The organism is Neorhizobium sp. USDA 3394 (assembly GCF_056280385.1).
This window is the reverse complement of record NZ_JBWCDU010000001.1, coordinates 3676121-3762500: the sequence shown is the minus strand read 5'-3', so window position 1 is coordinate 3762500 and position 86380 is coordinate 3676121. Positions and strand designations below refer to the sequence as shown.

The 86380-nt window shown below is 62.2% G+C and carries 79 protein-coding genes, 1 tRNA gene, 2 rRNA genes and 2 pseudogenes (2 of these 84 cut by a window edge); 52 read left to right on the top strand and 32 right to left on the bottom strand.

Features of this window, described 5'->3' with window-relative positions:
• From ACZ9EJ_RS18620 to ACZ9EJ_RS18600, 5 genes are all read left to right on the top strand, one after another.
• Positions 1-2777 (top strand): 23S ribosomal RNA (locus tag ACZ9EJ_RS18620); it begins 24 nt to the left of the window's first position.
• 236 nt (positions 2778-3013) lie between these two features.
• Positions 3014-3128, top strand: a 5S ribosomal RNA gene (gene rrf / locus ACZ9EJ_RS18615).
• Positions 3129-3387: 259 nt separating this feature from the next.
• A tRNA-Met gene (locus ACZ9EJ_RS18610) sits at positions 3388-3464 on the top strand.
• A gap of 322 nt (positions 3465-3786) precedes the next feature.
• Positions 3787-4266, top strand: a complete 480-nt coding sequence (locus tag ACZ9EJ_RS18605; RefSeq protein ID WP_046642271.1) for a hypothetical protein — start codon at positions 3787-3789, stop codon at positions 4264-4266.
• Between the two features lie 92 nt (positions 4267-4358).
• A complete protein-coding gene (locus tag ACZ9EJ_RS18600) occupies positions 4359-4697 on the top strand; it encodes a hypothetical protein (protein WP_476099519.1) in 339 nt (112 codons plus the stop codon).
• A 64-nt stretch (positions 4698-4761) separates the two neighbouring features.
• Here the strand turns inward: ACZ9EJ_RS18600 and ACZ9EJ_RS18595 are convergent, their stop codons facing one another.
• The 7 genes from ACZ9EJ_RS18595 to ACZ9EJ_RS18565 all read right to left on the bottom strand — a co-directional run bounded on the left by ACZ9EJ_RS18595 (position 4762) and on the right by ACZ9EJ_RS18565 (position 11997).
• Positions 4762-5601, bottom strand: a complete 840-nt coding sequence (locus ACZ9EJ_RS18595; protein ID WP_046633386.1) for a MurR/RpiR family transcriptional regulator — start codon at positions 5599-5601, stop codon at positions 4762-4764.
• A 104-nt stretch (positions 5602-5705) separates the two neighbouring features.
• Positions 5706-6383, bottom strand: coding sequence for an aspartate/glutamate racemase family protein (locus tag ACZ9EJ_RS18590; RefSeq protein WP_251090367.1), 678 nt, complete (start codon positions 6381-6383; stop codon positions 5706-5708).
• Positions 6384-6450: 67 nt separating this feature from the next.
• Positions 6451-7416 (bottom strand): ABC transporter ATP-binding protein, encoded by a 966-nt coding sequence (locus tag ACZ9EJ_RS18585; RefSeq protein WP_370649699.1) that lies wholly within the window; start codon positions 7414-7416, stop codon positions 6451-6453.
• Positions 7417-7418: 2 nt separating this feature from the next.
• Positions 7419-8480 (bottom strand): ABC transporter ATP-binding protein, encoded by a 1062-nt coding sequence (locus ACZ9EJ_RS18580; protein ID WP_046642269.1) that lies wholly within the window; start codon positions 8478-8480, stop codon positions 7419-7421.
• A complete protein-coding gene (locus ACZ9EJ_RS18575; RefSeq protein WP_046642268.1) occupies positions 8477-9370 on the bottom strand; it encodes an ABC transporter permease in 894 nt (297 codons plus the stop codon). Before ACZ9EJ_RS18575 ends, ACZ9EJ_RS18580 begins: the two co-directional genes overlap by 4 nt.
• A gap of 3 nt (positions 9371-9373) precedes the next feature.
• Positions 9374-10327 carry an ABC transporter permease gene (locus ACZ9EJ_RS18570; protein WP_046642267.1) on the bottom strand — a complete coding sequence of 318 codons (954 nt, stop codon included), beginning with the start codon at positions 10325-10327 and terminating at the stop codon, positions 9374-9376.
• Positions 10328-10401: 74 nt separating this feature from the next.
• On the bottom strand, positions 10402-11997 hold the full coding sequence (locus ACZ9EJ_RS18565; protein ID WP_046633409.1) for an ABC transporter substrate-binding protein: 1596 nt from the start codon (positions 11995-11997) through the stop codon (positions 10402-10404).
• 456 nt (positions 11998-12453) lie between these two features.
• Here ACZ9EJ_RS18565 and ACZ9EJ_RS18560 point away from each other — a divergent pair, with 456 nt between their 5' ends.
• Entirely contained in the window at positions 12454-13275 is an 822-nt protein-coding gene (locus ACZ9EJ_RS18560) for a bifunctional allantoicase/(S)-ureidoglycine aminohydrolase (protein WP_046642266.1), read from the top strand.
• A gap of 51 nt (positions 13276-13326) precedes the next feature.
• Here the strand turns inward: ACZ9EJ_RS18560 and ACZ9EJ_RS18555 are convergent, their stop codons facing one another.
• The 6 genes and pseudogenes from ACZ9EJ_RS18555 to ACZ9EJ_RS18530 form a co-directional block, all read right to left on the bottom strand.
• The gene (locus ACZ9EJ_RS18555; protein ID WP_046642265.1) at positions 13327-14163 is read right to left on the bottom strand and encodes a GNAT family N-acetyltransferase; all 837 of its coding nucleotides are present in this window, start codon (positions 14161-14163) and stop codon (positions 13327-13329) included.
• On the bottom strand, positions 14160-14906 hold the full coding sequence (locus ACZ9EJ_RS18550; protein ID WP_046642264.1) for an aspartate/glutamate racemase family protein: 747 nt from the start codon (positions 14904-14906) through the stop codon (positions 14160-14162). Before ACZ9EJ_RS18550 ends, ACZ9EJ_RS18555 begins: the two co-directional genes overlap by 4 nt.
• A 5-nt stretch (positions 14907-14911) precedes the next feature.
• A pseudogene (locus ACZ9EJ_RS18545) lies at positions 14912-15731 on the bottom strand (ABC transporter permease).
• A 19-nt stretch (positions 15732-15750) separates the two neighbouring features.
• Complete coding sequence (locus tag ACZ9EJ_RS18540) at positions 15751-16662, bottom strand: ABC transporter permease (RefSeq protein WP_046642262.1); 912 nt, start codon at positions 16660-16662, stop codon at positions 15751-15753.
• 184 nt (positions 16663-16846) lie between these two features.
• Positions 16847-18136: an ABC transporter substrate-binding protein gene (locus tag ACZ9EJ_RS18535; protein ID WP_037086497.1), complete on the bottom strand. Its 1290-nt coding sequence runs from the start codon at positions 18134-18136 to the stop codon at positions 16847-16849.
• Between the two features lie 36 nt (positions 18137-18172).
• Positions 18173-19264, bottom strand: coding sequence for an ABC transporter ATP-binding protein (locus tag ACZ9EJ_RS18530; RefSeq protein WP_046642261.1), 1092 nt, complete (start codon positions 19262-19264; stop codon positions 18173-18175).
• 240 nt (positions 19265-19504) lie between these two features.
• On the opposite strand from ACZ9EJ_RS18530, the gene ACZ9EJ_RS18525 reads away from it, so the two are divergent.
• Positions 19505-20233 (top strand): GntR family transcriptional regulator, encoded by a 729-nt coding sequence (locus ACZ9EJ_RS18525; protein ID WP_046633676.1) that lies wholly within the window; start codon positions 19505-19507, stop codon positions 20231-20233.
• Here ACZ9EJ_RS18525 and ACZ9EJ_RS18520 read toward each other — a convergent pair.
• Complete coding sequence (locus ACZ9EJ_RS18520) at positions 20230-20787, bottom strand: nucleoside 2-deoxyribosyltransferase (protein WP_046642260.1); 558 nt, start codon at positions 20785-20787, stop codon at positions 20230-20232. The two genes, ACZ9EJ_RS18525 and ACZ9EJ_RS18520, sit on opposite strands and share 4 nt — an antisense overlap.
• Positions 20788-21013: 226 nt before the next feature.
• Here ACZ9EJ_RS18520 and ACZ9EJ_RS18515 point away from each other — a divergent pair, with 226 nt between their 5' ends.
• Genes ACZ9EJ_RS18515 through ACZ9EJ_RS18490 form a run of 6 tightly spaced genes read left to right on the top strand, consistent with a single transcriptional unit; the run spans position 21014 to position 25662 of the window.
• Positions 21014-22105: an ABC transporter substrate-binding protein gene (locus ACZ9EJ_RS18515; protein WP_046642259.1), complete on the top strand. Its 1092-nt coding sequence runs from the start codon at positions 21014-21016 to the stop codon at positions 22103-22105.
• 3 nt (positions 22106-22108) lie between these two features.
• Positions 22109-23173 (top strand): FecCD family ABC transporter permease, encoded by a 1065-nt coding sequence (locus ACZ9EJ_RS18510; protein WP_052764706.1) that lies wholly within the window; start codon positions 22109-22111, stop codon positions 23171-23173.
• Positions 23170-23931, top strand: a complete 762-nt coding sequence (locus tag ACZ9EJ_RS18505) for an ABC transporter ATP-binding protein (protein WP_046642258.1) — start codon at positions 23170-23172, stop codon at positions 23929-23931. Before ACZ9EJ_RS18510 ends, ACZ9EJ_RS18505 begins: the two co-directional genes overlap by 4 nt.
• Positions 23928-24542 carry a hypothetical protein gene (locus tag ACZ9EJ_RS18500; protein WP_046642257.1) on the top strand — a complete coding sequence of 205 codons (615 nt, stop codon included), beginning with the start codon at positions 23928-23930 and terminating at the stop codon, positions 24540-24542. Before ACZ9EJ_RS18505 ends, ACZ9EJ_RS18500 begins: the two co-directional genes overlap by 4 nt.
• Entirely contained in the window at positions 24542-25162 is a 621-nt protein-coding gene (locus ACZ9EJ_RS18495) for a hypothetical protein (RefSeq protein ID WP_046642256.1), read from the top strand. Before ACZ9EJ_RS18500 ends, ACZ9EJ_RS18495 begins: the two co-directional genes overlap by 1 nt.
• Positions 25159-25662, top strand: coding sequence for a hypothetical protein (locus tag ACZ9EJ_RS18490; protein WP_046633435.1), 504 nt, complete (start codon positions 25159-25161; stop codon positions 25660-25662). Before ACZ9EJ_RS18495 ends, ACZ9EJ_RS18490 begins: the two co-directional genes overlap by 4 nt.
• Before the next feature lie 4 nt (positions 25663-25666).
• Here ACZ9EJ_RS18490 and ACZ9EJ_RS18485 read toward each other — a convergent pair whose 3' ends face one another.
• Both ACZ9EJ_RS18485 and ACZ9EJ_RS18480 read right to left on the bottom strand, forming a co-directional pair.
• Positions 25667-26770 (bottom strand): NADH:flavin oxidoreductase/NADH oxidase, encoded by a 1104-nt coding sequence (locus tag ACZ9EJ_RS18485; RefSeq protein WP_046642255.1) that lies wholly within the window; start codon positions 26768-26770, stop codon positions 25667-25669.
• Positions 26771-26882: 112 nt separating this feature from the next.
• A complete protein-coding gene (locus ACZ9EJ_RS18480; protein ID WP_251090363.1) occupies positions 26883-28757 on the bottom strand; it encodes an adenine deaminase in 1875 nt (624 codons plus the stop codon).
• A gap of 251 nt (positions 28758-29008) precedes the next feature.
• On the opposite strand from ACZ9EJ_RS18480, the gene ACZ9EJ_RS18475 reads away from it, so the two are divergent.
• From ACZ9EJ_RS18475 to ACZ9EJ_RS18415, 13 genes are all read left to right on the top strand, one after another.
• Positions 29009-30049, top strand: a complete 1041-nt coding sequence (locus ACZ9EJ_RS18475) for an ABC transporter substrate-binding protein (RefSeq protein WP_046633439.1) — start codon at positions 29009-29011, stop codon at positions 30047-30049.
• Between the two features lie 88 nt (positions 30050-30137).
• Positions 30138-30962 (top strand): ABC transporter permease, encoded by an 825-nt coding sequence (locus ACZ9EJ_RS18470; RefSeq protein ID WP_046642253.1) that lies wholly within the window; start codon positions 30138-30140, stop codon positions 30960-30962.
• The gene (locus ACZ9EJ_RS18465; protein ID WP_046633442.1) at positions 30959-31750 is read left to right on the top strand and encodes an ABC transporter permease; all 792 of its coding nucleotides are present in this window, start codon (positions 30959-30961) and stop codon (positions 31748-31750) included. The genes ACZ9EJ_RS18470 and ACZ9EJ_RS18465 overlap by 4 nt, the downstream gene beginning before the upstream one ends.
• A gap of 6 nt (positions 31751-31756) precedes the next feature.
• Positions 31757-32815 (top strand): ABC transporter ATP-binding protein, encoded by a 1059-nt coding sequence (locus ACZ9EJ_RS18460; protein ID WP_046642252.1) that lies wholly within the window; start codon positions 31757-31759, stop codon positions 32813-32815.
• Positions 32816-32952: 137 nt separating this feature from the next.
• Positions 32953-34578 (top strand): cytochrome-c oxidase, cbb3-type subunit I, encoded by a 1626-nt coding sequence (gene ccoN / locus ACZ9EJ_RS18455; protein ID WP_046642251.1) that lies wholly within the window; start codon positions 32953-32955, stop codon positions 34576-34578.
• A gap of 12 nt (positions 34579-34590) precedes the next feature.
• Positions 34591-35322, top strand: a complete 732-nt coding sequence (gene ccoO, locus ACZ9EJ_RS18450) for a cytochrome-c oxidase, cbb3-type subunit II (protein ID WP_037086468.1) — start codon at positions 34591-34593, stop codon at positions 35320-35322.
• A gap of 12 nt (positions 35323-35334) precedes the next feature.
• Positions 35335-35487: a CcoQ/FixQ family Cbb3-type cytochrome c oxidase assembly chaperone gene (locus ACZ9EJ_RS18445; RefSeq protein WP_046642250.1), complete on the top strand. Its 153-nt coding sequence runs from the start codon at positions 35335-35337 to the stop codon at positions 35485-35487.
• A gap of 2 nt (positions 35488-35489) precedes the next feature.
• Positions 35490-36353, top strand: coding sequence for a cytochrome-c oxidase, cbb3-type subunit III (gene ccoP, locus ACZ9EJ_RS18440; protein WP_046642249.1), 864 nt, complete (start codon positions 35490-35492; stop codon positions 36351-36353).
• Positions 36354-36495: 142 nt separating this feature from the next.
• On the top strand, positions 36496-38076 hold the full coding sequence (gene ccoG, locus ACZ9EJ_RS18435) for a cytochrome c oxidase accessory protein CcoG (protein WP_046642248.1): 1581 nt from the start codon (positions 36496-36498) through the stop codon (positions 38074-38076).
• Positions 38073-38582, top strand: coding sequence for a FixH family protein (locus ACZ9EJ_RS18430; RefSeq protein ID WP_251090362.1), 510 nt, complete (start codon positions 38073-38075; stop codon positions 38580-38582). The genes ccoG and ACZ9EJ_RS18430 overlap by 4 nt, the downstream gene beginning before the upstream one ends.
• Positions 38579-40870, top strand: a complete 2292-nt coding sequence (locus tag ACZ9EJ_RS18425) for a cation-translocating P-type ATPase (RefSeq protein ID WP_046642247.1) — start codon at positions 38579-38581, stop codon at positions 40868-40870. Before ACZ9EJ_RS18430 ends, ACZ9EJ_RS18425 begins: the two co-directional genes overlap by 4 nt.
• Positions 40867-41013, top strand: a complete 147-nt coding sequence (ccoS, locus tag ACZ9EJ_RS18420) for a cbb3-type cytochrome oxidase assembly protein CcoS (protein WP_046633456.1) — start codon at positions 40867-40869, stop codon at positions 41011-41013. The genes ACZ9EJ_RS18425 and ccoS overlap by 4 nt, the downstream gene beginning before the upstream one ends.
• A 195-nt stretch (positions 41014-41208) precedes the next feature.
• Positions 41209-41610: a VOC family protein gene (locus ACZ9EJ_RS18415; RefSeq protein ID WP_080955874.1), complete on the top strand. Its 402-nt coding sequence runs from the start codon at positions 41209-41211 to the stop codon at positions 41608-41610.
• Positions 41611-41667: 57 nt separating this feature from the next.
• Here ACZ9EJ_RS18415 and ACZ9EJ_RS18410 read toward each other — a convergent pair whose 3' ends face one another.
• The gene (locus ACZ9EJ_RS18410) at positions 41668-43590 is read right to left on the bottom strand and encodes a hybrid sensor histidine kinase/response regulator (protein WP_046633458.1); all 1923 of its coding nucleotides are present in this window, start codon (positions 43588-43590) and stop codon (positions 41668-41670) included.
• Positions 43591-43601: 11 nt separating this feature from the next.
• Positions 43602-44357, bottom strand: coding sequence for a cyclic nucleotide-binding domain-containing protein (locus tag ACZ9EJ_RS18405; RefSeq protein WP_046642500.1), 756 nt, complete (start codon positions 44355-44357; stop codon positions 43602-43604).
• 119 nt (positions 44358-44476) lie between these two features.
• Here ACZ9EJ_RS18405 and ACZ9EJ_RS18400 point away from each other — a divergent pair, with 119 nt between their 5' ends.
• The gene (locus ACZ9EJ_RS18400; protein ID WP_046642501.1) at positions 44477-45202 is read left to right on the top strand and encodes a response regulator; all 726 of its coding nucleotides are present in this window, start codon (positions 44477-44479) and stop codon (positions 45200-45202) included.
• Here the strand turns inward: ACZ9EJ_RS18400 and ACZ9EJ_RS18395 are convergent, their stop codons facing one another.
• The 7 genes from ACZ9EJ_RS18395 to ACZ9EJ_RS18365 form a co-directional block, all read right to left on the bottom strand.
• On the bottom strand, positions 45203-46366 hold the full coding sequence (locus ACZ9EJ_RS18395; protein WP_046642502.1) for a CapA family protein: 1164 nt from the start codon (positions 46364-46366) through the stop codon (positions 45203-45205).
• The gene (locus tag ACZ9EJ_RS18390) at positions 46363-48267 is read right to left on the bottom strand and encodes a CocE/NonD family hydrolase (protein ID WP_255742821.1); all 1905 of its coding nucleotides are present in this window, start codon (positions 48265-48267) and stop codon (positions 46363-46365) included. Before ACZ9EJ_RS18390 ends, ACZ9EJ_RS18395 begins: the two co-directional genes overlap by 4 nt.
• A gap of 203 nt (positions 48268-48470) precedes the next feature.
• Complete coding sequence (locus ACZ9EJ_RS18385) at positions 48471-50045, bottom strand: ABC transporter substrate-binding protein (RefSeq protein WP_046633468.1); 1575 nt, start codon at positions 50043-50045, stop codon at positions 48471-48473.
• 21 nt (positions 50046-50066) lie between these two features.
• Entirely contained in the window at positions 50067-51122 is a 1056-nt protein-coding gene (locus tag ACZ9EJ_RS18380) for an ABC transporter ATP-binding protein (protein WP_046633470.1), read from the bottom strand.
• Positions 51119-52090, bottom strand: a complete 972-nt coding sequence (locus tag ACZ9EJ_RS18375; protein WP_046633472.1) for an ABC transporter ATP-binding protein — start codon at positions 52088-52090, stop codon at positions 51119-51121. The genes ACZ9EJ_RS18380 and ACZ9EJ_RS18375 overlap by 4 nt, the downstream gene beginning before the upstream one ends.
• A 5-nt stretch (positions 52091-52095) precedes the next feature.
• Positions 52096-52995: an ABC transporter permease gene (locus ACZ9EJ_RS18370; RefSeq protein WP_007764499.1), complete on the bottom strand. Its 900-nt coding sequence runs from the start codon at positions 52993-52995 to the stop codon at positions 52096-52098.
• Positions 52992-53966, bottom strand: a complete 975-nt coding sequence (locus tag ACZ9EJ_RS18365) for an ABC transporter permease (protein ID WP_046633475.1) — start codon at positions 53964-53966, stop codon at positions 52992-52994. Before ACZ9EJ_RS18365 ends, ACZ9EJ_RS18370 begins: the two co-directional genes overlap by 4 nt.
• Before the next feature lie 211 nt (positions 53967-54177).
• Here ACZ9EJ_RS18365 and ACZ9EJ_RS18360 point away from each other — a divergent pair, with 211 nt between their 5' ends.
• The 7 genes and pseudogenes from ACZ9EJ_RS18360 (at position 54178) to ACZ9EJ_RS18330 (ending at position 61122) form a co-directional block, all read left to right on the top strand.
• Positions 54178-55074, top strand: coding sequence for a LysR family transcriptional regulator (locus ACZ9EJ_RS18360; RefSeq protein ID WP_046633477.1), 897 nt, complete (start codon positions 54178-54180; stop codon positions 55072-55074).
• Between the two features lie 133 nt (positions 55075-55207).
• A complete protein-coding gene (locus tag ACZ9EJ_RS18355; RefSeq protein WP_046642504.1) occupies positions 55208-56740 on the top strand; it encodes an acyl-CoA carboxylase subunit beta in 1533 nt (510 codons plus the stop codon).
• Positions 56741-56747: 7 nt separating this feature from the next.
• A complete protein-coding gene (locus ACZ9EJ_RS18350) occupies positions 56748-57605 on the top strand; it encodes an Abi-alpha family protein (RefSeq protein ID WP_255742822.1) in 858 nt (285 codons plus the stop codon).
• Positions 57606-57625: 20 nt separating this feature from the next.
• Positions 57626-57725, top strand: a pseudogene (locus ACZ9EJ_RS18345) (propionyl-CoA carboxylase); the annotation flags it as partial.
• Positions 57726-57812: 87 nt separating this feature from the next.
• Positions 57813-58712 carry a glutathione-dependent disulfide-bond oxidoreductase gene (yghU, locus tag ACZ9EJ_RS18340; RefSeq protein WP_046641217.1) on the top strand — a complete coding sequence of 300 codons (900 nt, stop codon included), beginning with the start codon at positions 57813-57815 and terminating at the stop codon, positions 58710-58712.
• Positions 58713-58735: 23 nt separating this feature from the next.
• Entirely contained in the window at positions 58736-59113 is a 378-nt protein-coding gene (locus ACZ9EJ_RS18335) for a hypothetical protein (RefSeq protein WP_046641228.1), read from the top strand.
• A complete protein-coding gene (locus tag ACZ9EJ_RS18330; protein WP_046641216.1) occupies positions 59113-61122 on the top strand; it encodes an acetyl-CoA carboxylase biotin carboxylase subunit in 2010 nt (669 codons plus the stop codon). The genes ACZ9EJ_RS18335 and ACZ9EJ_RS18330 overlap by 1 nt, the downstream gene beginning before the upstream one ends.
• Before the next feature lie 18 nt (positions 61123-61140).
• Here the strand turns inward: ACZ9EJ_RS18330 and ACZ9EJ_RS18325 are convergent, their stop codons facing one another.
• Together ACZ9EJ_RS18325 and ACZ9EJ_RS18320 are read right to left on the bottom strand one after the other, a co-directional pair.
• Entirely contained in the window at positions 61141-61488 is a 348-nt protein-coding gene (locus ACZ9EJ_RS18325) for a type II toxin-antitoxin system RelE/ParE family toxin (RefSeq protein ID WP_046641215.1), read from the bottom strand.
• Positions 61478-61747 (bottom strand): ribbon-helix-helix domain-containing protein, encoded by a 270-nt coding sequence (locus ACZ9EJ_RS18320; RefSeq protein ID WP_046641214.1) that lies wholly within the window; start codon positions 61745-61747, stop codon positions 61478-61480. Before ACZ9EJ_RS18320 ends, ACZ9EJ_RS18325 begins: the two co-directional genes overlap by 11 nt.
• Before the next feature lie 74 nt (positions 61748-61821).
• On the opposite strand from ACZ9EJ_RS18320, the gene scpA reads away from it, so the two are divergent.
• Complete coding sequence (scpA, locus tag ACZ9EJ_RS18315; RefSeq protein ID WP_046641213.1) at positions 61822-63960, top strand: methylmalonyl-CoA mutase; 2139 nt, start codon at positions 61822-61824, stop codon at positions 63958-63960.
• A 3-nt stretch (positions 63961-63963) separates the two neighbouring features.
• Here scpA and ACZ9EJ_RS18310 read toward each other — a convergent pair whose 3' ends face one another.
• Together ACZ9EJ_RS18310 and ACZ9EJ_RS18305 are read right to left on the bottom strand one after the other, a co-directional pair.
• Entirely contained in the window at positions 63964-64902 is a 939-nt protein-coding gene (locus ACZ9EJ_RS18310; protein ID WP_046641211.1) for a sugar-binding transcriptional regulator, read from the bottom strand.
• Positions 64903-64951: 49 nt separating this feature from the next.
• Positions 64952-65446, bottom strand: coding sequence for a hypothetical protein (locus ACZ9EJ_RS18305; RefSeq protein WP_251090356.1), 495 nt, complete (start codon positions 65444-65446; stop codon positions 64952-64954).
• On the opposite strand from ACZ9EJ_RS18305, the gene ACZ9EJ_RS18300 reads away from it, so the two are divergent.
• The 8 genes from ACZ9EJ_RS18300 to ACZ9EJ_RS18265 all read left to right on the top strand — a co-directional run bounded on the left by ACZ9EJ_RS18300 (position 65430) and on the right by ACZ9EJ_RS18265 (position 73674).
• Complete coding sequence (locus ACZ9EJ_RS18300; protein ID WP_046641209.1) at positions 65430-66182, top strand: glycerophosphodiester phosphodiesterase family protein; 753 nt, start codon at positions 65430-65432, stop codon at positions 66180-66182. The genes ACZ9EJ_RS18305 and ACZ9EJ_RS18300 overlap by 17 nt on opposite strands.
• Positions 66169-67695 (top strand): alkaline phosphatase D family protein, encoded by a 1527-nt coding sequence (locus ACZ9EJ_RS18295; protein WP_046641208.1) that lies wholly within the window; start codon positions 66169-66171, stop codon positions 67693-67695. Before ACZ9EJ_RS18300 ends, ACZ9EJ_RS18295 begins: the two co-directional genes overlap by 14 nt.
• A gap of 24 nt (positions 67696-67719) precedes the next feature.
• Entirely contained in the window at positions 67720-68403 is a 684-nt protein-coding gene (locus ACZ9EJ_RS18290; protein WP_046641207.1) for an HAD family hydrolase, read from the top strand.
• Positions 68404-68515: 112 nt separating this feature from the next.
• Positions 68516-69649 (top strand): ABC transporter ATP-binding protein, encoded by a 1134-nt coding sequence (locus ACZ9EJ_RS18285; protein WP_046641205.1) that lies wholly within the window; start codon positions 68516-68518, stop codon positions 69647-69649.
• A gap of 42 nt (positions 69650-69691) precedes the next feature.
• Positions 69692-70825 (top strand): ABC transporter substrate-binding protein, encoded by a 1134-nt coding sequence (locus ACZ9EJ_RS18280; protein ID WP_046641203.1) that lies wholly within the window; start codon positions 69692-69694, stop codon positions 70823-70825.
• Between the two features lie 185 nt (positions 70826-71010).
• Positions 71011-71832, top strand: a complete 822-nt coding sequence (locus tag ACZ9EJ_RS18275) for an ABC transporter permease (RefSeq protein WP_038547632.1) — start codon at positions 71011-71013, stop codon at positions 71830-71832.
• Positions 71829-72653, top strand: a complete 825-nt coding sequence (locus ACZ9EJ_RS18270; RefSeq protein ID WP_046641202.1) for an ABC transporter permease — start codon at positions 71829-71831, stop codon at positions 72651-72653. Before ACZ9EJ_RS18275 ends, ACZ9EJ_RS18270 begins: the two co-directional genes overlap by 4 nt.
• A gap of 7 nt (positions 72654-72660) precedes the next feature.
• The gene (locus ACZ9EJ_RS18265) at positions 72661-73674 is read left to right on the top strand and encodes a LacI family DNA-binding transcriptional regulator (protein ID WP_046641201.1); all 1014 of its coding nucleotides are present in this window, start codon (positions 72661-72663) and stop codon (positions 73672-73674) included.
• A 108-nt stretch (positions 73675-73782) separates the two neighbouring features.
• Here ACZ9EJ_RS18265 and ACZ9EJ_RS18260 read toward each other — a convergent pair whose 3' ends face one another.
• The 3 genes from ACZ9EJ_RS18260 to ACZ9EJ_RS18250 are packed head-to-tail and all read right to left on the bottom strand — an operon-like array spanning position 73783 to position 75945.
• Positions 73783-74658 carry an amidohydrolase family protein gene (locus ACZ9EJ_RS18260; RefSeq protein ID WP_046641200.1) on the bottom strand — a complete coding sequence of 292 codons (876 nt, stop codon included), beginning with the start codon at positions 74656-74658 and terminating at the stop codon, positions 73783-73785.
• 25 nt (positions 74659-74683) lie between these two features.
• The gene (locus ACZ9EJ_RS18255; RefSeq protein ID WP_046641199.1) at positions 74684-75139 is read right to left on the bottom strand and encodes a MarR family winged helix-turn-helix transcriptional regulator; all 456 of its coding nucleotides are present in this window, start codon (positions 75137-75139) and stop codon (positions 74684-74686) included.
• Positions 75140-75150: 11 nt separating this feature from the next.
• Positions 75151-75945 (bottom strand): crotonase/enoyl-CoA hydratase family protein, encoded by a 795-nt coding sequence (locus tag ACZ9EJ_RS18250; RefSeq protein ID WP_037086414.1) that lies wholly within the window; start codon positions 75943-75945, stop codon positions 75151-75153.
• Positions 75946-76078: 133 nt separating this feature from the next.
• Here ACZ9EJ_RS18250 and ACZ9EJ_RS18245 point away from each other — a divergent pair, with 133 nt between their 5' ends.
• The 9 genes from ACZ9EJ_RS18245 to ACZ9EJ_RS18205 form a co-directional block, all read left to right on the top strand.
• Entirely contained in the window at positions 76079-77935 is a 1857-nt protein-coding gene (locus ACZ9EJ_RS18245; protein WP_046641198.1) for a feruloyl-CoA synthase, read from the top strand.
• Positions 77932-78693 carry an SDR family NAD(P)-dependent oxidoreductase gene (locus tag ACZ9EJ_RS18240; RefSeq protein WP_046641197.1) on the top strand — a complete coding sequence of 254 codons (762 nt, stop codon included), beginning with the start codon at positions 77932-77934 and terminating at the stop codon, positions 78691-78693. The genes ACZ9EJ_RS18245 and ACZ9EJ_RS18240 overlap by 4 nt, the downstream gene beginning before the upstream one ends.
• A 6-nt stretch (positions 78694-78699) precedes the next feature.
• On the top strand, positions 78700-80307 hold the full coding sequence (locus tag ACZ9EJ_RS18235) for an acyl-CoA dehydrogenase family protein (RefSeq protein WP_046641196.1): 1608 nt from the start codon (positions 78700-78702) through the stop codon (positions 80305-80307).
• A 94-nt stretch (positions 80308-80401) separates the two neighbouring features.
• A complete protein-coding gene (locus ACZ9EJ_RS18230) occupies positions 80402-81310 on the top strand; it encodes a LysR family transcriptional regulator (protein WP_046625666.1) in 909 nt (302 codons plus the stop codon).
• A gap of 176 nt (positions 81311-81486) precedes the next feature.
• Entirely contained in the window at positions 81487-82824 is a 1338-nt protein-coding gene (locus tag ACZ9EJ_RS18225) for an FAD-dependent oxidoreductase (RefSeq protein WP_046641195.1), read from the top strand.
• Positions 82825-82834: 10 nt separating this feature from the next.
• The gene (locus tag ACZ9EJ_RS18220; protein ID WP_046641194.1) at positions 82835-84106 is read left to right on the top strand and encodes an aconitase X; all 1272 of its coding nucleotides are present in this window, start codon (positions 82835-82837) and stop codon (positions 84104-84106) included.
• A complete protein-coding gene (locus tag ACZ9EJ_RS18215) occupies positions 84106-84552 on the top strand; it encodes an aconitase X swivel domain-containing protein (RefSeq protein ID WP_046641193.1) in 447 nt (148 codons plus the stop codon). Before ACZ9EJ_RS18220 ends, ACZ9EJ_RS18215 begins: the two co-directional genes overlap by 1 nt.
• Before the next feature lie 80 nt (positions 84553-84632).
• Positions 84633-85373 carry an SDR family oxidoreductase gene (locus tag ACZ9EJ_RS18210; RefSeq protein ID WP_046641192.1) on the top strand — a complete coding sequence of 247 codons (741 nt, stop codon included), beginning with the start codon at positions 84633-84635 and terminating at the stop codon, positions 85371-85373.
• A 74-nt stretch (positions 85374-85447) separates the two neighbouring features.
• Positions 85448-86380 carry the 5' portion of an NAD(P)-dependent alcohol dehydrogenase gene (locus ACZ9EJ_RS18205; RefSeq protein ID WP_046641191.1) on the top strand. 123 nt of this gene lie beyond the right edge of the window, so only the first 933 of its 1056 coding nucleotides appear in the window; the start codon lies at positions 85448-85450; the stop codon falls past the right edge of the window.

Below are 86380 nucleotides of genomic sequence, written 5' to 3'. Positions count from 1 at the left end.
GTGGATGCCTTGGCATGCACAGGCGAAGAAGGACGTGATACGCTGCGATAAGCCGTGGGGAGCTGCGAATGAGCTTTGATCCATGGATCTCCGAATGGGGCAACCCACCTTAGATACCTAGAAAGTTTAAGCCGTCTTTCGGGACGGTTTAGGTTTCTAGGTATTGTTAAAAGGTATCTTACCTTCGAATAAAATAGGGGTAAGAAGCGAACGCAGGGAACTGAAACATCTAAGTACCTGCAGGAAAGGACATCAACCGAGACTCCGCAAGTAGTGGCGAGCGAACGCGGACCAGGCCAGTGGCAATCAGGAATAAAGCCGAACGCTTTGGAAAAGGCGGCCGCAGCGGGTGATAGCCCCGTAGGCGTAGAACACTGATTGTCCTAGAGTAGGGCGGGACACGTGAAATCCTGTCTGAACATGGGGAGACCACTCTCCAAGCCTAAGTACTCGTGCATGACCGATAGCGAACAAGTACCGTGAGGGAAAGGTGAAAAGCACCCCGACAAGGGGAGTGAAATAGAACCTGAAACCGGATGCCTACAAACAGTCGGAGGGCGCAAGCCTGACGGCGTACCTTTTGTATAATGGGTCAACGACTTAGTGTAACTAGCAAGCTTAAGCCGGTAGGTGTAGGCGCAGCGAAAGCGAGTCTGAACAGGGCGTTCAGTTAGTTGCATTAGACCCGAAACCGAGTGATCTAGCCATGAGCAGGTTGAAGGTTGGGTAACACCAACTGGAGGACCGAACCCGCATCTGTTGCAATAGATTGGGATGACTTGTGGCTAGGGGTGAAAGGCCAATCAAACTCGGAAATAGCTGGTTCTCCGCGAAAACTATTTAGGTAGTGCGTCGATCGAATACCCCGGGGGGTAGAGCACTGGATGGGCTATGGGGACTCACCGTCTTACTGATCCTAACCAAACTCCGAATACCCGGGAGTACTAATCGGCAGACACACGGCGGGTGCTAACGTCCGTCGTGAAAAGGGAAACAACCCTGACCTCCAGCTAAGGTCCCCAAGTCATGGCTAAGTGGGAAAGGATGTGAGGATCCCAAAACAACCAGGATGTTGGCTTAGAAGCAGCCATCATTTAAAGAAAGCGTAACAGCTCACTGGTCTAATTAAGGGTCTTTGCGCCGAAAATGTAACGGGGCTAAAGCCATGCACCGAAGCTGAGGATACGTGACTTGTCACGTGTGGTAGCGGAGCGTTCCGTAAGCCTGTGAAGGAGGACCCGTGAGGGCCTCTGGAGGTATCGGAAGTGCGAATGTTGACATGAGTAACGATAAAGAGGGTGAGAGACCCTCTCGCCGAAAGACCAAGGGTTCCTGCTTAAAGTTAATCTGAGCAGGGTTAGCCGGCCCCTAAGCCGAGGCAGAAATGCGTAGGTGATGGGAACCACGTTAATATTCGTGGGCCTGGTGGTAGTGACGGATCGCAAAAATTGTTCAACCTTATTGGATTGGTTGGGCAGTGGGGCGGTTCCAGGAAATAGCTCCACCGTATAGACCGTACCCGAAACCGACACAGGTGGTCAGGTAGAGTATACCAAGGCGCTTGAGAGAACTATGTTGAAGGAACTCGGCAAATTGCACGCGTAACTTCGGAAGAAGCGTGACCCCATTTTGGGCAACCATAATGGGGTGGCACAGACCAGGGGGTAGCGACTGTTTATCAAAAACACAGGGCTCTGCGAAGTCTAAAGACGACGTATAGGGTCTGACGCCTGCCCGGTGCTGGAAGGTTAAGAGGAGAGGTGCAAGCTTTGAATCGAAGCCCCAGTAAACGGCGGCCGTAACTATAACGGTCCTAAGGTAGCGAAATTCCTTGTCGGGTAAGTTCCGACCTGCACGAATGGCGTAACGACTTCCCCGCTGTCTCCAACATAGACTCAGTGAAATTGAATTCCCCGTGAAGATGCGGGGTTCCTGCGGTCAGACGGAAAGACCCCGTGCACCTTTACTATAGCTTTACACTGGCATTCGTGTCGGCATGTGTAGGATAGGTGGTAGGCTTTGAAGCGGGGACGCCAGTCTTCGTGGAGCCATCCTTGAAATACCACCCTTATCGTCATGGATGTCTAACCGCGGTCCGTTATCCGGATCCGGGACAGTGTATGGTGGGTAGTTTGACTGGGGCGGTCGCCTCCGAAAGAGTAACGGAGGCGCGCGATGGTGGGCTCAGACCGGTCGGAAATCGGTCGTCGAGTGCAATGGCATAAGCCCGCCTGACTGCGAGACTGACAAGTCGAGCAGAGACGAAAGTCGGTCATAGTGATCCGGTGGTCCCGCGTGGAAGGGCCATCGCTCAACGGATAAAAGGTACGCCGGGGATAACAGGCTGATGACCCCCAAGAGTCCATATCGACGGGGTTGTTTGGCACCTCGATGTCGGCTCATCGCATCCTGGGGCTGGAGCAGGTCCCAAGGGTTTGGCTGTTCGCCAATTAAAGCGGTACGTGAGCTGGGTTCAGAACGTCGTGAGACAGTTCGGTCCCTATCTGCCGTGGGTGTAGGAATATTGACAGGATCTGTCCCTAGTACGAGAGGACCGGGATGGACATATCTCTGGTGGACCTGTTGTCCTGCCAAGGGCATAGCAGGGTAGCTATATATGGAATGGATAACCGCTGAAGGCATCTAAGCGGGAAACCAACCTGAAAACGAGTATTCCCTATCAGGGCCGTGGAAGACGACCACGTTGATAGGCCGGGTGTGGACGTGCAGCAATGCATGAAGCTTACCGGTACTAATCGCCCGATTGGCTTGATCGTTCTCATTGATTATGCTCATCGAACGAAGTTCGATGTGCCTAAGACCTTTGTCCTGACGGCGTACGCAAACCTTTGGTTTGCTGCCTGCGGACGGCCCGCGCCACATGGCGCGACGGCCTCTGGCCTGTATGGGTGCCCAAAGCGCCATCGGGTCTGGAAAGGTTTAAAGACGTGTTCAAAGACTAAAAAATGAGGTTTACCTCAACCAGCTTCTCAAAAATGTTGCGCTTCGCTGACCTGGTGGTTATTGCGGGGCGGCCGCACCCGTTCCCATTCCGAACACGGCCGTGAAACGCCCCTGCGCCAATGGTACTCCGTCTCAAGACGCGGGAGAGTAGGTCGCTGCCAGGTCTGCAAAACGCAACATATCTTCTCGATCCACGAAATCTGCGGCCCCTGGCCGACCCAAGGGCCGCCCACAAAGCGGCCCTTTTGCTTTGCAGAATATGAAAACTTCGGGGTGCAATCGTTCTGCGTCCCTTACAGGAGACAAATCGCCTTCGGCAATTTGCTCCGGAACAAGGCGTAACCGCTCAACCGGTTACGCCAACGCGACAAAACCAAAACGGTTTTGCGCTTCGCTATTTTGCCTTCGGCAAAAAGCTTATAACGCGGGGTGGAGCAGCCCGGTAGCTCGTCAGGCTCATAACCTGAAGGCCGCAGGTTCAAATCCTGCCCCCGCAACCAAAAACAAAATAATCCCGACGATCCAAACAAAGCCCCGCAACGGGGCCGCTTGCGTTTCCGGCCTTCATTTGCGCCAGCGCGGCCCGTCAGGTCTTCGGGGATTGCCTTCTCGTTGAGGAACTCGGGCTTCCTCTTGCCAGATGCAAACGTCAGGATCGCGGCAAGATTGCCGCGCAGCACGATCACCAGTTCCTCACCATCGGAACAAGCTCGATGCCGCTGACCCGCGGCGGCCGGCGTTCGCAACAAAATCACACAAAACCAAACACACTCTTGCACCGGCAATAGCTAGGTTTTCTCATCTCCTTATGAGGAACTCGCCATGTCCACCGAAATCATCCGCCCCAAGAGAATTCTTGTGTTTCTGCCCGAGGCGGCGGCGAATGCGATTGTCGCGAAACTGGCAGCCCATGGGCATGAAGCCGTTGCGGTGTCGACGTTTCCGGAGGCTTTTACTGCCCTCCGTTCGGATAATTATTCCTTCGCCATAACGACCCGACCTGACATCGATCTCCTGCGCAATATCCGCTCCATTCCGGTGATCAATCTCGAGATTTTCTTCCACACGGAGCCTGCCGGCGATGGTCCGTTGATAACGTCAAAACGGTTCGACAGCAGCGCATTCATGAAACGGATCGAGTTCCTTGTTCAGCCTCTGGCGACGAGAGTCGAACCCGCTCGCGTCGAGCAGGCAAAACATGAGGGGATGCCAGAACGTAGGACGCCCCGATGGTGGATGGCGGTCAAGGTCATATTGGGTTTGCCGCGCCGGCGGGAAGGATTGAAGCATGTTCGATCCTAGCAGGCTTCTGGTGGTCGCGGCCGGCTTCAGTCCGGCGATAGAGGGAAGCACCCATAGAATAAATAACCGCAGCCGGTGAGGAGCCTCGGGCGATGGAGCTCTGGCGGATTGCTGCTCCACGGCGGGAGCAGGCCTTTTTCGGGATATGTCTTTTGGTTCACTGGCTGATAAGCGCCGCCTCGTTGAGCGGTTATATTATAGTGGTTCTGTTTCTGATCGTGGCAGTGGGCCGGCTTGTGCGGCATGCCGCGATCCTGTTTGCATCAAGACTGCCAAGGAGGTCGCAACTCAGGCACTATATCGTGCTGTTTACGTCAGTGGCCTTCTTCTTCCTGCTGGCTTTGCGAGGTTGTTACCTCGCTGCTGTGATCGTAGACCTCGGCTTCCATTCCGATCCGTTTGAAGCCCGTAGTGATATCGGTCGGCACTGACTGTCAGCCAGATTGACTGCCCGGCAACCCGGCCGGGGGGTTCTCGCGATCGGCGTTGATCTTATCAGAGCTCATCGAGCCCTTCATTCAGGGTCTCGATGTTGCGTAGCCGCTTTCTCCCCTCGACTCCCGCCTTCTCCAGGCATCGGGTGATCAGCAGATGGCAGAGGGCCATGACCGCCGTGTGGTTGAAGAGTGGGCCGGGTGCCAGGGTCTGGCATTGGAAATGCCAGGTTGTCGATGTCTCGAACGCTGCACCCTCGTCGGTGATGTAGAGGACTTTCGCTTTTGACTTCCGAAGCTGGGCAAGGATGGCGTCTACCTGAGCGATTCTCCGGCGCATGGCAAAGAATACGACCACGTCGTCCTCGCGCAGGCTGACAAGATGTTCTCCAAGCGTCTGCCCCGCACCGGGAATTGCGACGATATCCTCGATGACCTGGGTCAACTGCCATTGCAGGTAGGAGGCAAAGGGATGGCTGCTGCGGAAACCGAGCACCCAAACCTTCCGCGCCGCAATCATCGCGTCCGTCACGGCCTCGATCTGGCCGTCCGAAATGGAAAGGAACGTTGCTTCAAGATTGGCGATCGCCTGAGCGACATGCGCCTGCATCGACTGGGCAGCCGCTGCGCCGGCGGCGGCCGTCAGGAAGAGCCGGGAGCCGGTCTGCTTTTCGGCCCGGGCATGACGGCGGGCTTCCTCGTAGTTTTCGTAGCCGAGGCGCTGGATGAAGCGCGTCACCGTGGCCTTGGAGACATGCGCAAGCGCGGCAAGCTCCTGCGCCGAATAGCTGGCAAGCTCGCCGGGAAAGTCGCAGACGAATTCCCCCAGGCGCTTTTCGGCAGGGTGCAATTGGGGAATTGCCTGCCTCACGCGATACAGGAACGATTTATCCTTCGGCACGGGGAGCTCCGCCAAGACATCAGCGCGCGGACTGTCCGGCGGGACGCCGCGACTTGCAACAGAAAAAACGACCTCTCCATGGCATAACCTGGGAGATGCCCCCATCAGTTGGCCCTCGATCCGGCTTCAGGAGGATGGGTAAGCCTGGAGAGCAGCAGTTCGACAGCGGAGCGGATAGGTGCAATCACCGGCGACGAGAGAGCCCGCTGAAGATCGTCTGCCGCCTGGCCCAGCGGGCCGCCACCGATGATGACGGCTTCGGCGCCATCCCGTTCGAGACATTCGCGAACCGCAATCTCAAGGGCCGCGTGCAAACGCGCGGGGTCGGAGGCGAGCGCCAGTGGATCGCCGCTGGTCAGCCGCGTACCGGTAAAGAGGTGGGCAAGGCCGAGCATTTCAGCCTTGGCGGCGAAGCTCGCCACGAGGTCGGGGGTGACAGTCGCGATGCCGAAACGCCGGCCCCCGGCGGAGGCTTCGTACATGCTCGCCTCGCAGATGCCGACCGTCGGCAGGCTGGACAGGGCTTTCAGGCGTTCGAGCCCCGGATCGCCGAATGCGCTGACGATCAGCCCATTGCTGGTTTCCTCCGCGGCCAATCCCATTTCGACGACGCCGCCGGCCGCTGCGGCAAGCTCCTCGCCATTCAGGATCATCGATACCCCTCTCGTGGCGGTGACACCCTCCAGCGAGAATTTTTCCGGCAGGTATTTCCGGGCGATCTCGGTCATCATGACCGTCGTCGCCAGCGACGTGTTCGGATTGATCAATGTGATATGCGTCATGTCTCGTTCCATGCGCGATTGCATGGACGCCTCCCTGCCTTCTTCTCGTTTTTCATTTCTTTGGTGTTCAGGCACATTGCACGCAAGCGACGCTGCCGGCCCCGCCGACCGGTATCAAGGCCGGTACTTCCGTGCGGCAGAGATCGGAAACCTGGGCGCAGCGCGGCGCGAAGGCGCAACCGGGCGGCATGGCTGCCAGGTCCGGCGGCGCCCCGGGAATGGTGATCAGCCGGTCGCGTCCGTGGGCCAGTTCGACGCGGGCGCCGAGCAGCCCCTTGGTATATGGGTGTCTCGGTTCGCGGATGATGTCGGCGACCCTGCCTTCCTCGACGATCCGCCCGGCATACATTACCGCGATCCGGTCCGCGACTTCCGCTGCAACGCCGATATCATGGGTGACGAAGATGACGGAGAGCCCGTACTCCTTCTGCAAATCGCGGATCAGCAGGAGGATCTGGATCTGGACCGTTGCATCGAGGGCCGTGGTCGGTTCGTCGGCGAGCAGGACCTTCGGGTTGCAGGCGAGCGCCATGGCGATCATTGATCGCTGCAGCATGCCGCCGGACATTTCATGCGGATAGTTTTGCAGCCGGCGCTCCGGGGAGGGAATCTTGACCTTCTGGAAGAGAGCAAGCGCGCGCGCCGCCGCTTGCGAGCGCGAGATGCCTTCATGCCGCATGATGGTTTCTTCTATCTGGCGGCCAAGCGTGTAGACAGGGTCGAGCGCCAGCCGCGGCTCCTGGAAGACCATGGAGGCAACGGCGCCGCGAAAGGCACCGAGATCCTTGGTCGTCAATCCCGTCACATCTCGGCCGGCGACCGTCATCGAGCCTTCGATCGTCGTGCCTTTGGGGTGCAGGCGCAGCAGCGAGCGCATGGTGACGCTCTTGCCGGACCCGGATTCGCCGAGCAGCGCAACAACCTCGCCCGGCTGTACCGAAAGGGAGACGCCGTTGACGGCCTTGACGGGCTTTCGGCCGCGGTTGAACGTCACGGAAAGATTGCGAATATCGATCATCGCGGCGGTTTGCATGGTCATGCCTCCACCAATGCCGGTGCACGGCTGTGGCGGGAGCCCGGTACGGACATCAGACAGGCTGCGGACTGGCTTTCGGAGACGCTGGCAAGCGGCGGCAGCTTGTCGCTGCAGATGCTTTCGGCGAACGAACAGCGGGTATGGAACCGACAGCCTGACGGCGGATCGATCGGGTTCGGCGGGTCGCCCGAGAGCGGCGGCTCGGAGGTTCTTTCGGAGGGGTCCATCTTCGGCATCGAGGCGAGAAGTGCGGCGGAATAGGGATGGCGGGTGTTCTCGAAGATCGCATCGCGGCTGCCGATCTCGGCCACCTTGCCGAGATACATGACCATCACCCGGTCGCACATGAAGCGTACGACGTTGAGGTCGTGGGAGATGAACAGGTAAGTCAGGCCGAAATCCCGCTTCAGATCGAGGAGCAGGTTCAGGACCTGGGCTTCCACCGACTTGTCGAGTGCCGACACAGCTTCGTCGAGGATGATGAGCCGCGGTTCGAGTGCGAGCGCCCGGGCGATGTTGACGCGCTGCCGCTGTCCGCCCGACAGTTCGTGCGGGTAACGGCCGGCAAAGCGCGACGGCTCGAGCCCGACCCGGTGCAGCAGGTCATGCGCCCGGGCGATTGCCTTGCCCGCGGCAATGCCATGTACGCGCGGCGCAAAGGCTATGGATTCTTCGATCGTCAGCCTGGGGTTGAGGGAAGCGTAGCTGTCCTGAAAGACCATCTGGACCTGGCGGCGGTAGTCGGAAAGCGGTAGCGCGCCGCCAACCGTCTCACCGTCGAACAGGATATCGCCTCGGTCAGGCAAGATGAGCTGCATCAGCAGCCGCGCCGTGGTGGACTTGCCGCAGCCGCTTTCTCCGACGACCCCGAGCGTCTCGCCCTTGAGGATATCGAAATCCACGCCGTCGACGGCGCGGACGACCTTCTTCGGCTTCATGAAACCGCTACCCTTGACCGGGAAATGCTTGATCAGGCCGCGCGCGGAGATCAGCGGCTGAGCGGGGCCGCCTCTTTCGCCGACGGGAAGATCGTAGGCAGGTTCTTCGACGATGCTGATCATGACTTCACATCCATGGCTGTGCGCAGCCCGTCCGAGAAAAGGTTGAAGCAAATCGAGGTGATGAAGATCATCAGGCCGGGTAGGGCCGCCACCAACGGGTTGTTGTAGATCGCTGTGCGAAGCGTGTTGAGCATCAGCCCCCATTCGGCATCCGGCGGCCGCACGCCGAGGCCAAGGAAGGAGAGGCCCGAGGCGAGGATCATCGAGACGGATATCAGGCTCGTGGCGAAGACGAAGATCGGGCCGAGCACATTGCCGAGGATATGGACGCGGATGATCGTCATCGGCGGGGCGCCGGAGGCCCGCGCTGCGTCCACGTAGTCGAGCTTGCGGACCTGGGTGGTCACGCTTTCGGCGACGCGGGCGATCTGCGGGATGAAGACGACGGTCAGCGAGACGAGCGCATTGGTGAGCCCTGAGCCGAGTGCGCCCGACAGTGCCACGGCCAGAAGCACCGACGGAAAGGCGTAGAAGACGTCGATCGTGCGCATGATCAGCGTGTTGACGATGCCCCCTGCATAACCGGCAACGATGCCGATCGTCGAGCCGATGATGAAGGCGATCGGCACCGGGATGACGCCCATGATGAGCGAAAGCCGCGCGCCGTAGATCAGCCGGGAGAGCATGTCGCGGCCGAGTTCGTCCGTGCCGAAGATATAGCCTGGCGTGCCGATCGGCTTGAGGCGACGGATGACGCTGCCCTTGGAGGGATCGTAAGGCGCGATATAGGGAGCAAAAATCGCGATCAGCACCAGGATCAGAAGAATAGCGAGGGCCGTCATGGCGACCGGATCGCGGGAGATGCGGCGCAGCACGCCGCTCCAGAAGCCGGGGGATTTGGCGATGGCGGCAGGGGAAGGGGCCGCGATGTCTGCGGTGACGACAGCCATGTGTCAGCTCCTCTGGATACGGGGATCGATCGCGCTCTGCAGCACGTCGACAACGAGGTTGAGGAAAACGAAAAACATCGCGAGCACCAGGATCGTCCCCTGCAGGATGGGCAGGTCGCGGGTGAAGATCGCGCCGTTCAGCAGGAAGCCGGTCCCCGGCCAGGAAAAGACCGTTTCGATCAGGATCGAGCCGCCGAGCAGGTAACCGAGCTGCAGTCCCATGACCGAGAGCGCGGTCGGCGCGGCGTTGCGCACAACGTGGCGCAGGATCTGCGGTGTCATCAGCCCCTTGGCGGCGAGTGCCTGGGTAAAATCCTGGGAGAGGATATCGGCGACCAGCGATCGGATGGTGCGGGCGATGATGCCCATCGGGATGACCGACATGGTGACCGCAGGCAAGATGAGGAACTGCAGGTAAGCCCAGCTCAGGTTTCGGCCCGACGATCCCTCCGGTCCGCCGCCCATGGCCGGCAGCCAGCCGAGGGTGACGGAAAAGGCGATGACCAGCACCATGCCGAGCCAATAATGAGGCACGCTGACGCCGAGCATCGAGATCGCCGATGCCAGGCGATCCACCCAGCCTCCGCGGAATACACCGGCAAGAAAACCCAGGGAAGAACCTGCCACGAAACCGATAACGGCGGCGGCCAGGGCAAGGATGATGGAATTGACGGATGCATCCAGGATCTCGCTCAGCACCGGCCGGCCGCTGGCGATCGAGGTCCCGAGATCGCCCTGCAGCGCATGCCATGCCCAAAGAGCATATTGGACCGGAAGCGGTCGGTCGAGGCCGTAGAAGCTGCGCATCTGTGTCTGCAGTTCGGCGGAAGCATCCGAAGGCAGGATCGCGGCGAGCGGATCGCCCGGAGCGATATGGATCAGCATGAAGCATACGATGCTCACGCCGATCGTGACGGGAATGACGTGCAGAAGTCGTTTCAGGGCATAGAGCAGCATGGTGTCCTCACCGGGGAGGTTGATCGGGCATCATGAAAGGCGGCGCGCCGATCGCTCGGCGCGCCCGCTCGGGATTACTCCATGGTAATCGTCGAAAAATCCTGGAACCAGTTCTGGGCCTGGACGAACCCCTTGACCTTGGCGGTCATGGCGCGTGGGTTGACGTCGTGCGTCACCATCAGGAACAGCGCATCGTTCACGTATTTCTCGTGCACCTGCTGCATTACCTTGTCCTGCTCCACGGGATCGAAGGTGTTGCGCACCTTGTCGAACAGCGCGTCCATATCCTTGTCGCAATAATAACCCCAGTTGGTGCCGGTCGGCGGGGCGAGCTTGCACTGCGACTGGCGGATCATGGCGGTAAAGGGATCCTGGATGAAATAGCTGTAGTTGATCGCTGTGGCGCCCTTGGCGCTCGGATCCTTGGCGCCCGCCCGCCAGATGTTGATGACGGTGTTCCAGTCGGCGACCTCGTATTCGACATTGATGCCGACTTCGGCAAGCGTCTGCTGGATATATTCGTTCATCTGCAACGGCAGCATCTGGCCCGAGCCGGACGAGGAAATGATGACCTTGGTCTTGAGCGGCTTGTCGGGGCCGTAACCTGCTTCCTTCATCAGCTTCTTGGCTTCCTCGACATTGTATTCGACCTTGAAGGTCGGCTTGCCGAACCACTGGTGCCCCGGCGGCATGTAGCCTTGCGCGGGAACGGAAAGGCCGCCGAGAAGCTCGTTGAGGCCGTCGCGGTCAACTGCAAGGTTGGCGGCCTTCCGGACGCGGATATCGTTCCATGGGGATCCGTCGATGCGCGACAGGTGCCAGGTCCAGTTATGCGGGTAGGAATTGGTGATGATCTTGAGACCGGCTTCCTTCAGTGATTTCACCGAATCCGGGGCGGGAGCCTCGATCCAGTCTACCTGGCCGGAGCGAAGCGCGGCGACCCGGGTATTGGGTTCCGGCAACGGGATCAGGACGAGCTTGTCGAGCTTGGGAACGCGCGCCTTGTCCCAGTAGTCCTTGTTGGGCGTCAGCTCGGCCCGTTCGCGCGGCGTAAAGCCGCTTTCCATCTTCCATGGGCCGGTGCCGGAAGGCTTCTGGGCAACCGTATCCCAGTTCTTGCCCTGCTTTTCCCAGTTCGCAGGCGAGGAAATCAGGATCCAGCTCAGCTGGTAGGGAAGCGTGGCATCCGGCGTGTTGGTGATGATTTCGACCGTCAGCGGATCCACGACCTTGTAGGACGCGACCGCCGGGATGCGCGACTTGCCCTGGGCCGCCTGGCGCTTGTCGAACTGCGGCGCGTCCGCCTTCAGAAGCTTGTCGAGGTTCCAGACGACTGCGCCCGCATCGAAGGCGCTGCCGTCATGGAATTTGACGCCGTCGCGGAGCTTGAAGATCCATTTGGTCTTGTCGGCCGGATCGACCTGCCAGGATGTCGCAAGGCTCGGAATGAGCGCGGATGGCTTGTCGGCTTTCGAAAGATCCCATTCGATCAGGGAATTGTAGACCGTATAACCCATGAAGCGCTGGCCTTCGCCGCCCTGGTCGGTCTGGCCGGTGGTGAGCGGGATATCGGAAGCGGTCATGCCGATGCGCAGTGTTCCAGCCGCCAGTGCGGGGGTCGCGGCGGCTGCAAGGAGTGCAGCGGCGGTCGCGCCAAATACCGTCGTCATCCGCAGGTTCCGGAAAAAACCGATGCCATGCCGTCTACTTGATGATGTGTTGGTCATGCTGTTCCCTCTTTATTGAATTCGCTGGACTTTGACCCAGTCATAAAAGGAGAAGCAGATTTCATGCCAATTTCTGTGAAACTAGAATTTCACTTGTCTCCAAAGGAATAGCGCAGATAGATGAACTCGATTTCGAGATACGGAAGGCTCGTGCCGAATTCTGTGGCGAGAAAGCAAGGCGTCTGCCGAAAAATGCCGCGCCGGTAACCGTCGTGCCGATGTGTGGCGGGTGTCTTGAACGGCTTGCCGGCATGGCCTCAAGGTCATCGGTTGGACAGTAATTGGCGGAAATCCGGGAGCCGTGGCTTGTTGGCTCAAATTTATGGGTTGCCTAGAGATACGCGGCGCTTAAAGCATATGCGTATCAGACGCCGAGAAACTGGACCGCAAGACAGACTCATGACCAACAGAGATTATTATTCCAAACTTGGTGGTTTGCCGCCGCAGACCGAACTTCTTTCCAGCAAGGCTGTTTTCACGACATCCTATGCGGTCATTCCGCGGACCGTCATGTCCGATATCGTCGCCAGCCTGCTTCCCCATTGGCAGGGAACCCGGGCATGGATCATCTCCCGCCCGATGACGGGCTTTTCGGAGACGTTCTCGCAATACATCGTGGAAGTCCAGCCTGGCGGCGGAAGCGACCGGCCGGAACCCAACACGCGCGCCGAGGCGGCGATCTTCGTCGTCGAGGGCGAGATGTCGATCGAGTTTTCCGGAAGCGATCATGCGCTGAGGGCCGGTTCCTTTGCATATATCCCGGCCGGATCACCGTGGAAGCTGCGCAACAGGGGCACGGCGCCCGTCAAGTTCCATTGGGTCCGCAAGGCCTTCCAGGCGGTCGAGGGGCTGGAAGCGCCGCCGGCGGTCTTCACCCATGAAGACGAGCATCCGATTTCATGGATGCCGGACACGGGCGACCGTTGGGGGACAACCCGTTTCGTCGACACCTCCGACGTCCGCTACGACATGCATCTCAACATCGTCACCCTGGAGTCGGGCGCGACCATTCCCTTCATGGAGACGCATGTGATGGAGCATGGCCTCTATGTGCTCGAAGGCAAGGCGGTCTACCGGCTCAATCAGGATTGGGTCGAGGTGGAGGCCGGCGACTATATGTGGCTGCGCGCCTTCTGCCCGCAGGCCTGTTATGCCGGCGGCCCCGGCCGTTTCCGTTACCTGCTCTACAAGGACGTCAATCGCCACACCGAACTGTGGTAGTTGCTGGTTTCGCAAACGCGAGCGGCGTTCCGGAGCGTCGGGACGCCGCCGTCAGCCGAGTTCGAGAGTGGTAATTCCGAACACGCCCGACATATGCACCGCCGGCGCCGGTCCGCGATACATCCGAGCGGTCGTGAAGCCTTTCGTGAAACGATGAGCCGCAAGATAGGCTGAAAATTCCGCCTGTGAGGCAGGTACGTCGATATGCAGCGTTTCGTCGCCGATCTCCGCGGCGCAGGCGCTCAGCAGCTTTTGCGCGTCATCGACGGTCTGCGCAAACAACGGGCCGACCTTGTAACCGTCATGGCATTTGCGGCAGACCGCATAGCCGCAGACATTGCCGTCGCGGATGATGACCTTGGCAGCCCGAGGGGGCTTCAGCCAGGCGGTCAGGAAAGTATCGCGCTCCGCAGGGAAGAACGCCTGGTCATAGTCAAGAATGGCTGCCACCAGATCGTCGGTGATCGCGGTCACATCTGCATCGCGGCTCCCGGCGAGGCCGCCGCTCCAGCGAAAGGTCTCGTAGGCCGGCTCGAAGCCCATGCTGCGATAATTCGATTGCTGTTCCGGCACGCCGTCAAGGCCGATCGTCCGGCCGTCGAGATGCGCCATGCCGGCATCCCAGACCTTTCTGCCATGACCCTTGCCTCGGAAATCCGCCTGGGCGATGTAAAGGCCGATAAAGCCGAAATTTGAACCGTAACGGACTGCGGATATGGCGGCGGCCATCTGGCCGTCCACGAAACAACCGATGAAGCCTTCGCGGTCGGCGGCGTGGAGAGCCGGCGCATCGGAAAGTCCCGGATTCCAGCCCTCGATCCGGGCCCAATCCACAAGCTGTTCGACCTCGGAGGAGGTGAGCGCGCGAATGGTTGTGTGAGTTTTCATTTGACGGCGAGTTTCCCGGGCTCGAAACCTTCGAGCAGGCCTTTATAGGATTTGCGGACCGGAGAAGCATAGGCTCCTCGTTTGGCCGTCGACAAGCCCAATGTCACCAGCGCCTCAGCCTGTTTCACCGCCGCCGCGACGCCGTCGATCACCGGCACGCCGAATTCGCGCCGCAGTTCTGCCGTGAGATCGGCCATGCCGGCACAGCCGAGCACGATCGCCTCGGCCTTGTCGTCGCGTAGCGCCGTCGCAATCTCGCTGCGCAGCCGGTCGCGGGCGTTGGAATTCGGGTCTTCCAGTGACAGGACCGGAATATCGGCCGCCCGCACCTTGCATCGTCCGGCCATGCCGTAGCGATGCACCAGATGTTCGAGCGGCAGGCGCGAGCGCTCCAGGGTGGTGACGATGGTGAAGCGCTGGGCGATGAAGGCGGTGGTGGCGAGCGCCGCTTCGCAGATGCCGACCACGGGAATGTTGGCCAGTGCTCTCGCGGCGTCGAGGCCCGTGTCGTCGAAACAGGCGATGATCGCCGCATCGGCGCCGGCCTTTTCGCCCTTGGCCATCTCGATCAGCAGGCCGGGCACCGCGAAGACTTCGTCATAATAACCTTCGATCGAGACCGGTCCCATGGAGGAGGTGACGGCAAGGATTTCGGTGCCGGCATTGGCGACGCGCATGGCGGAATCGGCGATCGTCTCCGTCATGCTGGCGGTGGTATTCGGGTTTACGACGAGAATGCGCATTCTGTTCACGACCGCAGGCGGCGGCGATTGAGATGGACGATCAGGCCGAGCGTGCCGGCGATGACCAGGAAGGAGAACACCGTGGTCACCGTGCCCAGCGCGTAGAGCACGGGCGTCGTGACATTGGTCGTCATGCCGTAGATTTCGAGCGGCAACGTGTTGAACGAGCCTGCCGTCATCAGCGTACGGGCGAATTCGTCATAGGACAGCGTGAAGCCGAACAGGCCGACGCCGATGAGGCTCGGCGCGATCATCGGCAGCACGACATGGCGGAAGGTCTGCCAGGACGAAGCGCCGAGATCGCGCGCGGCTTCCTCGTAGGCGGGCGAAAAGCGGTTGAAGACGGCGAACATGATCAGCACGCCGAAGGGCAGCGTCCAGGTGAGATGCGCGCCGAAGGCCGACGTGTACCAGGACGGCGTGGAAACCGATCTGCTGGAAAACCACGCCGATGCCGAGCGAGATGATGATCGAGGGCACCACGAGGCTGGCGACGGCGAGATAGAACAGCGCGGTGGAGCCGATGAAGCGGCGGCGGAACGCTAGGCCCGCCAGCAGCGAAACGACGACGGTGACGCTCATCACCATGATGCCGAGCACCGCAGAGCGGCGGAACGAGCCGCCGAAATCGCCGACCGCCTGGGTCTCGAACAGGTTGGCGAACCAGCGCAGCGAAACGCCGTTCAGCGGGAAGGTGAGACCGCCGTTAGGCCCCTGGAAGGAGAGGATCAGGATCGCCGAAAGCGGGCCGTAAAGGAACAGCACGAAGATGGCGAAGAAGATGGCAAGAAGGTAGAATTCGCGGCCGCGCTTGTCGCTGTGCATCTCGGAGCTCCCCTTTTTCCTAGAGTTCTTTGCGGATGTCGACGATGCGGAGAATGCCCGCGACCATCAGGAGAACGAGGACGAGCAGCACGACCGCGTTGGCTGCTGCTGCCGGGTATTGGAGCAGCGACATCTGGTTCTTCATCATCAGCGCCACCGAGGCGCTCTGACCGCCGGACATCACCTGGACGGTCGAGAAATCGGCCATGACCAGCGTCACCACGAAGATGGTGCCGATCGCCATGCCGGGCTTGGCAAGCGGAATGATGACGTTGGTGAGGATCTGCGTGCTCGTGGCGCCGGCGTCGCGCGCCGCTTCGACCAGCGACTTGTCGATGTGCATCAGCGTGTTGAAAATCGGCGTCACCATGAACAGCGTGTAGAGATGCACCATCGCGAGCACCACCGCGAAGTCCGAATAGAGCAGCCATTCGATCGGTTCGGGAATGATCCCCGCATTGATCAGCGTCGTGTTGACGAGACCGTTGCGCCCCAGCACCGGGATCCACGAGATCATGCGGATGATGTTGGAGGTGAGGAACGGCACGGTGCAGATGAGAAAGAGCACCATCTGCATGGCCGTGGTGCGGATGTGGAAGGCGAGGAAATAGGCAACCCAGAAACCGACGAAGAGTGTGATCGCCCAGACCAGGAAGGCGAATTTCAAGGTATTCAGGTAGGTCTTCCAGGTCACCCACGAGCCGAGCGTTTCCGCATAGTTCATCGTTAGGAAGTCCGGGTACATCTGGGCGAAGTCGTAGTCCCAGAAGCTGACGACTGTAATCATCAGGATCGGCAGGAGCAGGAAGGCGCCGAGGATCAGCGCCAGCGGCGTCGCCTGGAGATAGGAGATCAGCGCCGGCGACAGACGAAAGCTTTTCGCCTTCGTCATGTCGGCCTTGTCCGGTTCCGAGGATGCTATCGTCGCCATGTTTCGTCTCCCTGGGGTTACCCGAGAGCGGAATATGGTTCCTCACCCGGTCGTCATCCTCGGGCTTGACCCGAGGATCCATTTCGTCGTCCGTGCGCCCTTTCGCCCCTGGCGGGGATCCTCGGGTCAAGCCCGAGGATGACGGCGTAAGGGATGCTAGGCCTGCAGCGCCGGATTCTGGGCCTTAAGCAGCGATGAACTCGTTCCAGCGGCGGACCATGTAGCGGTCCTCGTCCATGACCGAATTCCAGCAGGCCACGTGGCCCATGCGTTCCTCGAAGGAGCCGCCGTCACGGATTGCGCCGGCCTTTTCCATGACCTTGCCGTCCGGAGCGACGATATCGCCCTTGGCCGGCTTGCCTTCGATCCAGTAGCCCCATTCGTCGGCGGACATGTGGGCCTTGGCGGTTTCCATGGCGGCCGAGTAGTAGCCCTGGCGGTTGAGATAGGCGCCGACCCAGCCGGACGTGTACCAGTTGATGTATTCATAGGCCGCATCGAGCTTGGCGCCGGAGAGATGGGCGGCAAGACCAAGACCGCCGCCCCACGAGCGATAGCCTTCCTTGAGCGGCTGGTATTTGCAGGCGATGCCCTTGGAGCGGACGGCGGCGACGGCCGGCGACCACATCGACTGGATCACGACTTCGCCCGAGGCCATCAGGTTGACGCTCTCGTCGAACGACTTCCAGAAGGCGCGGAACTGGCCGGCCTGCTTGGCCTTGATCAGGAAGTCGATCGTCTTGTCGATTTCCGCCTTGGTCATGTTGCCCTTGTCGGCATACTTGATGTTGCCCATGGCCTCCATGATCATCGCGGCATCCATGATGCCGATCGACGGGATGTTGAGGATCGAGGCCTTGCCCTTGAATTTCGGGTCCATGATATCGGCCCAGGTGGAGATCTCGCGGCCGACTAGGTCCGGGCGGATGCCGAGCGTGTCGGCGTTGTAGATGGTCGGAACCATCGTGAACCACTTGGTCTCTTCCTTGGCGAAGGTCTTGTCGCCGGGCTTTGCGACATAACCGACCGTGTGCGGCGCGGTCCCTTGCGCGATCACGCTGTCCGGCTTCAGCTTGCCGTTTTTGAACAGTGGCACGATCTTGTCGTAGTACTTCAGCTTGGTCGTATCCATCGGCTGGATGACGCCGGCCGGATAGACCTTCTTGAGGATCCAGTATTCGATGTCGGCGATGTCGTAGGAGTTCGGCTGGGTGACGGCGCGCTGGGCGGCGGCATCCGAGTCCGTCGCGGTCATTTCGAGCGTGATGCCGAGGTCGGCCTTGCACTTCTCGGCGATCGCGTTGAGGTTCGAAACGCCGGTGCCGAACTGGCGCAGCGTGATCGGATTCTGGGCCCAGATGGTCGGGAAACCGGTGATGGCGCCGGAGCCGGCGGCAAGACCGGCTGCCGCGGACGCCGTCTTTAGAAGCGTGCGGCGCGAAATTCCCTTGGGTGTCTTCTTGGTCTCAGTCATTGCCCTGTTCTCCTCTGGTTGAGTTTTTTGGTGGCATCAGTTCTTGAGGCGACCGAGGACGATCGCGTCCTCGCGGCCCCAGGAAAGCGGGATCGCTTCTCCGACCTTGACCGGATTGGCGAAAAATTCGGCGTCGGTCAGGATCGCGGTGAAATCCTCGATCCCGGCGCCGTTGACCGAGAGCTTTACCGAGGAACCGCGATATTCGACGTTTGAAACCGAGCCGGTGAATCCGAGGCCCTTTTCGGAAGGCTCGCCGATGCGGACATGGTCGGTGCGGATGGCGATGTCGGCGGTATCGGTCAGCCCGGCAGCGCCGTCGTCGGTGGCGAGGAAATCCCCGCCTGCGGGCACGGACAACATCAGCTTGTCGCCGGAACTCTGTGTCACCCGCCCGGAAATGACGTTGTGGTCGCCCATGAACTTGGCGACGAAAGCGGTAGCCGGCTTTTCGAACACCACGCGCGGATGGGCGGCCTGTTCGATGCGGCCGTCGTTCATGACGACGATCAGGTCGGCGAGCGCCATCGCCTCTTCCTGGCTGTGCGTCACATGCACGAAGGTGATGCCGAGCGAGGTCTGCAGCTTCTTCAGTTCGGCGCGCATGCGGATCTTCAGGAACGGGTCGAGCGCCGAGAGCGGCTCGTCGAGAAGCAGCGCTTCCGGATCGGTGATCAGCGCGCGGGCGAGCGCCACGCGCTGCTGCTGGCCGCCGGAAAGCTGGGCCGGGCGCCGGGTCGCATAGGCTTCCAGCTGCATCAGCCGCAGCATGTCCATCGCCTTGGCACGCCGCTCGTCCTTGTCGACGCCCTTCATCTTCAAGCTGAAAGCGACGTTGTCGACGAGGTCGAGATGCGGGAAGAGGGCGTAGGACTGGAACATCATCGCCGTGCCGCGTTTCGCCGGCGGCAGGTCGGTGACGACAGTGTTGCCGAGGCGCACGTCGCCCGAGGAGATGCTCTCATGGCCGGCGATCATCCTGAGCGTCGAGGTCTTGCCGCAGCCGGATGGACCGAGCAGGCAGCAATAGGTTCCGGCTGGAATCTTCAGGCTGATCGCGTGAACGGCCGTTGTTGTTCCGTAGATCTTAGAGACTGAAGCGATGTCGATTTCGGCGGCTTTGCTCATCAGGCGCTCCCTTGCGTCTGATATTGCTATGCATCAGCCATGCCAACTCGATTAAACCTTTAGAAAGACTTGGCTTTAGCTCGAAGCCTTGACGGGCACGTTTTGCGACTGCGTAAAAATCGTGCGATCGTTTTCGATCCTTTGGGCAAATCGTATGCAATCTTAGCATTGGATCAAAAACAAGTCGCTTGGCATCCTGTAGCCACTCGGGTTACAAAAGCCGGACATCGGACCATGGCAATGAATATCAGCGAAAAGATCAATCTTACCGAGACCACGCCCGAGGATCGCTCCCCGGAGGATCGTTCCATGGCGATCCGGGAATCCCTACGCAATGCGATCATCGATCGGCGTCTTGCACCCGGCACCAAACTGTCTGAAAGCGAAGTCGGTTCTCTGTTCGACGTCAGCCGCACGGTTGCCCGCGCCGCACTGCAGATGCTTGCCTTCGAAGGCCTGGTGAAAACCGAGCGCAACCGCGGCGCCTTCGTCTCCAATCCGTCGCCGGAGGAAGCGCGCCAGATTTTCGCCTCGCGCCGGCTGATCGAGCCCGGCATTGTCGCGGCCGCGGTCGAGCGCATCACGCCTGAGGACATCGCGGAGTTCCGCCGTCAGCTCGGCGAGGAAGAGCGCTATATGAACGAGCGCGGCCCGGCTGCGCGCCGCGCCGAGATCAAGGCTTCGGGCGATTTCCATCTGATGCTGGCTTCCGTTGCCGGCAACGTCATCCTGCAGCGCTTCATGGACGAGCTGGTCGCCCGTTCATCGCTGGTCATCGCGCTCTACGGCCGTTCCGGTGTGTCGAGCTGCGGGCATTCCGAGCATACCGCCGTTCTCGACGCCCTGGAAAAGGGCGATGGCGAGCGCGCCGCCAAGCTTATGATCCACCACATCGACCATATCGAAGCCGATCTCGATCTTCAGGTGAAACAGGGCCTTGGCCTCAAGGATGCCCTCTCGCTCGCCTAACCCCGCAAGTGCCGCAACGCCTCGGTATAGGCGGCGAGGTCCCGTTCGGGATCGGCCGGCAGCGCGGAAGCACGGATGACACGGCCGCCGCCCGCTTCGATGCCGACGTCGATCATCAGATTGTCGGACTTGCCGTGGTTCTCGATCGACAGTCCGTCGGGACCGCGGGGGCGGCCGCTGCTTTCATCGATGTGGAGCCCGGCATACCAGATCGACCGTACCCGCGTGCCGTAGTCGTCGGGATGGTTGGTATAGGCCCAGACCCGTTTGCCGAGCGCGATCATGAAGCCGATTTCGTAGACGGTGCCGGGATCGGCGCTGATGCCGCGGAACGGCGTGATATTGGCGAGGCAGACATCCGCCCGCCGCATCGCGTCGTCGTTCCGCTGGTAGATCGCGGCTGCCGTCAATTGGCCTACAGGCGCCTGGTTCTCATCGCTGCCGGGACCTGTGGGCTCGAAGCCGAAGCTGCGGGCGAGGCGGCGTTTCTCGCCCATCACGATCTGGGCATCGGGCAAAAATACTTCGGGGCCGGCGAGATAGATGGTCGGCATGAAAATCCTTTGATGAATCGGTCAGCACCAGTGTTCCATAGCGTCCTGTCCGGCGCATTGCGAGCGTGAATGCACCGACCGACCGGCTGAGCCGCCACGAACTGTTGGATTCATCTCTTTGCATCAAGTTGGGCGGAGGCGCATTTTAAAAGTGGAGATTTGTAGACAAGAATAATCACCCGCATTAGGAATGCTCCCCGACGACGTTACCGGCAGGGGATAGATCATGGTTTCGCTCACTCGTTTCGCTACGCGCGGCTTTCTGGCCGCCGCACTTTCCGGCTTGCTGGCGCATGGTGTCGCGGCCGAGGAGATCATTTTCAAGGACCAGGAAAACCGCGAGGTGAAACTCGCCAAGGCCGCCGAGCGGATCGTTTCGATCGTCATCCCGATGGCCTCGACGGTGATCGCGCTGGACGGCGGGACGAAGAAGCTCGTCGGCATGAACCCGACTGCCAAGAGCGCCGTGCTCGAAGGCATCCTGAGCAAGATCTTCCCGGAAACCAAGGACATTCCGTCCGACGTGACTGCTCCGAATTTCGTGCCGAACATCGAGGCGCTGACGGCGACCAATCCCGATCTCGTCATCCAGTGGGGCGGCCGCGGCAACGACATTGTCGCGCCGATCACCAATGCCGGCCTCAACGCCATGCTGATCCTCTACGGAACCGAGCAGCTGACCCGCGACTACATGACGATGACCTCGAGGGCAATCAGCAAGCCGGAGCGCATCAAGGAACTGGTCGAGTGGCGCGACCGGGTGCAGAAGGACATCGAAGCCAAGGCCAAGGCGATCCCGCAAGACAAGAAGCCCAGCACGCTTTATATCGCCCGCGCGCTGAGCGAGATTGCAACCACGGGAACCAAGGGCAGCTACAATGCCTGGTACATGGAACTCGTCGGCGGCAGGAACGCTTCGGCCGAGCTCAACGGCACGGTGACGATCAACAAGGAGCAGATCGCCCAGTGGGACCCGGAAATCATCTTCCTCAACGCCTTCGAGGCCAAGCTCGACGTGAACTGGGTCTATAACGACCCGATCCTGTCGCTGACCAAGGCGGCCCGGAACAAGCGGGTCTACAAGATGCCGCTCGGCGGCTATCGCTGGGACCCGCCGAACCAGGAATCGCCGCTGGCCTGGATGTGGACCGCCAACCTGACCCAGCCGGATGTCTTCAAATACGATCTGCGCGCCGAGATGAAGACCGCCTACAAGGCGCTCTACAATTACGACATCACCGATGCCGATATCGATAGCATCCTGTGGATGAAGGAACAGAGCGGCTCGGCCAACTACGCCCAGTTCAAGGCGAAGTAGGTCATGGCGGCGCTGACGCAGGACGAGGCGGCTCCGATGGTCCGCCGGGCGCACTTGGCACGGCAGACCCTGGTCTTCGCAGGGCTGCTGGCGCTGTTTGCGGTCGCTTTCGTGGTCAGCCTCTGCGTCGGCCGCTTCTCGGTTCCGGCCACGCGGGCGCTGGAGCTGATCTGGCTCGGCGCGACCGACCCGTGGCGGGAACTCACCACGATCGAGGAGCGCATCGTACTTCTGGTCCGGGCACCTCGGGTCGTGCTGGCAGCGCTCGCCGGTGCCGGGCTCGCCCTCTCGGGTGCGGCACTGCAGGGCGTTTTCCGCAATCCGCTGGTCTCGCCGGATATCCTCGGCATCTCGCAGGGAGCGGCCTTCGGCGGTGCGCTCGGCATTATGCTCGGCGTCTGGGGTTTCCCGCTGATCTCCATGGTCTTCATCTCAGGCATGGCTGCGGTGATCCTGGTCGGCCTGATTTCGCGCATCAACGGCCGCAGCGAAACGATCACCGTGATTCTCTCCGGCCTCGTGGTCAGCTCGATGTTCTCGGCCGTCGTCTCGCTGCTGCAATTCGTCGCCGACCCCAATACTTCGCTTCCCGCCATCGTCTACTGGCTGATGGGCTCCTTCGCGACAGCAACATGGGAGCGTACCCTGATCGCCGCACCCGGCCTGATCATCGGCGGTGTGCTCCTCTGGATGCTGCGCTTCCGCCTCAACATCCTGTCGCTGGACGAGTCGGAGGCCCAGAGCCTCGGCGCCAGGACCAACCGCGAACGCTGGATGGTCTTCGGGCTGATTGCCGTCATCGTCGGCAGCCAGGTGGCCGTTTCCGGCATCATCGGCTGGATCGGCATCGTCATTCCGCATGCCTGCCGCCTGCTGGTCGGCCACGACCATCGCGCGCTGCTGCCGGCCTCGGTCGTGCTCGGCGCCGGCTTCATGGTGATCATCGACACGCTCGCCCGCACCGCGACCGCCGCCGAAATCCCGCTCGGCGTCATCACCGCCCTCGTCGGCGCGCCGATTTTCGCGATGCTCCTGCGCAATCACTACCGCGAGAGGAACGGATCATGATCGGTCTCGAAGACGCCACCGTCCGTTTTGGTTCGCGCAGCATCATCGAGGGCCTGAGCTTTTCCGTGCCCGTCGGGCGCACGCTCGCCATCCTCGGCCCGAACGGCCGCGGCAAGACGACAACGCTGAAGGCCATGCTCGGTTTCCAGCGGCTTGATGGTGGCCGCAGGGTCGCGCCCGATATTGTCGGTTACGTGCCGCAGACCGGTACCAGCAACCAGCGTTATCGCGCGCTTGACGTCGTGGTCATGGGCCGCGCCGCTCATCTGGGCATTTTTGGCCAGCCAGGGCCGGAGGATTTCAGGATCGCCCATTCCGCGCTGGAACGGGCCGGTGCAGCCCGTTTCGCCGATCACTATTTCGATCGTCTTTCCGGCGGCGAACGCCAGCTCGTGCTGCTTGCCCGCGCGATTGCCACGGGCTCGCAAGTGTTGGTGCTCGACGAACCGGCGGCGGCCCTCGACCTGCATAACCAGGAACGGCTTCTGACCCTGCTCAACGCGCTGCGTCAGCCGCGCGACAAGGCGATCGTCTTCACCACCCATGATCCGAACCACGCGCTGTCCTCCGCCGACGATGCGCTGCTGATGATGCCGGACGGCCAGCCGCCACTCTTCGGCCCGGTCGCCGAGACGATCACGCCGGAACATCTGGAAAGCCTCTATGGCGTGCCGATGCGCGTCGTCGAACTCGCCGGCCCGTCCGGCGAAATTCATCGGGCAGTTCTGCCCGCTTTTGCAGGAATTCGTGCCGCATGACCATTTTGATGATCCAGTCGCATTATCAGGAGCCGTACTCGATGACCGCGCCGCTGTTCGGCGATGCCATCGCCTCCGGCCTCATGAAGGTTGTGCGCGAGATGGATCTGACCGGCGAGGATTTCGCAACCGCGCGCGGGCTGATCACCACCACGCATCTCGACCAGGTCGGTTTCCAGCGGTTCTCGACCGACGCTGCCGCCTTCCTCGACCGTGGCGGCCGCTGGATCTATCACGGCCATATCCTGCGCCCGATACTGGCCGAACTTGGCATCTACCAACCGATCCCCAATCCGAAGCGGGTGGATTTCGTGCAGGCCCGGCTTTACGACCATCCAATTTTCGCCGGCATAGACCAGAAGATGCTGGAAACCAACCATGGCGTCGCGGGCTTCTACGGCCGCGGCCACAACCCTCCGCCCGAAGGCGCCGTCGTTATCAATGCGCTCGGCCCGGCACAAATCCCGGTCGACTGGATCTGGGCTCGGCCGCAGGGCGGCGAGTTCCTCAGCCATGCCGGCAACGAATTCTGGGGTTGCGGCGACGATCCCGAAATCAAGAAGCAGTTGGCGAGCCGCGCCACCGCCTGGCTTGCCGGAGAGCTGAACTGATGAGCATTCTCGCCATCCATCCCGGCGCCTATTACCATATCGAGACGCTGGAGGCGCCGCGTTACGCCCACCATTTCGACGTGCTCGTGCGCCCGGAAGACGTGGCCTCCGTGGACCTTTCCGAACACGCCGTCGTCTTCATTCCCTGCCGCACGCCGGCCGATCGCCTGGCGCCGCGTGCGGCGCAGCTACGCGCCTATCTCGACCAGGGCGGTACGATCGTCGCCACCGGCGAGACGAACTGGGACGTCTTCCTTCCGGGCATAACCTTCACGCCGCAGCTGACGAACTGGTGGTGGTGGCTGACGCCCGGCGCCGATCTCGGCGTCCGCATTGCCTCTCCCGACCATTCGCTGTTCCGCCATCTCGGTCAGGACGATCTCACCTGGCACCTGCACGGCTGGTTCGATCCACCGGAAGGTGCGGACGTGCTCGCCGTCAACGGCGAGGGAAAACCCATTCTCTATGTGGACGAGGTGACGACGCCCGGCCGCATGATCATCACCAGCCTCGACCCGTGTTTCCATCACGGGTCACATTTCATGCCGGCGACGACGCGCTTCCTGGACGGTTTCCTGCCCTGGATGCGCGAAGAGCTGGACGGAGCAAGGACAAAATGACCGACAAAATCGACGTTCTCGAAGACGGCAAGCCGCTCTCCTACACCTATGCGGACATGATGCATTTCCACGGCTTCGGCTTTCCGGGCGGCGTCGCCCATGCCTTCAAGGTGATGCAGCGGGCCATGCCTTTGCTGAGCCCCGACAGTCCGCCGGAGCGCCGCGAGATCGTCATCCGCACCGCGTTCCGCGGTCCCGGCGGCCGCGACGCCTTCGAAATGGTGACGCGTGGCCTGACCGAAGGCCGCTATACGGTCGACCACGGGCTCGAAAAGCCCGAGCGCGGCAATATTCTCGAACGCTACGTCTTCGAGCTCAGCTATCGCGGTAAGACGGTGACGCTGCAGCTTAAGGAAGGCCATGTCCGCGAGGAATTCATTGCCGTCAGCCGCAAACCGGACCGGACGCCGGCCGAGGAGGAACGCCTGGTTTGGCTGAAGCAGGAGATGGCCGACCGGCTGCTCCTGGCGCCGGCCGAGGCCGTTTACGAAGAGGCCTGAGCCCTCAGGAGATAAACAGGTTCCTGAGCTGCGAAGGCTGGCAGCGGAGATATTGCGGTGCCGGCTTCACCTGGGCCCCGAGTTCCGCTGCCGCATGCCAGGGCCAGCGCGGGTCATAGAGGGCCGCGCGGGCGATCGCGACGATATCCGCGTCGCCGGTCGAAACGATCGCTTCCGCCTGCGTCGGCTCGGTGATCAGGCCGACCGCCACGACCGGCATCTTCACCGCAGCCTTGACGGCACGCGCCAGCGGCACCTGATAATTCGGGCCGAGCGGGATTTTCTGTTCGATATGCAGCCCGCCGCTCGACACGTGGATCGCGTCGCCGCCTTTTTCATCCAGCATCTGGGCAAAGGCGATGGTCTGGTCGATGTCGAGGCCGCCGTCGACCCAGTCCGTCGCCGAGACACGGACCGTCACCGCCTTGTCGGACGGGAAGGCCTGTCGAACGGCATCGAAGACTTCCAGCGGAAAGCGCATCCGGTTTTCCAGAGACCCGCCATATTCGTCGGTCCGCTGATTGGAGAGCGGCGACAGGAACTGGTGCAGCAGATAACCATGCGCCGCATGGATCTGGATCGCATCCAGCCCGATCCTTGCCGCCCGCACCGCGGAGGCCGCGAATGCGTCACGAACCTTTTTCAGGCCTTGCCGGTCGAGAGCCACCGGCGGCACGTATTTCGGATTGAACGGGATCGCCGAGGCAGACTCGGTCTGCCAGCCGTTCGGATGATCCGGTGCGATCTGGCTGCCGCCCAACCAGGGCTTATCGGTGGAGGCCTTGCGGCCGGCATGGGCGAGCTGTACCGAGATCGGCATGTCCGACCATTTGCGGATGCTGTCGAGCGTGCGGGCCATCGCCCTCTCGGTCGCGTCGTCGTAGAGCCCGACATCCGCATAGGTGATGCGGCCCTCCGGCGTAACCCCGGTCGCCTCGATCGTCAGCAGCGCCGCACCCGAAAGAGCGAGCTGGCCGAGATGGATGAGATGCCAGTCGGTCATGCAGCCGTCCTCGGCCGAATATTGGCACATCGGCGCGATGACGATGCGGTTCGAGAGGTCGAGATTGCGGACGCGAATCGGAGTGAAGAGAGCGGGCTGGGCCATGACGGGTTCCTTTGCGCGATCGGTGGCGCTCAAGCTAGGGTGCGCCGGGACCGGTTCCGGCTTTGTGACAAATCGTGACCGGTGCTTCAAGTCACGCTGATGCGAGGGCCGTTCACCACACGATCGGATGCGTCTCGCCGGTGAGCACATTGACGAACCCCTGCGGCGCCCGCTCCGACGGCGCCACCAGCACCCAGCGCCAGGGCGAGCAGGTCAGCGTCGCAAACGACAGGCGCTCCGGGAAGCCCGGCCACCAGCGCGGCGAAAACGTCGGCTCGTACATCCAGTCGATCGTCTCGCCGACCTTGTAGAGCGCCTGCATTTCCGCATCGAGCTCTTCCGCCGAGCGCGCCGTCATCAGTCCGCCGACCTCGTAGTGCACGCGGGCGATCACCTTGCCGCCGGACACCAGCACCCAGCCGCCCTGCTGTTCGGCAAGCGCGTTGGCGACCATCGCCATCGCCTCGTCGGAGGAACCGACCACCCAGATATTGTGCTTGTCATGCCCGAGCGTCGAGCCGAGCGCCGTGTCCGGCGTGCGCGGCCCGGTGCCGAGCCAGAACATTTTTGAGACCTTGGCCTCGCCGGAGAACCGGTCGACGATCGAGAATTTCGTGACGTTGCGGTCGTGGTCGCGCTGCACGGCGCCATCCTTGACCGGCAGTTCCATGGTGATGAATTCGTCCGACCAGTGGAAGGGCCGCAGCAGCGCGGCATTTGCGGTGGCCCGTTCCGCCGGCGCTTCGATGCGGAAATCGGCGGCGGTCACCTGACGGTCGATTTTCACCGTCTTCGTCGCCCATTCCGGCCAGTCGATAACCGGGCGTGCACCGGTGAATGTCTTGCCTTCGGACACCGGCCCGCCATCCGCCCATACCTTGGCGATCGACAGCTTTTCGACGTCGTCGAGCAGCACGATATCCGCGAAACGGCCGGGCGCGATCGAGCCCACCCAGGGCGTCAGCCGCATATGCCGCGCCGGGTTGAGCGTCACGCACTGAATGGCGATTTCCGGCGGAAGACCGTTCTCGATCGCAAGGCGGACATTGTAGTCGGTCGCGCCCATCTTCAGCGTGTCGGAGGCGCTGCGGTCGTCGGTGACGAAAGCCACCTGCGACCAGTCGGCGAGGTTCTTCTCGATGAGGCCCCGGATCACCTCCGGCAGCGAATGCGGCCTAAGCTCGATGAACAGCCCGTGCTGCAGCTTCTGCCAGATTTCCTCCAGGAACCAGCCCTCGTGATCCGAGGCGAGGCCGGCCGCCGCGAATGCGTTGATCGACGGCAGATCGCGCAGGCCCGCGCCATGGCCCTCGACCACGCCGCGGCTCTCGAAAGTCGCGCCGATCATGCCCCAGAGCCGGTCGTAGGAGGGATTTGAGGGATCGGAGATCGACGGCCAGTCCATCACCTCGTCGAGGCCGGCAACCATCAGGCTTTCGCTCATGAACTGCTTCTGCTCGTCATGACCGAAATAACCACCGCCCCATTCATAGGCCGTCGGCGGCACGGCGGAGCCGGGGAGCGGAAAGATCTTCATCGGCGAGCCGCGACGGCGGGCTTCCAGCCAGAATTCCAGGTTGCGGGCTCCGTTGACGTTGGAGAATTCGTGGCTCGCCTCGCAGGTCCAGGTGACCCCGTGCGGCATCACGAGCGCCGCTTCCCATTCCGGCGTCAGATGCGAGCTTTCGATATGTTTGTGGGCCTCGCCGAAACCCGGAACAGCAAAGAGGTCTGGCTCATGGCTGCGTTCGGCCACTTCGCCCTCAAAACTGCCGGCCGGCCCGACATAGGCGATCCGCCTTCCCTTGCTGACGATCTCCTGGTCCTTGAGCCATGTCCGGCTGTGGACATCGAGCAATCTGCCCACCCTCAGCAGCCGGTCCGCCGGCCGTTTGCCGAGCGCCGTCAGCACTAGGTCCTGGCGGACGCGGACTTCATCGGCCGCATTGATCAACAAATCGTCGGGGAGGGGGGAGGAAATCGTCATCGGAGGAATGCCTGTCGGTTCTGATCGCCGGACCCTAAAGACGATGCCCGGACGTGTAAACCATCGCAACCGCGCATGGGCCATCGCCTCTGGCATGCGATGGTTCAAGCCTAAAGAATTTTGCTCTTAAGGGCTCTATGCCTAATAATTGGGCTTGCAGCCGGACCGTTCAAAAAATAGTATCGCCCTCAATTCCCGGGGGTTGCCTCAGGGGAGCATCAACGCCGCTTTTCGAAAAAAGGATACGCCTCATGAAGGCCACTCGTTTCACCCAATTGGCAACCCTTGCTCTCCTGGCGACGCTCGGCGGCGCAGCAACGGCAAACGCCCAGTCGAAGACGCTCACCATCTCGTGGTGGGGCTACAACGGCGAGAAGATGACCGCCAACATCATAGATCCGTTCAAGAAGATCTGCGGCTGCGACATCGTTTTCGAAACCGGCAACAACGCCGACCGCCTCAACAAGCTGAAGCTGCGTGACGGCAAGGGCGTCGATGTCATCTACCTGACCGACAGCTTCTCGCAGCTCGGCATCGAGCAGGGTCTGTTCCAGCCGGTCGATCCGGCGAAGATCCCGAACCTCTCCGAGATCTACGAGCTCGGCCGTGCGCCGCAGGGCAAATACGGCCCGGCCTATACGATCGGCCGCATTGGCCTCGTGTACGACTCGGCCAAGGTCAACCCGCCGATCACCTCCTGGAGCGATCTGTGGCGGCCGGACCTGAAGGGCTCGGTTTCGCTTCCGGGCATCACCACCACGGCCGGCCCGATGGTCGTGGTGCAGGCCGGCAAACATGCCGGTGTCGATCCCTATACCGGCACCGACAAGGCGTTCGAAGCCGTCGAAGCCCTGAAGCCGAACGTGGTCAAGAACTACAATACCGGTTCCGAACTGGTGAACCTGATCTCGACCGGCGAAGTGCGCGTCGCAATCGGCCAGGATTTCACGCTCGCCTCCATGCAGGCCGCGGTGAAGACCATGACCTGGGCGAAGCTCAAGGACGGCGATATCGCCACGCTGAACACCGTCAACATCCCGAAGGGTTCGACCAACGTCGAACTGGCTCACCAGTTCATCAACTTCATCCTGTCGAAGGACGTGCAGCAGAAGGAAGCCGAGCAGGGCGTCGATGCGCCGATCTCCACCAAGGTCGTGCTCACCCCGGACCAGGCGAAGATCTGGACCTACGGAGCCGATCAGGTTTCGAGCCTGAGCCGCATCGATTACGCCAAGATGAACGCCGCCAAGACCGACTGGATCGACCGCTGGAACGAGGTTTTCGGCAAGTAATTTTGATGCCGCATGAACCGGCGGCATGGTTGAATTGAGAACGGAGCGCCGCTATCAACGCGGCGCTCCTGCTTTGAAAGAGTACGAGATGAACAAGCTTGCCAGATGGGGTTTGACGATGCCGGCGACGATCGCCGTCGTCCTGCTTCTGGTCATTCCCGTCGTGCTGACGATCGCCACCACATTCGGCGAAGCGGCCGGTCCGTTTTCCACCTATACGGCCTTCTTCAAGAGCGGCTTCCGCATGGCCGTCCTCTACCGAACCCTTCAGGTCGCCCTGATCACCACGGGCATAGCGCTGGTGGTCGGCTTCATCACCGCTTACGTCATCGCCCAGATGCCGGGACGCCTGAAGAGCATCATGATCGTCGCGGCGGTCTTTCCCCTGCTGACCGGCGTCGTTGTCCGCTCCTTCGCCTGGCTGATCATCCTCGGCAAGAACGGCATCATCAACAATGTCCTGATGTCGGTCGGGTTGATCGGCGAGCCCCTGTCGATGCTCTATACCCAAGGTTCGGTCATCGTTGCGATGGTCTATCTGTTCGTACCGCTGATGATCCTGACTCTGGTCGGCGTGCTCGAGGGAATTCCGCGCGACCTCATCGAGGCGGCCACCTCGCTCGGCGCCCGACCGATCCCGACTTTCCTCCAGGTCATCCTGCCGCTTGCAGCTCCCGGCCTCATCGTCGGCGCGGTGCTGGTTTTCACCGGCAGCTTCACCTCCTATGCGACGCCGCAGCTTCTCGGCGGCGAAAAGCAGATGATGATGGGCACCTTCCTTTACCAGCGCGCCATGGTGACCTTCGATTGGGTCGGCGCGTCTACGATCGCCGCGATCATGGTGGTCATAACCATCGGCGTCGTGCTCATCATGAGCCGCATGGCACGCCGGCTTAACCCGATGGCAGTCTGATGGCGACGCGCATTCACCCCATTCTCGGCGCTTTCGCCATTCTCGTCTTCTTCTTCCTGCTCGCGCCGCTGGTCATCATCGTCGGCTCCGCCCTCAGCGACACGACATTCCTGACCTTTCCGCCGCAGGGGCTGACGTTGCGCTGGTTCGCCAACATCTTCCAGATGGAGGCCTTCCGGCGCACGGCGATCACCAGCCTGCAGGTGGCGCTTCTCGGCACCGGCCTGTCGTTGCTGATCGGCATTCCGGCGGCCTACGCGCTGAACCGCTACCGGGTCGAGTTGCCCCGCTGGCTATCGACGCTGTTCGTGCTGCCGATCCTGGTGCCGGAAATCGTCTTCGGTTTCGCGCTCCTGAAATCGATCACCATAGGCCTCGGCCTGCCGGTCTTCATCAGTCTCGTCGTCGGACATGCGCTGCTGATCCTGCCCTATTCGGTGCGCGTCGTCGGCGCCAGCCTCGCCTCCTTCGATTTCTCCATCGAGGAAGCGGCGCGGAGCCTCGGTTGTCCGCCGCTCAAAACCTTCATGACCGTGGTGCTGCCGAATATCCGCGCCGGCGTCATCGCCGCCTTTATCCTGGCCTTCATCACCTCAATCAACGACGTGTCGATCTCGGTCTTCCTGACCGGCCCCGGCATCTCGACGCTGCCGATCCAGATTCTCGCGCATATGGAGCAGTTCTTCGACCCGACCATTGCTTCCGTGTCCGTGCTTCTGATGCTGGTGACCGTCGGCGTCATGGCGATCGTCGAAGCGACGCTCGGCCTCACATTCCTCACCAAGTAGGCTCCCGTGACCGTATCTCTGACTATCGAAAACCTTGTCGCCCATTACGGAACCACTCAGGTTCTGAAAGACCTGTCGATTTCCGTCGCGGCGGGCGAACTCGTGTCGCTGCTCGGCTCCAGCGGCTGCGGCAAGACGACGACGCTGCGTCTGGTGGCGGGCTTCCTGCAGCCGACCAGCGGCCGGATCAGGCTCGGCGACCGCGATCTGACGACGTTGCCGGCCCATGCCCGCGATATCGGTCTCGTCTTCCAGAATTATGCGCTGTTCCCGCATCTGACCGTGCTCGACAATGTCGCCTTCGGCCTGAAGCAGCGTGGCCTCGCCAAACCGGACCGAGCAAAGCGCGCGATGGCGATGCTGGAACGCGTTGGCCTTGCGCCACTCGCCGACCGCCTGCCGGCAGCGCTTTCCGGCGGCCAGAAACAGCGCGTCGCGCTTGCCCGGGCTCTCGTCATCGAGCCGCCGCTGCTGATGTTCGACGAGCCTCTCTCCAACCTCGATGCGAAGCTCAGGATCGACATGCGCGTCGAAATCCGCCAGCTCCAGCGCGCCAATGGCACCACGTCGCTCTACGTCACCCACGATCAGGAAGAAGCATTTTCGATCTCCGACCGCGTCGCGATCATGAATGCCGGCCGCATCCTGCAGCTCGATACGCCGGAAGTGCTCTACCAGAAGCCGGCGAATGCTTTCGTCGCCCGCTTCGTCGGCTTCGAGAACCTGATCCGCATGAAGGTCGTCGAGCGCCAGGCGGCCATCGTCACGGCCGAGGCCGCCGGCGGCACGCGGCTTCATCTCTCCCAGGATCTGTTCGGCCCGATCAAGGACGATTTCATCCTGGCCTGCCGCGCCGAGGGGCTTGTCGTTCGCCGCGAGGGCGAAGGCATCCCGGCGGTGCTTGGGACGCGCACCTATCTCGGCCGCGCCTATCAGTACAAATGCGAAACGGCCGCGGGCGAAATCACTGCCAACGGCCCGCTTTCCGACCCGTTGGACGCCGGCACCCGGGCGGTGCTCATGCCGCAGCCGGAGCAGTGCTGCATCCTCGATCCGGAAAACTGAACCCGAAATAGAATACGAACGGGGCCGTTTGCCGGGGGCGTTGACGCAAGTCAAACCCCCGAAGCGGTCCGTATGTCAGCACATCATGGTCACAATCCTTCAACCGGCAGCGTAGTTGCGCTGTGAGGCTAAAGACCATGAATCACGTCTCAGAAACACTCTGGCTGGCGATCGGCACCTTCCTGGCGTTGCTCGCGGCCGCCTACGCCCACGACAGCCTGTTTGCGGCCCACATGTGGGTCCTGTTCTTCGTGCTGCTGATCAGCACGGTCGTTTTGATGCGCAGGATTTCCTTCGCGCCGCAGGCGCCCGCGACAAGCCCGCCATCCAAATCCGAATATTTCGACGAGGTCGTCAAATACGGCACTGTCGCCACGGTCTTCTGGGGCGTCGTCGGTTTCCTGGTCGGTGTCGTCGTCGCCCTCCAGCTTGCCTTTCCGGACCTCAACATCGAGCCCTGGTTCAATTTCGGCCGCCTGCGGCCGCTCCATACCTCGGCTGTCGTCTTCGCCTTCGGCGGCAATGCGCTGATCGCCACGTCCTTCTATGTGGTCCAGCGCACCTGTCGGGCCCGCCTTTTCGGCGGCAATCTGGCCTGGTTCGTATTCTGGGGTTACCAGCTTTTCATCGTCATGGCGGCGACCGGCTATCTGCTCGGCATCACGCAAGGGCGCGAATATGCCGAGCCGGAATGGTATGTGGACCTTTTCCTGACCGTCGTCTGGGTCGCCTATCTCGCCGTTTTCCTCGGCACGATCCTGAAGCGCAAGGAGCCGCACATCTATGTGGCAAACTGGTTCTATCTCGCCTTCATCGTGACCATCGCCATGCTGCACGTGGTGAACAACCTGGCGTTGCCGGTCTCCTTCCTCGGCGTGAAGAGCTATTCGGCCTTCGCGGGCGTCCAGGATGCGTTGACCCAGTGGTGGTACGGGCACAACGCGGTCGGTTTCTTCCTGACCGCCGGCTTCCTGGGCATGATGTATTATTTCGTGCCGAAGCAGGTCAATCGTCCGGTCTATTCCTACCGGCTGTCGATCATTCACTTCTGGGCGCTGATCTTCCTCTATATCTGGGCCGGCCCGCACCATCTGCACTATACGGCGCTGCCCGACTGGGCCCAGACGCTCGGCATGGTCTTCTCGATCATGCTCTGGATGCCCTCCTGGGGCGGCATGATCAACGGCCTGATGACGCTCTCGGGCGCCTGGGACAAGATCCGCACCGATCCGATCGTCCGCATGATGATCATCGCCATCGCCTTCTATGGCATGTCGACCTTCGAAGGTCCGATGATGTCGATCAAGGCCGTCAATTCGCTCAGCCATTATACGGACTGGACGATCGGCCACGTGCATTCCGGTGCGCTCGGCTGGGTCGGCATGATCACCTTCGGTGCCGTCTATTATATGACGCCCAAGCTCTGGAACCGCGAGCGCCTCTACAGTCTCGACCTGGTCAACTGGCACTTCTGGCTCGCCACCCTCGGCATCGTCGTCTACGCCGCCGTCATGTGGGTCGCCGGCGTCCAGCAGGGCCTGATGTGGCGCGAATACGACAACCAGGGCTTCCTGGTCTATTCCTTCGCCGAAACCGTCGCGGCCATGTTCCCTTACTACCTGCTGCGTGCGGTGGGCGGCGCCATGTACCTCGCCGGCGGGCTCATCATGGCCTTCAACGTCACCATGACCATCCTCGGTTATCAACGGCAGGAGCGGGTTCGGGGTGGTGCTTCCCCCGCTGCTCTCCAGCCGGCCGAATAAGGAGGGATATCCATGTCCATTCTCGACAAACATCACTACATCGAACGCAACGCGACCCTGCTCCTGGTCGGCTCGCTGCTCGTCGTCTCGATCGGCGGCATCGTGGAAATCGCCCCGCTCTTCTATCTCGAAAACACCATCGAGAAGGTGGAAGGCATGCGGCCCTATTCGCCGCTCGAGCTTGCCGGGCGTGACATCTACATCCGCGAAGGCTGTTATGTCTGCCATAGCCAGATGATCCGCCCCTTCCGCGACGAGGTGGAGCGCTACGGTCACTACAGCCTTGCGGCCGAATCCATGTACGACCATCCGTTCCAGTGGGGGTCGAAGCGCACAGGCCCCGATCTCGCCCGTGTCGGCGACCGCTATTCGAACGAATGGCACGTCCAGCACCTGGTCGAACCACGCGACGTCGTGCCGGAATCGGTGATGCCGAGCTACGCCTTCCTCAAGGAGACGCCGCTCAAGATCACCGACGTTTCCATGGGGCTGAAGGCGAACCGCGCCGTCGGCGTCCCCTATTCGGACGAAATGGTAGCGAGCGCCAAGGCGGATCTTTCGGCCCAGGCCGATCCGAACGCCGACACGTCCGGCCTGCTCGCTCGCTATCCCAAGGCCAAGGTCGGCGATTTCGACGGCAATGCCCAGAGCCTTACGGAGATGGATGCGCTGGTCGCCTATCTGCAGATGCTCGGCACGCTGGTCGATTTCTCGACTTATGACGATGCCGCCGGTTACCGCTGAAGGAACAAGCTCATGGAATTCTATACGGCCATGCGCCACTTCGCCGATAGCTGGGGTCTGCTTGCCATGGCCCTCTTCTTCCTCGGCGTTCTCGTCTTCACCTTGCGCCCCGGCGCGAAAGCCTCTGCAGACGAGGCCGCCCGGATCCCTCTGAAGGAGGATTGAACATGGCGGAAAAACACATCGACGAATTGAGCGGCATCGAAACCACCGGCCACGAATGGGACGGCATCCGCGAACTCAACAACCCTTTGCCGCGCTGGTGGCTCTGGACGTTCTACGCCTGCATCCTGTGGTCGGTCGCCTACGCGATCGCCTATCCGTCCATCCCGCTCCTGACCGATGCGACGAAAGGCCTGCTCGGATATTCGAGCCGCGCCGAGCTTGCGGCGGATCTCGATGGTGCCAAGATCGCCCAAGGCGGCATCCTGGAGAAGATCTCCAGTTCGTCGCTGGAAGAGATCGTCGCCGACCCCCAGCTCAACCAGTTTGCAACGGCCGGCGGAGCGGCTGCCTTCCGCGTCAACTGCACCCCGTGCCACGGCACGGGCGGCGCCGGCGGGCAGGGCTATCCCAATCTCAACGACAACGACTGGTTGTGGGGCGGTGATGTCAACGCCCTTTACCAGACGATCGCCCATGGCATCCGAGATCCCGCCGACAGCGAAACCCGCATTTCGGAAATGCCGGCGTTCACGGATATCCTGAAGCCGGACGAAGTGCGCCAGGTCGCCGCCTATGTGGTAAGCCTCACCGGAACCCCGCGCGATCCAGCGATGGTCGAGTCTGGAAAACTGCTGTTCGCCGACAACTGTGTCTCGTGTCATGGCGAGAAGGCCGAGGGCAACCGCGACCTTGGCGGGCCGAGCCTTGCCGACGCGATCTGGCTGAAGGCGCGCGGCGAGGCGGAGATCGCCAAGCAGATACAGTCCCCGAAACACGGCGTCATGCCGGCTTGGGGAGCCCGGCTCGGAGACGTCGCCGTCAAGCAGTTGGCCGTCTACATTCATTCGCTCGGCGGTGGGGAATAAGAAAACCGCAATCCATTCGATCTGACGACCGGCCGCCTGCGTGTCATCAGCAGGCGGCCGTTTTGTCACACGGCTCGGTTGACTTGTGTCAAGGAGTGACTGTCGCCGAGATGAGAAAACAGGGACCAAAGGAACTGGTCCCATGAATCTCTATACGTCTCCCGCGCTTGGCCCCAGCGACGCCTCCGTTGAGCGCATCGATGTCCAGCCCGTGCATTCGCCGAGCAAGCCGCTTTACGAGAAACGCAAGAAGATATTTCCAAAACGGGCCGAAGGGCGTTTCCGCCGCTTCAAATGGCTGGTGATGCTGATCACCCTCGGCATCTATTACCTCACTCCCTGGATCCGTTGGGACCGAGGTCCCTTTGCGCCCGATCAGGCGGTGCTGGTCGATCTCGCAAGCCGCCGTTTCTATTTCTTCTTCATCGAAATCTGGCCGCAGGAATTCTTCTACGTCGCCGGGCTTCTGGTCATGGCCGGTTTCGGCCTTTTCCTGGTGACCTCGGCCGTCGGCCGCGCCTGGTGCGGTTACACCTGTCCGCAGACGGTTTGGGTCGATCTCTTCCTTGTCGTCGAGCGCTTCTTCGAGGGCGACCGCAATGCCCGCATCAAGCTCGACGCCGCGCCCTGGAGCTTGGACAAGCTCTGGAAGCGCGTCGCCAAACACGCCACATGGCTGGCCATCGCTGTGGCGACCGGCGGTGCCTGGATCTTCTATTTTGCCGACGCGCCCTCGCTCGCCTTCGATTTCGTCACCGGTCAGGCGGCTCTCGTCGCCTATTCGACCGTTGCCATCCTGACGGCCACCACTTACGTGTTCGGCGGACTGCTGCGCGAACAGGTCTGCATCTACATGTGCCCCTGGCCGCGCATCCAGGCAGCCATGCTGGACGAGAGCTCGCTGGTCGTCACCTATAACGACTGGCGCGGGGAACCGCGCAGCCGCCATGCGAAGAAGGCGGCGGCGGCCGGACAGCCCGTCGGCGATTGCGTCGATTGCAACGCTTGCGTGGCGGTCTGTCCCATGGGCATCGACATCCGCGAAGGCCAGCAGATGGCCTGCATCACCTGCGCGCTCTGCATCGATGCCTGTGACGGCGTGATGGACAAGATCGGCAAGCCGCGCGGCCTGATCGCCTACGCAACGCTCGACGAATACGACGCCAACATGGCGCTCGCCACGAGCGGCGGCACGACGGCGATCGACCCGGCCGGGGTGCGCAACCCGGACGGTTCCTTCATCGACAAGGTTCGCCACTTCGACTGGAGAGTGATCTTCAGGCTCCGCACGCTGATCTATTTCGGCGTCTGGTCGGCGGTCGGCCTTGGCCTCGTCTTCTCGCTCCTGTCGCGCGACCGGCTGGAGGTCAACGTGCTCCACGATCGCAACCCGCAATTCGTGCTGGAATCGGACGGTTCCATCCGCAACGGCTACACGATCCGGCTGCTCAACATGATCCCGGAGCCGCGCACGATCATGGTCTCGATGGAAGGCCTGCCCGAAGCGACGATGAAGATCTCCGGCGTCACGGACGTTCCGGGCCGCCTCTTCGCCGTGCAGGTGGAGCCCGACAAGACGCTTGCCTTGAAGGTCTTCGTGACCCTGCCCAAGGATGCCGTTTCCTCCGAGGCCGTCGATTTCCACTTCGTCGCCGAGGACCGGCCGAGCCACGAAAAAGACAGCTATTCAGCCGTCTTCAACACCCCGGGAGCCAGAAAATGAGCCCGACGAAAATGAACGCGATCCCTGCAAAATCCTTCGTCTTCACCGGCTGGCACATGGTCGGCGTGCTGGTGCTCTTTTTCGGCACCATCATCTCGGTCAATTTCTACATGGCCTATAATGCGGTCACCAGCTGGAGCGGGCTGGTGGCGGAAAACACCTATGTCGCCAGCCAGCAGTTCAACGGCAAGGCGGCCGAGGCGCGGACGCTGACGGCCACGGGCGTCACCGGGCGCATAACCGTTACCGGTTCCGAGGTGCGTTACGAGGTCTTCCACCTGAAAGACGGGCCGGTCACGGCTGATATGCTGACGCTGAAGTTCAAACGGCCGGTCGGGGAACATCAGGATTTCGAACTCGACCTTGTTCCGGTCGCCAAGGGGGTCTTCACCGCCACCCATGAGATCCTGCCCGGCCATTGGATCGTCGATGCGAGCGCCACACGGAACGGCAAGCGCATCCTGCATCAGGCCGAACGCATTTCGGTCTCGGGGAGGGCGCAATGAGCTGCTGCGCACCCGGAACGGAAGGCCGTCTGGACCACCCGCTTCCGTCCTCCGAGGAGCTGACGCTGTCCAGCCGGGCGATTTCGCCAGGGCTGCGTCAGACTGATCTCAGCGTTCCGCAGGTCCATTGCGGCACCTGCATCTCGACGATCGAAAAAGCGTTGAATGCGCTGCCCTCGGTGGAGCGGGCACGGGTCAATCTGTCTACCAAACGCGTTTCGATCGTCTGGCGGGAAAAGACCGGAGATGTCGACACAGACCCGGTCGAACTGGTCAGGGCGATCATCGACGCCACCGGCTATGATGCGCATCTTTTCTCCAATGCCGAGGAGGTCGGCGAAAAGTTGCAGCGCGACCTGATCCGCGCGGTCGCCCTCTGCGGTTTTGCGGCGGCCAACATCATGCTGCTTTCGGTTTCCGTATGGTCGGGCGCCGATGCCTCGACACGCGACATGTTCCATTGGATTTCGGCACTGATCGCCGCGCCGGCGCTGATCTATGGCGGCCGCTTCTTCTATCAGTCGGCCTGGAATGCGCTGAGCCGCGGCCGCACCAACATGGACGTGCCGATCGCGCTCGCCATCACGCTCTCCTATGCGGTGTCGCTTTGGGAAACCATGCATCACGGTGAACATGCCTGGTTCGATGCGACCGTCTCGCTTCTGTTCTTCCTGCTGATCGGCCGCACGCTGGACCATATCATGCGCGACCGCGCCCGCGCCGCGATCAGCGGCCTTGCGCGCCTGTCGCCCCGCGGTGCCACGGTCGTCAGTGCGGACGGCTCGCGCGAATACCGCCCCGTGGACGAGATCCAGCCGGGCGACCGCGTGGCGATCGCCGCAGGCGAGCGGGTGCCGGTCGATGGGCTCGTCGAGAGCGGCGCAAGCGACATCGACGTCTCGATCGTCAACGGTGAAAGCGCCCCGCGGCCGGTTCGCGCCGGGGACATGATACAGGCAGGAACGCTCAACCTGACCGGTTCACTGGTGCTGAAGGCGGCGGCTGCGGCGAAGGATTCCTTCCTGTCGGAAGTCATTTCGCTGATGGAGGCGGCAGAGGGTGGACGGGCGCGCTATCGCCGGATAGCCGATCGCGCAGCGCAATATTATTCTCCGGCCGTCCATTTTCTGGCGCTCGCCGCCTTTCTCTCCTGGGGTTTCATCGGTGGCGACTGGAAACACGCGATGCTGGTGGCCATTGCCGTGCTAATCATCACCTGCCCCTGCGCACTCGGCCTGGCCGTGCCCGTGGTTCAGGTCGTCGCGGCTGGCCGGCTGTTCCGGAACGGCATCATGGTCAAGGACGGCTCGGCCATGGAACGGCTTGGCGAAATCGACACGGTGCTCTTCGACAAGACCGGCACGCTGACCCTCGGCCGGCCCCGGCTGCTGGATGTCGAGCGGTTCGACAGGAAGCAGCTCACCTTGGCCGCCGGCCTCGCCGCCCATTCGCGTCACCCTCTCTCCCAGACGCTCGCGATGGCGGTATCCGGCCCGGTCGCGGTCTTCGACACCGTCACCGAAATCCCGGGCCGGGGCCTCGAAGCGGCAACCCCCGCCGGCGTCTACCGTCTCGGCAACCGGCGCTTCGCTTTGTCTGTCCCAGATGACGGAAGCCCCGGCAATAGCGTGACGGAAACGGTTCTATCGCTCGACGCCAGGGAAATCGCCACCTTCCGATTCGACGATTCACTCCGACCCGGCGCCTTGGCCGCCACGGCATCCCTCGCAGCCGGCGGTTTTGAGACCGGCATCCTGTCGGGCGACCGGCGCCGGGTGGTTGCCGATCTCGCCACCCGCCTCGGCCTCGAACGTTGGCAGGCCGAGCTTTCGCCGAAACACAAGGCGGAATTCTGCACGTCGCTGGCAGCGACCGGCCGCAAGGTGCTGATGGTCGGTGACGGCATCAACGATGCGCCGGCGCTTGCCGCAGCGCATGTTTCGATCGCGCCGGCGACAGCGGCGGATGTCGGCCGCCAGGCCGCCGACTTCGTGTTCATGCGCGACAGCCTCGAAGCAGTGCCGCTGGCGATCGACATATCGCGGCGTGCGGGCCGGCTGATCCGCGAAAATTTCGCGCTCGCCATCGGCTACAATGTCATCGCCGTGCCGATCGCGCTTGCCGGTTACGCGACGCCGCTGATTGCCGCCGTTGCCATGTCCACGTCGTCGATCATCGTTGTCGCCAACGCCCTGAGGCTCAGCGGATCGGAAAGCGCCGACGAGGCCGACGCGGCGGGAAGCCATGGTGAAGCAAAATTTCCGCCTAGTGAGGCCCGCGTCGCATGAACATGCTCATCTACCTCATCCCGATTGCGCTTTTCCTCGGGGGGCTTGGCCTCTTCGCCTTTCTCTGGTCGTTGAAGAGCGGCCAGTACGACGATCTCGAAGGCGCCTCCTGGCGTGTGCTGCGGGACGATCCGCCGGAATGAACCGGTGGCCTCCGACAAGCTTCGGCGCCGAATACGGGCGCCAGACCGCATACCGCGCTCGCTCTCAAAGTCTCAGGAGTGGGCGTCGCCGGCGGTTTTCTTGCCGAGAGCACTGTCGTGAGGCATTCTTTTGGTTGAACTGCCAGCAAACGGCATCTGCGCCGCAAGGACTGCGACCTTCACGAAAGGAATTCGATGCGTTTTATCAATCCCATTCCTTTCGTCCGTGACATAAATCACTCGAAAGCGTTTTACCAGGATAGGCTCGGGCTGAGGATACTGGAGGATTTCGGAGATTGCGTACTCTTCGAAACTGGTTTTGCAATCCATGAAGGGAGTTCGCTCGAGCAAACGATTTGGCGGGATGACTCTGTTGCGAAGGAACCCTATGGACGGAGAAATTTGCTGCTATATTTCGAACATGAGGATGTCGATGCGGCCTTCGAAAACATCGCGCCGCATGTGGAATTGATCCATCCGGTAGAGCGGCAAGCTTGGGGACAGCGAGTCTTCCGCTTTTATGATCCCGACGGACACGCAATAGAGATCGGTGAACCACAAAGGCTAGGCCCTTCAGGGAGTTCGCAGAAACTTTGAACTTTCGACAGAATCTGAGGCGCTGGCCGCAGATGCAGCCCTTTTATCAAACGATACTCAGTCCAGCAGTTCGCGTAGCCGCACCGCGAGCTCCCTTGCGGTGTAGGGTTTCTTTAGCCAGCTACCGGACTGGGCGAGCTCACGCCCGGCGATGGCCGGTTCGGCATAGCCGGAGGTGAACAATACCTTCATGCCGGGGCGTCTGGCGCGCACTTCGGCCGCCAGTTCGTCGCCGGTCATTCCGCCCGGCATCACGATATCGGTGAAAAGAAGGTGGATGCCGTCGTGCTGGCCGAGTTGGTCCAGCGCTTCCTGGCCGTTCGAGGCCTCGACGACGCCGTAGCCGAGTTGCGTAAGCCGGGACACGGCGATGCGCCGGACCCGCGGGTCGTCCTCGACGACGAGGATCTTTTCGGTGCCGCCGGGAATGGTGGCCTGCTTCGAGCCAGGCTCGACGGCAAGCGGACCCGCCGCCTCCGTCTTGTGCGCCACCGGCAGAAAAATTCTGACGCTCGTGCCCTGTCCCGGCTCGCTATAGAGCTGGATATGCCCGCCGGACTGTTTGGCGAAACCGTAGACCATGCTGAGGCCGAGGCCCGTTCCCGCTCCCAGGCCCTTGGTTGTGAAGAAGGGCTCGAAGGCCTTGTCCTTGACGTCGGGAGGCATGCCGATGCCCGTGTCGGTGACGGAGATCAGCACGAATTCGCCGGTGCGGACGTCGGGATACATCTGCGCATAATCGACATCCAGCCTGACGCGGGAGATCTCGATCGTCAGCTTGCCGCCACGCGGCATCGCGTCCCGGGCATTGAGCGTAAGGTTGAGAAGCGCGTTCTGGAGCTGCGATGCATCGACCAGCGCTTCGGTGGAAACGCCGGTCACGGTGGTGCGAAGCTCGATCGTTTCGCCGAGCGTTCGCCGCAGAAGCTCCGAGAAGCCGGAGACGAGATTGCCGACGTCCGCGAGCTTGGGATTGAGCGGCTGGCGCCGACCGAAGGCGAGAAGCTGACCCGTCAGTTTGGCGCCGTCTTCCGCCGCACCCTGGGCTTCATGCAGCAGTTCCAGCAGGCCCGCATCCGCGACCTTGTTTTCGATCATCTCCAGATTGCCGCTGATGACGGTGAGAAGATTGTTGAAATCGTGTGCCAGGCCGCCGGTCAGCTGGCCGATCGCTTCCATCTTCTGGGCCTGGCGAAGTTCTTCTTCGATCTTGTGACGGCTGGTGAGGTCGCGGACGAAACCGGTAAAAATGCGTTTGCCGTTGGTGAGGGCCTCACCGACCGAAAGCTCCATCGGAAATGTACTCTTGTCCTTGCGCTGCCCGGTCACGACGCGGCCGTAGCCGATGATCCGGCGTTCGCCGGTGGTGAGGTAGCGTGAGATATATCCGTCATGGGCATCACGATCGGGCGACGGCATCAGCATCTTCACATTCTGCCCGCAGACTTCGTCGGACGAGTAGCCGAACAGCTGCTCGGCGGCGGCGCTGAACGAGGAAATGCAGCCGACCTCGTCGATGACGATCATCGATTCCGGAACCGTGTCCAGAATGGAGCGCAGATGCGCTTCGCGTTCGGCAAGATCGTTCTGCACCCTTTTCATCTCGGTGATATCGTTGTTCGTTTGAATGATGACCGAAGGACCGTCGCTCGATGGATTGACGGCCACCCAGCGGGTCGCCACGAAGACCGGGTGCCCATGCTTGTGATGATGGACGACCTCGCCTTGCCAGGCATGATAGGTCTGGACATGGCGACGAATCTCGTCGAGCGTTTCGGGGAACTGTGTCGCCAGAAGATCGTGAACGACCTTGCCGAGAGCCTCCTCCCGCCGCCAGCCGTAAAGCTGCTCGCAACCTGTCGTCCAGCGGCGGATGACGCCGTCAACGCCATGGACGATAAGGTTGGCATGGTCGAGAAGAAAGGTGACGGCATCGAGTTGGCTTTCCGTCGTGGCTTCGGATCCTGTATTGCCGTTCATATCTTTCCCGTCTAATGGCGCCGTCGCTCACCGAGAGCAATCAGGTCGCGCCGCATGTCTCCACAGTCATCGTCGTCTCCGGCGAGTTGCGCAAGCATCCCCGGGCGTTCGATTCTTATGGAATGACGGGCGGCCGGGTCCAGAACATTCAGCACGCCCTTGCCGATAAGCCTGGTGATAGTACGAGAAACGGTCTCGATCGTCAGTCCGAGATAGTCGGCCATGTCCTGCCGGCTCATGGAGAGTTCGACGACCGGCTGCGCATCGCGTTCGGCCATCGCGCGTTTCAGGTATCTCAGGAGGAAGGTGCAAAGCCGCTCTTCGGCGCTTTTGCTCGACAGCAGCACCATCTGGTCCTGGGCTGCGGCCATTTCGTCGCAGACGCGGGCAAAGACCTTCGGCCTCAGGCTCTCGGAATTGATGACCGCTGCCTCGAATTGCCGGCGCGCCAGCCGACGGACCTTCGCCGTGGTGATCGCTTCCGCGGTGTAGATATAATTGTCCCGGAACGACACGCCGATCATATCGCCGGCATGCAGAAACCCGGTGATGACCCGCCGCCCGTCCGAAATGATCCGGAAAACGCGCAGCGTCCCCTCCATGACTTCGAAAATATGCCTGGCCTCGTCGCCCTCGAAGAACAAGGCCTGGCCTGCCGACAGATACTCCACAGGCTGCTTCGCGAACAGCGAATGCAGGCAATCCGGTTCGTCGAGCGGTCTTGCTGCCGCCGCGCTGAAGGTCTTTGCATAATCCGTGAGAAACATGAAACTGCCCCTATCCGTTTGGTTGAGGCAGTTGACCGAATCCTGGTAACGCGCGAATGCTAGTCGTGTGAAAGACGGTTCTAGTTGGTAACAATCTGTAACACGCCGGTTCCCTGTTGATGTCATTCCCCACAAGCTCCGCAACCATCCTCGTCGTCGACGACGATCCTCGAATCCGTCAGATGCTGACGCGGTACTTCGAGGGAGAAGGATATGCGGTTAGCGCGGTAGCCGACGGGCAGGAAATGCGCGTTCAGCTGAAGAGGCAGGAGATCGACATCATCCTCCTCGACCTTTCGCTTCCCGGCGGCCAGGACGGTTTCGATCTGGCGCGGGAAATCCGGATGCAATCGGATATTCCGATCATGATGCTGACGGGGCGCGACGACGTCGTCGACCGGATCCTCGGCATCGAGATCGGCGCGGATGATTACATCGCCAAACCCTTTCACCTGCGCGAAGTGCATGCGCGGCTGAAATCGATCCTAAGACGGCGCCAGCCTGCTCAGCCGAAGCCGGAGGAAAACGAGGAGAAGATCGTCCGTTTCGAAGGATGGACGCTCAACCTTTCCAGGCGCCAGCTGCTGTCCGAGGAAAATGGCGAAGTCGAACTGACAACTGGCGAATTCGACATGCTGGCGGCCTTCGTGCAGCATGCGGGCCGGGTACTGACACGCGATTTCCTCATGGACGCGACAAGGGGGCGGCAACTCGATGCCTTCGACCGCACGATCGATGCCCAGATCGTCCGGCTGCGCCGCAAGATCGAGGCGGATGCCAAACACCCCCAGCTCATCAAGGCTGTTCGCGGCGTCGGTTACATTTTCACCGGCAAGCTAGGCTGATCAAAAGACGACCTGCCTGTCCGCCGCGGAAAGCCCGGAAAAAGCTCTTTCCCTGATATCGTCCGCATCGGCGCCCTGCAGGGGAACTGGTCCCAAGGGCACGTCGTGGTCCACGGGCCTGCCGACCGAAATCGGCAGCAGTTCAAGTCTCTTGCAGGTACCGTCATCGGCAAGCGTCAATCGGATTGCAGCGCTGCGCCAGACATCGACATGCTTTTCGTCATAGGTCGCCGGCCGTCCGGTGTGGAAGACGAAATTGCCGAGGCCGGCGATGATCACCCGTCCGCGATACAGGATAAGCGGCTGCATGACCGGCGCGCCGGTCCCGAGCACCAGGTCCGCGCCGCAGTCGATCAGGCCGCGACAGAGATCGAGCAGCCAGTCGGGTGTCATTTTCCAGTTCGAATCCCAGTGATGGCCGTGGAGCGCCACCGCCACAAGATCCCCTATCGCCTTTGCGGCATCGATGCCGTCGACGAGCCGCTGCATGTCCGTCTCGTCTGCCGTCCAGCGCGCTCCGATCGCGTCGCCGGCGGTGACGGGCGTGCCGAAGACCTCCAGTTCCGGGCGCTCGCCTGCGTCGTAACCTACGGCAGCACGTGCCGCGCCACGTTTGTCGTCGCCGAGAGTCCCGACGATCCTCTTCAGCGTCTCGAATTCTTCGGCCGGCACGCTCACCGTCCGCTTCATCCGCAACGGGGCAATTCCGCCGCGCTCTGCCGAGGCATAATTGATGTCCGGTTGCGGCCCGAGATCGACGGAGAAGATCGCCAGTGATTGCTCCGGTCCCGGCACGATGACCGGCGCGGCAGCCTGCTCGATATCCAGCCCGCTGCCGGCAAGCTTCAATCCAGCCGCTTCCGCCGCGGCGCGCGTCGACGCGATGCCCGGCGGGCCGAGGTCGAAGGCGTGGTTGTTGGCATGCGTCACCGCGTGGAAGCCGAGTTCCCGGATGGAAACCAGCGCATCCGGGGAAGCAAGATGCAGCGTCTTCGTCTTGGTCGGCCATGCACCGGCCGTCTCTACCGTCGCCTCGAGATTGCCGAAGACAACATCCGCCTCGAGGAAATCCCGGACCTCGGCCTGTCCCTCGCCGCTAAGGTCGAGGGGGCCGTGGATCAGGATCTGGCCGGTAACGGCGACGGTGAGCATGGCCTCGTTCATTTCGCGATGGGCTTCAGCGCCACCATCGCGGCTCCGCTGACGATCGGCAGCCGGATGGCAGACGCTCGTATATCATCGCAGAAAACAGTGTTGCGGGCCACTTGGCTTGTGCGTCCGCGGCCTTCCGGCGCATAGCTATTTGGATTGATGTCGTATTTCGGGAAGTTGGACGAGGAAATGTCCACCCGGATGCGATGACCCCTGGCAAAAAGATTGGCGGTCGCAAACGGCTCGATCGTTACCTTGAACACCTCGCCCTTGACGATCGGCTCCGGCTTTTCGAAGGAATTGCGATAGCGGCAGCGGATGATCCCGTCGGTGATGTTGAGTGCGTAGCCGGTCGGATAATCCTTGCTCGGCGGATAGACATCGACGAGTTTCGCGGTGAAATCCGTGTCCGGTGCATCCGACGAGACATAAAGTTCGACCGTGATCGGCCCGACCACGGCGACATCTTCGGCGAGCGGCTCTGTCTCGAAGGAGAGCACGTCGGCGCGCGCCGAAAGCGGCAGGCCGGGATGTTTCGAGCCGTAGAATTTGTCGCTTTCGCGTTGGTCGAAGCCACCGCCTTCGAAGATCGGTTGGCCGCTCGTCAGCGATCCGCCGATGGTCGGAACCGGATTCTTCGGATCGAAGTCGTAGGTGAAGGGCACGGCGTCGGCCTTCGGCCTGTCGGTCGAAAGCGAGCCGTTTTCATGGATATAGTAGTTGCGGAATTCCGTCCCGGGCAGCGGCCAGTCACTCGCCTCGATCCAGTGTCCGCCGTGGTCCAGCCGGCCATCGGCATTGCGCGTACCGGATCCGCCGCCCATCACGAAGGCACGGACCACCGGCTCCTGCGAAACCGTATTGTCCTTGCTCTTCAGCCAGTGGTCGAACCAGTTGCGGCGGAAGGATAGCCAGCTTTCCATCACGTTGCCGCCAAGCGGTGCGGTCGGGCCGAAGGACGTGTCGCCGGCGAGCGTCGTGTTGCGGTTGCCATGCAGCCACGGCCCCATGATCAGCTGCAGCGGCCGGCTGTCCTTGCCGGACAGACCGCGATAGTTGTCGAGCGTCGACTTCACATAGGCATCGTACCAGCTCGACATCAGCACGATCGGCACTTCCGGAAAGGTCTCGTAGAACCCTTCCATATAGAGCCCGACGCGGCGCCAGCTTTCGTCGAACGTGCCGCTGCGCCACTGGTCGAGCAGGTAGTTCTCGTATTCCGGCATCCAGCGCACCGGGGAGGCCCCTTCGCTCCAGGGCATGACGTTGAACCAGGCGTGGATATCCTCCGCCTCGATCGCCGCGCGGGCCAGTTCATCGCCCTCGCCGATCGCCTGGTTGTAGGCCCAGGTCGCCTGCTTCAGTTCAAAGGCACCGCCCTGGCGGATGCCGCATTGGTAGGCGTTCGAAAACCCGCCCGAATCCATCACCATGCAGGCCAGCCCCGGCGGGTTGAGGCAGGCGAGCGCGGCCTGCGTATGCGCCGCATAGGAAAGGCCCATCGTCCCGAACTGGCCGTTGGACCAGGCCTGTTCCACCAGCCAGCGGGCGGTATCGTAGCCGTCCGCCGCCTCGGAAATGTATTTGCTGAATTCGCCTTCGGAATTGTGGCGGCCGCGGCAATCCTGGTAGATCACGGCATATCCCGCCCGGACGAAATAGCTCGCCACCTCATGGCGCTTCATGGGTTCCGCCATGCCCACCTCGATCTCGGAACGCGAGCGTTCTGCCTTGCCGTAGGGCGTGCGTTCCATGATTGCCGGCAGCCGGCCTTCGATCGCCTTGCCGTCCTTGGCCGGCCGGTAGACGTCGGTCGCCAACCTCACGCCGTCGCGCATCGTCACCATCACATCCCGTTCGACAACCACGTCGTCGGCAATCACCTCGAAGCGCGATGGCGTCAGGGTATCCATGTTCATATCCTCGAAAATATTGGGAGGAACCAGTTTGATGACAAACCTCCGCCTCCGTATTCCACGTCATCCTCGGGATTGTCCCGAGGATCCGACCCCGTCAGAAAATCAACCGTTTGCAGATCCTCGGGACAAGCCCGAGGATGATGGCAGAAAGGGTTCCGACCCGTGTGGACAGGCCGGCCCTCTCCTTTGCAGAGAGCCTACTTGGCGATGCCGGCAAGCGTCGCGCTGGTGTCTTCCGTCATGTTGGCGACATAGGAGAGGTTCGCCTTGCCGGCCCAGTGAACTTTCTGCCAGTAGAGCGGGATGAGCGGCACGTCGGCGAATACCATCTTGGTGGCCTTCTGCAGCAGTTCCACGCGCTTCTTGACGTCGAATTCCGCGGTGGCGGCACGCATCGCGTCGTCGAAGGCCGGATTGGAATATTTCGTCCGGTTGAACGAGCCGGTGCCCGCATCCTTGTTGGCCGTCATCAGGAGGTTGCGAAGACCCGTGGCGGAGGTCGGCGTCGAGTTGCCGAGCGAGAAGATGAAGGCGGAGAATTCGCCGGCCCCGGCACCCTTGGTGTAAACGTTATAGGGCTGGGCGACGACGCCGTTCACCTTGAGGCCGCCGCGCGCGAACATCTGGCCGAGCGCCTGCGCCACTTCCGCATCGCCCGGGAAGCGGTCGTTGGAGGTGTGGATGGTGATGCCGAAACCGTCCTTGTAGCCGGCTTCCGCAAGCAGCTTCTTGGCGTTTTCGGCGTTCGTGGCGGGTGCTGCGATCGACGGATCGTTGCCGGCGACGCCGTTCGGCACCAGCTGGCCTGCTGCTTCTGCCGAGCCGTCGAGAATACGGTCGATGATCAGCTGGCGGTTGACAAGCTCGGACAGCGCCGTACGGACCTTGACGTCCTTCAGCGGGTTTTTGTCGAGCGGCTTGCCGTCCTTGTCGGTGATGAAAGGCGTCTTGTCGCGGGCGCTGTCGAGCGCGAGGTAGATCATGCGGGCCGAGGCGATCGAGAAGACCTTGAGGCCGGAAATGCCCTGGAGGGTCTTGATGTCGCCCGGCGGCACGGCGTCGATCAGGTCGACGGCGCCCGAACGAAGAGCCGCGACGCGCGACGCATCATTGGAGATGAACTTGATCGTGACGTTGTCGAAGTCCTGCTTCTTGCCCCAGAAGGTGTCGTTGCGGGTGAGCTGCAGGTTGTCGCCCGGCGTCCAGGACTTGAACTTGTAGGCACCGGTACCGATCGCGGCCTTGCCGCTGTTGAAGTCCTCGATCGAAGCGCCCTGGGCGACCTTCTTCTGGACGATATAAACGAAACCGACCTGCTCGATGAAATCGGGCGCCGGCTTCTTGGTCTTGAACTCGACCGTCAGGTTGTCGATCGCCTTCATGCTGTCGATCGCCGCGACGTTGCCGGAGAACGGCGCCGGGCTGTTGGGGATGTCCTTGGCGCGGGTGAGCGAGAAGATCACGTCCTCGGCCGTCAGCGGGTTGCCGTCATGGAACTTGACGCCGTCGCGCAGCTTGATGTGCCAGGTCAGCGGATCGACATTGGTCCAGGAAACAGCGAGCGCCGGCTCGATATTGATCGCCGCATCCGTCTGCACCAGGCGGTCGAAGACCTGCATGGCGATGTTCTGGTTGTTGCCGGTACGCGAGAACTGCGGATCGATCGCCGACGGCTCGGTGGCGCTGCCGAGTATCAGGTCGGCGGCCTGAGCGGAGCTCAGGGCGATGACCGAGGCCGCAACCCCGGCCAGGAGAAATTTCATCGGTTTCATTATATCTGTTCCCTTCGTTTTTTAGATGGCCGGTTCGGCCGTGGCATTTGTTGTCTGGTTGGCGGCAAGATCGTTCAGGTGGCAGGCGCTGACATGGCCTGCTGCGTTTTCCTTCAAGACCGGCCGTTCCACGCGGCAGCGGTCGAAAGCCTTGGGACAGCGGGGATGGAAATGGCATCCCGCCGGCGGATGGAGCGGCGAGGGGATCTCGCCCTTGATCGGCGTGAACACCCGGCGGCGATCGGTGACGGAGGGCAGTTCACGGATCAGCGCCTGGGTATAGGGGTGTTTCGGATTGTCGAAGAGCTCGTCCGGCGTCGCGCTTTCCACCACGCGGCCGAGATACATGACCACCACCCGGTCGCAGATATGCTTCACCACGCCGAGGTCGTGGCTGATGAACAGATAGGTCAGCCCGAATTCCCGTTTCAGGTCCATGAACAGGTTGAGGATCTGCGCCTGGATCGACACGTCGAGGGCCGCGACGGATTCGTCGCAGACGAGCAGCTTCGGCTTTACCGCGAGCGCCCGGGCAATGCCGATACGCTGCCGCTGCCCGCCGGAAAACTGGTGCGGGTAGCGGTCCAGATAGGAAGGATCGAGGCCCACACGCGTCACCAGCGCGGCCACATAATCCCGCATCTCCCCGCCCTTGACGATGCCGTGCACCTTGGGCGCCTCGCCGATCAGGTCGAGAACCCGCTTGCGCGGATTGAGCGTCGACATGGGGTCCTGGAAGATCATCTGGGCGGAGAGCCGCATGGCGCGTTTGTCGTCACCCTGCAGCGAGGTCAGAGGTCGGCCCTTCCACCGCACCTCGCCGCCGCTCGCGGGCATGATGCCGGCCATCACCCGGCCGAGGGTCGATTTCCCGCAGCCGGATTCGCCGACGAGGCCGACCACCTCGCCGGGATAAACCGCGAGATTGACCTCATCGACCGCGTGCACGGTTTTTTCCTCGAGGCCGGCGCCGAACAGATTGGCGATCTTTTCCGCATAGTCGAGCTTGCGGGAAAACCGCCGGCTGACATCCACTGCTTCCACGAGCGGCACGGTTTCCACGAGCGGGTTCGTCATGCGGCGCTCCAGAGATGGGGGTGGAAACAGCGGAACTCGCGGCCGGCGGCGATCTCCAGCATTGGTTCGGTGGCGCAGATATCGGTGGCGCGGGCGCAACGGTCGCGGAAGGCGCAGCCGGAGGGACGCGACAGCGGCGACGGCGCGAAACCGGGAATCGGCCGCAGCGGCTCGCCGCGCGGCACGGCAGCCGGCACGGCGCTGAGCAGGCCGGACGTATAGGGATGGCGGGGCTCTGTCAGCACGCCGTCGACCTGGCCCGCCTCGACGATCCGGCCCGCATACATGACCATGATCCGGTCCGCGAGCGCGGCGACGACGCCGAGGTCGTGGCTGATCCAGATCAGCGCCATGCCGAATTCGGCAGCCAGCCGCTTGATCTCGAACAGGATCTGCGACTGGATCGTCACGTCGAGCGCCGTCGTCGGTTCGTCTGCGATGATCAGGTCCGGCCGGTGCAGGAGAGCGATGGCGATCGCCACGCGCTGACGCATGCCGCCGGAAAACTGATGCGGATAGGAATCGAGCCGCTCTTCGGGCGAAGGGATGCCGACAAGGCCGAGCGCATCGCGCGCCCGGGCGCGGGCTTCTGCGCGCGAAACCCGGTCATGCGCCTGCACGGTCTCGATCATCTGGGTGGCCACCGAGAGAACCGGGTTCAGCGTCATCATCGGATCCTGGAAGATCATCGCGATGCGCTTGCCACGGATGGCCCGCATGGCCGCCGGCGATTTCGTCAGCAGGTCTTCGCCGTTGAACAGGATCTGGCCGCTGACCACCCGGCCGGGCGGATCGACGAGGCCGAGGATCGAGAAGCCGGTGATCGACTTGCCGGAGCCGGATTCGCCGACCAGGCCGACGATCTCGCGCTCACCGACCGTGAAGCTCACGTCGTCGACCGCCTTCAGCACGCCGCGACGGGTCATGAAATGGGTGGAAAGGTTCTTGACTTCGAGGACGGGTGCCATCGCGCTCACCTTTCACCCAGTCGGGGGTTGAGGACTTCGCGCAGCCGGTCGCCGACGATGTTGATCGAGAACACCAGCACGAGCAGCAGCACGCCCGGATAGACGCTGATCCAGTATTCGCCGGACATTAGAAGTTGATAGCCGTTGGCGATCAGCAGCCCGAGCGACGGCTCGGTGATCGGCAGGCCGATGCCGAGGAAGGACAGCGTCGCTTCCGCCGAAATGGCGTTCGCCACCTGCAGCATGCCGATGACGATCAGCGGCGGCAGACAGTTCGGCAGGATATGGCCGATCAGGATGCGCGGCGTGCCGATCCCGAGCGTCACCGCCGCCTCGACATAATCCTTGTTCTTCTCGACAAGCGCGGCGCTCCTGACGGCGCGGGCAAATGTCGCCCACTGCACCAGGATCAGCGCGAAGATCACCTTCCAGAGGCCCTGGCCGAGAAGCGCCAAAAGCATCAGCGCCACGAGAATAGTCGGAAAACCGAGCATCAGGTCGACGACCCGCATGATCAGCGTGTCGATGCGGCCGCCGAAATAGGCGGCGATCAGCCCGAGCACCGTGCCGACCAGAAGCGCGACGATGCCGGAGAATACGCCAACCCCGAGGCTGGTGCGCAGGCCGTAGATCATCGCCGAGAACATGTCGCGGCCCTGGCCGTCGGTGCCGAGCCAGTAGTTCATGCCGTCCATGCTTTGTGAACCAGGCGGCAGCTTGGAATCGAGGATGTCGAGGACCGCGAGATCGAACGGGTTCTGGGGCGTGAGATAGGGGCCGATGACCGCGGCAAACAGCAGGATGATGCAGACGACGGCGGCCACGACCGCCTTCGGGCTGCGGGAAATGCCGAAAACCAGCCGGCCAAGCAGCATGTCTTCGGCGAACAGGGCGCGGGCGTTCATTGGGCGCCTCCCAGCCGGACGCGCGGATCGACCAGCGAATAAAGCACATCGACCACGAAATTGATGAAGATGAACAGGCTGACGATGACCAGCAGGTAGGCGACCACGACAGGCCGGTCGAGCCGCATGATGCTGTCGATCAGCAGCTTGCCGATCCCCGGCCAGGCGAAAATCGTTTCGGTGACGACCGCAAAGGCGAGCATGCTGCCGAGTTCCAGGCCGATCACGGTGATCAGCGGGATCAGGATGTTCTTGAACACATGCACGAAGACGATGCGGCGCTCGGAAATGCCCTTGGCGCGCGCGAATTTCACGAAATCGAGCGGCATGGTCTCGCGAACCCCGGTACGGGTCAGGCGGATCACCAGCGACAGCTTGAACAGCGACAGATTGATCGCCGGCAGGATGAGGTGCGTCAGGCCGTCCAGCGTGAACAGGCTGGAATGGATGCCGAGGAACTCGCCCATCTGCCCGCGCCCGGTGGAGGGCAGCCAGCCGAGCCAGACGGAGAAGATCATGATCAGCATCATGCCCTGCCAGAAACTCGGCAGCGAGAAGCCCAGGATCGAACCCGTCATGATCACTTCATCGGTGGCGCTGTTCGGCTTCAGCCCGGACAGCAGGCCGAGCGGAATGCCGAGCACCAGCGCAAACACGAGACCGGTCAGCGTCAGCTCCAGGGTCGCCGGCAGGCGCTCGAAGATGAGCGCGATGGAGGGGCGGTTGAAGACGAAGGAACGACCGAGATCGCCGTGAAGGGCGTTCCAGGCGAACGTGAAGAACTGTTCCCAGAGTGGCTTGTCGAGCCCGAGCGAGGCGACGACCTGAGCGCGTTCCGCCGGGCTTGCATCCGGCGAGATCAGCATTTCCGCCGGATCGCCGATCGCATAGATACCGATGAAGACGATAACCGCGGTCACGCAAAGGACTGCGATGCTCTGCAGGAAGCGGCGGATGACGAAAACCGTCATAACGTGCGCTCCCGCTCACCCTTTGTCCCGCAGGGACAGAGAATTTTCATGAAAGACGTTCCCTTTTTTCTCTTTGTTGACGCTGACGATAGCGAGCCGGGGAGGATGCGCAATATTATGCGCGAAACGCATGATCCTATGCGTTTTGTGTGCGAAAACCCTGTTCGATGTCTTCGCTTGTGTTCGCCGCCGCCTTCCGTAGGATCGCGGCATGAATTTCAAGCAGCTCGAAATCTTCAAGACGATCATGGATACCGGCTCGACCATGGCAGCTGCTGCCCAGCTCGGCCTGTCGCAGTCGGCGATCAGCCGCCAGCTTGCCTCGCTGGAAGAGGAGATCGGCCGCGAGCTTTTCCTGCGAGACAAGGGCCGGCTGATCCCGCGGCCGGAAGCGCATCTGCTGGTCGACGAGGTGGATGACGTCGCCCAGAGCGTCGCCCGCCTGCGCGTCAAGGTCGGCGATGTCCGTTCGGGTGCCTTCGGTGAGGCGCTGATCCGCGTCGCCTTCCCACACAGCCTGGCGACCACGATGCTGCCGCCGATCCTGGCCCGCTTCAAGGCGGATCATCCGCGGGTGACCGTGGAAATCCTCAGCGGTCCCTATGATGCGATCGAGCGCATGGTGCGCGGTCGCGTCGCCGATCTCGGTTTCGTCCGTCTGCCGCCCGAGGAACATTCCTTCGACACCCGTCCGCTCTTCACCAGCGGTACCACCTGCGTCATGCCGGTCGGCCACCCGCTGGCCGCCAAGCAGGCCATCGACGTCAACGATCTTGCCCGCAACGACCTGATCCTGCTCGGCCGGCAGCGCATCAACCGCAACGAACTGGAACACGAACTGCGCCGCATGGTGCCGAGCTATCGCTGCAGCCTCGAGGTCCATTCGGTCGAGACTGCCTGCGCCTGCGCCGCGCAGGGGCTCGGCATCGCCATCGTGCCGTCGCTGATCGCCGAATTTTTCCGCAGCGACGCGGTCGCCATGCGGCCTTTCCTGCCGGACAAGGTCGCCGACTACGGCATCATCACCATGTCGGGCGCGCCGCTCTCCTGGACGGCCGAGGCGTTCATCAACATCATCAAGGCGGATTCGGGCGAAAGCGCGCTCTAGGCGCGGTCATATGTTTTCGGCGTTTTGCATTTTCCGCCTCGCGCTCTTATCAATTCGTATAGATGCGCGTTCCGCGGTTTCACGTAGGCCCGCAAGACGCTAAGTAATGGCCAGAAGAATACCGGGAGCAAACATGCGAGCAGTTCTGGGTGAGGTCGAGAAACGCCGGGCGGAGGCAAGGCTCGGCGGTGGGGAGAAGCGTATCGAGGCACAGCACGCCAAGGGCAAGCTGACGGCCCGCGAGCGCATCGAGGTCCTGCTTGACGAGGGCTCCTTCGAGGAGTTCGACATGTACGTCACCCACCGCGCGGTGGATTTCGGCATGGCCGAACAGAAGGTCGCGGGCGACGGCGTCGTCACCGGCTGGGGCACGATCAACGGCCGCCAAGTCTACGTCTTTTCCCAGGACTTTACCGTCCTCGGCGGCTCGCTCTCGGAAACCCACGCCCAGAAAATCTGCAAGATCATGGACATGGCGGTGCGCGTCGGCGCCCCGGTGATCGGGCTGAACGATTCGGGCGGCGCGCGCATCCAGGAAGGCGTCGCCTCGCTCGCCGGTTACGCGGAAGTGTTCCGCCGCAATGCGGAGGCCTCCGGTGTCGTGCCGCAGATCTCCGTCATCATGGGTCCCTGCGCCGGCGGTGCGGTCTATTCGCCTGCTATGACCGACTTCATCTTCATGGTCCGCGATTCATCCTATATGTTCGTCACCGGTCCGGACGTAGTGAAGACCGTCACCAACGAGATCGTCACGGCCGAGGAGCTCGGCGGCGCCGGCACCCACACGAAAAAGTCCTCGGTCGCCGATGCCGCCTTCGAGAACGACATCGAGGCGCTGGAGGCCGTCCGTCAACTCTTTGATTTCCTGCCCCTGAACAACCGCGAAAAGCCGCCGGTCCGTCCCTTTCACGACGATCCGGCCCGTATCGAAAATCGCCTCGACAGCCTGATTCCGGACAGCGCCGCAAAACCCTACGACATGAAGGAACTGATCTATGCGATCGCCGACGAGGGCGATTTCTTCGAGATCCAGGAAGCCTATGCGAAAAACATCATCACCGGTTTCATCCGCCTCGAAGGCCAGACGGTCGGCGTCGTTGCCAACCAGCCGATGGTGCTGGCCGGCTGCCTCGATATCGACAGTTCCCGCAAGGCCGCCCGCTTCGTGCGTTTCTGCGACGCCTTCTCGATCCCGATCCTGACGCTGGTGGACGTGCCGGGTTTCCTCCCGGGCGTCGCGCAGGAATATGGCGGCGTCATCAAGCACGGCGCCAAGCTTCTTTTTGCCTATTCCGAAGCGACCGTCCCCATGGTGACGCTGATCACGCGAAAAGCCTATGGCGGCGCCTATGACGTGATGGCCTCGAAACACATCGGCGCCGACTTCAATTATGCTTGGCCGACCGCCGAAATCGCCGTCATGGGTGCCAAGGGAGCGACCGAGATCCTCTATCGTTCGGAACTCGGCGACGCGGAAAAGATCGCGGCGAGGACGAAGGAATACGAGGAGCGTTTCGCCAATCCGTTCGTGGCGGCCGAACGCGGTTTCATCGACGAGGTGATCATGCCCCATTCGTCGCGCCGCCGCATCGCCCGCGCCTTCGCTTCGCTGCGCAACAAGCAGGTCACGACGCATTGGAAGAAACACGACACGATCCCGCTGTGAGGGTCTGATGACGACAAATAATGAAATCGAATTATCAGCCGGCGAAGGCAACGTGGCAGTCAAACTGCGAGGTAGTTCGGTTGACAGACTTACCGCGAGTCTAGCTGACTTGATTGCGCCATTTTCAGAAATGGCAGGAGCGGTAGCCGATCAGGTGAGACTCTATAGGGAGCAGAATGCCCTACGCGGACTAGCCGCGGCTCGTGATTTGGCGAAGACGCTTAATTTGGAAATAAAGCCAGTTGCACCCAAGTTCCTTGTCAAATGGACCGAGGCAGTTTCTCTTGAGGAGACTGACGGATTCCAAAAATTGTGGGCCGGCCTTCTTCTATCCGAAAGCACTTCATCGTCGCCGGCTCACGTTCTATACCATAGAATACTGACGGAGATGACAGTCAGACACGTAGAATTGCTTCTTTATGTACTGGAAGCTGATCATAATAATTTAAGTATCACTATTTTTAGCAAATTAAATCCGATCGAAAAACTGCGTCGCTGGATGGGGGAAAGTTATTATCGAAACTATCCTACAGGTACTGTTCCGAGTGACATTATGAATGACGTAAAAAACTTAAGATCTGCTGGGTGTATTGCTTATGAGCTAGTTTTAGAGAAAAAAGATAAGGCAGGTGAAAAGACGGAGATATTCAAATGGAAAGATTCAGTTGTTGACGAGTTTCAGCGCGATTATACTTATAAATTGCTCGAAATGGCCGGAATATTGGAGTCTTCGTCTGTGTATGTCTCCATTGATTCTGAAAAAGTAGAATACAGTAACAGTGTTTCTGGCTTTGTGCGGAGTATTTATATTTCTTCTCTAGGACTTGATTTCCTTTCTGCATGTGCTGGAAAAGCTAAGTTATGACTCCTAAAGTCCTCGTTGCAATTGTGCCACATTCGTCGCGCCGCCGCATTGCCCGCGCCTTCGCTGCCCAACAAGCAGGTGACGACGCATTGGAAGAAACACGACACGATCCCGCTGTGACGAGCGGAAATTCGGCTGGCCGCTCTCTATATAGGTGTCGCCCCGCTAAAACCCTTGGGCGCGCCACCTGAATGGAAGGAAGATTTCATGACCGACAAATCCCCCGCCGAGAACTTTCCAGCGGGCTACGAGCTCCCGAAGATCTGGACCTGGGAACAGGGAAATGGCGGACAGTTCGCCAATATAAACCGGCCGATCGCCGGTCCGACGCATGAGAGGGAGCTGCCGGTCGGCAAACATCCCCTGCAGCTTTATTCGCTGGCGACGCCGAATGGCGTGAAGATCGGCATCATGCTGGAAGAACTGCTGGCCGCCGGCCACAAGGGCGCCGAATACGACGCGTGGCTCATCAAGATCGGCGATGGCGACCAGTTCGGTTCCGGTTTCGTCGATGTCAATCCGAATTCGAAGATCCCGGCCCTGCTGGACCGTTCCACGCCCGAGCCGACCCGCGTTTTTGAAAGCGGTGCGATCCTTCTCTATCTCGCAAACAAGTTCGACGACGCCTTCCTGCCCAAGGACCACAAGGCCCGTACCGAAACGATGAACTGGCTGTTCTGGCAGATGGCCTCGGCACCTTATCTCGGCGGCGGCTTCGGTCATTTCTATGCCTATGCGCCGGTCTATATCAAATATGCCATCGACCGGTTTTCGATGGAGGTGAAACGCCAGCTCGACGTCCTGGACCGGCACCTCGCCGAGAACCGGTACATGGCAGGCTCTGAATATTCGATCGCCGATATCGCCATCTGGCCCTGGTACGGCAACCTGGCGCAAGGCAAGGCCTATGGCGAGGCAGGCACCTTCCTCGACGTCCAGAGCTACAAGAACGTCCAGCGCTGGACGGCCGAGATCGCCGAACGGCCGGCCGTCAAGCGCGGCCGCATGGTCAACCGGGTGAACGGCGATCCCTCCGAACAGCTCCACGAACGCCACGACGCTTCCGACTTCGAAACGAAGACGCAGGACAAGCTCGCCAAGGCTTGAAGAACGACCGCAAGGAGACCAGCATGCCCAGACCGCCCGACATGACGAAACATAGGGGTTTCCCTTCCGGCATGCCGGGCCACGGGCATCATTTCACGATCCGGCGGGCAAACGAAAAGGGGGCAACGCCGCTGAAAAAGCTGCAGCGCCTCGCCCGCCCGGGCACGATCGAACACAAGGTGGATGCCGCCTTCCTGCATGCGCTGTGGCACCATTTCGGCTCGGAGCCGTTCGAACGGGGCAATCTCGACGCCGGCCGGCTCAATCTTCTGTTCGGCCGCGAGGTCGTTCCGGCAGAGGACGGTTTCGACCCGACCTCCTATGACGCCCTTCTCAGGATCGACGAGAAGGTCGCCCGCAGAACTTTCCCCGAATCCTTCGACGACGTGATGGAGGTCTGATGCCGGCGCTCAAGAAAATCCTCGTCGCCAATCGCGGCGAGATCGCCTGCCGAGTCATCAGGACGGCTCGGAAGATGGGCATCAAGACGGTGGCGGTTTATTCGGACGCGGATGCCGAGGCGCTGCATGTGCGGATGGCCGACGAGGCTGTGCATATCGGGCCGGCCCCGTCTTCCCAGTCCTATATCGTCATCGACAAGATCCTGGAGGCGATCCGGACGACCGGCGCGGATGCGGTGCATCCGGGTTATGGCTTCTTGTCGGAAAATGCCGCTTTCGCGCAGGCGCTGGAGAAGGCGGGCGTTGTCTTCATCGGTCCGCCGGTGAAGGCCATCCAGGCGATGGGCGACAAGATCACCTCCAAGAAGATCGCGGCCGAAGCCGGCGTCTCCACCGTGCCCGGCCATATGGGCCTGATCGAGGATGCGGAAGAGGCGGTGAAAATCTCGGCCTCGATCGGTTATCCTGTCATGATCAAGGCCTCGGCCGGCGGCGGCGGCAAGGGCATGCGGATTGCCTGGAACGATGCCGAGGCGCGCGAAGGTTTCCAATCCTCCCGCAACGAGGCGAAGAACTCGTTCGGCGACGACCGCATCTTCATCGAAAAGTTCGTCGACCAGCCCCGCCACATCGAAATCCAGGTGCTCGGCGATCAACACGGCACCACGCTTTATCTCGGCGAGCGCGAATGCTCGATCCAGCGCCGCAACCAGAAGGTCATAGAGGAGGCGCCGTCGCCCTTCCTCGACGCCGAAACCCGGCGAGCCATGGGCGAGCAGGCCGTCGCACTCGCGAAAGCGGTCGGTTATTTCTCCGCCGGCACGGTCGAGTTCATCGTCGACGGCAGCCGCAATTTCTACTTTCTGGAGATGAACACCCGCCTGCAGGTGGAGCATCCGGTCACCGAACTCGTCACCGGCATCGATCTCGTCGAGCAGATGATCCGCGTTGCGTCAGGCGAAAAACTGTCGTTCGGTCAGGACGACGTCAAGCTGGACGGCTGGGCGATCGAAAGCCGGCTATATGCCGAGGATCCCTACCGCAACTTCCTCCCGTCGATCGGCCGGCTGACCCGCTACCGTCCGCCGGCGGAAGGCCGGCAGGATGACGGCACCGTGGTCCGCAACGATACCGGCGTCTTCGAGGGCGGCGAGATCTCCATGTATTATGACCCGATGATCGCCAAACTCTGCACCTGGGCGCCTGATCGTCTGACGGCGATCGACGCGATGGGCAAGGCGCTCGACGATTTCGAGGTGGACGGCATCGGCCATAACCTGCCCTTCCTCTCGGCCGTCATGGATCACGACCGTTTTCGCTCCGGAAAGATCACCACGGCCTTCATCGCGGAGGAATTCCCGGAAGGCTTTTCGGGTGTGCATCCCGACGAGGCGGCCGCGAGGAAGCTCGCTGCCATTGCCGTCCTCGCCCATCAGGCCCTGCAGGAGCGGGCGGTACGGATTTCCGGCACGATCGGCAATCATCGTCGGGTGATCGGCAAGGACTGGGTGGTGACGCTCGCCGGCTTCGAGGAGGCCGTCACGCTCGAAACCGGGCCTGACGGCGCCAGCGTCCGCTTTGCCGATGCAACGCAGCTTTCCGTCGCCAGTGGCTGGCTGCCGGGCCAGAGCCATGCCCGCTTCCATGTTGGCGGCGCGGTGATGGGGGTCAAGATCAACCTCGTGGGCTCCGCCACCCGGCTGCGCTGGCGCGGCATGGACGTCACCGCCCGCGTCCGCTCGCCGCGCGTGGCCGAGCTCGCCCGCCTGATGCCGAAAAAACTGCCGCCGGACACCTCGAAGATGCTGCTCTGCCCCATGCCTGGCGTCATCACGTCGGTCTCCGTGAAAGCCGGCGACGCCGTCGAGGCCGGTCAGACGCTCGCGACCGTCGAGGCGATGAAGATGGAAAACGTGCTGAAGGCCGAACGCAAGGGCGTGGTCAAACGCGTCACCGCCAGCCAGGGCCAGAGCCTGGCGGTGGATGAGCTGATCATGGAGTTCGAGTAGTCAATGACTGGCTTTTGCTCAAGAGCGTTTAAACCGCTTCAGCATATGGCGCCGATGGTCTTGGCCGCCGAAGAAAACGGCGACGATGTGGACGGTTCGGGAGTCGTCGTTGACGATGAAATAAAATATGGCCCGGTTCTTCGTCACCTGCCGCAAGCCAGGGCGGAGGTCGAACAATTGAGTGCCTTGGTGTGGCATTTGTCCCAGCGCCCTCATATCGGCTCCTATCGTGCCGATACGTTGTGTCGCTCTTTGGAATGCATCCTGCAACGGCTCCCCAAGCGCATTGTACGAGTCGATAAGATGCCTGAAAATAAACAGAAGATCTCGATCGACTTCGGCCGAGCGAATGATCTCATAGACCATAGGCTTTTTTCTGTTCCGCAATCATTGCGCCGATCCGCCTATCGCTCTCTTCCATCGTCACGAACTCGCCATTCATACGCTCATCGATCAGTTGCTTTAAGGCCGCAAGCTCGGCATCCTTCAATTCTGTCTCTTCGCGCACAAGCTCCAGGCCGCGCTGAACGACAGCGCTCAGGCTTGCATACCGGCCGTCTTCGACAAGTTTGCGGGCGAAACTATCTTGTTGATCGGAAATGGAAACGGAAGCTTTGACAGACATTGTCGGTCTCCTTTTCAGCCAAGATACTACTGGGTAGTATCGCGGTCAATTCTAATATCTTTTGGAAGGGTGTGATGTCGGACAAAACCGTGAAAGATTGGGAGCAGCTTGCCGAGAAGGAGCTGAAGGCTTCGCCGGAAACGCTCGTCTGGCACACGCCCGAAGGCATCGACATCAAGCCGCTCTATACGGCGGAAGATCTCGAGGGTATCGATCACCTCAATTCGCTGCCGGGCATGAAACCCTTCGTGCGCGGCCCGCGCGCCACCATGTATGCCGGCCGGCCCTGGACGATCCGCCAATATGCCGGTTTCTCGACCGCCGAAGCCTCGAACGCCTTCTATCGCCGCAATCTCGCCGGCGGCCAGAAGGGCCTCTCCGTCGCCTTCGACCTCGCCACCCATCGCGGCTACGACAGCGACCATCCGCGCGTCGAGGGCGATGTCGGCAAGGCCGGTGTCGCGATCGATTCGGTCGAGGACATGAAGATCCTGTTCGACGGCATTCCGCTGAAGGACATGTCGGTCTCGATGACCATGAACGGCGCGGTCATCCCGATCCTCGCCTCCTTCATCGTCGCCGGCGAGGAGCAGGGCTGTTCGCGGGCCGAACTGTCGGGCACGATCCAGAACGACATCCTCAAGGAGTTCATGGTCCGCAACACCTATATCTATCCGCCCGAGCCCTCGATGCGGATCGTCGCCGACATCATCGAATATACGGCCAAGGAAATGCCGAAGTTCAATTCGATCTCGATATCCGGCTACCATATGCAGGAAGCGGGCGCGACGCTGGTCCAGGAACTCGCCTTCACGCTGGCCGACGGCCGCGAATATGTCCGTGCCGCGCTTGCCAAGGGCCTCAGCGTCGACGAGTTCGCCGGCCGGCTGTCCTTCTTCTTCGCGATCGGCATGAACTTCTTCATGGAAGCGGCCAAGCTGCGCGCCGCCCGGCTGCTCTGGTCGCGGATCATGGAGGAGTTCAAGCCGCAGAAGTCTTCGTCGCTGATGCTGCGCACCCACTGCCAGACGTCGGGCGTGTCGCTGCAGGAGCAGGACCCCTATAACAACGTCATCCGCACGGCCTATGAGGCGCTGTCGGCGGTGCTCGGCGGCACCCAGTCGCTGCACACCAATGCGCTCGACGAGGCGATGGCGCTGCCGACCGATTTTTCCGCCCGCATTGCCCGCAATACCCAGCTCATCCTGAACCACGAGACCGGCATCACCAAGGTCGTCGATCCGCTCGCCGGCTCCTATTACGTCGAGAGCCTCACCAGCGAGCTTGCCGAAAAGGCCTGGGCACTGATCGAGGAAGTCGAGGCCATGGGCGGCATGACCAAGGCGGTCGCCGATGGCCTGCCGAAACGGCTGATCGAGGAGGCCGCCACTCGTCGCCAGGCCGCGGTCGACCGCGGCGAGGAAATCATCGTCGGCGTCAACAAATACCGGCTGGAAAACGAGGACGAGATCGACATTCTCGCCATCGACAACACCGCCGTGCGCAACGGCCAGATCAAGCGGCTGGAAGAAGTGCGCCGTCAGCGCGATCCGAAGCGCGTGGCGGCGGCGCTTGCCGTGCTGGAGGAAGCCGCTGAAACCGGCGAGGGAAACCTGCTGGAAGTGGCGATCGAAGCCGCCCGCGCCCGCGCCACCGTCGGTGAAATCTCCGACGCGATGCGGCAAGCCTTCGGCGATCATTCCGCCGTGCCGGAAGTGGTCAGCGATATCTATGGACCCGCCTATGAGGACGATCCGGAATACAAGACGATCGTCTCGCGGCTCGGCAGCTACGCTCAAACGCTCGGCAGCAAGCCGAAGATCATGGTCGCCAAGCTCGGCCAGGACGGACACGACCGCGGTGCCAAGGTGATCGCATCCGCCTTTGGCGATATCGGTTTCGAGGTTCTCGCCGGCCCGCTGTTCCAGACGCCCGAGGAGGCGGCGGATCTAGCGGTGAAGGAGAAGGTCCAGGTCGTCGGCATGTCGTCGCTCGCCGCCGGCCACAGGACGCTCGCGCCCCAGCTCGTGGAAGCCCTGAAAGCAAAGGGCGCCGAAAACGTCATCGTCGTGGTCGGCGGCGTCGTACCGCGGCAGGACTACGACTACCTGATGAGCCAAGGCGTCGCCGCCGTCTTCGGCCCCGGCACCAATGTGCTGGATGCCGCCAACTCCATCATCGACCTCCTGGAGGGCAAGCGGCGGAATATCTGACAGTCACTTTGCCGCCAGCATGGCTTTCGCGCTGTCGGCATCGGTGATCAGCACGTTGGCAAGCCCGCTCTGCGCCACCGCCTGCAGGATTTTGTGCTTGTGCGGCCCGCCTGACGCGACGATGCGGCAGCCGATCCGGCGAAAGTCCTCCATCTCGGGCGCCAGCACCTGGCGGTTCAGCGGGTGGTCGATCTCCTTGCCCGTGGCGTCGAGATAACGGCCCATCAGGTCGCCGACCGCGCCGGCTTTCCTGAGGATCTGTTCGGTCATGCCTTCGGGCAGCCCGTAGCGCACCTGCAGCGACTGCTGGGATACGTCGCCGACGCTGAGGTAAGCGACATCCACCTCGCAGATCTGCCTGAACGTCCGCTGGAACACCGCCTGTGAGATGATCGCATCGCGCGATTCCGGGCTCTCGGCATAGATCGGCGCCACGAAATAGCGGCACTGGGCGTTCAGCACCTGCGCGAAGCCGCGCACGATCTCGAACGTGTTGATCTCTGACCCCTGGGTGAGGCCGCCCATCATCGAGCGCACCTTGATCTGCGGTTCGTTGAGCGAGGGAATGTGCTGGATCGTCTCGCGCAGCGTCGAGCCCCAGCCGACGCCGATCGAGGCGGGTTTCTGCGTCTGGATCAGCCGCCCGAGAAAGCCGGCCGCCCCGCGCCCAAGCACCGAATGCAGCAGGGCCGTATCGCCCGGCGTCGGGATGACGACTGCGTCGAGCAGCCCGAAGCGCTTGCGCAGCTTGGTTTCCAGCTCCACGCTTTCCGCCAGCACGGAATCGAAGCTGATCCGCACGACGCCCGTTTCCAGCGCTTCCGAGAGGATCTCGTTCACTCGCCGCCGGGTGATGTTCATCCGCTCGGAGATCTGCTGCTGGGTAAGCCCCTCCACGTGATAGAGCCACGCGGCCCGCACCATCAATTCACGCTGCTCCATATCCCACCAATCAAAATATCAAATGTCACATCGACGTAACATATGTAACTTAACCCATGCCCGCCATGGCTAACCCAGACTGATGGAGATGGCCAGAACCGAAACAGGGCGGGTCGTGTGAAAGACCCGAATATCGAGGGATCCGAAACATGGCTTCGACATATGTGAAATCGCTCCCGGCCTTCTCGCCGCCGGTGCGCTGCTGATCGGCGCGACGGGTGGGACCGCGGCCGACCGCGTCAAGATCGAGTGGTGGTATGCGATCTCCGGCAAGCTCGGCGATACCGTCCAGCAGCTGATCTCCGACTTCAACAAGTCGCAGGACAAGTACGAGGTCGTCGGCACCTTCAAGGTAATGACGAAGAGACCATGGTCGATCCCGGTCGCCGATGCCCAGCCGGCCTGGAACATCGCCATGGCCGCTTCCTTTTTTGTGATGGCGCCGCCCGCTCTCGTCATCCTTCTGATGCAACGCTGGTTCACCAAGGGCCTGGTGGATTCCAGCAAATAGAAAAGAGGTATTTCCAATGACCAATCCCATCATCGTCGGCCATCGCGGCGCCCGCAATCTCTGGGCCGAAAACAGCCTGACCGGCTTCCGCAACCTGCTCGACCTCTCCGTCGAATCGGTCGAGTTCGACGTGCATCTGAGCGCCGCCGGCGAACTCCTCGTCATCCACGACGCGACCCTCGATCGCACCACCGAGCGCTCCGGCCGGGTGGCGGATCTTGCCGCCGGCGAATATCGCTCGGTAATCCTCAAGGGCACCGATGAGCACATCCCGACACTCGAAGACGTGCTGGAAATCTACGCACCGACGGGCCTCGAACTGCATGTGGAACTGAAGGCCGATGCCGACGGCAAGCCTTATGAAGGTCTCGAAGCCAAGGCTGCGGCCATGATCGACCGTTTCGGCATTGCGGACAATTCCTTCCTGACCAGCTTCAGCGGCGAAGTCCTGAAGACGATCGGCGAAGTCGCGCCGCATATTCGCCGGCTGTCCTCGCTCAATCACAAGTCCGTCCAGGCTCTCGGCCTGCGCCAGTCCATCGAAGCCATGCTGCAGGTGTCCGACGTGCTGGCGATTGAAAAGGCGCTGCTGCTCGAAGAATGGGAACTGCTCTCCGCGCTCGTCCCGGCCGAAAAGCTCGGTGTCTGGGTTCCGAACGAGCTGGAAGACCTGTCCTTCTGGCTGAAACGGCCGCTGCGCCAGATCACCACCGACCGGCCGGACCTTGCCGTCAAGGCACGCGAGGGACTGTTCGATGCCGCTCATTGATCGAAGAGGTTTTCTGGTGGGCGGACTGGCGACGGCTGCGATCTGGCGGCCGTTGGGGTCCGCGCGTGCGGAAAACTTCAAGACCGATCCCTTCGCTCTCGGCGTCGCCTCCGGCGCGCCGAGGGCCGACAGCGTCGTCCTCTGGACGCGGCTGATCCTGGAGGACACATCGGCTGCCACCTCCGCCGATCCCTTTGCCCCAGCGCCGAAACCTGTCCTTGATCCCATCGATGTGGAATGGATGGTCGCCGAGGACGAGGCTTTTTCAAAGCCGGTCCAATCCGGCCTCTTCCGCGCGGTCCCGGAATTCGCCCATTCGATGCATGTCGAGGTGACGGGTCTTTCGCCCGGCCGCTGGTATTTCTACCGCTTCCGCTCCGGCAATGCGGAAAGCCCGGTCGGCCGCACCCGCACCTCGCCGGCGGACAGCGTCGATACGCTTCGTCTCGCCTTCGCCTCCTGCCAGCAATATGAGCAGGGGTTCTACAGCGCTTATGCCGACATGGCCGGCCGCGATCTCGACCTCGTCATCCATCTCGGTGATTACATCTACGAGCGGAGTTATGGCGCGCAACTGGTGCGCAAACACCAGACCGGCGTGCCGTCGATGCTCTACGAATTCCGGGATCGTTACGCGCTCTACAAGTCCGACCCGTTATTGCAGGCGGCGCATGCCGCCTTTCCCTGGCTCGCCGTCTGGGACGACCACGAAGTTACCAACAACTATGCCAACGACCGGGCGCCGGACGCGCCGAACCCGGCGGAATTCCTCGCCCGCCGCCGTGCCGCCTACCAGGCCTGGTTCGAGCACATGCCGGTGCATCCGAGCCTCGCGGCGGGTTTCGATGCGTTGCGCATCTACGATCATTACAGCTTCGGCAACTTGGCTGGCGTGACGCTGCTCGATACGCGACAATACCGCTCGCCCCAACTTGGCGGTTCAGTCGGCGACGACCGGCCGGAGCGGACAATGCTCGGCCCGGCGCAGGAGACGTGGCTCGGCAAGACGCTCGGTGCCAGCCAGGCGAAATGGAATATCATCGCCCAGCAGACGCTGCTTGCCGAGCGCGACACCAAGGCTGGGCCGGCCACCGGCTACAATCTCGACGGCTGGGATGGCTATCGCGCTGCCCGCGGCCGGCTGCTGGAGGCGGTGCAGACCTCGGCGGTCGAGAACCCGCTGATCATCGGCGGCGACCTGCATGCCTTCTACGCGGCCGATGTGAAGCGCGATTTTGCGGACGAGAAGGCTCAGGCGATAGCCAGCGAATTCGTTTGCGGCTCGATCACTTCCGACGCGCCTTCGCAGGCGAGCCTTGCGACCGCGCTTGCCGAAAACCCGCATCTCAAGTTTGCCTCGGACAAGCATGGTTATGCGATCATGCGCCTCAGCGAACGGTCGGCCGAGGTCGATTTCATCGGTATCGCCCACCGCAAGCAGCAGAATTCCCCTACTGCCGTTTTCCAGAGTTTTGCCGTCGCCGACGGTGCAGCCGGCGTCAATCGGCTTTGATGCCTCATCTCAAGTTGGACTTTCATGCAGATAGATCTCCTGATTTTCGATTGTGACGGTGTCCTGATCAACAGCGAGCCGATCGCCAGCCGCACGCTTGCCAAGGCCCTGCAGGATGCCGGTGCCGCGATCACCGCCGGAGAGGTGCTGGTCCGCTTCACCGGCAATTCGGCCAGCGCCATCCGCCGCATCTGCACCGAGGAGCTCGGCATCCAAGATCTGGACGCGGTTTTCGAGGCCTGGCATCTCGACATCTATCCGGAATTCGCCCGCTCGCTGGAGCCGATCCCCGGCATCGAGAAGCTTGTCCGTTCGCTGCCGCATCGCAAATGCGTCGCCTCCAACAGCTCGACGGACCGGCTGTCGAAAAGCCTCGGCCTGCTGCCGCTTTGGAACGCCTTTACGCCCTCCATCTTCAGCGCCGACATGGTGGCGCGGCCGAAACCGGCGCCGGATCTCTTCCATTTCTGCGCCGAAACCCTGTCCGCCGATCCGGCCCGCTGCGTTGTCATCGACGACAGCGCCCATGGGATCTCCGGGGCGAGGGCGGCGGGCATGACGGCGATCGGCTTCGTCGATCCGGCGGACCCACGGCCCGGCCGCGTGGAAATCCTGGCGGAAGCCGGAGCCATATTCGTGGCGACTGGCGCCGACGAACTTCAGGAAGCACTCGCCTGCCTGGAAGCGCCGCTCACCGTGGAAGCCTGAGAGGCCACCTCGCCAGCATCCCGAAATAAAAATCGCCGGTGTCATCCGCCTGTAAAACTCCGGCCCTAAGAAACTCCCAGCAAGGTTGCACGGCTGTGCAAAAGGGGGTTCGATGGAGCGGGACGGTTTTCTGGAATTGCGCGGCATCGCCAGCGGTTATGGCGCCACGCAGGTTCTGACCGATATCGACCTGTCGATCGCCAAGGGAGAGTTCGTGGCGCTGCTCGGTTCGTCCGGCTGCGGCAAGACCACGCTTCTGCGCCTGCTCGCCGGTTTCATCGGCCCTTCGGCCGGCGAAGTGAAGGTGCGCCATCGCGACGTGACCTACCTGCCGCCGGACAAACGCAGCATGGCGCTGGTTTTTCAGTCCTATGCGCTCTGGCCGCACATGACGGTGGCGCAGAACATCGGCTACGGTCTGAAACTGAAGGGCGTTCCGCGCTCAGAGATCGCCACCCGCGTCGCCGCCATGCAGTCGCTGCTCGGTCTCGACGGCTTGGAAGCGCGCAAGCCCTCCGCTCTCTCGGGCGGTCAGCGCCAGCGTGTCGCGCTCGGCCGGGCGCTTGCCATCGATCCGGAAATCCTGTTGCTCGATGAGCCGCTGTCGAACCTCGACGCCCGTATCCGCCTGACCGTGCGCCACGAGTTGCGCGCGCTGCAGAAGCGGCTTGGAATCACTGCGATCCACGTCACCCACGACCGCGAGGAGGCCATGGTGATGGCCGACCGGATCGTCATCCTGAACGCCGGCAGGATCGCCCAACAGGGCACGCCTGAAGATGTCTATAACCGTCCCGCTTCGGCCTTCGTCGCAGCCTTCATGGGCGCGGAAAACGTGCTTTTCCTGAACGGCACGCCGCAGGGCGACCAGTTCGCCATCGCCGCCGGCCCGGCCAATGCCGCCGGTGCCGTGCCGCTCCTCGCCCGCCCGCTGGCCGCCGGCCCGGTCGAAGCCCGTTTCCGCCCCGAGGCCGCCCGTCTTTTCCTGGCCGACGAAATCGCCGTGATCGGCCCCGGCATCACCTTCCGGGGCGAGGTTGCTGCCGTCAGCTATCCCGGCGGCCATTGGCGTCATGTGGTGCGGCTCGGGCAGACCGAGATCATGGCCGATGCCGACCAGGCCTTCGAGCCGGGCACCCGCGTCGCCGTGTTTGTGCCGGCCGAGGCACTCTTCCTGTTCAATTCGCCGGAGGCAGTTTCGGCTTTCCCCATTTCCCAGACCTCGTCCGGGAAAGTTCACGGCTGACCTTTCGATACCTCTGCCTTTTCAACTCACGGAGAAGCACCCATGAAGAAGATGTCTTACGCAGCCTTCGCCGTCGCTTTCGCAGCCCTTCCGGTTCATGCCGAAGAGCTGACGGTTGCGACCGCCGGCGACCAGAACATGGTCGATTACATCAACCAGTATCTCGGCCCGCTTTTTGAAAAGACCTATCCGGGCAACACGGTTCGCGCCGTCGGCACCGGCCCCGGCGACGCCGGCTCGCAGAAGATCCTCGAGCGCTTCGACGCCCAGGCTGCGGCGAAGGCCGACAAGTGGGACGTCGACGTGGCTGTCGTCCACGAAAAATTCGTCGGCCCGATGGTTACCAAGAACTATCTCGACAAGTATCGCGGCGATATCGACACCGGCAAGCTGGTCACCCGCGCCAACGCCAAGATGGCGCTCGGTTCGAATGTCGATGGCTACGTCATGCCGATGTTCAACAGCCAGACCGCGATCGCCTACAATCCGGCGCTCGTTCCGAACCCGCCGAAGTCCTATGCGGAACTCGCAGACTGGGCCAAGGCTCATCCGAAGCAGTTCGGTTATAACGGCATCAAGGGCGGCGCGTCCGGCGTCTCGTTCGTCATGGGCTGGATTTATGCCTTCGGTGGCGGCGATGCCAATACCCTGATGAATGGCCCGTTCAAGGAAGAAGAAACCAAGAAGTGGGACGCGGCCTTCAAGAGCCTCGCAGACTTCACCACCAACGCGACGCTGACGCCCGGCAATGCCGGCACGCTCGACCTGTTGTCGCGCGGCGAAATCGCCATGGGCCCAGTCTGGGTCGACATGTTCTACTCCTGGCAGGCCAACGGCCAGCTTCCGCCGACCATGAAGCTGGTCCTGCCGGCTCCGGGCATGCCGGGCCAGCCGATGCACTACGTCATGCCGGAAAAGGCGGCCCACAAGGCTCTGGCCGAGAAGTTCATCGCTCTCGCCACCAGCCCGAAGGTCCAGGCCGAAGGCATCGTCAAGCGCTTCAACTGGTATCCGGGCATCGACGCCGACAACGTTAAGAAGGAACTCGACGACGCCACCTGGAACAAGCTGTTCGTCGACATCTCGCCGGCCGATCTCGCCGCCAAGGGCAAACCCTTCCCGATCGCGCCTTACAACACCGCGATCCTCGAAGCCTATGAGAAGTCCGTGAAGTAACATTCTGTCTTCTCCCCAGCGGGGAGAAGATGTCCGACAGGACAGATGAGGGGGTAAGCGACGCAGGAGCGCGCGATCGAGCGCAAGCGAGGTCGCATCTGCCGCCCCCCCTCATCCGGCCCTTCGGGCCACCTTCTCCCCGAGGGGAGAAGAGACTGCCCCACATCTCCGAATGGTCGAATGCCATGCCAAAACGCCTCCTCGGTCTCCTTCTCGTGCTGCCGGCACTCGCGGTGATCGCCTTCCTTTTCATCCTGCCGCTGATCATGTCGGCGGTCGGCGCCTTCCAGGTGGAGGGGGCTTTCGGCTGGGGCAATTTCACCAAGACCTTCGACCTCTACACCAAGGACATCATTTTCACCGTCGTGATCGTCAGCCTCTCGACGGTGCTGATCGGCATTGCCTCGATCGCGATCGGCGGCTACCTGACGCTCGGCGAACATCCGGTCGCGGTGGCGATCCTGCGCTGGCTCTATCGCTGGCCGATGTTCATTCCCTTTATCGTCGTCGGCCAGATTCTCCGCACCTTCCTCTCCAAGAACGGCATGATGAACAACACTTTCATCAATCTCGGCCTGCTGACGCCGCTCGATGCGGTGAGCTTTCTCGACTGGCGCGGCATCGTCATCGCCTTCGTCTGGAAGCAGACGCCGTTCGTGGCATTGCTCGTCGCCGGCGCCATGGCTTCCATCAATCGCGACACGATCGAGGCGGCCCGCAATCTCGGCGCCTCGCGGCTGAGGCTGCTCCTGGAAATCGTCGTGCCGCAGGTGGCGATGACGCTGACCGTCGGCCTCATCCTCTCCTTCGTCACCATGATGTCGGTTCTGTCCGTGCCGCTGATGATCAATGCCCAGTCGCCGACCATGCTGACCGCCGACATCGCCTTCCGGGTCAATTCCTACGGGGATTACGGCGTGGCCAATGCGCTCGGCCTGATCTCGCTCGTGCTCGCCGCCTCCGTCGCATGGATCTACCTGCGCGCCAGCCTCAAGGAGCGCGCATGACAGCCGCCCGCAATCCTCTCGCTGCCCTCTGGTGGGTGCCACGCGGCATCATCTTCGGGCTGATGGCCTTCTTCATCTTCGGGCCGCTCTTCAACCTCCTGCTCTGGACGGTGGCGGAGAAGTGGTATTTCCCCCACAGCCTGCCGCTGGAATATGGCTTCAGCTCCTGGGCAAAAGTGTTCGCGCCGCGCGGCGGGGCGATGGAATCGCTGACCAACTCGCTGATCGTGGCCCTGCTGACCGTCGTCGTTTCGCTGTTGCTGGCGATCCCGGCGGGTTACGCGCTGGCCCGGCTGAAATTGCCGTTCCGCGGCCTCATCCTGCTCGCCTTCCTCATTCCGCAGGCTTTCCCGAACTTGACGGTTTACGTCAACGTCGCCCGCATCTTCTACGAGATCAGGCTCAACGGCACGATTCCCGGCGTCGTGCTGGTGCACGTCTCGCATGGCCTGGTCTATGCGGTCTGGATCGCGACGGCCGCCTTCTCGGCGATCGACGCGGAGCTCGAGCAGGCGGCGCGCAATATCGGCGCCGGCGCCTTCCGGGCCTTCCTCGACGTGACGCTGCCGCTCGCAGCACCCGGCCTGATGGCAAGCGCCATCTTTGTTTTCCTGGAATCGCTCGACGAATTCACCGGCAGTTATTTCGTCGGCGCGCCGGATGTAAACATGCTGCCGTTGCTGCTTTATACGACCGCTGCCGGCGGCAATTATCAGATCGCATCGATCACTGCCCTCTTGCTGCTCGTTCCCTCCCTGGTGTTCATGTTGATCGTAGAGCGATTCCTGAAGGCGGACGTCCTTTCGCGCGTGGGGCATTGAGGAAAGCATGAAGGACGAAAAACGCATGCGCTTTGTCAGCGCCGAACAGGTCGCCCGCCTCGCCGGTGTCTCCCGTTCGGCCGTCTCCCGCACGTTCACGCCGGGTGCCAGCGTTGCGCCGGCAACGCGGGAAAAGGTGCTGCGGGCGGCGGAAGAGCTCGGCTATCACGTCAACGACCTGGCGCGCGGCGTGCTCGCCAACCAGAGCCGGCTCGTCGGCATCGTCGCGACCAAGCCGGAACTCGGTTTCCGTGCCCATCTGACCGCGGCGCTTGCCAAGGCGCTGATCCAGCGTGGCAGCATCCCGATCCTTATCAATACCGGGCAGGCGGAAGAAGAACTGCTGGCGGCCCAGAAGATGCTGATCGGCCACCGCGCCGAAGCGACGATCATCCTTTCCGGATCGCCGCCCGCAAGCTTTTTCGAACTTGCCCAGCGCAACGGCCAGCCGCTGGTGGTGATCGGCCGCTCGGAGCCGGATGCCGACCATGTCCGCGCCGGCAATTCCGAGGCCTCGCGCAAGGCCGCCAATGCGTTCGCGGCTGCCGGGCGTCGGCACCTTGCCGTCGTCGGCTCACAGTCGGAGACGCCGAGCATCGTCGAGAGGGAAAATGCCTTCATGTCGGCGGCGCGGGCAGCCGGCGTCGAGGTCCAGTCCGCCAAGGGCCCGGATTCCGACTACGACAGCGGCATAACGGCCGCCCGCGAACTGTTTGCCGGCGGCGCGCGCCCGGACGCCGTGTTCTGCGCCAACGACCAGATCGCCTTCGGGGTGATGGATTTCATCCGCATCGAGGCGAAGCTGCGCATTCCCGAGGATGTGGCGGTGATCGGGTTCGACGACGTGCCGGAAGCGGCATGGCTGAGTTATGGCCTCACAACCTTCCGCCAGGACCCGATCACCATGGCGCTTCGGGCCGTCGAGCTTCTGGAACGGCGCCTCGAAAACCCGGAAGCTTTGCCGGGTTACGAGCGGGTGATCCCCGAACTGGTGGTGCGAAAGAGCTTCGTTCCAGCTTAGCGCAATGCTCATTTGCCGTCATCCTCGGCCTTGAGCCGAGGATCTGCGGTCGGTCCATGAGATCAACCGGTGTAGATGCTCGGGACAGGCCCGAGCATGACGAAAAAGTTAGATCTTCAAGAGCTTGCGGGCGTTTTCCTTGAGGATCAGCGGCCGTACCTCGTCCTTGATCGAAATCGCGGCAAAGTCCGCCATCCAGCGGTCCGGCGTGATCGCCGGCCAGTCGGAGCCGAACAGCATTTTGTGCTTCAGGATCGAGTTGGCATACTGCACCAGGATCTGCGGAAAGTACTTTGGAGACCAGCCGGACATATCGATATAGACGTTCGGCTTGTGGGTCGCGACGGAAAGCGCCTCCTCCTGCCAGGGGAAGGAGGGATGCGCGAGGATGATCGGCATGTCCGGAAAATCCGCCGCCACGTCGTCGAGATAGATCGGGTTCGAATATTTGAGCCGCATGTTCATGCCGCCGCGCATGCCGGCGCCGACGCCGGTCTGGCCGGTATGGAACAGCGTGATCGCGCCTTCTTCGGCAATCGCCTCGTAGAGCGGATAGGCCATTCGGTCATTCGGATAGAAGGCCTGCATGGTCGGGTGGAACTTGAAGCCCTTGACGCCGAATTCCCGCACCAGCCGGCGCGCCTCGCGGGCGCCCATCTTGCCCTTGGCGGGGTCGATCGAGGCGAACGGGATCATGATGTCGCTGTTTTCGGCGGCGATCATCGCCACTTCTTCGTTGTTGTAACGCCGGAAACCGGTCTCGCGCTCGGCATCGACCGGAAAGATCACGCAGCCGATCTTGCGCTCGCGGTAATAGACGGCAGTCTCGTTCACCGTCGGCAGCATGCCCTTGTGGCCGGCCGGGTTCTTGAAATATTTGGCCATGCCGGCCTGAAATTGGTCATAACCGTCGTCGCGCGGGCCGCAGCAGGGTTCTTCCGCATGGGTGTGGACGTCGATGGCGATCAGCTCGTCGATGTTCAAGGTTCGCTCCTCCCGATCCTTAAATTCAGCCCAGGCCTACGAACTTCCGCAGCAGGGCCGTCAGTTGTTGGCGCTCGTCACCGGTAAGGTTGGCGCCGACCGAGTCTTCGTAGGTGAAGAACCATTGGCTCGCGTGCTTCACCCTTGTCACCGCTTCCGGCGTCAGCGTGATCTCCACGGCGCGGCGGTCGCCATCCGGCACCTTCCGCGAAACGAGGTTCTGGTCCTCCAGTGCCCGGATCAGCTTGGTCATATGGGCCCGCTTGATCATGAGCCGTTGGCCGAGCACGCTCTGGCGGATGCCGGGATTGTGGAGAATGACCCAGAGCACGGAGAATTCCCCGGGCTTCAGATTATGCTCACCGACCTCCTCGAAAAAACGCTCGTAGATCTTGAGCTGCGCCAGCCGCATCAGGAAGCCGAGCGCCGAATTGAGCCGGTCGAGATCGACCTCGTCTGCCGTGCGGATCGGCATGTCCATGGGCGTTCCCCTTATGCCGAACCCGGCGCCTTCAGCCGTGCGGCGCGTTTTTCCAGGAAGGCGCGCAGACGCTCTTCTGCTTCGGGACTGGTGGCGGTGAAGGAGGCGATGAAGGATTCGACGAAAAGTCCGTCCTCCTTCGCCATGTCCTGGATACGCGGCAGGGCGTTGATGACGGCGTAATTGGAAATTTCGGCGTTGCTGGCGGCCGCTTCCGCAAGCTCATGCGCTTTCTGCCGGGCCATGCCCTTTTCGACGACATATTGCGCCAGGTTCCAGCGCTCGGCCTCTTCCGCCGAGGCGACACGGCCGGTCAGCATCATGTCGGTCATGCGAGCGACGCCCATCAGACGTGCGGCACGCACCGAGCCGCCGCCGCCGACGAAGATGCCGCGCTGGCCTTCCGGCAGCGCGAAGAAGGCGGACTTGTCGGCAACGCGGATATGGGTGGAGGCCGCAAGTTCGAGCCCGCCGCCGACCACCGCGCCATGCAGCGCGGAAATCCACGGGATCGTGCCGTGCTCGATGCCGGCAAACACCGCATGCCAGCGGCGCGAACCATGCACGCCCTGGATCGGCGTTTTCTTGACGTGTTCGGCAAGGTCGAGCCCGGCGCAGAAATGGTCGCCATGGCCGAAAAGAACGACGGCTTTCGCCTCGCTTTCGGCCCGTGCCACGGTCTCTGCGATCGTCTCGACGAAACGGTCGCTGATCGCATTGCGCTTTTCCGGACGATTGAGACCTATATGGGCAACATTGCCCTTGAGCTCATAGGTCACGAAGCTGGTTGCCGTCTGATCGGCCATCTTATGCATTCTCCTCCAGCAACGGACGCTCCCCAGCCCGTCATCAGTTTTTGATCGTTTACAGGGAGATTGTTTCTTTGTAAACAAATTTTGGGAGCCCGAGAGGGAGCATTGACGTCTGGGAGGAGAAGTCATGAGCGCCAAACCTGTGCGTGACGTAAAGCTGTGGTCGCCCGTGGTCGGCTGGGAAGAGCGGCCGAACGGCGAATTCGTGGTCTGGCGCGAGGATCCGCTTGGTCCCTATCCCGACAAAATCAACGAGCGGCTGGTCCATTGGGCGAAAACCGCGCCCGACCGCACCTGGATGGCGGACCGCGAAGGGGCGGGCGAGTGGCGCAGGGTGAGCTATGCGGAAGCGTTCGATCAGGTGCGGCGCATCGGCCAGTTCCTGCTGGACATGAAGCTTTCGGCTGAAAACCCGCTGGTCATCCTCTCGGAAAACTCCATCGAACATGCGCTGATGGCGCTCGGCGCCCAGCATGTCGGTATCCCGTCCGCAGCGATCGCGCCAGCCTATGCGACCATTTCCTCCGATTTTTCAAAGCTGTACGATATCGCAAAACAGATCACCCCCGGCCTGATCTTCGCCGACGATGCGGGTGCCTTCCGCAAGGCCGTCGATACGGCTTTCGGCGCGGATGTCCCCTTTGCCGGGATGCGCAATCTGCCTGAGGGCCGGCCCAATACCTATCTTCTGGATGACATTCTCAAGACCGAGCCCACTCCCGCGGTCGATAAGGCTTTCGATGCGGTCGGGCCGGATACGGTCGCGAAATTCCTGTTCACCTCGGGCACGACCGGTTCGCCCAAGGCGGTCATCCAGACCCAGCGGATGCTCTGCTCCAACCAGGAAATGGTCACCGACTGTTATTCCTATTTCCGCGACGAGCCGCCGGTCCTGGTCGACTGGGCGCCCTGGAACCACACCGCCAGCGGCAACAAGGTCTTCAACATCGCCATCTATAACGGCGGCACCTATTACATCGACCGCGGCAAGCCGAGCCCGGCGCTGATGGCCCAGACGATCGCCAACCTGAAGGAAATCTCGCCGACCTGGTATTTCAACGTGCCGGCCGGTTACGAAATGCTGATCCAGGCGATGCGCGAAGACGAGGGGCTTCGCAAGACCTTCTTCCAGGACCTGAAATTGCTGATGTATGCCGGCGCCGGCATGGCGCAGCACACCTGGGACGCGCTGATCGAGCTTTCCGAAATGACGATCGGCGAACAGGTGCCGCTCGGCACCGGCATCGGCTCCACCGAGACCGCGCCTTTCGCGATCTTCTGCACCGACCCGCAGGAAAAGCCCGGCAATATCGGCATCCCCGCACAGGGCGTGACCATGAAACTGGTGCCGATCGACGACAAATACGAGCTTCGCCTCAAGGGCCCGAACGTCACCCCCGGCTACTGGCGCAACGACAAGCTGACCAGGGAAGCTTTCGACGAAGAGGGCTTTTATCGGATCGGAGATGCGGTGAAGTTCGCCGTCCCCGGCGATCCGCGCCAGGGCTTTTATTTCGACGGACGCACGGCGGAGAACTTCAAGCTGCAGACCGGCACCTGGGTGGCGGTCGGCGTGCTGCGTGCTCAGCTCGTCAACCAGTTCGGCGGGCTGATTCGCGATGCGGTGATCACCGGCGAGAACCGGGCCGAGCTCGGGGCGCTGGCGGTTCCCTTCATGCCGGCACTGCGGGAACTGATCGGTGGCGAAGCCGGCCTCTCCGAAGAGGCGGTGGTTGCCCATCCGAAGGTGAGGGCGGCGATCGCCGAACGGCTGAAGGAACACCAGAAACAGTCGAGCGGTTCGGCGACGCGGGTGATGCGCATGATGCTGATGACCCAGCCGCTGCGCTTCGAAAAGGGCGAAGTGACCGACAAGGGCTCGATCAACCAGCGCGCCGTGCTCGCCCATCGCGGTGATCTCGTCGAGGAACTCTACGGCGATGCGCCGGGCGTGATCAGGGTTGGCAAGGAGCTGGCGGCATGAGGATCGACGGAACAAGCGCTGTCGTCACAGGCGGCGGATCGGGGCTCGGCGAGGCGACGGCTAGGCTGCTCGCGAAACTCGGAGCCGTGGTGCATGTCTTCGACCGCAACCAGGCCGCGGCCGAAAAGGTCGCGACCGAGATCGGCGGCGTGGCGCTTTCGGGAGATGTAACGAGCGAGGACGATGCCGCAAGAGCCTTGGATGTGGCGGCCAAGGCCGGTGATGGCTTGCGCATCCTCGTCAACTGCGCCGGCATCGGCACGGCGGGGCGCATCGTCGGCAAGAACGGGCCGATGCCGCTTGCCGATTTCGAGCGGGTGATCCGTGTCAACCTGGTCGGCACTTTCAACATGCTGCGGCTTGCCGCCGAGCGCATGACGGGCCTGCCGGAGCGGGAAGACAAGGCGCGCGGCGTCATCGTCAACACGGCCTCGGTCGCCGCCTTCGAGGGACAGATCGGCCAGGCGGCCTATGCGGCCTCCAAGGGCGGTATCGTTTCGCTGGCCTTGCCGGCGGCGCGCGAATTCTCCCGTTTCGGCATCCGCGTCAACACGGTCGCGCCCGGCATCTTCCTGACGCCGCTGCTCTACGAGCTGCCGCAGGAAGCGCAGGACAGCCTTGCTGCCGCCATCCCCTATCCTTCGCGACTGGGCGACCCCGGCGAATTCGCCGATGCGGTGCGGTTTGTGATCGAGAACCAGTATATCAACGGCGAGGTGATCCGGCTTGACGGGGCGCTGCGCATGCAGCCGCGGTGACCGATCATGTCCTTCGCGGATCAGGCCGACCGGACACTGGAACTTCTCGCCCTGACGCCTGGCTGGCACCGGCTCAAGGAACTCCGCGAGGATTGCGACGACGAGACGGTCGCGGCAATCCTCGATGAGGCGGCGAATTTTGCCGAAGGGGTGCTGGCGCCGCTGAACGCGGCCGGCGACCGGATCGGCGCACGGGTCGTGGACGGCCGCGTCAAGACGCCGGACGGCTTTGCCGACGCTTTCAGGCAGTATGCCGGAGCGGGCTGGCTCGGCATGGATATTCCGGAAAAATTCGGCGGCCAGGGCGTTCCTCTCACATTGCATGCCGCCTGTGCACCGCTGTTCGAGCGGGGATGCGTGGCGCTTATGATGGCGGCGGGCTCGACCCGTGCGGCGGCGCATCTTCTGGCGGAAGCAGCCGACGAGGCGACCGCGAACGAATGGGTGCCGAAACTCACCGCCGGCGAATGGGCGGCGACGATCTGCATTTCCGAGCCGGAAGCGGGCTCGGATGTCGGACGGCTGCGCACAAAAGCCGAATTGCGCGACGGCGAATGGCTGATCACCGGCCAGAAAATCTGGATTTCGTTCGGCGACCACGACATGGCGGAGCGCATCGGTCATTGCCTGCTCGCCCGCACCAACGGAGAGCCGGGCACGCGCGGCATCAGCCTGTTTCTGGTGCCGAACCTCATCGACGGCCAGCCGAACGGCGTTTCGGTCGACCGGATCGAGGAAAAGATGGGTCTGCACGGCTCGCCCACCTGCGCCATGCGGTTCGACGGCGCCAGGGGCATCATGCTCGGCCGCGAAGGCCGCGGCCTGCCGCAGCTTTTCACCATGATCGAGCTGATGCGGCTGCTCACCGGCTGCCAGGGGCTGGGCATCGCGTCCGCCGCTGCCGACATTGCCGAGGACTATGCCAAGGAGCGCCGTCAGGGCGGACGGCCGGACCAGCCGCCGGTGCCGATATCCAGCCATCCGGATGTACAGCGCCAGCTTCATGACATCCGCAGCTCCACGGAAATCCTGCGCGCCGCCGTTCTGGAACTCGCCACGACCATGGATATCGCCCGACAGGAGCCCGAATCCGGGCTGGAGGATTTCACCGGCTGGATGCTGCCGCTGATCAAGAATTTTGGCGCGGCGGCGGGGTTTGAGACCGCGAATGCGGCGATCCAGGTGCTCGGCGGCGTCGGCTATACCCGCGACTGGCCGCTCGAACAATATCTGCGCGATGCCCGCATCATGACCATCTACGAAGGCACGACGGGCATGCAGGCGCTCGATTTCCTGACCCGCCGCCTCTGGCGCGACGAAGGCAGGGGGCTAGCACTCTTCCTGGAGAGGGCGCGCGACGAGATCGATGCCTATATCGCCGAACATCCGCAGGCTTCGGATACCGTTCGGGCGGTTCTCTACGGCTTCGAATTGTTGAGCGGTCGGATGACGGCGCTGCAATCCGATCCCGATGCGGCCCTCTACCGCGCCGACAGTTATATGCGGGCCGCCTGGGCGACAGTTTCCGCCTGGATGGCGCTGCGTATTGCCGAAACCAGAGCGGTGGAAAGCCTTTCCGCGCAGTTCGCATTCCATAGCGCACGCTGCGCCTGAGCCGATCGCCTGCGCGCCATGTGGCGGAGTTGCGAAACCGCGGAAAATATGTGCGTGATGCCGGTCAGGATTTTTTCTCGAAACGAGAAAGACAGTGAATATACTTCTCGACATCGGCGCATTCCTGGCAACCGCCCGCGCCGGCAGTTTTTCCGCCGCCGGTCGTGACCTGGGCGTCGCGACCTCGGTCATCACCAAGCGCGTCAAGCGGCTCGAAGAGCATCTGAACACCCAGCTTTTCGTGCGCACGACACGGCGATTGGCGCTGACGCTCGACGGCGAAAGGCTGCGGCCGCGCCTGCAGCTCCTGGTCGGCGAGATCGAGGAGACGCTGGCCACACCCAATACCCATGAACTGGGCCTGACCGGTTCGCTGCGGATCAAGGCGCCGACGACGCTGACCTCGATGTTCTTCGGGGATATCTGTGCCGCTTTCCAGGCGGCCAATCCGCGGGTGAAGATGGAGATCGTGCTGATCGACCGCTCGGTCAATCCGCTGGAAGAGGGATTCGACGTGGCGATCGGCGCGCTGCCGCAATCCTACGCTTACGTGATCGACCACCCGCTTTGCCCTTATCCGCGCGTCCTCTGCGCATCGCGGGATTATCTCGCCAGCCGCAAGCTGCCAAAGATGCCGACGGAACTGGTCGGCCATGCGTGCATCACCTTCCACACGATCGGCACGACCTGGACCTTTCAGATGGAGACGAGCACGCTCAACGTCGAAATCACCTCGAATTTCACCGCCAATGACAGCCGCGTCCTGCTCGCCGCCGCCCGTCAGGGGCTGGGGCTGGCGATTCTGCCGAGATTCCTTGCGCAGTCGGATCTCGATAGCGGCCTCCTCGAAGAGGTGATGCCGGAGTTTCCGGTCGAGCCGCTCTGGGTAAAGGCCTCCGTGCCGAGGATCAAGATGAACAAGGTCGTGGTATCGGAGTTCGTATCCTATGTGCAGAAACGGTTTTCGGAAGGGGTACCGGACCAGGTCATTCCGATGTTCTGAGAAGATCTCCGAACGCCTCCGCAGCTTTTGACGCCAAGCCGCTGAAATCCTTCGGCTGGACCTTTCTCGAAACAAGAAAGCTGATCGCATCACTTGCCGGGTTCAAGGTAGGCCGGCTTGGGTTACGATCATTCCCAAGGCGCCGGGAGGGCGCGGCATTGCGATGGGAGGCTTCCATGGCGGAAACGCTGAGCAGGGAAACGCGGATCGTCAGGCGCGAGAAGTCGGCGCCGTTCCGCAAGCTCAAGGCGGATATCTGCGTCGTCGGCGCCGGCATAGCCGGGATTTCGGCCGCACTCGAGGCCGCCAGGCTTGGCCGCAAGGTCGTCATCGTCGATGGCCAGGCGGCGCTCGGCGGGCAGGCGGTCAATTCGATCATCGCCACCTTCTGCGGCCTGTTCTCGAACGGCACGCATGGCTACCAGTTCACCTATGGCGTCGCCGACAGGCTGCTCGCCCATCTCGAAAGCCAGGACCGGTCGATCTACTACCGCCATGGCCCGAACACGACGGTCGTTTATTACGACGAAGTGGTCCTTGGCCGCTGGATGGAACAGAGTATTCTGGAGGCCGGCATCGAGGTCGTGCTCGGCGCGCAAATCCTCGACGTGCATGTGGAAGGCCGGCGCGTCGTCCAGACCGATTTCATGACCCGCTATGGCGGCGTGTCGATCGAGGCGACCGGCTGGGTGGAGGCGAGCGGCGACGCAGCACTTGTCTGGCAGGCCGGCTTTGCCTGTCGCCAGCCGGAAAAGGGCGGCGTCTTCGGCACCCAGATGGTGGTGCTGGAAAACATCGACGAAGCCAGGCAGCCGACCCGCTACGAGATCGGCGACCGGATGAAGGAAAAGGCCGCGAGCTACGGCCTGCTGCGCCGCGAAGGCCTCGGCTTCACCATTCCCGGCCGCGGCATCGCCGCCATGAACATGACCCATGTGGAAACCCCGCTCGATCCGGTCGAGGCCTCGAAGAAGGCGCTCGAAGGCAAGGACCAGGCGGCCCGAGCCGTGGAATTCCTGAAGGCGGAATTCCCGGAATGCTTCGGCAATGCCCGCATCCGCTCCTTCGGCCTGCCGGGCATCCGCCAGACCCGCTGGATCGCCGGCAGCCATCACCTGACCGTCGACGAGATCAAGGCCGGCACCAAGTTTGACGACGCGGTCGCCCGTACCGCCTGGCCGATCGAGCTGCATGACCATGGCGACGGCCACCACTGGATCACTTTCGACGAACAGCATGCCCATTACATCCCGCTCGGCAGCCTGACGCCGGACGAATGCGACAACATCGCCGCCGCCGGCCGCTGCGTCGATGCGGATTCGGCAGCGCTTTCGAGCATCCGCGTCATGGGACCCTGCATCGCCATGGGCATGGCCGCGGCCAATGCGCTCGACCTCGCCGGAACCGGCAGCGTGCACCAGATCGATCGCGATGCGCTGCGCGAGCGGGTTTCCGACAACGTCGAAAAGAAGCATTATCGCTGGACCGGTGCGGAAACGCGCGCCGCATCGTGAGGAGGGTCCGATGAATCTGACAGATCACGAAAAGGCCATGTATGACGGCGAGCACGGCCGCGCCAAGGCGCGCGCCATGGATCTGCTCGTCCGTTACGGCGAAGCGCTCGGCGCCGAACGGCTGGTCGAGACCAACAATGTCGCCGGCGCCTTCAACGCCTCGACCCCCTCGGTGCAGGCGATCGCCGAAAAGGGCATGGAACACGTCTATTCCGAACTGAACCTCGACAGCGACGAGGTGGTGGAGATACCGCATATGGTGGCGCATACCTGCCAGCTGATCACCGGCATCGACAACGACAATTGGGAACTGCAGGGCGTGGATAAATCGCTGGTTGAGATGCAGCGGGCCAACGAGAAATACTTGGGGCGGCGCGGCGTCAACATGTTCGCCACCTGCACGCCCTATCAGGTCGGCAACGTACCGGTGAAGGGCGAACATTGTGCCTGGATGGAATCGTCCGCCGTCATCTACTGCAATTCCGTGCTCGGCGCCCGCACCAATGTCGAGGGCAAGGAAAGTACCGGCGCTGCGGCACTCACCGGCCGCATTCCCTATTGGGGTTTCCACATCACCGAAAACCGCCGCGGCACCCATCTGGTCGAGCTCGATATCGAGGTCGACGACATGATGGATTGGGGCCTGCTCGGTTATTACATCGGCGAAGTGATCGGCGAGGAAATCCCGGTGCTGAAGGGCACCGGCCGCCAGCCCGATCTGATCAAGCTCAAGCATTTTGGCGCAGCCGCCGCGTCGTCGGGCGGGGTAGAGATGTACCATATCCCCGGCATCACGCCGGAAGCGGATTCGATCGAGGAAGCCTTTGGCGGCCGCAAGGTCAAGGGCACGTTCCGCTACGGCGCCAAGGAGCGGCGCGAGACCTACGAGAAGCTGCAGAGCTCGACCGAAAGGAAGGTCGATTTCATCATGCTCGGCTGTCCGCACAATTCGATCGACCAGATGGCGCTGATCGCCCACATGCTGGAGAACAGGAAGATCCATTCGGACGTGCAGCTCTGGGTGCATACCCCGCGTGCGATCAAACAGGTTGCCGAGCGCAACGGCTATATCGACGTCATCCGCGACGCCGGCGGCGTTGTCATGAGCGACACCTGTCCCGCCATTTCCCGCCGTCTGCCGGCGGGAACCAAGGTCATTGCCACCGATTCTGCCAAGCAGGCGCATTACCTGCCGGCGATCACCGGCGTGCAGGGCTGGTTCGGCTCGGTCAGCGATTGCGTTGATGCGGCCCTGACCGGCCAATGGAACGGGAGGGTCTGATGGATATCTCGACCGAAGCAAAACCCGAGACGATCGAACTCAGGGGCCGCAAGGTGGTGGCCGGCCGCGCCGAGGGTGAGGCGCTTGTCACCACCGAAACGATCTCCGGCTGGGGCGGCATCAATGAGCGCACCGGCACTGTGATCGAGCGGCGGCACGAGATGCGCGGCGTCTCCTTCGCCGGCAAGATCCTTGTCTTTCCGGGTGCCAAGGGCTCGTCCGGCTGGTCGGCCTATTTCCATATGACGCGATTGAACGGCGTCCAGCCGGCGGCGATGATCTTCACGCGGATGACCACCAAGATCGCGCTCGGTGCCGTCGTCACCCGCGTTCCGGCGATCACCGAGCTGGACCAGGATCCACTGTCGGTGATCGAGACCGGCGACTGGGTCGTGGTCGATGCTGATGCCGGCACCGTCACCGTGACCAAGAAATCCCTCAAGTGACGTTCTCTCTCGGACATGCCACTCGACGCCCACGCCGATAGCCGACTATAACGTCGACCACCAAGGTAGGAGGAGTGAACATGTCGAAAGTGGCAATCGTAACCGGTGCGGGCTCGGGCGTTGGCAGGGCCGTCGCCATCGGGCTTTTGAAAGCAGGCTATAGGACCGTGCTTGCCGGCCGGCGCGAAAGCGAGCTGCGGGGCACGGCGGAACTGGCCGGCGGCGATTCGCTCGTTGTGCCGACGGATGTCACCGATCCGGCCGCAGTCGACGCGTTGTTTGCGGCGACACAAGAGGCCTATGGCCGGCTGGACCTTCTGTTCAACAATGCCGGCCGCGGCACGCCGGCCGTTCCGATCGACGAATTGCCACTTGAAACCTGGCGGGCGGTCGTCGACCTCAACCTCAACGGCGCCTTCTATTGCGCCCGCGCCGCCTTCGGAATGATGCGGCGACAAAACCCGGCCGGCGGGCGGATCATCAACAACGGTTCGATCTCGGCCCATGTGCCGCGCCCGTATCAGGCCGCCTACACCGCCACCAAACACGCCATCACCGGCCTGACCCGCCAGATCGCTCTCGACGGGCGAGCGCTGAACATCGTCTGCGGCCAGGTGGATATCGGCAATGCCGATACGCCGATGACGGTGCGGATGAAGGAAGGCGCGTTGCAGCCCGATCTGACGACGGCAGTGGAACCGGTCATGGATCCGAAACACGTGGCCGATGCGGTGCTCTACATGGATGGATTGCCGCTGGAGGCCAATGTCCTGTTCATGACGGTAATGGCAAACGGCATGCCTTATGCCGGCCGTGGCTGAAAACGGCATATGGCTGCCTTGATCTCGCCTGGAAGCTCGGCCAGCGTCAGAAAATAATCGGAAGGAAACATCGCATGCAGCAGGCACTGGTGCTCGAGAAAAAAGGCGTTCTCGCGTTGAGGGAGATCGATCTTCCGACCGAGGTTGGGCCGGGCGACGTGAAGATCGCCATCGATACGGTCGGTGTCTGCGGCAGCGACGTCCATTATTACACCCACGGCGCTATCGGCCCCTTTGTCCTGCGCGAGCCGATGGTGCTCGGCCACGAGGCTGCCGGCATCATCGTCGAGGTCGGTAGCGAGGTGAAGAACTTCAAACCCGGCGACCGCGTCTGCATGGAACCCGGTGTGCCGAACCTTTCCTCGCGAGCCTCCAAGCTCGGTCTCTACAACGTCGATCCGGACGTCCGTTTCTGGGCGACGCCACCGGTCCATGGGGTGCTGACGCCGGAAGTCATCCACCCTGCGGCCTTCACGTACAGACTGCCCGACAACGTCTCCTTTGCCGAAGGCGCCATGGTCGAGCCGTTCGCGATTGGCATGCAGGCCGCGAGCCGCGCCCGTATCCAACCCGGCGATGTCGCCGCCGTGATCGGAGCCGGCCCGATCGGCATCATGGTGGCGCTGGCAGCACTCGCGGGCGGCTGCGCCCGCGTGTTCATCTCGGATCTGAGCCCGGACAAGCTAAAGATCGCCGGCCAGTATCCGGGCATCATCCCGGTCAACATCACCGAACGGCCGTTCGCGCAAGTCATCGCCGAGGAGACTGGCGGCTGGGGAGCGGATGTGGTGTTCGAGGCGAGCGGCAGCCCGAGGGCCTATGCAGGCATGATGGACCTGGTACGGCCGGGCGGTGCCTTCGTGCTGGTCGGCCTGCCGGTCGAGCCGGTGCCGTTGGACGTCTCAAGCGCCATCTCCAAGGAAGTTCGCTTCGAGACCGTGTTCCGCTACGCCAACATTTTCGACCGGGCGCTGGAACTGATCGCGTCCGGCAAGGTCGACCTGAAG

Bases quoted from the DNA above. Each gene is read 5' to 3' on its own strand.
- ACZ9EJ_RS18360 (WP_046633477.1), top strand. From the start codon at position 54,178: ATGAATTTCAAGCAGCTCGAAATCTTCAAGACGATCATGGATACCGGC.
- ACZ9EJ_RS18305 (WP_251090356.1), bottom strand. From the start codon at position 65,446: ATGATGGGATTGGTCATTGGAAATACCTCTTTTCTATTTGCTGGAATC.
- ccoN (WP_046642251.1), top strand. From the start codon at position 32,953: ATGAATCACGTCTCAGAAACACTCTGGCTGGCGATCGGCACCTTCCTG.
- ACZ9EJ_RS18210 (WP_046641192.1), top strand. From the start codon at position 84,633: ATGTCGAAAGTGGCAATCGTAACCGGTGCGGGCTCGGGCGTTGGCAGG.
- ACZ9EJ_RS18355 (WP_046642504.1), top strand. From the start codon at position 55,208: ATGCGAGCAGTTCTGGGTGAGGTCGAGAAACGCCGGGCGGAGGCAAGG.
- ACZ9EJ_RS18430 (WP_251090362.1), top strand. From the start codon at position 38,073: ATGAGCCCGACGAAAATGAACGCGATCCCTGCAAAATCCTTCGTCTTC.
- ACZ9EJ_RS18490 (WP_046633435.1), top strand. From the start codon at position 25,159: ATGACCGACAAAATCGACGTTCTCGAAGACGGCAAGCCGCTCTCCTAC.
- ccoP (WP_046642249.1), top strand. From the start codon at position 35,490: ATGGCGGAAAAACACATCGACGAATTGAGCGGCATCGAAACCACCGGC.
- ACZ9EJ_RS18585 (WP_370649699.1), bottom strand. From the start codon at position 7,416: ATGCAAACCGCCGCGATGATCGATATTCGCAATCTTTCCGTGACGTTC.
- ACZ9EJ_RS18470 (WP_046642253.1), top strand. From the start codon at position 30,138: ATGAACAAGCTTGCCAGATGGGGTTTGACGATGCCGGCGACGATCGCC.
- ACZ9EJ_RS18525 (WP_046633676.1), top strand. From the start codon at position 19,505: ATGAATATCAGCGAAAAGATCAATCTTACCGAGACCACGCCCGAGGAT.
- ACZ9EJ_RS18535 (WP_037086497.1), bottom strand. From the start codon at position 18,136: ATGACTGAGACCAAGAAGACACCCAAGGGAATTTCGCGCCGCACGCTT.
- ACZ9EJ_RS18580 (WP_046642269.1), bottom strand. From the start codon at position 8,480: ATGATCAGCATCGTCGAAGAACCTGCCTACGATCTTCCCGTCGGCGAA.
- ACZ9EJ_RS18350 (WP_255742822.1), top strand. From the start codon at position 56,748: ATGACGACAAATAATGAAATCGAATTATCAGCCGGCGAAGGCAACGTG.
- ACZ9EJ_RS18600 (WP_476099519.1), top strand. From the start codon at position 4,359: ATGGAGCTCTGGCGGATTGCTGCTCCACGGCGGGAGCAGGCCTTTTTC.
- ACZ9EJ_RS18250 (WP_037086414.1), bottom strand. From the start codon at position 75,945: ATGGCCGATCAGACGGCAACCAGCTTCGTGACCTATGAGCTCAAGGGC.
- ACZ9EJ_RS18565 (WP_046633409.1), bottom strand. From the start codon at position 11,997: ATGACGACGGTATTTGGCGCGACCGCCGCTGCACTCCTTGCAGCCGCC.
- ACZ9EJ_RS18520 (WP_046642260.1), bottom strand. From the start codon at position 20,787: ATGCCGACCATCTATCTCGCCGGCCCCGAAGTATTTTTGCCCGATGCC.
- ACZ9EJ_RS18365 (WP_046633475.1), bottom strand. From the start codon at position 53,966: ATGACGGTTTTCGTCATCCGCCGCTTCCTGCAGAGCATCGCAGTCCTT.
- ACZ9EJ_RS18575 (WP_046642268.1), bottom strand. From the start codon at position 9,370: ATGGCTGTCGTCACCGCAGACATCGCGGCCCCTTCCCCTGCCGCCATC.
- ACZ9EJ_RS18325 (WP_046641215.1), bottom strand. From the start codon at position 61,488: ATGGTCTATGAGATCATTCGCTCGGCCGAAGTCGATCGAGATCTTCTG.
- ACZ9EJ_RS18540 (WP_046642262.1), bottom strand. From the start codon at position 16,662: ATGGCGACGATAGCATCCTCGGAACCGGACAAGGCCGACATGACGAAG.
- ACZ9EJ_RS18285 (WP_046641205.1), top strand. From the start codon at position 68,516: ATGGAGCGGGACGGTTTTCTGGAATTGCGCGGCATCGCCAGCGGTTAT.
- ACZ9EJ_RS18415 (WP_080955874.1), top strand. From the start codon at position 41,209: ATGCGTTTTATCAATCCCATTCCTTTCGTCCGTGACATAAATCACTCG.
- ACZ9EJ_RS18280 (WP_046641203.1), top strand. From the start codon at position 69,692: ATGAAGAAGATGTCTTACGCAGCCTTCGCCGTCGCTTTCGCAGCCCTT.
- ccoO (WP_037086468.1), top strand. From the start codon at position 34,591: ATGTCCATTCTCGACAAACATCACTACATCGAACGCAACGCGACCCTG.
- ACZ9EJ_RS18225 (WP_046641195.1), top strand. From the start codon at position 81,487: ATGGCGGAAACGCTGAGCAGGGAAACGCGGATCGTCAGGCGCGAGAAG.
- ACZ9EJ_RS18240 (WP_046641197.1), top strand. From the start codon at position 77,932: ATGAGGATCGACGGAACAAGCGCTGTCGTCACAGGCGGCGGATCGGGG.
- ACZ9EJ_RS18385 (WP_046633468.1), bottom strand. From the start codon at position 50,045: ATGAAACCGATGAAATTTCTCCTGGCCGGGGTTGCGGCCTCGGTCATC.
- scpA (WP_046641213.1), top strand. From the start codon at position 61,822: ATGTCGGACAAAACCGTGAAAGATTGGGAGCAGCTTGCCGAGAAGGAG.
- ACZ9EJ_RS18500 (WP_046642257.1), top strand. From the start codon at position 23,928: ATGACCATTTTGATGATCCAGTCGCATTATCAGGAGCCGTACTCGATG.
- ACZ9EJ_RS18550 (WP_046642264.1), bottom strand. From the start codon at position 14,906: ATGCGCATTCTCGTCGTAAACCCGAATACCACCGCCAGCATGACGGAG.
- ACZ9EJ_RS18485 (WP_046642255.1), bottom strand. From the start codon at position 26,770: ATGGCCCAGCCCGCTCTCTTCACTCCGATTCGCGTCCGCAATCTCGAC.
- ACZ9EJ_RS18570 (WP_046642267.1), bottom strand. From the start codon at position 10,327: ATGCTGCTCTATGCCCTGAAACGACTTCTGCACGTCATTCCCGTCACG.
- ACZ9EJ_RS18530 (WP_046642261.1), bottom strand. From the start codon at position 19,264: ATGAGCAAAGCCGCCGAAATCGACATCGCTTCAGTCTCTAAGATCTAC.
- ACZ9EJ_RS18380 (WP_046633470.1), bottom strand. From the start codon at position 51,122: ATGACGAACCCGCTCGTGGAAACCGTGCCGCTCGTGGAAGCAGTGGAT.
- ACZ9EJ_RS18235 (WP_046641196.1), top strand. From the start codon at position 78,700: ATGTCCTTCGCGGATCAGGCCGACCGGACACTGGAACTTCTCGCCCTG.
- ACZ9EJ_RS18215 (WP_046641193.1), top strand. From the start codon at position 84,106: ATGGATATCTCGACCGAAGCAAAACCCGAGACGATCGAACTCAGGGGC.
- ACZ9EJ_RS18290 (WP_046641207.1), top strand. From the start codon at position 67,720: ATGCAGATAGATCTCCTGATTTTCGATTGTGACGGTGTCCTGATCAAC.
- ACZ9EJ_RS18320 (WP_046641214.1), bottom strand. From the start codon at position 61,747: ATGTCTGTCAAAGCTTCCGTTTCCATTTCCGATCAACAAGATAGTTTC.
- ACZ9EJ_RS18335 (WP_046641228.1), top strand. From the start codon at position 58,736: ATGCCCAGACCGCCCGACATGACGAAACATAGGGGTTTCCCTTCCGGC.
- ACZ9EJ_RS18330 (WP_046641216.1), top strand. From the start codon at position 59,113: ATGCCGGCGCTCAAGAAAATCCTCGTCGCCAATCGCGGCGAGATCGCC.
- ACZ9EJ_RS18310 (WP_046641211.1), bottom strand. From the start codon at position 64,902: ATGGAGCAGCGTGAATTGATGGTGCGGGCCGCGTGGCTCTATCACGTG.
- ACZ9EJ_RS18390 (WP_255742821.1), bottom strand. From the start codon at position 48,267: ATGGATACCCTGACGCCATCGCGCTTCGAGGTGATTGCCGACGACGTG.
- ACZ9EJ_RS18405 (WP_046642500.1), bottom strand. From the start codon at position 44,357: ATGTTTCTCACGGATTATGCAAAGACCTTCAGCGCGGCGGCAGCAAGA.
- ACZ9EJ_RS18300 (WP_046641209.1), top strand. From the start codon at position 65,430: ATGACCAATCCCATCATCGTCGGCCATCGCGGCGCCCGCAATCTCTGG.
- ACZ9EJ_RS18270 (WP_046641202.1), top strand. From the start codon at position 71,829: ATGACAGCCGCCCGCAATCCTCTCGCTGCCCTCTGGTGGGTGCCACGC.
- ACZ9EJ_RS18220 (WP_046641194.1), top strand. From the start codon at position 82,835: ATGAATCTGACAGATCACGAAAAGGCCATGTATGACGGCGAGCACGGC.
- ACZ9EJ_RS18605 (WP_046642271.1), top strand. From the start codon at position 3,787: ATGTCCACCGAAATCATCCGCCCCAAGAGAATTCTTGTGTTTCTGCCC.
- ACZ9EJ_RS18245 (WP_046641198.1), top strand. From the start codon at position 76,079: ATGAGCGCCAAACCTGTGCGTGACGTAAAGCTGTGGTCGCCCGTGGTC.
- ACZ9EJ_RS18395 (WP_046642502.1), bottom strand. From the start codon at position 46,366: ATGAACGAGGCCATGCTCACCGTCGCCGTTACCGGCCAGATCCTGATC.
- ACZ9EJ_RS18505 (WP_046642258.1), top strand. From the start codon at position 23,170: ATGATCGGTCTCGAAGACGCCACCGTCCGTTTTGGTTCGCGCAGCATC.
- ACZ9EJ_RS18255 (WP_046641199.1), bottom strand. From the start codon at position 75,139: ATGGACATGCCGATCCGCACGGCAGACGAGGTCGATCTCGACCGGCTC.
- ccoG (WP_046642248.1), top strand. From the start codon at position 36,496: ATGAATCTCTATACGTCTCCCGCGCTTGGCCCCAGCGACGCCTCCGTT.
- ACZ9EJ_RS18295 (WP_046641208.1), top strand. From the start codon at position 66,169: ATGCCGCTCATTGATCGAAGAGGTTTTCTGGTGGGCGGACTGGCGACG.
- ACZ9EJ_RS18495 (WP_046642256.1), top strand. From the start codon at position 24,542: ATGAGCATTCTCGCCATCCATCCCGGCGCCTATTACCATATCGAGACG.
- ACZ9EJ_RS18515 (WP_046642259.1), top strand. From the start codon at position 21,014: ATGGTTTCGCTCACTCGTTTCGCTACGCGCGGCTTTCTGGCCGCCGCA.
- ACZ9EJ_RS18400 (WP_046642501.1), top strand. From the start codon at position 44,477: ATGTCATTCCCCACAAGCTCCGCAACCATCCTCGTCGTCGACGACGAT.
- ACZ9EJ_RS18560 (WP_046642266.1), top strand. From the start codon at position 12,454: ATGACCAACAGAGATTATTATTCCAAACTTGGTGGTTTGCCGCCGCAG.
- ACZ9EJ_RS18425 (WP_046642247.1), top strand. From the start codon at position 38,579: ATGAGCTGCTGCGCACCCGGAACGGAAGGCCGTCTGGACCACCCGCTT.
- ACZ9EJ_RS18480 (WP_251090363.1), bottom strand. From the start codon at position 28,757: ATGACGATTTCCTCCCCCCTCCCCGACGATTTGTTGATCAATGCGGCC.
- ACZ9EJ_RS18475 (WP_046633439.1), top strand. From the start codon at position 29,009: ATGAAGGCCACTCGTTTCACCCAATTGGCAACCCTTGCTCTCCTGGCG.
- ACZ9EJ_RS18410 (WP_046633458.1), bottom strand. From the start codon at position 43,590: ATGAACGGCAATACAGGATCCGAAGCCACGACGGAAAGCCAACTCGAT.
- ACZ9EJ_RS18510 (WP_052764706.1), top strand. From the start codon at position 22,109: ATGGCGGCGCTGACGCAGGACGAGGCGGCTCCGATGGTCCGCCGGGCG.
- yghU (WP_046641217.1), top strand. From the start codon at position 57,813: ATGACCGACAAATCCCCCGCCGAGAACTTTCCAGCGGGCTACGAGCTC.
- ACZ9EJ_RS18555 (WP_046642265.1), bottom strand. From the start codon at position 14,163: ATGAAAACTCACACAACCATTCGCGCGCTCACCTCCTCCGAGGTCGAA.
- ACZ9EJ_RS18265 (WP_046641201.1), top strand. From the start codon at position 72,661: ATGAAGGACGAAAAACGCATGCGCTTTGTCAGCGCCGAACAGGTCGCC.
- ccoS (WP_046633456.1), top strand. From the start codon at position 40,867: ATGAACATGCTCATCTACCTCATCCCGATTGCGCTTTTCCTCGGGGGG.
- ACZ9EJ_RS18445 (WP_046642250.1), top strand. From the start codon at position 35,335: ATGGAATTCTATACGGCCATGCGCCACTTCGCCGATAGCTGGGGTCTG.
- ACZ9EJ_RS18375 (WP_046633472.1), bottom strand. From the start codon at position 52,090: ATGGCACCCGTCCTCGAAGTCAAGAACCTTTCCACCCATTTCATGACC.
- ACZ9EJ_RS18370 (WP_007764499.1), bottom strand. From the start codon at position 52,995: ATGAACGCCCGCGCCCTGTTCGCCGAAGACATGCTGCTTGGCCGGCTG.
- ACZ9EJ_RS18590 (WP_251090367.1), bottom strand. From the start codon at position 6,383: ATGACGCATATCACATTGATCAATCCGAACACGTCGCTGGCGACGACG.
- ACZ9EJ_RS18275 (WP_038547632.1), top strand. From the start codon at position 71,011: ATGCCAAAACGCCTCCTCGGTCTCCTTCTCGTGCTGCCGGCACTCGCG.